Source organism: Campylobacter magnus (assembly GCF_028649595.1).
Classification (GTDB): domain Bacteria; phylum Campylobacterota; class Campylobacteria; order Campylobacterales; family Campylobacteraceae; genus Campylobacter; species Campylobacter magnus.
On record NZ_JAQSLK010000005.1, the window covers coordinates 1 to 115343 of the forward strand.

Here is a 115343-nt window from a genome sequence, read left to right on the forward strand (position 1 = left end):
TGGTAAGAGGAGCTTTTAAAAGATGAGCTTATAGAGCTTTTATCCAATTTGTGTTTAATTTTCTTAAAAAAATTGCTAGATTATTGCAATATAAAAATAGAATTTAAAAGAATTTACTTATATTGCTTAAACTTAATTTTGATATAATATCACTATCTTTTAAAATGAAATAATCGCTTTTAAAAATGTTTAGGGAAAATTAAGGAAAGCATCGGTGGTGGGTCCACCACTCACCGAATATATATCTATAAATATTATTATATCATTATTTTAAAGCTTTAAGTTTTTTAAGGTCAATGTAAAAGTAAATTATTTACTTTTTATTATATTCTATAAAAATCATTGAAATTTATATTATACAATAAAATCATAAAACACGATTATATCGTGCTTTGCTCGGTCGCCAGTAGTAATTCTGTAGTAATTACGCTAAAAGCACGATATAATCGGTGTTTTGTTCAGTCGTAATTATTTTTTGTTTTTTATCGTTTTAAATCAGATAGCTTTAAAATATCACTTTTAATTTTGTATTTATAAACAGCCCAAAAATCCCACTTATCTATTTTTATATTATCAAAAAATGCTTGATCTTTTATTTTTACAACACCTTTTTTATAATCATATACACCAGTAAAGACCAAATCGTGATTAGCCACTAGCACTTGACAATCATCACTATTTAATATTTTTTGCTCGTCATCAAAGACTAAAATGCTATCGCTACTCCATCTTGCCATATAATATTTTTTATTTGGTGCAAATGGAAATAAAAATGTAAAAAAATCATAAGGAAGAGCTATTTTTTTAGCATTTTTCTTGTCTATGAAATTGCTTATATCGTTGAAAAATTCTATATTAACAATATTTCTTTCAATTAAACTTTTTGAAAGGTTTTTTATATCAATACTCTCATCACTAAAAAATTCGTTTGAAATATTAAATTTATCACTAATGCTATTTATGACATAATCTGGCAATGGATTATAGCCATTTTCATAGCTAGCAATAGCACTTTTTGAAATTCCCAAACACTCCCCAAGCTCTGTTTGGCTTAGTTTTAATGTTTTTCGTAATGATTGCAATCTTTTGCCTAGATCCATATTTATACCTTTAACTGTCAAATAAAATCATATTATAGAATTTATTGCCTTTAAAAATAATAAATAATCATTTATTGAAATTTTTGATATATTATTGACAATAAATATATTTTTTTGCTATAATTCGCTAATTTTTACACACAAGGAGAAAAAATGAAAAAAATAATCCCAGCAAATTCTGAGTTTATGACACCACAGATGCTAGAAAGTGAACTTGGAATAAGCATTAGCAAGCAAAGCAAGTTAAGAATGAAACGAGCTCAAAATCAGCCTAATCCTTTGCCGTTTATTAAACAAGGCAAATTGATTGTTTATCCTAGAAGTAGCGTTTATTCTTGGTTCAATAGTTTAGCAAGGGGACTATGATGAATAGCGTGCTAGATTATTTAGATAGCTTTGCTATACCTGAGAGTGAGTGGGAAAAAGAGCTTGAATGGATAGATATATTTGACAATGAAAAGTTTTTAGCAAAAGCTAGTATAACTTTGATTAGCGCAGATACAAGCTCTTTTAAAACTTTTTTTACTACCGAATTTTCAATGCCATTGCTTAAAAATGGAGTATTTAAAAAAGTTTATGATATTGATTTTGATGGAGACACAAGAGTATATAAGGAAAGAAACCAAAATGATATTTTAAAGCCACTGCGTGATAACAAGCAGTGGATTTATATAAGAGAAAACGAGATTATAGCAAAAAATACTTCAATAGATGTAATTTTAGATGATATTTCTAGAAAAAATGAAAATCTTAATGGAGTTCTTTTTATTATTGATGTGCTTAGTAATTTTACTAATCCAAACGATGTAAAAGAAGTAAATAGGTTTTTTGGAATTCTTAGAAGACTAACAAATTTAAATGCTACCATTATTGTTTTACACCACAATAAAAAAGAACGCACACAAGATGGACTTGGACAATATAGTGGAGTTTCTTATCTTACTGGTAAAGCTGATGTAGCGTATCAGTTATCAGCAAATGATAATAAAGAAATTCCAGTATTAACTTTTAAAATAATTAAAAGCAAATACAATTATCTAAATGGTAAAAAGCATATTATTTTTTCTCTCGATACGACCAAAAGAGCTGGTGAGCGTTTAAGCATAGATACTACAAAAAGCGATGACGAAATTCAAAATTCTCAAAGTCCTAAAAGAACAGAAATCAAAGAAAAAATTTTGAAAGTTTTAAACACAGTAGATCAAATTTATCAAGGTCAACTTTTAGAGAAAATAGGCACTAATAAAAACGATAAAACAGCAATAAATGTTATTGACACTTGTGCTAAATATTCTGAGCCACTTTGGCATATAAAAACAATCGCCAAAGGAAATATAACTTCAAAGCTGATTTCTTTAAAAGTTTTTGAAAATGATGTCTAATTCGTCACTTCTTTTTTGGCGTAAATTTTATTTTTTTACTGAGCTTGCCGAAGTAAAAAGCGCACACATAAGAGCAAATAAAATCTTTGAAAATCGCCTAGATTTTTAAAGAGATTTTTTTGCTCTTAGGGATAGTGCGAACTATCCCTAAGAAAACAAGTTTCTTAGCCGTTCGCACAAAAATCGGCAAGCTCATTTTGTGATTTTAAAAAAGGATTTTTAATGAAAAAAATACTAGAAGATGATTTTGAATTTCGCACAAAAACAATATATTTATCAAAGCAAAAAGCAACTCAGATAAAGCAAAATTTAGAGCCAAATTTTATTTATAATTCTACTCCAAAATTTAGTAGAGCAAATATAAGCTATCCAAAGAATTTTACTGAAAGGGTAAATAAAAATCGTGGCTCATCTGCTAATATAAGAAAAGCAAAATCAAATAGCCAAAAGCACAATGAAAGAAATGAGGAAAAAGAGCCAAAATATTTTTTGCCACTTGAATATAGACAAGAAAATGAAACTTGGGATTGTGGGATAAGCGAACAAGAACTTTTTGAACAAGAACTCCAAAAATACAATGAAATAAAAAAAGGCTACAATGGTAAACGACCAGCCTTTGAAAACTGCAAGTGGGAGATGATAATAAATCTAAACAATACACACGATATGGCAGACTGCCAAAAGGTAGCTAACTATGTAGCAAATAAATTCAACTTTCATAGCACACGCATTGCTATACATAGAGATGAGGGCAGACTAATAGACCTTGATAATGCTGATGATAAAACAAACACTCTTATTCTAACTGGCAAACGCAAGAACTGCTATAAAGATGAAAATTCTAAAAAATACTACTGGGATAAAGAACTAAGCAAAGAAATAAATGTAGGTGTGGTGTATAACTATCACGCTCATTTAAACTTTTTAACTATCAAAGATGCTAAACAAAATATGCGTAGAGCTTACATAAAAAGAGAAGATCTGAGTGAATTACAAACTAAACTGGCTATTATGCTAGATATGCCAAGAGGCGAAATAATCAAAGAAAGTGAGAGAAGTAGCGATAAAAAGCATAGGAGTGGCAGAGAATACGCCAAAGAACAGCACGAACAGCAAGAAACTTTACTAAATCTAAAAGAGCAAAAAGAAATCTTGGAAATTGAAAGAAAAGCAAGTGTGGGAAATAATTACACAAAAGATTATTTTAGAGAGTTAAAACGACTCGCCACAAAAGAGCTAAAAAGCAAAGATGAACTAGAAAAAGAGATTAAAGAGTTAAAAATAAAGCACGATAAGTTTTATTCTAGCAAGGACTACACCAAAGCATTAGAAAATAAAATCATAGAGCTAAATAATGATAAAAACGATCTTTTAGGTATCATCAAGCAGACAAGTGATAACTTTATAGAGTTAGCAGAGCAGGCCAAGCAAGATAGTATAGAAAGGCTAGAAAAAGCAAAACTTATGGAAGAAGAGCTAAAGAAAGAAAAAGAAATGTTGTATGATATGTATTCTACAGCAGATAAGATAATGCGAGATGAAATAGCAAAAGATAGATTTATGACAGATAAGGTAAATGATAGATTTGCCTCTTTGAGCGAATCTACTTTTAGAGATACTTTATATAAATATGCAATTTTACACCCTATAACATCAGAATATGAAAAAAAGAAACTCGAAGAGCAAAAACAAAAAGAGCGCATAGAAAAAGAAAAAGTTGAGGCTCAAAGAGAGGCTGGGCGAGAGCAAAGGAGAGCCGAAAGACTACAAACCCAAAATGACAATTTTGGTTTAGAATTTTTAGAATTTGAAAAATTACTTGGTTCGTATAAAACTCAAAATAAGCCTGAAAGCACTGCTGTCCAAGAACAAAAGCCAAAAAAACACCAAGAAAAAGAGCGTGAGAGATAGTTTTTTATTTGGTGTCAAGTGCAAAGTAAAAATGCACCACTTATGCACACCAAAAATGCACCACTAAAATTTGCATTTAAAGGTAACTTATAAGAAAAATTTACGCAGTAAAATATCTAAATTTATTTATTAAGATAGTTTTTGTAAAATAGTAACACTTTTTTAAAAAATTCAAAAAATATTACAAAAATCATTCAAATGTCTTATTATTTTGTTACAATTGCCGTGAATTTTTTAAATAAGGAAATATTTTGCTGGGTCTTATTATGTTTGGGATTGCTATTCCACTAGCTTTGATTTTTTCTTATTTTTGGGCTGTGATTATATATAGGCTTTTTGGCACGGATAGCAAAAGGGATAAAATCATTAGAGTTATAATCTATATCTTAGTTGCCTTTTTGGTGTTTGGTGGCTGGGGTGTACTTGTGGATATTTGTATATTTTTTTGGATTAGGGATTTTAAGAAAAAAACTAGTTATTATCACGCAAAGCACCTTTTAGGCAAAGTTGCCTTTGGTTTGTCTATCCCTGTGTTTGCGTTTTCTGCGTGGCAGCTAGAAGTGCCACAAAGGCTGGTCTTTAAAATATTTACAACTTTACAACCTTACCCAAAATACGAAATAATGCCACTAGAAGTAAAAAATGACACAAATGCTAGTTTTATTGATAAAGTAAGCTCTTTTAGGCTTAAAAATATGGATAAAAAATTACCTTGTGGACTTATATCTTTTTATTGTAATATACGCAGTATTTATTATAGCGATGAAAATATTAAAGACTTTGAGCTAGTAAAAATATATGGAGCTTATTTTGCTCGCAGCACTCTTTTTAATGCTTTAACCATTTATGATGCCAGTGCTTATGAGTATTATGGAAATAGTGATTTTAATGAAATAAAAAAACTAATCAACAAACAAGGAGAAGACAATGTCGCAAAATGATGTAAAACTAGGTACAGTAAAAAATTCTGCTTTTTTAGCTAATGTAAGCTATGACTCAACTGATAAAATGAAAACTAGGGATTTTGCAAAAGTTGAAAATGATAAAATTACATTAACAAACCCAGCTACAAATTCTAGTTTTGAAGTATATAATCAAGCTGGCAATGATAGCTCAGGATTTAGCGCTACTGTGTTTAAAGACACAAGTACAGGCGAGTATGTAATAGCTTTTCGTGGCACTGAGATAGGTAATGGAAAAATAAGTGCTTAAATTCTAGAATTTAAGGAATTTTAGAATTTGGGTATTTGTGTGTTTTTAAAGTTAGTTTAAATTCTAGAATTTGCTTTAAACTCTAGTTTAAATTAAAACTAAAATGCGGATTTAGTTTTGAAAATTGAAGTTAAATTATAAGGCGGATAAGTGGAAATAATAGGAATGTTAGTAGTGATTTTGATGTATTGGGGAGGCGATATTCTATCATTAGGAATTTATATCTTTGTTGCATGGTTTATTTATAGAAAATTTTTAAAAGCAAAAATCACTAGCAAAGCTATTAAAATTTTAATTATTAGCATTCTTTGCTTATTGCCTTTTTGCGATAGAATAGCAGCAAATATAGAGGGACACTACTACCTCCTTACCACGCCAAAGCCAAAGGATGATATAGAGGTGAAATATCCTTTTAGTTTATATTACAACACTGAGCCTTCAAAATCATTTGAGAAAAAAGTTCTAAATCTCCAGACAGATATCCCTTTAAGCTTAGATGGTAAATTTGCAAATAAAGTATTATTTAATGGCGATGATAATCTTATACATATGTATAGTGGAATAGATGGTAATCTAGATGAAGTTATAAAGCAATGTAAATTAAAAAGAAAAGAAATTGAGGAGCATTTTTCAAAATTGGAGGATAATGCTAAAAACGGCGCAGAAAAAATATTGGCTCGACAAAATACACCTATTTGTAAAATGTTAGAAGAAAAAAGGAAAGCATTAGAGGCTAATTATAAAAGTAGTAAAGAAATTTTTTTTATAAACAATATGCCAAATGTTGATTATACATTCACAAGAGAGCTAAAAGAGCATTTTTTTATATCAGTGTATGATGAAAAAGTGGTGGATAATAAGACAAATGAAATTGTGTTTTTTAGAAGAGAAGTTTTTGCAAAAAATGCTTATTGGTTATTACTACATAATGCTCAGTTTCGTATAAGTGGTGGTCTTTATAATTTTAAAATAGGTTCTAGATATTATATAGATAAATTTAAAAGTATATTTGCTAATCGCAATATACCAATCTATTCTGGAATGTATATCACAATTGATATTTTGCAAAATAAAAAACAAATCAATTCACAAGGAGAAAAAAATGAACAAAACAATTAGTGGAGCATTACTAAAAGAGGTAGCTGGTTTAGCAGATGCTGTTTATGACGATAAGGGAAAAAATTTGTTTATGAATTTAGATAAGCCCCTAGAAATAGATGATTATAAATATAAAATCCTCGACATCTCCGAAGAATCAAACGGCTTTGCTGCTATGCTGGTAAAAAAGACAGGTGGAGATAACTCAAATAATATAGAATACGCAATTGTATTTAGAGGCACAGAGTCTAGTGATGTTAGAGATATTTACACTGATATTAAAATACTAACTAGCAATTCTAACGAACAATATAAAAGCGTAGATAAGTTTGTAATTAAGTCATTAGAAACTATAAAAAATGATCTAAATCTAAGCAGTATAGATGAGGCAAAAAAACACAGCATTGTATTGGGGCATTCACTAGCTGGAAATCACGCACAGATTGCAGCAATAGAACACGATATGAAGGCATATACTGTAAGTGCGTTACCAGCTACTAATATAATAGAGGAGCTAACACTAAGAAATTTACAAAAATTAGGCTCTTTTACCAAAGAAGAAGCGTTTAACGCCTTGCAGGATATAACTCAAAAGGCGAATAAAAATATCGTAAATATCTTAACGGATGACGATCTTTTAATTGGTGGAGCAAAATTGCTAACAAATGGTAATCTAGGGCAAAATGTGATAATAGAAGGTGTTGGGCACAGCATAGAGGCAACAAGAAAAGCAATAGATATAAATAAAGATTATTCCATTGAAGTACAAGACTTATCATTGATAGAAAAAGCAGTTAAGAAATTAAATGACTTTTTAGCTGATGTTTTTGGTTTAAAGACTAATACCTACAAAGACAAGCAATATGTGGATTTCGCAACTGCTTTAAAATACTTTAACGAAGATGGCACTGTAAATTTTGCTCAGTTTTTAGCTGATACCATAAATATCTCACTTTACGACCCTATCGCTCTTGATCTAAACAATAACGGTAAAATCGATACTTTAAGTCTAGAAAACGGCGTATTCTTTGATCACAATGGCGATAAAGTAGCTTTTAAATCAAGCTGGGTAAATAGTAGTGATGGCATTTTAGTAAGAGATATAGATGGTGATGGTAAAATCACTAGCGGAGCAGAATTATTTGGCAACTTCACAAAGCTAAAAAACGGCGAGCTAGCAAAAAATGGCGCAGAGGCTCTAAAAGACCTTGATAGCGATGATAATGGGGTGTTTGATGAAAGTGATAAAGCCTTTAATGAAATTCTAGTTTGGCAAGATTATAACAGCAATGGGAAGGCTGAATCTGGCGAGCTAAAAAGCCTAAGCGAGCACGGCATAAAAAGCATAAATCTAGAATTCCTAGATGATAACACAGCACTAGATAAAGATAATAAGCAAATTCTAGTTGGTAGCTTTGCTATAAATGATAGCGATAATGCACTTGCTAGTGATATTGATTTTAGTGTAAATACGGTTGAAAGAGAAATGGCTGAGAGTGCTGGGCTTATTAAAGGCACCGGCTTTGTAAGAGATTTAGCAGATGCTTTAGTTCTAAGTGCTAATAGCGATAATGCCTTAGTAGATATTTATAATGAGTTTGCAAGCTTAGATGAAAAGCAAAAGCAACTTAAAATATTACCAAAGCTAGTAAATGAGTGGGCTAAAACAAGCAAACACTATAAAAGCATAAATGATGATGAAAGCTTTTTGCAGCAAAATAAAATCAATATAGTAAATATAAGAAGCGATGTATCAACTAGCTATGTAAATAGCTTAAAAAGCAATGATAAAGTAGCAATTAACCAAGAGCTTGAAAATACTAATAATGCTAATATACAATCATTAACCCCAAGCGGATTAAATAAGCTATTAAATCAAAGAAATATAGACCAAGATTTATTAAAGCAAGTGCTAGAATTAAAAGATAAATATAGTGTGTTGCAAGCCTTTAGTGGCAAGGATATTCAAACTTTATACTATGATAGCAATGAAGACTTATTAAACATAAAAGCAAATATAACTAAAAGCTATCAAGCAATACTTGATTACACCTATAAATCTAGCTTAATGCAAACTAGATTAAAAGAATATGCAAATGATTTAAAGCTTTTAGTAGATACTAATATGCAAGATGATAGCCTTAAGACCTTAATAGATTATAGCGATGCATTAAATAAGCTAGAAAATAAAGCCAAAGATAACTTAAAAGAAGCCTTTATGGATTTAATAGAGTTTAGTGATGTCTTTGATGATTTATCAAGCTTAAAGCAAGCAAATGATTTAGTAAGCAAGCTAATAAATCAAGCAATTGATAATAACGAAATATATTATGTCTTAGATTTATTAGATAATAACGATATTTTAGTAAATAACTTAAAAGATGTCTTAATAACTAAAACTATAAACAACGAAAACATTTATGATTTAGATGCAATTACTTCAAAACTTAATGTAAATATTATCACAAATAAAGATGAAAATAATAAATTACAAGGTAGCAATAAAGATGATATTATAATTAGTTCAAAGACTAATGAAGATTTAGTAGGTAATGGCGGTAATGATGTATATGTATTTAGCAAAGATTGGGGCAAGGATATAGTATATAGCTACCATAATAATAAACAAAGCATAAGTTTAAGATTTAATGATATTAAACTAAATGAAATAGAACTTAGCACAAATAAAAATAACGACTTAATAATCACAGATATAGCTAATAGCAATAATGAAATATTTATACAAAATGCTTTATATGATGGAGAATATAAAATAGATAAAATAATACTTGAAGATATAAGCTTAGAATTTGAAGAGATTAAATTGCTAGCTTATAATAAGATAGAACAAGGTGTGTAAAAAACGGGGGGGGGGGCTTTGTTAAACTCGGTTAATGCAAGCTTGCTAGCAGGTAGCGTGAGGTATGCTGGGCAATCCACAAAGCAGCAATACACGAGCTAGAAAATACTGCAATCCCTAGGTACTGTTAAAAGTAAAGTGGCGGGATTTTAGATTAAAGTGCTTTTGGAATTCCAAAACACTGGCGGAATTTTTGAAATTCCAAATTCTAAAAGGGTCAATTAACTAATATCATACTTTAAGGCACCTTAAAATATTCTATCAGTTAATTGACCCAAAAAGTTTTATAAAATTTTTACTCTATTTTACCCCTATATATATTTATTAAAATATTTAAAAGATTACGATATGATAGCGTTTGAGATTAAAATTTTGATTAAAATATTGTAAAATATTTAAAAGATTACGATTTTACCGATATTTGAGAGCATTTTAAAGGGGCTAAAATCTTAAAATCTTAGATTTTAGCTTGGGACTGTGATTATAGCATAAAATTATAATTTTACACCAAAAAAGAAAAAGTTGAGGCTCAAAGAGAGGCTGAGCGAGAGCAAAAGAGAGCCGAAAGACTACAAACCAAAAATGACAATTTTGGTTTAGAATTTTTAGAATTTGAAAAATTGCTTGGTTCGCATAAAACTCAAAATAAACCTGAAGGCACTGCTGTCCAAGAACAAAAGCCAAAAAAACACCAAGAAAAAGAGCGTGAGAGATAAAATTTTTTCTTTTGGCGTATTAAAAATAGTTATATATGGTGAGTTGTTACGACTGGATGAAACACCGATTATATCGTGCTTTTATCGTAATTACTACGGAATTGCTACGGAGACGGAGTAAAACACGATATAATCGTGTTTTATGATTTTTATAAAATTCCCAAAGGCTCAATACTCTCTAAAAAGTCAGCATACCATTGCATTAGAATTTTCTTTTGTTCTGTTGTGGCTAATTGTCTAAGATAAGCTTGTTCTACTTTGTCAGTAACTTTGTGAGCTAAACAAGCTTTTATGGTATCAGAGCTTATGCCAAGTGGAAGTAATTGTGCTATATTATTTTTACAAATAGTTTTAAAAGTCGCTCTAAATCCGTGAGGAGTGGCTCTGCCATACCATTTGCCTTTTTTACCATCAACTTTGCCACCTAGTGTAGTGCGGATATTTTTGCTGATCGTATCTCTTTGTAAGTGGCCACTTTTACTTTCACTTGAAGCAAAGACAAATTCTTTATCACAAGTTAGCAGTTTTTGTTGTCTTAGTAGCTCTATGACTTGCTTTGATAGTGCTATTTCGTGCTTGTCTTTCATTTTCATTTCGCTAGACCTGATATGCCAAACACCATTTTCTAAGTCTATATCAGCCCATTTAGCTTCTGCTGTATTACCAGCACGATTTGGCACTAATAGTTGTAAATATAAGGCTCTTTTAGTGCTTAACTCTCCATTGTAACATTTTAAATCGTAGATGAACTCTTTTAGCTCATTCAAGTCAGTTATAGCTTTTTGGTTGGCTTCTATATCGTTTTTGGCGTAAAAAATAGTTTTGCTAGGAAATTCTTTTCTAAGAGCTGATATAAGTGGCATAGTTTCTAAATATCCATCTTTAAGAGCTATTTGAAAAATCTCGTTTATATAGCCTATTAGTTTGCCTATTGTATCTAGCTTACTCTCATTTGGCTCATTTGGATTAAAAATAGGGCTTAAAATATCCAAAAGCTCACTATATTTTATGCTTTTTATATCACGCTTTGCTAGACTGGGCAGTAAATATTTTTTACATCTATTGACTATTGTCTTATCAACACTTACTAATCCTTTTTTTCTTTTTAGCTCAGCATATCTCTCAAAGAGTGCACCAAATGTATATTTCTCATTTTCTTTTTGTTCTTTTGGATCTTTACCATTTTCTAAATCTTTTAGCATTTTAATAGCTTCTTTTCTCGCATCCGCAACGCTAAAAATTCCTTCTCTAAATTCTTTTATCATATAGTAATGCCCATCATATAGTAGGCTAAAAGTTTTCTTTTTGCTAGGGTATATCCATATATAAAGCTCCTTTGGATTACCACAAGCTTTTATATACTTCTTTTCTTTTACTGGTAAAGCTTTTATATCTTTGTCCATTAGATTTGCTTTTGATATATTTGGCATAGCCATCCTTTCAATCATTGACCTAAAAGTCAATTATTAACTTTTAGGTCAATGATTAAGTCAATGAATTATATGAAAATAATTGTAGCATAAAGGCAAATAAAAGAAAAGAAAAATATATAAAAAGTGCTTAAAATATTGATATATAGTTATTTTATGAAATCATTTGGAATTATTTGAAACTTAAAGAAAGCTTAAATGGTGGGTCCACCAGGACTCGAACCTGGGACCATCCGGTTATGAGCCGGATGCTCTAACCAACTGAGCTATAGACCCGTGATTAAAAATTGCAATTCTAGCCAAACTTGGCTTAAACTTGGCTTGAAATTCTAGAATTCCTGAGAAAAATATTAGGAATTCTAGAAAAAATACTAGGAATTCTAGAATTCCTAAGCAAATATTTTGCCTCTAAATCACAAAATATTAAAACTCAAAGCCGTTTTTTGCACGCTCTAAATCAGCTTTTACCATCATTGCACAAAGCTCATTTAGATTTGTTTTTGCGCTCCAGTTAAGCTGCTCTTTTGCCTTACTAGCATCACCTATTAGTAAATCCACCTCTGCTGGGCGGAAGAACTCAGGATTTACTTTTACTACCACTTTGCCAGTTTTTTTGTCTCTGGCTACTTCATTTACGCCCTCGCCTTCAAAGACAAGCGCAATATCAAGTGCCTCAAAGCTCATTTTTACAAAATCACGCACAGTGGTAGTAATGCCGCTAGCTAGTACGAAAGTATCTGCTTTTGGAGCTTGAAGCATTGCGTGCATGCCCTTTACATAGTCTTTTGCAAAGCCCCAATCACGCTTAGCCTCCAAGTTTCCAAGCTCTAAGCAATCAAGCTTGCCAAGTGCGATTTTAGCAGCACTATTTGTGATTTTGCGAGTTACGAACTCTAAGCCTCTTAGTGGACTTTCGTGGTTAAACAAAATTCCGCAAGCTGCGAAAATATCGTAGCTTTCGCGGTAGTTTATACTCATAAAATGTCCATAAAGCTTTGCTACTCCGTATGGCGAGCGTGGATAAAATGGAGTGCTTTCATTTTGTGGTATGGCTTGGACTTTGCCAAACATCTCGCTAGTGCCTGCTTGATAAAACTTAATGCTCTTATCGCTTAGGCGAATAGCTTCAAGCAAGTTTAGCACAGCAATTCCGCTTGCATAGCTAGTGTGAAGTGGCTCTTTAAAGCTAGCTCCGACAAAGCTTTGTGCTGCAAGGTTATAGATTTCGCTTGGTTTTGCTACCTTTATAGCATTTATACAGCTAACTGGATCAGTAATATCAAGTTCAATTAGACTGAAATTTGCCTCATCAAGTAGTTTTAGCTCGCTTAAGCGCCAAAGATTTGTGCTAGCTGCTCTGCGGTAAGCGCCAAATACCTTATATCCAAGGTCTACTAAATAGCGTGAAAGATATGCGCCATCTTGTCCTGTAGCGCCTGTTACTAATGCGATTTTGCTCATGTTTGCTCCCAAAAAATTGCGAAATCTTAGCTAAAAATCTTAGAAATTTGGCTTAAAAGCGAAGAAATTTATGCTAAAATACAAGAAATTATTAAATTAAGCTTGAAAATGAAAGAACTTTGGCAATATAGATATTTTATTATTTCATCAATTAAGACCGATTTTTCCACTCGTTTTGCTAGATCAAAGCTTGGTGGACTTTGGCTTTTGATTAGCCCTTTAGCGCAAGTTCTTATGTATGCCTTGGTGCTTTCATACGCACTAAGAGCGAAATTGCCAGGGGTTGATAGTCAGTTTGCTTATGCTATTTATCTTATATCTGGTATGATGGCGTGGGCACTTTTTAGTGATACTGTGCTATCTTGTATGAACTGCTTTGTTAAAAATGCAAATATACTAAAAAAACTTGCTTTTCCCAGGATGTGTTTACCCATAATTGCTACTGGAAGTTCTGTTTTTACCAATGTAGTTTTGGTGGTAGTAAGCATTGTAATTGCCTTTTTTTGTGGAGCAAATATAGGCTTTAATCTTATTTATATACCTTTACTTGCTACTTTGCTTCTAGCTCTTGGTTTTGGTGCTGGGCTGCTGTGTGGTGTGGTAAATGTATTTTTGCGTGATTTAGGGCATTTTATAGGAATTCTACTTCAGTTTGGCTTTTGGTTTACACCTATTGTGTATATGATAAATTTAATACCGCCACAATATCAACATTTAATGTATTTTAATCCCCTTGCTTGCGTGATAGAAGGCTATCATAATGTTATTTTATACAACAAAGCCCCTGATTTTTCTTTGCTGATTTATCCTAGTATTTTGGCTTTTTTGCTTATAGTTCTTGGGATTTTTGTGTATAAAAGGGCAAAAGATGATATGGCGGATGTGCTATGATATTAAGCGTAAAAAACCTTAGCAAAAGCTATAAAAATTATTCGAGCAATTTGCGCCGTGTGCTTAGCTATTTTGGGCTTGGCAAGGCAGCCAGCCAAGAGATAAAAATCATAAAAAACATTAGCTTTGAAGTGCCAAAAGGGCAGTCAATAGGACTAATCGGTCAAAACGGCGCTGGTAAAAGCACACTTTTAAAGATGATTACTGGCACTCTAAGCCCTAGCAGCGGCACAATAACTGTAAATGGCAAGATTTGCGCTATTTTGGAGCTTGGTATGGGGTTTATCCCTGATCTTAGCGGGCGTGAAAATGCATATCAAACTGCTAGTCTTTTTGGTCACAGCAAGGCTGAGATTGATGAAAAAATCGCCTATATAAAAGACTTTGCTGAGATTGGCGAGTATTTTGACCAGCCTGTTAGACTATATAGTAGTGGTATGCAAGTGCGTCTTGCTTTTGCAGTATCTACTGCGTGGAGACCTGACATTCTTATAATAGATGAGGCTCTAAGCGTAGGTGATGCGTATTTTCAAAACAAAAGTTTTGCTAGAATACAGCAGATGAAGGAAAAAGGCACTACGCTTTTGCTGGTCTCTCACGACCTAAATGCTATTGTGGCTGTGTGCGAAAGGGCAATTCTCATTGAAAAAGGAGAGATTTTAAAAGACGGCCAGCCGGGCGCAGTGTTAGATTATTATAACGCGCTAATCTCGCAAAAAGAAGGTGTAAAAATCAGCCAAAGCGTAGATGAAAATGGCGTAGTAAAAACCATTTCAGGCAATGGTAAGGCAGAGCTTGCGAGTGCTTATATCCTAAACTCAAAGGGAAATAAAAGCACTAAGCTTTTAAGTGGAGAAAAAGTGAGATTTTGCTTTAGTTTTAGAGCAAATGAGGATTTAGATGACCTTGTTTTTGGCTTTTTAATTAAAAGTCGCTTAGCCATTGAGATTTATGGCACAAATACTTATTTACAAAAGTTTCCACTTAGCTTAAAAAAAGGCGAGCAAAAAAGTCTGTGCTTTGAGCTTGATTTAAATATTGGAGTAGGGGTTTATAGCATTTCAACCGCACTGCACTCTGGAAACTTTCACCTAGAAAATAACTATGAATGGCATGATAATGCTACTATTTTTGAAGTGCTTGATGAAATAGCAGATTTTAAAGGCCTAGCAAAATTAAATCCTAAAATCATCTTGGAGTAAGATAAATGCAATTTAATGACTTTGATATAAACTCTCCAGTTATAAGGCATATACATTCTTTAAATGAAGAAATTAAAGCTTTAAATGCAAAAATTAAAGCTTTAAAAGACGAAAATTATAATTTAACAATTAAATTAAATAAAATAAGAAATTTCTTTCCACTTAAAGTTGCTTTAAAAATTCGCAAACTACTTTTAAAACTTATAGGTAGGATATAGTGAAAACCCTAGCTTATCACTCACCATTTTTGCCACAAAAATCAGGAATTTCTCATTATAGTAGCGAGCTTTTGAGCGCTTTAAAAGCGCATTATGATATTACCTTGGTTAGTGATGAAACAGAACTTTTAGACCAAGAGTTTCCTATCATTACCTATGAGCGTTTTTATGAACTTATGAGTAATGAGAACACTGCTTTTGACCGTGTAATTTATAATATGGGAAATAATCCACTTCATTACAATATTTATAAATGTGCTCTAAATTATCCAAGCGTTGTTATTTTACACGACTTTTTTATTCCAATTTTTATGCGTGCTTGCTATGATTATGATGATATTTTACAAAAAGAAATTTTTAAAGAATATGGATTTCAAGGACTTTTTGAATATTTTTATAACTCTTATGAAAGTTTTGCTAAAAAATATCCACTAAATCGTTCTTTAATCGAGTGTTCAAAAACAATTATAGTGCATACTAAAAAAGCTTTTAGTCTAGCAAATGAAATTTATAAAAACAATGATTTTTTAAATATTATGCCACTTTTAAGACAAAATATAAGTCTAAATAAAATTAAAGCAAAAAAAGAATTAAAACTTGAAAATACAAAAACTTTTGGTATATTTGGATTTACTCATCCAATAAAGCAAAATTTAGAACTTTTGCGTTCTTGGGCTAGGGTTATGAAAGACAAAAACGCTGTTTTATTTATTGTTGGTGAAAATGGCTTACCAGATTTTAATGAAAAATTAAAAAACTTTTTAGCCGAACAAAATATCACAAACGCCTATATCGTTGGTTGGGCAGATGACGAGCTCTATAAGCGGTATCTAAGTGCTTGTGATGTTAGCATATGCTTGCGCAAAACTCATCTTGGAGAAGCTAGTGCTGCCCTGCTTGATTGTTTAAATTACCAAACTACTACTATTACAAACTTTTCTGGCTTTGATGACTGTGCTATTTATGTTCCCGAGGTTAGTGATGATGGCCATGAGCTTGATGCTGCGCTATTAAAAGCCTATAATAGCGATGATAGCTTGGCTAAAAGAGCCAAAGAGCGCATTATAAAAGAACACGACCCCGATATGTGTGCCAAGAAAATATTTGAAATTACAGAGAGAGCTTATAGAGAGCCAAAAGAGCTAAAATGCTTTAAAAATCGCATTTTAGTTGATATTAGTGCAGTATTTAAGACTGATCCGCAAACTGGAATTTCTAGAGTTGTTTGGCAAGAGTTAAATGCTTTATTTCAAAGTACTACTTTGCCAGTAATTCCTGTATATTTTGATGGGCATGGTTACAGCAGCGCAAATGAGTTTATGTTAAAAAAGCTAACCTTACCTTTTAGCATAAATGATGAAAAAATCATCCCACAAAAAGGCGATATATTCTACGCTCTTGATTTTAGTGTGATGTATGGCTGTGAGCCTGAAATACCACTTTTAGAGGCAAACAAAAACGGCTTTTTTGATGAGCTAAAAAAGGCTGGTGGCAAGGTATTTGTGCGAGTTTATGATCTTTTGCCGCTTACTCATCCAGAGTTCTTCCCTTATCATGCTGGAGAGCTTCATTTGCGCTGGTGCGAGCTTTTAAAAGACATTGATGCTACTTTACTAGCTATTTCTAGTAGAGTAGAGAGTGATTTAAAAACTTATGGCTTTAGCAAAACAAAAACACTTAGCCTAGCTTCACATTTTAAAGAATATAAAAAAGCAGATAAAGCAAAGGAGCCCACTTTTATCTGCGTTGGCACAATCGAGGAGCGAAAGGGTATAAAGGCTATTTGTTTAGCTTTTGAGCGTTTAGCCTTAATTGGTGCTAATGCAAAGCTTATTATAGTTGGTCGCATGGGACGAGTGGATGATGATTTTAGGGCTTTTTTAGAGCATGGCGAGCATGAAAACATCATTTACAAGGGCTTTTGCAGCGATGATGAACTAGCAGAGCTTTATGCTACTTCGCACGCGCTAATCGCAGCTAGCTATGATGAGGGCTTTGGTTTGCCTCTAATCGAGAGTGGCTTGCCAGTTATTGCTAGAGATATAGAGATTTTTAGAGAAGTTTTAGGGGGAAGCGCGCTTTATTTTAAGGATAATTTAGAGCTTATGAATATACTGATAAATTATAAAAATATAAGCCTTTTACCACCGAAAAATACTCGTACCTGGGGAGATGTGGCAAAGGAGCTTTTGGAGATTTTTGGAGTTTAAATCTAGAATTCCTAAGTGAGATTTCTAGGAATTCTAGAATTCCTAGCTAAACCAGCCTTTAATTTTCTCAAACGCACTCTCAAAAAAGCCCTCTTCGCTTTTTATTTCTCCGCTTTTTATGCCAAAGCTGTTTTGAAGCTTGCTTAAAAGCTCACGCTGTTCGTCATTTAGTGAGCTTGGAGTAACGACACTGATTTGCGCTATTAGCCTGCCAATTTGTCCAGAGCGGATATTTTTTACACCCTCGCCCTCAAAGGCAAATTGCGCCTTATCCTTTGCGCCTATTGGTAGTTTTAGCGTAGTTGTTCCACGCAAGGTTGGAATTTCCACGCTCTCGCCTAGCATAGCTTGGGTAAAAAACACCGGCACTTCTATATACACATCATTACCATGACGCACGAAATGCTCGTCTTCGCGCACCTTTATTCGCACATACAAATCACCCTTGCCGTATTTGCCCTCATGCCCCTTGCTAGCTATTCTTACACGGTTGCCATTATCTATGCCCTCTGGGATTTGGACACTTATGCTTACTTTTTCTTCTTCGTAGGCTTTGCCACCACACTCTGGGCATTTTTCTTTTATCATCTGGCCAGTGCCATAGCAGTGTGGACAGGTCTGGACTATACTCATAAAGCCTTGACGAACTCCCACTTGACCGCTACCACCACAATGTGGGCAGGTTTCTTTTTGCCCATTTTTTGCCCCAGTTGCCTCGCAGGCTTTACAAGGGCGTTTTTGCGTATAGCTTATGTCTTTTTGACAGCCAAAAATTGCCTCGTTAAAATCAATCGTTACTAAAATCTCTAAATCAGTCTCATAAATATCAGCGTTTCTTCGTGAGTTTCTGCCGCCACCGCCAAAAAACGAGCTAAAAATATCGCTAAAATCAAACTCCATACCACCACTTCTAAAATCCCCAAAGCCACTTTGTAAGCCTTCTTTGCCGTATCTGTCGTATAAAGAGCGTTTTTCTTCGTTGCTTAAAACCTCATAAGCTTCGCTTATTTCTTTAAACTTTTCCTCAGCGTCTTTATCGCCTAGATTGCGGTCTGGGTGGTGCTTTAGAGCTAATTTGCGGTAGGCTTTTTTTATCTCTTCTGTGCTTGCGCCTTTTACGACGCCTAAAATTTCATAATAATCCAAAATCTATCCTAAAAAATAATATAAAGGTGAAATTCTAGCTAAAAATCTTAAAATAAAGCTAAAATTGCTAAGTTTTTGGCTATAATTCTAAGTGAAAAACAAAAAGGACTTAAAATGATAAATGTTTTAATGATAGAAGACGATACTGAGTTTGCTTCGGTTTTGGCTGAGTATTTAAGCCAATATAACATAAAAATAACAAACTACGAAGATCCTTATATCGGCATAAGTGCTGGTATAAAAAACTATGATTTGCTGATTTTAGACCTTACTTTGCCTGGCATGGACGGGCTTGAAGCATGTAAAGAAATCCGTGAAAAATACGATATCCCAATCATCATTAGCTCAGCTAGATCTGATGTAAATGATAGAGTAGTAGGATTACAAATCGGCGCAGATGATTATTTGCCAAAACCTTATGATCCAAAAGAAATGCACGCTCGCATCATCTCTCTTATCCGCCGCTACAAAAAGAGCCTAGAGCAGCCTGTAAACGCTAGTGATTCAGTGTTTTTCGTAGATGACAAGCGCCATGAGATTAACTTTGAGGGCAAGCCACTTACTTTAACTCCAGCTGAGTATGAAATTTTAGAGTATCTAATCAAACAACATAGCTTTTCAGTCTCAAGAGAACAGCTAGTCTATCACTGCAAAAGCCTAAAAGACAAAGACTCAAAAAGCCTAGATGTAATCATCGGTCGCTTGCGTGCTAAAATCGGCGATAACTCAAAAACGCCAAAGCACATTTTCTCAGTGCGTGGCATAGGCTACAAGCTAATTGGCTAAAATTCTAGAATTCCTAGGCAAAAATGCTTTAGGAATTCTAGATTTTTAGTTATTAGGAATTCTAGATTTCTTTATATAAAGTAAAATAATGAAATACACATTGCGCGTTAGAATTACTCTTATTTTTGTGGTGGGGTTTTTTTTGGTTTCGCTGCTATTTTACGCCTTTGAGCGGCTACAAAACGAGCAATATACTGACAAAATCCGCACAAATCAGCTAAATGCCATAAACTGGCTAGTATCACTGTATAACAAAGCCAGCTTGCCTGAGAATTGGGATGAGTACTTTAAAAACTTTGATCTTGCTTATGTGCGTGATATTGAGCTTAGAAACAATCTGCTTAGCGAGGCAAAAAGTATTAGTTCAAACGAAACTCCGCTTGGCGTAGCTGAGATGATAGAGTATGAGGGCGAGCCTTTTTTAAAGCTTAAAAATCAAGGCGTGGTGATTTTATTGCGCTCCACACAGCAAAGCCCCAAAAACACGCTACTTCTAGCCTACGCACTTAGCGTGGCTTTGATTGGTGGATTTTGTATTTCTTTTTATGGCTCGCTCTCGCCGCTAAGACGGCTAAGGGCTGATATAAAGCGCTTTGCAAACGGCGAGCTAGATGCGATGTGTAATATCTCTGTGCCAAAGGGCGAAGATGAGATAGAACAAGTCGCTTATGAGTTTAACAAAGCTACTTGTAAAATAAAAGATCTGCTGATTTCTAGACAGCTGTTTTTGCGCACGATAATGCACGAGCTAAAAACGCCTATCGGCAAAGGTCGCATCATGGCTGAGATGCTAAGCGAAACAAACCAAAAAGAGCGTTTAATCAGCGTTTTTGAGCGGCTCAATATGCTTATAAATGAGTTTGGCAAAATCGAACAGCTCATCTCAAAAAGCTACACGCTAAACCTTAGCGACTATCGTTTTTCTTTGGTTTTAGAACAAGTTAGAGATTTATTGATGCTTGATGATTTTAGCAAACATGTTTTTATAAAAGGCGAGGCTGACCCGCTTTTAAAAGTAGATTTTCAGCTTTTTAGCTTAGCGATAAAAAACCTGCTAGATAACGCTATTAAATACTCAGCCGAGCACAAAGCGATTTTGGAAATTTATGATGATATGCTTTGTATCAAAAATCCTGGCAAAGAGCTAGAATATCCTATAGAGCATTACATGCAAGCCTTCGTGCGTGGAAAAGGGCAAAAAACCTCAGGCATGGGGCTTGGGCTTTATATCATAGATAGCATTTGTGCGATGCATAAATACAGCCTTAAATACAAGTATATTGATGGCTTTCATTGCTTTTATGTGATTTTTCATGAGCATAAGTAGATTTGAAGAGCTAGCTGCAAGCTTTGCCCGCTTGCCTGGCGTGGGCAAAAAATCAGCGCAAAAATACGCTTATTTCGTAGCACTAGGCGATCCCTTTTTTGGGCAAAATCTAGCCCACCAAATAGAAGAAGCAGTTAGATTTTTGCATAGCTGTGAGCGTTGTGGCTTTATCGCTGAGGGCGAAATTTGCGAGATTTGCGCTGATGAGCTTAGAAATCACGATTTGCTTTGCGTGGTTGAGAGCGCAAAAGACATCATCACAATCGAAAACTCACGCTCATATGACGGGCTGTATTTCGTGCTAAAAAGCACTGATGAGCTCTTAAATTTAGAGCGAGCCATAGAGCAAAATGGATCAAAAGAACTCATCTTTGCGCTAACTCCTGGGCTAGCAAGTGACGCAGTAATGCTGCTAGTAGAAAATGAGCTAAGCGCAAAGCTGCCTGAGCTAAAGTTTAGCAAAATCGCTCAAGGCGTACCAACTGGAGTGAGCCTAGAAAATATAGATCTTCTCTCACTCTCAAAAGCCCTAAAAGATAGAAATAATATTTAGCATTACTAGGAATTCTAGAATTTTGATTTAGGAATTCTAGAATTTTGATTTAGGAATTCTAGAATTTTGATTTAGAATTCTAGAATTTGATTTAGGAATTCTAGAATTTAGCTTAGGAATTTTAGATTTTGATTTAGGAATTCTAGAATTCCTAAGCAAAAATCTAGCTTTTTTCTATAATGATTTTACCGTTTTGTATGCCTTTTACTTTTACGCTCTGCCCCTCGCTTAGGCCGCTGGTATCAGCTCTCCACAGCGTGCCTTTAAAGTATATCATGCCCTCTTTTACCATGCCTTGCCCACTTTCGTCTAAAAAGTCATCCTTGCTCTTTTTGCTCATAAAAAAGCGTTTTAAAGGCGCCCTAATCGTAAAGAAAAAAATCACAGCCAAAAGCGCTGAAATCACCGCCCAAATAGCAATGCTAAGCTCTATAAAAAGTGAGCAAATCGCACTAATCCCAAGTGCTAAGGCGATGAGAAAACAGCTAAAATCCAAAAACACCAGCTCAATAATAAAAAAAACTAGTGCTAGCGAGCCAAAAAGTGCTGATATCATATTTCGCCCTGCTCTGCGCTTTCTTTGTTTTTAGCTTTTTTTGGGCTTAAAAACTCTTTAAAAACGCTAAGTGAGCCGATGAGCTCAGCTGTCTCATAAGGTACTAAAATCTTATCATTTCTGGTATTTTTAGCTAGCTCGCCAAAGGCCTTAACGCGCTCATTTGCTAGTAGGAATTCCAGCCCAGCATGAGAGCTTAGAGCTGCCTCGTTTATAGCCTCCATCGCTGCTTTTTGACCCTGTGCTAGTGCGATTTGCTCGTATTTTCTAGCATCTGCCATGCGCTCTATGGCTTCTGCTTGCAAGACTTGTTCTTGTTTTAGTGCCTCAGCGTTGCGAATTAGTGCTTCTTTGTTTGCCTGAGCGTTTAGCTCTATCGCGCGCTTTTCACGCTCGGCTTTCATTTGCATATTCATCGCTGCTTCTATATCGTGCGGCACGGAGATTTCAGAGATTTCTACACGCATGATTTTCACGCCCCAGTTATTTGCCGCATCCCCCAAAGCCATTTGCAGCTTAGCATTTAGCTGGTCGCGGCTTGAAAGCGTGCTATCTAGGCTCATCTCGCCGATTGCTGAGCGTAGCGTGGTCATCGCTAGGTTTGAGATTGCTTTTTTGTAGTCTTCTACATTATACACAGCCATCCTGCCATCAAAGACTTTTAAAAACACAATGCCATCAACCATGATATTTACATTATCTTTGGTGATTACTTGCTGGCGGCTGATATCTACTAGCCCCTCTCGCACGCTAAGCCTCGCTCTAACGCTATCAAAAAATGGTATTATAATATGAAATCCGCCATCAAGCACCCTGTGAAAACGCCCTAAACGCTCTATTATATAAATATCAGCTTGCGAGACGATTTTTACTCCAAGCTTGATTATAAGCACCACAAGAAGGATAAGTAAGATCAAAAATGAGCTTATAATTTCCATTTTTACCCCCTGATTTGATTTAGTTTTTCATTTTCTAGCCTAAACTGCGCATCCATCTGCTCTGCTAGTCTCTCATCGTGCGTTACTAGCACAAGAGCTGAGCTTTGCTCTTTTGCGTATTCACAAAGCACACTCATCACATCAGCTGCTGTGTGGCTATCAAGGTTGCCAGTTGGCTCATCAGCAAAGATGATTTTAGGTCTTTTAGCTAAAACTCTTGCTATGCTAATGCGCTGCTGCTGTCCGCCGCTAAGCTCGCTTGCCTTTTGAGTCATAAGCCCTGCTATACCAAGTCGCTCTAAAATATTTTTGTCAATTTTTTGCCCACTTAAAATGCTAGCTAGTTCTATATTTTCGCCCGCGCTAAAGCCACGAAAAAGATAATGCGCCTGAAAAATAATGCCAAAGTCCTGCCTGCGGATTTTTAGTAGTTCATCATCTTTTAGGCTATAAAGATTTTTACCACCAAAAATCACTTCACCAGACTTTGGCTTTAAAAGTGTGCTTAAAATGTGTAAAATCGTGCTTTTGCCAGAGCCACTAGCTCCTACAATAGCTGTGGTGCTACCTGCTTTTATGTTTAAATTTACTTCGCTAAAAAGTGGATATTCAAAAGAGTGTGAAAGGTTTATTGCTTGTAACATAAAAAATCTTTAAGTAAAATTCTAGAATTTAAAACTCTTATTTAAATTCTAAATTCTAAATTCTAGAATTTAGAGATTGGAATTCTAAAATTTTGGAATTCCAAAATAAATTTTTAGGCAATTCTAGTATCGTGGTGCTAGTGTGGCTAATCGCCTTGGCGGCGGCGCAGGGATAGAACAGATGGTTCATCCCAAGCCGTCGCTTAAAGGCGATTAGTTCGCAATAGTGCTGCGAGACGAATTGCCCCAAGAGCTTATGCCATTTGCGCAGCTACCTCTGCTGCAAAATCCTCCTGCTTTTTCTCCAAGCCCTCGCCCACTTCAAAGCGAACATATTTTACAATCTCAATCTTACCACCGATTTTAGCAGCCTCATCAGCTACTGCTTGCTCAATGGTTTTTTTATCATCCATTACAAAAAATTGTCCTAGAAGTGTAAGGCGTTGGTCTATTTGAGTGTTATCAGCATAGAAGCGCTCGATTTGACCAGGGATGATTTTATCCCAGATTTTCTCAGGCTTACCCTGTGCTTTTAGCTCATCTTCTAGCTTAGCTTTCACACCAGCGATTATCTCATCTGTGATTTGAGCGCGTGAGCCATACTCAGGAATTTTGTGCTCGTGTTTGCCTAGGCGGCGAAGCTCTTCGTTTTCTTTTTCTAACTCAGCTTTTAGCGCTGTTGTTTCCTTGTCCAAAAACTCTTTATCAAAGTCTTTGTAGCTAATAACTTGTGGTTTCATAGCAGCTGCGTGCATACATACATTGCGCAAGAAGTCTTTTGCCTTGCTAGCAGTTGCTTCGCTATCACAAGCTGCAGCGATGATCACGCCTACACGGCTATTTGAGTGGATATAGCCAGTTACTACGCCATTTGCGCCAACTTCTATAGTCTCAAATCTACGAACTACAAGATTTTCGCCAGTTTTAGCAATCTCAGTTTTAAAATAATCTTCAAAAACAACGCCGTTAATAGTACTAGTGTTTAACTGCTCTATTGTTTGAATAGAGTTAGCTTGAATGTGGCTAGTAGTGTTTTTAACTAGATTTATGAAGTTTTCGTTTTTTGCCACGAAGTCAGTTTCTGAGTTTACTTCGCTGATTGTTGCGATTTTATTATCGCTGCTTACTAGCACATCTACAAGGCCCTCGCTAGCTAGGCGGTCAGCTTTTTTAGCTGCTTTGCCAAGACCTTTTTCGCGCAAAATATCAACAGCTGCGCTCATATCTCCGTTTGCTTCTTCTAGGGCTTTTTTGCAGTCCATCATACCTGCGCCAGTACTCTCACGCAGTTCTTTTACCATTTGTGCTGAAATTTCTGCCATGATAAATCCTTATTCTTCTTCGCTCATTGCTTCTTCAAGCACTTCTTGTTTCTCAGCCTCGCTGATAGCCTCTTCGTTAGCTACTGCTACCTCTGGATCCATCATAGCTTTGCCCTCATTTATAGCTTCTGCCATTTCGTTACAAAATAGCTGAACAGCACGAATAGCATCGTCATTTGCTGGAACTGGATAAGTGATAAGATCAGGGTCGCAGTTAGTATCAACTGGCGCTACGATTTCGATTTTTAGTTTGTTAGCCTCTGCTACTGCGATTTTTTCTTTTACTGTGTCAATGACAAAAATCATATCAGGCAGGTTTTTCATACTGCGAATACCGCCTAGAACTTCTTCTAGTTTTTCTTTTTTGCGGCGTAGCATTAGAGCTTCTTTTTTAGTTAGTAGATTGATGCTGCCGTCTTCTTCCATAGCCTCGATTACTTCAAGCTTGCGGATGCTTTGTTTAATAGTGCCAAAGTTTGTCATCATACCGCCTAGCCAGCGGCTGTTTACATAAGGCATACCGCATTTTTCTGCGCTGTCTTTGATAGCTTGGATAGCTTGTTTTTTGGTGCCTACAAAAAGCACTGTTTTGCCAGCTGCTGCTGCATCACGGACGATGTTGTAAGTATAGCGAAAATAGCGGATAGTTTTTTGAAGGTCAATTATATAAATACCTTTGCGCTCGCCAAAGATATATTTTTTCATCTTTGGGTTCCATCTGCGTGTTTGGTGACCGAAGTGCACACCACATTCTAGTAAATCTCTCATTGTTACCATGAGTTTCTCCTTAGGGTTAGTTTTTCCTCTTTTTGCGCGATTTTACCGACATTTGCGGCCACTAAACCTTTGCGCAAAAATGCGAAATGGAGTGGGATTTTAGCAGATTTTGGCTTAAATGATAATGAAAAAAGCAAGTTTTTAATCTAGAATTCCTAGGAATTCTAGATTGCTAGATTTTAGGAATTCTAGATTTTGGGAATTCTAAAATTCCTAGGAATTCTAGATTGCTAGATTTTAGGAATTCTAGAATTACTAAGTGATAAAATCATCATTGTTGAAGTTTTTTAGCAAACTTTTGCTTGTTTGCTGTATAAACGAAGCTTAGCACCTCAGCTACTGCCTTAAAAAGCTCACTAGGTATCTGCCTGTCTATATCACAAAGCCTATAAAGCTCGCGTGCAAGTGGTGGATTTTCTACGATTTCTACGCCGTTTTCAAGCCCTATTTTTTTGATTTGTAAAGCCATGAAATCAATACCCTTAGCAAGCACAACAGGAGCGTCTTCCTTCTCTTTATCATAGCGCAGGGCTACTGCGTAGTGAGTTGGGTTTGTGATGATGACATCGGCTGCTGGGACATTTTGCATCATGCGTTTTTTGGCAGCTTCTCTTTGAAGTTGCCTGATGCGACCTTTTACCTGCGGATCTCCGTCCATTTGCTTATACTCATCTTTTACTTCTTGTTTACTCATTTTTAGGTCGTTAAAGTAATTATACCGAGTGATAAAAAGATCAATTATCGCAATAATAAGAAAAACAAAGAGCATCACAGCAGCTAAAATCATAATCTTTTCTTTTAGCCATAAAAGCTGGTCAAACATCGTAAAAAACACAGTATGTGGCAGTTCCACAACAAAGCGCAAGAAAAATATAAACGCCACGCCAAAAACAGCGCCTACTTTTAGCACGATTTTTATGGTCTCAACTAGCTTTTTTAGTGAAAAAAGCCGTCCCATACCCTTAATAGGGTCAATCTTGCTAATATCAGGGGTAAGCGGCTCTGTGGTAAATAAAAAGCCAAACTGCATAACATTTCCCATAACTCCAGCTACCATAATAATAGCTGCCAAAGGAATAACTACTAGCATCATCTCAAAAACAATGTAGCCAAGGATATTTGCCACTGTTCGCACGCTAAGTTCTGTGCCTATTAAGGCTAAGACATATTGATAGATACCGATAAACTTTTGCCCAAAATACGGTAGCATAAAAAACAAAGTAACAAGTCCCACTAAAAGTGCCACAAAGCCTGCTGTGTCCATGCTCTTTGGCACATTGCCTTTTTCACGGGCATCTTCTATTTTCTTGGGGGTGGGTTCTTCTGTTTTTTCTTGATCGTCACCTGGTGGCATTTGCTATCCTATATTTTAGATTTTTTAAAACTACGCCGAAAAATGCTCGCAATCTTGAGCAAACATTGAAATAATACTTATTTGGCAGTCTAAATTCTCCCACTCAATGCCTGTATTAGCACAAATAAAATGGTAATTATTTAGCTCTTTTAAAGTAGCATTTTGTAGTTCTTTATACCACGAAATCGGCGTGCAAATAATTCTGCCATCTTCTAGCGTTACATTTAACATATTATTTGAGAATTCTACTTTTTTGCCTTTAATCATTAAAATACCTTTCCCATGCTGATATAAACTCATCTTTATGCTCTTTTAGCACTTCTAAGACAAAAGCTAAATCTTTATTTTTAAAACTACTAAAAACCACTTCTAAATTAGCAAGATTTATTTTAGCAAATTCTTCGCCCTTTAAAACATGTATGTGTTTTGGCTCATGTTCGTTTGAATAAAAGAAAAACTTAAATCCATTTATTTTTAACAAAGTTGGCATTACTTCAAACTCGCATTAAACTTCTGCTCTAAATAAATCGGCTGGTAGCTCTGCTTGGCCTTGCGCAGTCCTTCAATGCCTAAATCTTCTTCTCTATTTACGATTTTTGCGCTGCTAAACTCGTGGGCTAAAAACTCTCTATTTATAGCCTGATAAACGCCGTTATAATTTATATCGCCTTTTTCTATGTGGATTACAGCGCACTCATCATTTAGCATCTCACCAAAGCTAAATGCAGCTATGACGCCATCAACCCTTAAAATTCCGCCTTTAAAATCAAGCTCGCTAAAATTTTCTAAAGCCGCTGTGATACCGATAAACTCGTTTTTTAGCCCCTCAGTTTTGTTTGGCTGGGCTTCAAACCACTTGCTATACACACTAGCAAGCTCGCTAGCATTAGTCTCGCTTAGAGCCTCGTAACTAAAATCATAAGCCTTACAAAAGTTATTATAATGCGTTTTTTTCTTGTGATATTTTTTGCCAGCAAGATTTATTAGCTCCTGGCAATCATAAATATAATCGCTTCTATCCTCTCTAAACTCATAGCTAAAAAGCTCAGGCATAAGCAAATCTAGCTCATCTTTGTCACTAATGCTAAGTGAGTGAATGCTAAAAGGCAGATTTTGCGCTTTAAAATCAGCAATCAGGACCTCTAAGGCTCGTTTTTTAGCGTTTTTATCGTTATTTTTGTGAAGTGGATAGAAAATAAAAGGCTTTTCACCTGGATAAGTCGTGCGGATAATGAGGCAATCCTCGCACTCGCACCACTCAATCTTACGGCTAAAATGCCACAAAAAAAGATTTGTAAAGCTAAGGTCGCTTACTACTATCTTACATGCTTTAAAATACGCATCTATAATGTTTTTATCACTTAATTTTAATGGATTAAAATGCATTTTTGTCCTTTTTAAAAGCGCAATTATAACGCTATTTTTTAAATTTAGCCATAAAAAAGACAAGAGCTGCGATTATAATTATGCTAGCCCCAGAGCTAAGATTTAGATAAAAAGCAAGAACCAGTCCCAAAACGCAAAAAACAAAAGCAAAAAGTGCTGAATATATCATCATCTGCGCCAAAGACTTAGCAAAACGCTCCGCAATGCTAGGCGCAATCGTAAGCAAGGCAATCACAAGCACAAGCCCCACAATCTGTATACTCATCACCACACAAAGCGCAATCAGCACGCAAAGCGTGTAATATAAAGGCTTAACGCCCACTCCACGCAGCCTAGCAAACTCGCTATCAAAGCTAAAAGCACAAAGCCTTGGATAAAGCAAAATCGCAAAAAGCAAAAAAAGCAAGTCAAAGCCAGCCATAAGGGCTAAATCAGCCTTGCTAACAGCCAAAATAGAGCCAAAAAGATAGCTCATCAAATCACTTGTATAGCCATCGCTAAGCTCGCTAAAAACAATACCAAGCGCCATACCAAACGCCCAAATAGCGCCGATTAAGCTATCAAAGCGTTCATTTTTTTCAAAGCTAAAAAAGGCAATAAGCAAGCCCAAAATCACAGCCGCCCCAAGTGCGCCCAAAAAAGGCGCAAAACCAGCAAAAAACGCCACTCCCACGCCAGCATAAGCCCCATGCGCCACGCCGCCAGCAGCAAAGCTCATTTTGTTAATCACCACAACAGAGCCGATAATCCCAGCTGCGATGCTAACCAAAAAAGACGCTATTAAAGCATTTTGAACAAAGTCCAAGGCTAAAATATCAAGCATTTTTTCTCTTTAAAATAAATTATTTTATTAGGAATTCTAGAATTCCTACTGATTTTAGGCTATTCTAGAATTCCTAAGGTTTTTTACTTTTATCTCTAGGGAATTCTAGAATTCCCTAAATAAAATCTAGAATTCCGTAGATGAAATTCTAGAATTCCCTAGATAAATTCTAAAATTCCCTATTCATGCGAACAGCAGCAAGCAAGACTAGCAAGCTCAACTTCACAAAAATGCTCGCTAGCTTGAAGCTCTTTAAAATCCACACTAACTCGCTTGTTTTCGTGCATGTGAATTTTTTTGTTTACAAAGGCGATTTTATCAGCAAAAAAACGCAAAATCGCAGTATCATGACTAGCTAAAATCACGCCTATTCCTTGCTTATTTAGATCTAATAATAGCTCGTAGATTTGCGCTGAGTTTTTTGGATCAAGACTAGCTGTTGGCTCATCAAGTAGTAAAATCTCAGCCTTACACGCAAGCGCACGGGCTATAAAAGCTCTCTGTTTTTGCCCACCGCTAAGTGCTGTTATTTTAGCATTTTCTAGCCCTTCTAAGCCCACATCTTTTATGCATTCTTTGGCAATTTGCTTATCTTCTTTGCTATAAAAGATTTTTTTGCCTAGCCTACCCATTAGCACCACATCAAAAAGAGTTGGTGCAAAGCTAGTATTTAAAGGGCTAAACTGCGGCACATAGCCAAGCGTTGCGTTTGTTTTTACCTCGCCCAAGCTTGGCTTTAAAAGTCCCAAAATAAGCCGTAAAAGCGTGCTTTTACCACCACCATTTGGGCCAATTAGTGCCAAAATGTCCTTTTTATCATACTCAAAGTTTACATTTTCTAGCGCAAGACTAGAGTTTTCGTAGCTAAAGCTTACATTATTTAGGCGAATTTGCATCTTTTATCGCTCCTACGGCGATTTTTAAATTTTCTAGTAGATTATAGCCAAGTGGGTCTAGTAGCTCTACTTTTGCACCTGTCTGGCTAGCTAAGATCTGCGCTGATTTTTGGCTGCGGTTTGGGTCAGCAAAAATTACCTTGATATTTTCATCTTTTATCATCTTAACTGTGCTTGCCATTTCATCTATTTTTGGCTCTTTGCCACTGCGCTCTATGCTGATTTGCTCTAAGTCATAATGCGCTGCAAAATACCCCCATGCAGGATGATAGACTACAAACTTGCGGTTTTTTAGCCCTGCTAGCTCATTTTTTGCGCTCTCATCAAAGGCTAGCAAATCATTCATTAGCTTTTGAAAGTTTTCAAGATAAAAATCTTTATTTGCTTTATCCATATCTATTAGAGCATCGCTTATATTTCTAGCCATTGTTATTGCTAGCATAGGATTTAGCCATACATGCGGGTCTGCGTGAGCCTCGTGCTTTTCATCATGCTCTGCTTGTTCGCCTCGCTCTTCTTTTAGCTTTGCGATTTTAGCATCGCTTTTTACTACTACTAGATTTTTTGTTGAGGCTTTAAAGCGTGGTATCCACGCCTCTTCAAACTCAAGTCCAGCAGCGATGAAAATCCTAGCCTTTGCTACTGCTTTCATATCATTTGGTTTTGGCTCGTAGCTGTGGACATCGCCTTTTGCTAGGCTTTGAACTTCTATTTTATCGCCACCTACTGCCTTGGCTAGATACTCCACAGGCGCAATAGAGGCTATTACCACAGGCTTTGCGATAAGCTCGCTTGCTAGCAGCAGCGCAGCAGCAAAAAAGATTTTTTTAAGCATTAAAGATCCTTAAATTTGAATTAGGTTGGCAATTTTAGTAAATAATTTTTAACATTTATTTAAAATTATTATTAAATCATAATCTAGAATTCCTTTAAATGCTGAATATTTAAAGTTTCAAATAATTATAGATAAAAAAATATTATTTAATAAAAGTAAAAAAAAATATTAAACATTAGCCAAATTAAAGCAAATTTGAGCTATTATCACACTTATGATTTTAAAAATTTTTAGAGTTTTGAGTATTTTTGTGCTTTGCACTGCCGGTTTTAGCGAGGTCATAAGCCCTATTAAACCTTATGATTATAATGAAAATAAAGCAAATTTGGGTAAAAGCTTGTTTTTTGATACTAGATTAAATGAAAATAATTTTTCATGCCAGCGTTGCCATCACTTATTAAAAGAAGTAACAGGCACTTCAAAAACCCCTTTTTCAAGCCCTTCAATCCTAAATTCCAGCATGAATTATTATTTTACTAAAGAAGGCGTTCGCCAAAGCCTAAAAGAAGAAATAAAAAATATGTTCTTAGATACAAAAGCCTATAATACAAAACCTAGCTATTTCATCGCTCAAATCAAAAAAAATCCCATTTATATAGAGCAGTTTAAAGAAATATATGGAAATATAAACTTTGAAAACGCCATTGATGCGATAGAAGAGTTTATAAAAGCCTTGCGTATGCCTTCACGCTTTGATTACTATTTACAAGGTCATGATGATGTATTTAACGAAGATGAAAAAGAGGGCTATAGGCTATTTATCCGCAAAGGCTGTGTAACCTGTCATAACGGGGCAAATCTAGGCGGTGGCATGGCAGCATATATCAAAAACGCAGGCTCTAAGAAAAAAATGCGCACTGTTCCAAGCCTAAGAAATGTGGCAAAAACAGCACCTTATATAGGAAATATCACAAATTTAAAAGATACTTTGCGCTTTTTAAAATTGAGCGTTATAAGTTCAACTTTAAACGAGGCAGAGATGGATAAAATAATAATTTTTCTAAAAACCCTAGATAGTGAAATTCCACCTATCCTACAACACTAAAAGTGAAGTCTAATGAAAAAAATAATAACAAAAATAAAAAGATTTATAAGCGAAGATTTTAAAAAGACCTTAGATAAGCTCTTTCCTTGGCTTAGTGTTACGGCTGTTTTACTTATAGTAATCATATCTTATAACTTTCAAGGGCTTTACACGCACAACGAACTAGCCGCCAAAATATCAAAAATAGTAAATATAAATGAAGCTATAGATAATCATATAAACTCTGAGTTTTCTGTTATTCAAACAGACCTTATAAACGAACATCTAAAACAAATAGATGATTTAATAGATGAAATCTCAAAAAATAGCGATTATACTAGCTTTTTAAACATTCCAAGCTCACACAAATCCTTTAAAGACCTAATGGATAATATAAAGGCAAACGAAGTTGTACTAAATAGATTTATGACTCACAAAGCAATAATAATGGAAAAAACCCTAGACCTTAGCGCAAATCTAAGAAATACAAAAGAAATCCGCACCTTAACTGGATTTTTTTCTAGAATTTTGCTTAGTAGATTTGGAGAGATATTTGATTCAAACCTCTTTTCTGATGATGTAAGAGCCTATCGCTACGACATCTCAAACAGCCAAGAAGAAGGCTCTCAAATAGACTATAACTACTCTTTGTTACTAATCCAGCTAAATGAAGAAATCATCCAACTAATAGGAATTCAAGAGCGTCGCGAACAAGTATCAAACCTCATAAACACCTCAGCAACAGAACTAATAGAAAAACTAAATAACTACTCTCGTAACACAAAAAATCTACTTGATGCAACCTTGCTTTTTGTGGCTGCTTTGATGATAATTTTCATGCTAAAACTCCGCCAAAATCAACAAGCTAAGCTAAAAATGCATGAAAAAGAGCTACAAATAAAAGAAATCTTAGAAAACTCAAGCGATACTGTCTTTGAAATAGATGCAAAAGGCGTGATAAAATCAGTAAACTACTCAGAAGATAAAAATAAATATCCACTTATAGACACGGTCTTGGAGCTGATGAGCCCAGATGGCAGACCTATAAACATCATCGCCGAACTAGAAAGCAAAGACAAATATAGCCTAAATGAAATTAGGCGCAAAAAACTAAGAAAAAATGCCGATGAATCAAATATCCCAACCACAGAAGAAACACTAAATCAAGATGTAGTAATCACAAAAGAAGATGAGAGTGGATATAGCTTTGAATACCACGAGAGCATGTATGCCTCGCCTATACGCAAACTAGGAAAAATCATAGGCGCAAATGTCGTATTAATAGACTTTACTAAGCAATTTGAAGCTGAATACAGACAAAAAAAATACGCAGAAAAGCTAGAAACCAACCAACATGTAGATAAAGAAACCGGTCTTCCAAACCACCTAGCACTAAACAAAGAGCTAACTAACTCAAGAGAAAATGGATTGCGCAAATATGTAGTGTATATAAGCATAGACCAGTTTGAAAACTTCCAGTTTTTCTACAATGACCGCACAGTCTCGCTAATACTAGTAGAGGTTAGTAGAACAATCCGTCTTTGTATGCGAAACTATGATATCAAAGCAGAGCTATACCACCTACAAGAAGACAAATTCTGTCTAGTGTGCGAAGAAGAAGATAAAGACCGCTTGGCTGAGAGACTGCTTAATTACTTCTCATCAACCATAGTGCTAAAAGACAATCTAAATCACGATATCACGCTAAATATCAGCTTGCGTCTAGGCTTTAGTAATGATGCAGATACCGATAACAGCGACCGCCTAGCCCAAGCCAAACTAGCCCACCAAAAAGCTCGCCAAATTGAAGCCCCATACTTCATCTACGAGCAAAATGATGACAACGAACGCACCTACCGCAATAACCAAATCGTCTCTAGCATGATCCGCTATGCGCTAAATAATAACAAAATCACCGCAGAGTGCCAACCTATATATGATCTTACTAAGCCACTTCCTGGCGAAAATAACTACGAGCTATTTAGTTATGAAATTTTGGTGCGTCTTTATGATGATGAGGGCAAGATACACTATCCAGGCGAGTTTTTGAATATAGCAAAACAAGCTGGTCTTTATATATCTATCACAAAGGCAGTCGTTAACATCGCCTTTGATCTAGTTGAGAAGTTTGATTATGTATTTTCTATCAACCTCTCAAGCTCGGATATGGCAAATACTAGTGTGCGTGAGCTATTTAGCGCTAGGCTAAAAAAATGTAAAGCACCTAACCGCCTTACAATCGAAGTGCTAGAAACCGAGGATATCGATCAAAAAATGGACGATGTGCTAAAATTCCTTAATGAAGTGCGTAATAAAGGCTGCCATGTAGCAATAGATGATTTTGGTAGCGGCTTTGCAAATATCTCTACGATTTTGCAGCTAAACATAGACTATATCAAAATCGATGGTTCTATCATTAAGCGTCTGCCGTATGATGAGAATTCGAGAGCATTTTTGAGCATGCTATCAAACTTCGCTGCTAGCGCAAACTACACGATGGTTGCTGAGTTTGTAAGCTCTCAAGATATACTAGATCAAGTAAAAGCCCTAGGCGTTCAATGCGCTCAAGGCTACTTGCTAGGCAAGCCAGCCAAACTGATCTAGGGAATTCTAGAATTCCTAGTGAATTTTAAATAGGAATTCTAGTTTAGGGAATTCTAGTTTAGGGAATTCTAGAATTCCTAGTGAAATTTAAAAGTGAATTTTACTTAGGAATTCTAGAATTAGGAATTCTAAAATTTTACTTGGGAATTCTAGAATTCCTAAAAAGCTTTTAGCCGTTTTTACGCTCAAACTCACTCATAAAGCTTACTAGTGCTTTGACATTTTCTAGGCTTACAGCATTGTATATACTAGCTCTTAGCCCACCTAGCAAGCGATGGCCTTTTAGCCCTATCATACCCTCATTCTCAGCCTCTTTTACAAACAGCGCATCAAGCTCAGGGCTAGGACTTGTAAAGCTTACATTCATAAGCGAGCGTGAGTCAGCCCTAGCGTGCGCTTTAAAAAAGCTACTCTCATCAATAGCCTTATAAAGTAGCTCTGCTTTTTGCTCGTTTATAGCATTTATTGCCTTTAAGCCACCTTGTTCTTTTATCCACTCTATTACAAGTCCTAGCAAGTAGATTGAGTATGTAGGCGGCGTGTTTGCTAGGCTGTTTGCCTCAGCTTGGACTTTATAGCGAAGTATGGTTGGCACATGAGAGGCAAAAGGCGCTTTATGACGCATAGGCGCAGGCGTGTTTTCTTCGTTATACTCTACTCTATCAAGTAGATCTTTGCGGATTATTACCACGCTTACACCAGCAGGTCCAGCATTTTTTTGCGCTCCACCCCAAAATACACCGATGTGCTTAGCCTTAAAATCAATCTCACGGCTAAATAAATCAGAGCTAGAATCCACTACAAGCGGTGCTCCATGCGTGTTTGGCAGATTTTTATACTGCGTGCCATAAATTGTATTATTTGAGCAGATATAGCAGTAATCAGCATCGCTGCTAAACCCAGCATCGCTTGGGATATGATCGAAGTTACTATCCTCACTACTAGCTGTTATGCGGTAGTTTATGCCTAGAATTCCTGCATCTTTTATCGCTTTTTTCGTCCAAACACCAGTATTTGCATACTGCGCCTCTCCGCCTATGTATAGATTAAGTGGCACCTGCGCAAATTGCATATGCCCCCCACCTTGTAAAAATAGCACTGCATAATCATCATCAAGGTTATAAAGTCCCTTTATATTTGCGATTATTTCATTATGCATAGTTTCATAGACCTTGCCTCTGTGGCTTACCTCCATGATATTAAAGCCAAGTCCGTGGTAGTCCAAAAACTCATCCCTAGCACGCTCTAACACGCTTAGTGGCAAGCCACTTGGTCCTGCTGAGAAGTTTAAAACTCTATTCATTTTTTCTCCTTTAAAATTTGTTTTATAAAATTTGTGCCTCTTTGTTGGCATAGGCTGATTTTAGCGTGATTTTATCACCTATTTTTAGCTCATCAAGCTTAGCTTGATTACCGCCAACAAAAACGCTCACACTAGAACGCTTGGTCTCAAAAATCTCTTGCTTAGCTTTAAGCTGCGTTTTTAGATTTTCTATTTTATGCCCCCAAGAGAGAATTTTACTATCAAGGGCTGATTTTATCGCAGATTGCTTAGTTTTTATATTTAGATTAAACTTATCAAGGCGTTCTTTTATAGAACTTGGTCTTAGTTTTAGACTTGCTATATTTAGTCTATTTTGCGCCCTCTCTATCTTTGAACTACAAGCTAAGTTTATATTTTCTAGCTTTGTGTCTATAAACTGCGCCAAAGCATCCTTGCTAGGCAGCAAATCAGCAATAGCAGCCGTTGGAGTAATAGAGCGGTGGTCGCTTACAAAATCACTTATACTATAATCAATCTCATGCCCCACAGCTGAAATAATCGGCGTTTTTAGGCTTAAAATCTTTCTAGCAAGATTTTCATCATTAAAGCACCACAAATCCTCTTTGCTACCACCACCACGAGCCAAAATAATCACATCTAGCCCAGCACTATCAGCTAGGCCAAGAGCCTCTATAATGCTAGCAGGCGCGTCTTTGCCCTGAACTAGCGTATCAAAGCAAATAAACTTGCTTAGAAAATACCCACTACTTTCAATCCTTTGTTTTATATCAGCAAAGGCTGCTGAGCTTAGAGATGTTACTATACCTACTCTTTTTGGCAGGCGTGGCAGGGGTCTAGCGCCTACTTTTTGTAGCACGCCATTTATATTTCGCCTAGCAATGCCAGCTTTTTCTAGTCTTGCACAAAGTGCTCTAAAAGCAGCGTCAAGGTCGCCAGCTCCAGCCTCTTTCATAGAAAGCACATTTATTTGATAGCGACCAGTAGCACTAAAAAGCGTTAGCTTACCAGCGCAAACCACCTTTAAGCCCACCTTTGGCTCAAAAGTTACTCTTAAATTCGCCCCTCTAAACATCGTAGCATCAATACTAGCTTGTTCGTCTTTTAAGCTAAAGTACCAATGCCCACTGCTGTGTTTTGTGATCTTGCTAATCTCAGCTTCTAAGCTAACTTCGCCAAAATGCCCTTCTAGCAAGCCTCTTGCGGCTTCATTTAGCTCGATTACACTCTTAAACTCTATCATCTAAAAATTCCCTATAACTGCACAACTTTTTTTGCCACAAACATAGTAGAAATTCCAAAAGAAAAGCTCTGCGCGATTTCAACTTGAAAGCCAGCCTCTTTTAACTCAGCTTTAAAACTATCAGTGTCTAAAAAGCTTTCAATACTGCTTGGCAAATACTCATAAGCTTCTTTTTGTTTGCTAATTGCCCCGCCGATTTTTGGTAAAATTTTGCTTAGATAAAAGTCCCTTAAAGCACTTATAAAGCCTTTTTTCTCACGCTTAGTGAACTCAAGCACTAGCAAATATCCACCTGGCTTTAAAATGCGGTTAAACTCTAATAAAGTAGCAGATCTTTCTTTTACATTGCGAATTCCATAGCTGATGCTAATAATATCAGCAAAATCATCTTCAATGCCACTTTCGTGCGCTAGGGAGTTTATAAATCTCACACCGCTTTTGCTAAACTTTTTTTGCGCAACTTCAAGCATACCAGAGCTAGGATCAACGCCTACAATATCCTTTATCCCAGCACCAAAAAAGCCAGCTCTGCCTTGCCACAAAGCTATCATATCGCCTGTGCCACAAGCCATATCTACAATAGAGATTGTTTGATTACTAAACTTTTTTAGCACGAAATCCACAGCCTTTTTTCTCCAGCTTTTATCAATCCCAAAGCTTAGCACTCGGTTTGCTAGATCATAGCTAGGTGCGATTTTATCAAACATCTCTACAATTTTTTCTTGTGAGTTCATTTTTTGCCTTTTAGTGATAAAAATTTAGTATTTGCCAAAACTCTTGGCAGATTTTAATGCTTTTTGCGTGTTTTTTAGCTATTTTTTTAAGACTTTCTTCTGCGCTGTGAAGCAATTTTTTATTTATTATCTCCATTTGTGGCAGGGCAAAAGACTTTGCTAAAAACTCGCATTTATCGCAATGAGCGTAGATTTCTAGTATAGCAAGTAGCTTTTTTTCTAGCTTGGCTGAGAGCTTTGCATTATACATTTGCCCAAAGGTGCAAAGTGCGTGATAAAGATGCTTAGAGCTTTCTTTTAGAGCTGATTTTGCGCTAGTATTTGGAGCGTTTTCATAGTCTTTTATCGCATTTTGAAGCTTTAATGCCATGCTAGCTTTTAGTGCTTTTTTGCCACGCTCACCGCTGTAAAAATCACTCTCATCACTTAGCATAACGCTAAAATCTCTAAGCACAGAACTAAAATCGCCCAGCTTTAAAACCAGCTCGTCTTCGGCTATATTTCGCTCTTTTTTTAGCTCTTTTAGGCTTTTTGATTCTATATTTTGCGCACTCATATAATCACACAGGTAGTTTTGCTCACCAAGAGAGTTTGCAAGTGCCAAATACTCGCAAAACTTCGCATTAAAACTAGAAAAAATCTGCTCATCAAAGCCACTGCCACAGCACAAACACAAATGATAGTTTTTCTCCAGCGCAAAAATCAGGTTTTTTAGACTTTTTGTATTTTTCTTGCTCAAAAAGTCCAAAACTGCGATATTTGTATTTTCTAGCACTCCATAAAGAGCGATTTTTGCGCCCTCAAAGCTAGAAAGCTGCCCAGGTGCTAAAAGAGCAAAATCGCCACAAAGCTTTGCTCTTTCAATCACTGCATTAAAATCACTTTTATAATTAGGATTTCCAAAAAGCGCAAGATTTATCTCGCTATAGCGCTCATCGTTTGTGATATTTTTGCCACAATGATTTGCTAGCATGCTTGGCATGATAAAATCTACAATCTCTCTAGCATCATTAAAACGAACTTCAAGCACGCAAGTATCGCAAAAATCATAGCTTTTGATTATATAATAAAGCCCATTTAGACTAAAACTATATTCTAAAAAATAAAGCGCATTGCTAACAGCTGATTTTGCGCTTTTGCTAAGTTCTAGTTTGGAGTTTTTTTGCACAGCAAAAAGCAAAAATCTTTGCTTTTTATAAGGCAAATTATCCTCTTCTAAAACCCTAATAATCGCATCATCACGCAATAAAAATCGCAGATTTGCTACTTGCATTTTTATCCTCATTTGCTTTTAGAAAGGCCGATTTTAGCAAAAAGTGGATAAATTTTTACAATTTTGATGAAAAATTTATAAATTTAATATTTTAAGATAATTCTTAGCAAAACAAGCTATAATTTCAGTTTTTATTTCATAACGAAAGGATAAACAATGCTAGAAGGCATTCTTAGAGAGAGTATTGATAGCAAAGCTACAAAAGCTTTGAGAAAAGATGGTTATCTAATCGCCAACATTTACGCTAAAGGCATGGAAAATGTTCACTGTGCATTTAAGCTAAATGACTTCATCAAAGCTGTAAAAGCTAAAGATACTCTAAAATTTTCAGTAAAAGTAGCTGGCAAAATCTACGAAGTAGTAGTCGCTGAGTATCAAAAGCACCCTGTAACAAGCGTGCTAAAACATGTTGATTTGCGTGTTGTGCTTCCAAATGAAGTTAGCAAATACTATATCCCAGTAGTTACAACTGGCGTGGCAAAAGGTCTTAAAAACAAAGGTCTAATCGTCCACTCAAAACGCCGTCTGCTAGTAAAATGCGCTGGCAAAGACCTACCAAATGCTTTCATTGTGGATGTTACTCCACTTGATGTAGGCGATAGCGTGCTTGTGCGTGATATTCCAGTTCCAGCTGGTGTGGTAATGAGAGAGCCTGAGTCAGTGGCAGTGTTAGGTTGTGTAAAAGCTAAGTAATTTAGTTAAAGCTTTTGGCAATTCGTCTCGCAGCACTATTGCACTAAAATCCTGCGGAATGCGCACGGCTCGGTGAACCTCATGTTCTACCCACGCCGTGCGCACCGCAGGCTTTTGGCACACTAGCACCACGATACTAGAATTGCCCTTTTTCTAGGGAATTCTAGAATTCTCTTGCGAATTTTAAAGGGAATTCCAGAATTCCTTTTTGGGGTTTTAGAGGCAAAGCCCCTAAGGGGTGGTGGCGTTAGCCCTACTAAGCATTGCGAGCGTGTGCCCACAGGCACCAGGGCGAGCAAAATTTTTAAAATTCTAAATTCAAAAAGAACTCCCATGATTTTATTTGTAGCACTTGGAAATATCGGCAAAGAGTATGAAAACACTCGTCACAATGCTGGCTTTATGCTAGCTGATTTGCTTATTTCTAGCGGTGGTTTTATAGCCCAAAGTAGCACTAAGTTTAAAGGCGAACTATACAAAAAAGGCTCAGTTTTGCTCTTAAAGCCTAGCACTTATATGAATCTAAGCGGCGAGAGCGTGCTAGCTGTGGCAAACTTTTATCACCCAGAGCGCATAATAGTAGCTCACGATGATATTGACTTGCCGCTTGGGGCTTTGCGCTTCAAGCTTGGGGGCAGTAGCGGTGGACATAACGGCATAAAAAACATTGATAAGCTAATTGGCAGCGAGTATGAGCGAGTTCGCATAGGCGTAGGCAAAAGCCAAAATGGTAGTAAAGATACCATAAACTGGGTGCTTGGAGCGTTTAGCAGCGATGAAAAAAGCCTTTTAGATACTGTGCTAAAAACTGCCTTTGATGCTTGCTTGGCTGCTTTTAGCGGTAGTGATATAAAAGAGCTAAGTTCAAAGTTTAGCCTAAAACCACCAAAAGAACAAAAAGCCTAGGAATTCTAGAATTCCTAAGGATAAATTTAGAATTCCCTAAGCCTTGTGTCATCCTCGGGCTTGACCCGAGGATCTCATCACAAAGAATTTAGAATTACTAGAGATTGCTTCGGTCGCTTTGCTCCCCCCTCAATAACGCAGGGAATTCTAGAATTTCTAAAAGTAGAATTCCTATTTTTTGCTTCGCATCCGCTCTTTGCTTAGTTTTTGTGGGGTTAGGGGGTATTTTACCTAGGAATTCTAGAATTCCCTAAGCCTTGTGTCATCCCCCGACTTGATCGGGGGCAAAGAATTTAGAATTACTAGAGATTGCTTCGGTCGCTTTGCTCCCTCGCAATGACGCAGGGAATTCTAGAATTCCAAAACTAGAATTCCTAAAACTATAAAAATCTAAAAAATACCCCCTAACCCCTAAAAACTAGAATTCCCAAGCAAATTTAGAATTCCTATTTTTGCTTCATATCCGCTGGTTGCTTCGCATCCGCTCTTTGCTTAGTTTTTGGGGGTTAGGGGGTATTTTACCTAGGAATTCTAAAATTCCTAAGCCTTGTGTCATACCCCGACTTGACTTTCTTTTTCATCCCCCAGCTTGACTGGGGGATCTCATCACAAAATAGAGATCCTCGGGTCAAGCCCGAGGATGACATAGTAGGGAATTTTAGATAAAATTCTAGAATTCCTAAGCAAATTCTAGAATTCCTAAGGATGAATTTAGAATTTATAGAGATTGCTTCGGTCGCTTTGCTCCCTCGCAATGACAAGCTAGGGAATTTTAGAATTCCTAAGACTAAAAATACCCCCTAACACCCAAATTCTAGAATTCCTAAGATAAATAGCAAAATTTACTCAAATTTCTGCTAAAATTAAACAAAAATTCCAAAGGACTTTTATGGATAATTTTGGAGCCTTAGGGCTTATTCCGCCGCTGCTTGCTATCGCGCTTGCTTTTTTTACCAAAGACGCTGTTTTATCGCTATTTGTAGGAGTACTCTCAGGCACAATGATAGTAAATAGCGGCAATCTAGGCAGCTCGCTATTAGATGTATCAAACCTTTTTGCAAAGATTTTAGGCGATGCGTGGAATGTGCGGATATTTTTATTTTGCGCCTTGCTTGGCGGTTTTGTGGGGTTACTAGGGCATACTGGGGCTGCGCATTCATTTGGCGTGTGGGCGGCAAAAAGGCTAAAAAGCGGGCAAAGCTCGCAGTTTATGACCTTTATTTTTGGGCTTATTATTTTTATTGATGATTATTTTAGCGCGCTTGCAACCGGCTCAATCATGCGGCCAATTAGCGATAAAACTGGCACCCCACGCGCAAAACTAGCCTACAATGTCCATAGCACCGCAACTGCTGTGTGCGTGATAGTGCCAGTTTCTAGCTGGGTGGTTACCATCATGTCTATCTCAAAAGACGCTCAGGGCTTTGAGAGCTTAGGGCTTTCGCCTTTGGAGTTTTTCTTAGGGCTTATTACTTATAATCTTTATGCTTTTGGAGTGCTGCTTTTTGTGCTTGGTATGATTGTCTTTAAAGCAGATTTTGGGCCGATGAAAAGGGCGCATGAGAGAGCAAAAGAAGGCAAGCTTTTTGATGAGGAAAAATTTGGTCTTGTGCCAAATGATACGGAGTTTGTAGAAAATAATAGGGCAAATCCTTTTGATATGATTTTGCCTATGATTTTGCTGATTTGTTCTGTGCTAGTGTTTTTTCCGCTAACTACGATGATAGCGGCAGTTGACGGGTCTAAAATCACAAGCTTAACGCAGGCTTATCATAGCATGAGTTTAAGCGATGCTTTTAAAAACACAGATGCCTCAGTGGCACTTTTGCACTCTATTATTTTTACTTTTTTCTTTACTTTTATTTACTATATCTTTCGTAGGCTAGTAAGCGCAAAGGCTTCGATGGCAGCTGTCAGCGAGGGCATAAAATCAATGGTGCCAGCCCTTACGATTTTGATATTAGCGTGGAGTATAGGCACTATAATCAAATCAGCGCCTAGCGAGGGCGGACTTGGTCTTGGCGTGTATTTAAGCGGACTTGTGGTAAATGGCGATTTTCCAGTATTTTTGCTAGCTAGCATTGTATTTTTGGTCTCTGGGCTTATTTCTTTTGCTACTGGGACTAGCTGGGGGACTTTTGGTATTATGATTCCGCTTGTGATGCCTATTGTTACAGCACTTGGAGCTTCAAACAACATGGGGCTAGAAGAACTTCAAAACATCACCTTTATCTGCATAGCAGCTGTGGTAGGAGGTGCGATTTTTGGCGATAATGCAAGCCCGATTAGCGATAGCACCATACTTTCGTCCACTGGCGCAGGCTGCCCTGTGCTAGAGCATATCGCTACGCAGATGCCTTATGCAGTTACTATCGCTATTGCAGCGGCGATTAGCTTTTTGTTTACTGGGATTTTTGGCAGTATTGCTGTAGGTTGGGTGTGTAATATAGCTTTGCTTTTAATGGCTTTATTTGTGCTACCAAAAGTGTGGAGATAAGGAATTCTAGAATTCTTAAAATCTAGAATTCCTAAAATATAGAATTCTAGAATTCCTAAATTCTAGAATTCCCACTTAGGAATTCTAGAATTTTTAAACTGAAAAGTTAAAAAAATGCTTTTCGCTTTCTTCTTCATTTTGCCTTAACTCGCCTAGTTTTTTATCTATTTCATCTAGGTTTAGCTCTTTTTCATCTTTTTTCTTTTTTTCTTGCTTGGCGTTTTTTTGCTCTTGTTTGTCTCTTTCTGGATCAGTCTTATAGATCTCATCAGTGGCTCTGGTTTCTTCTACTTCTTTTTTTTGCTCGCTAGCAGCAGCGGCTGCCAGTGCGCTTTGCATATCAAACTTTGCTTGCTGTTCGCCTTGGATAGCGCTTGCTGCTGGGGCTACTTGGTTTGCGTAGATTGCGCCTGTTACTGGTGAAATTGCCATGATACTTCCTTTTATTAAAAAATCGGCAAAAACTCTTTAAAATGTAGAATTGTTACTGAATTTTTGCCTAAACTTGCTAAAATTATACCAAAAATCACAAAAAGGACAAAAATGGGCAAATTATTTGGCACGGACGGCGTGCGTGGACTTGCTGGCGAGAGGCTTAGCGCAACTCTTGCTATGCGTCTAGCGATGGCAGCAGGGATTTATTTTCGCAAAGATAGCATAACAAACAATATCCTAGTAGGCAAAGACACTCGCAAAAGCGGCTATATGATTGAAACTGCTATCGTAGCAGGGCTTACTGCTGTGGGCTTTAATGTTCGCCAAATTGGTCCTATGCCAACGCCAGCTGTGGCGTTTCTTACAGAAGATATGCGCTGCGATGCTGGTATAATGATATCAGCTAGTCATAATCCCTTTTATGATAATGGCATAAAGTTTTTTAACGCAAATGGAGATAAGCTAAGCGAGGCCGCTGAGGATGCTATAGAAGCGATTTATGCTAATGATGAGCTGATAGCTAGCGCACAGGCTACAAACATGCAAATAGGCGCTGCTAAACGCATAGATGATGTAATTGGCCGCTATATCGTCCATATCAAAAACTGCTTTCCCAGACATCTTACGCTAAAAGGTCTTCGCATCGTGCTTGATACAGCAAATGGGGCTGCATATAAGGCTGCGCCAACGATATTTAGCGAACTAGGTGCTGAGCTAATCGTGCTTGGTGATGAGCCAAATGGACAAAATATAAACGAAAATTGTGGTGCACTTCACCCAAATAACTTGGCTCTGCAAGTTAAGCATTTGCGTGCTGATATAGGCTTTGGCTTTGATGGGGATGCTGATAGGCTAGTGGTTGTAGATGAAAAAGGCGAGGTCGTCCACGGAGATGCCTTAATAGGCGTGCTAGCTACGCACCTAAAAAGGCAAAAACTACTAAAAAACGATGAAATAGTAGCAACTGTGATGAGCAATGCTGCCCTTGATGAGTATCTAAAAGCGCATAAAATCAAGCTAAGTCGCTCAGCGGTTGGGGATAAAAATGTGCTTGAGATGATGAAAGAGCGTGGCTTAAACTTTGGAGGTGAGCAAAGTGGACATATAGTATTTAGCGACTTTGCCAAAACTGGCGATGGGCTAGTAAGTGCGCTACAAGTAAGCGCGTGCTTGCTTGAGAGTGGCAAAAAGGCTAGCGAGCTTTTTGGAGAGATTAAGCCTTTTCCTCAAATTCTAGTTAATCTGCCTATTGGCAAAAAGCCGCCTCTTAGCGAAATAGCTGGACTTGAAAAGCTTGAGGGCGAGCTAAAAAAGCTTGGAATTCGCTCACTTTTTCGCTACTCAGGCACTGAGAATTTACTGCGACTTTTACTTGAGGGCAAGGACGAGACAGCTGTAAAAACGCAAATGAAAAGGGTCCAGGACTTTTTTAGCTCTGCGCTAAAATAATCTAGAATTTCTAGGAATTCTAGATTGGAATTCTCTTTGGAATTCTAGTTTGGAATTCTAGTTTAAGGAATTCTAGATTGGAATTCTGGAATTCCTAAGGTAAATTCTAGAATTTCTAGGAATTCTAGATTAAGAATTCTAGTTTAGGAATTCTAGAATTCCCAAACTCGCGCAGTCGTTTGGGATTTGCGGTAGCTGTAAAAATCAGGCTCCAAGGCTGCGAGGTGAATTTGGCTAGTTTTTACGCAAGGCTAGCCGTGGAGCCGTGTCCGCGGCAGCGGCTGCGAAAATTTTGCGCTGAATTTGCGAGCAAGTCGCTAGTAAAAGTAAAAATCTAAAGGCGACTTGCGAAGCAAAACAGCGTGAAAGTTTTCGCAGAACTGGCTGGGCTGCCTAAGCAAAAACTAGTCAAAGGCAGCCGCAGACTGAGCCAGCCGATAAAAGCACAAAAGCCAAAAAGAAAAGGTAAAAATGGCATTAAACCTAATCTCTAGCATCATCGTCTTTGCTATACAATTACTTGTGAATTTCTTGCTAGCGCCTTTTATACTGCGCTCTTTGGGCGATGAGGCTTATGGACTGCTAACCCTAGCAAACTCGCTTGTAAGCTACGGCTACATTCTAACCATGGTGATAAACTCAGTCTCAGGTCGCTTTATAGCCTTTGAGTACCATGCTGGGCGAGTTTTGCTAGCTAGCAAATACTATTCATCTGTGCTAGTAATAAACATAATATTTAGCCTTTTAATCTGCCTTAGTTCTGCTCTTTTTATCTACAAAATTGATGCTATTATAAATGTAAGCCCAGAGCTAAAAAGCGATGCGCAAATTGCCTTTGGGCTGTATTTTGCTAACTTTTGCTTGGGGCTATTTAATGGCATTTTCTCAGCCCTTGCTTTTGTGGTAAATAAAGTCTATCTCATCGCCTTTCGCTCAGCACTTGCAAGCTTGGTTTTTGCTGCTTTGGTTTTTGGGCTTTATTATTTTTTAGAACCGATGATTAGCTACTCAGCATTTGCAGCACTTATTTCAAGCATAGTGGTTTTTATAAGCTCACTTTTTATAGTAAAAAAGCTTGGGCTTGGAGTGCGTTTTAGACTGCGCTATACAAGGTTAAGGCTGCTTAAAGCACTTTTTAAATCAGGTGCTTTTAATAGCTTTAATAGCCTAAGTTATAGCATAATAAATGGTGCTGATTTGCTGCTTTGTAATTTGCTTTTAAATCCTGCGATGGTGGGCATTATGGCAATTTCAAAGTCACTAATAATCACAATTGAGAGCTTTATAGCTATGCTAAGTGGCGTTTTTTCGCCAAAACTAACAGAGCTTTATGCTAAAAATCTAAAAGCCGAGCTTATTTATAATCTGCGCTTTGCTCTAAGGGCTCAGGCATTTATTTGCTTGCCGCCAATTTGTGCTTTTGTAGGGCTTGGAGCTGAGTTTTATGCTCTGTGGCTGCCTTTTAAAAGCAGCAGCGAGATAGCCTTTATCTACGCACTAGCGATGATTGCTGCTGCGCCTGCTTTATTCTCGGCTTGTATGTATCCGCTGCTAAGTTTAAATATAATAGTAAATAGCCTGCGCCGCCCTGCTATGGCAAATTTAATAATGGCGCTTTGCACCTTTTGTTCTCAGTTTGCGCTTTTAAGCTTTACTAACTGGGGGCTTTGGGCTATGTTTGTTTGCGCTAGTGTTTGCTATATGGCAAGAATTTTGCTTTTTGATATAGCAAATGCTGCTAGGAATTTAGAATTACCACAAAGTACATTTTTTATAGATTTTGCTAGAAATTTAGCGGCTTTTATAGCATTGCTTGCTATAATTTTAGCTCTAAAAAGCCTGATTTTATTTAGCTTTTCTTGGCTACTTTTGGTGCTTTTTGGGGCTTTGTTTTGCCTTTTTGGCTACTTGTTTTTGTTTTTTGTGCTCTTTAATAAAGAGCAAAGAACTTTATTTTTAGAACTAATCAAAGCAAAACTTTTAAAGGTAAAAAAATGCTAATAAGCGTGATAATTCCAGTTTATAACTCAGCTGCTTTTTTAAAAGAATGCGTAGGCAGCGTGTTGGATCAAGATGAGAATTTAGAAATTATTTTGATAAATGATGGCTCAAAAGATGACTCAGGCGCTCTTTGTGATGAGCTAGCCAAAAAAAATGCTAATATAAAAGTGCTTCACAAGCAAAACGGCGGAGTAAGTTCAGCAAGAAATGCTGGCTTAGAGCTAGCAAAGGGCGATTATATCGCTTTTATTGACAGCGATGATAGTATAAAAAAGGGATATTTTACTGATTTACTAGCAAAAATCGGCTCTAGCGATGCACTTGTGCTTAGCATAAATGATTATAAGGTGCCAAAGCCTTTTATTCTAAGTGGCCAGCAGGCTTTGGAGTTTATGCTAAAAGACAAAGCCCACCGCTTTGGCTGGGCTCCGTGGAATAAGCTATTTAAACGCTCTATTATAGGGGATTTGCGCTTTAATGAAAGTGAGCATGTAACAGAGGATTTTTCTTTTATCTCAAAGATTTTTTTAGGCGATATAAAAGTAGCCTTTGACACTGGTGGGCTGTATAACTACCAAGATAGCGATATTTCAATCATGCGTAGCAGCTATAACGCAAAGTATGATTCTATGGTGCTTGTAGGTGATAATTTCTTAAAAGAATGCAAAGAGCGTGCGCCTAGCCTTGTGCCGCTTGCCTTTTTTGCACTGGCAAATGGCACGCTGTTTTTGATTTACAAAGCAAGAGAGGCCGGGCTTTATGAAAAAGTTGCTAGCTTTAGCGCAAGGCTAAGGGCAAATATTTTTCCTATAATTTTTAATAAGCATGGCTCGCTGAAATTCAAGCTAGTCATCCTTGCCCACGCCTTTTGTCAAAAAATTTTGCTAGCTCGCTACCGCAAACAAAGCGCTAAAAATGAAAGCCAAAAATGAAGCTACTTTTTGTCATAACTAGCCTTGAAAATGGCGGTGCTGAGAGAGTTTGTGCTAGCTTGGCAAATTATTTTAGTGAAGAACATGAGGTAGAAATTCTCTATTTTAGTGGAGAGATTTTTTATGAAATAAGCTCTAAGGTAAAGCTTAATAAATTTACTAGGAATTCTAGAATTCCTAGGCTAGCTGCTAAGCTTTTAGCCATTAGAGGGCACGCCAAAGACGCTGATTGCGTGATTTCATTTATGGATAGCACAAATATTTTAAGCATTATTGCCACTGCGTTTTTGGGGCGAAAGCTCATTATCTCAGAGCACTCAGCTCATGATTTTGTGGGGCTTAAATGGAGAGTTTTAAGGCGCATTTTTTATCCTTTTGCTAGTGCTTTAACAGTGCTAAGCAAAAGCGATTTTAACTACTATTCTTTTGTGAAAAATAAAGCTATTATTTACAATCCTAGCATTTTTAAACCTAGCTTTGGCGGACAAAAAGAAAAGCTCATTATCTTTGTAGGCAGATTAGAGTATGTCAAAGGCTGCGATATTTTTTTGCGTGCTTTAGCACTTTTAAGGCTAGATGATTTTAAGGTGTTAGTGCTTGGCTCTGGTTCGCAAAAACAGAGCCTACAAAACCTTAGCGCAAAACTAGGTCTTAAAAATCTAGAATTCCTTGGGAGCGTTAGCGATATACAAAACTACTACAAAAAAGCAAAAATCATCGTATCTAGCTCACGCTTTGAAGGTCTTGGTAATGCTTTAATTGAAAGTGCGTTTTTTGATTGTATTAGAGTGGCTACGCCAACAGCAGGAGCGCTAGAGCTGCTTGAAAATGGCAAAAACGGCTTTATCAGCTCTGATTTTAGCGAACAAGCACTAGCAAAGGCTATTTTAAAAGCCCTAAGCGCAGATGAGAGCGTGCTAGAAAATACTAGGGCCGAGAGTGAGAAATTTAGCCTAGAAAACATAGCTAAAGAGTGGTGGGAGCTAATAAAATGAAAATACTTTTTATAATCTCAAATCTAGCAAATGGTGGGGCTGAGCGTGTATTATCCACGCTTTGCGATGAGTTTAGCAAAATGGGCGATACTTGCGAGATTTTGTATTTTGAGCAAAATAGTGGGTATTATGAGTATAAAGCCACTTTAACCCATCTGCCCTTATATGAAAAAAAGGGAATTCTAGCTAAATTTAGCAAGTTTTGGCGCATAAACAAAGCTATCAAAAAAAGTAACTCAAAAGCTGTAATATCAATGCTAGATCAAACAAATATAAATGTGCTAATAAGCACCTTTTTTACCCCAAAAAGCGTGATAATCAGCGAACACACTGATGAGAGAGCCCTAAAATCACGCTTTTGGCGAGCTATGCGCCGCTTGCTGTATCCAAGGGCAAAGGCACTTGTAGTGCTAAATGAGAGCGAGAAAAACTACTATAATTTTTGCAAAAACGCAAAAGTAATTTATAATCCCTTAAATGCTGATTTTCTAAGCCACAGAATTCCAGTAAACAAAGAAAATATCGTCCTTTGCGTGGGCAGACTTGAAAGTGTGAAAAACTACGAGTTTTATCTAAAAAGCCTAGCACTAATAAGCCCTGATTTGCGCAAAAACTGGCGTTTTATCATCGCAGGAGACGGGTCGCAAAAAGAGCGTCTTTTAGCTCTAAATAACGAGCTAAAAATTGGCGCAGAGTTCATAGGACACGCAAAAAATACAAAAGAACTCTACGCCAAAGCTAGCATTTTAGCCCTGCCTAGCAAAAGCGAAAGTTTTGGTAATGTTTTGGCTGAGTGTATTAGTTTTTATTGCGCTAGAATTTCTACTCCAACAGCAGGTGCTAGCGAGCTAATAACCCACGCAAAAGATGGTATAATCGCAAGCGAGCTAGAGTTTGCCAAAGCCTTAGAACAGCTTATGAGAGATGAGAGCTTAAGGGCAAGCCTAGCTAAAAATGCCCTAAGACGCCTAGCAGACTTTGAGCCAGCAAAAATCGCTTTAAAATATAAAGAGCTGATTTTGAGCTAAATTTGCTATAATCACACAAAAGGATTAAAATGATATTAAACGCAATCATAGAAAAAGACGAGTTTGGCTACTTTGCCTATGTTCTAGCCCTTGAAGGCTGTGTATCCCAGGGCAAAAGCTATGAAGAAGCACTAGCGAATATAAATGAAGCTGCCAAACTCTACTTAGAGAGCATAAAGCAATGAAAAAACTTAGTGTTTTTATATACTCTATGGCTGGTGGTGGAGCCGAGCGCGTAGTAAGCAATCTACTAAAATACCTAGTAAATCACTTTGAAATTCATCTTATTTTACAAAACGAGCAAATAGACTACGAGCTACCAAAGGGCGTAAAAATCCACTTGCTAGAAAACTCTAAGCCCTTTGAAAGCGGTATTTTAAAGCTAGCAAAAATCCCTTTTCTTGCGCTAAAATACAAAGCACTTTGCCAAAACTTAGACATTGATACGCATTTTGTGTGGATGAACCGCCCTTGCTACATCGCTGGACTTGCTCGCATTTTTGGGCTAAAAGGCGCCTTTGTTTTTAACGAATGCTCTACTCCAAGCGTGCTTTATAAAAACGCTGGCATAAAAGGTGCTGTTAGCAAAGCTCTATTAAAATGGCTCTATCCAAAGGCTGATTTTATCTACCCAAACAGCACTGGGGCGCTAGAGGATTTGCGTGATAATTACGGCATTAACCCTAGCAAAATGCGTGTGCTATATAATGCGCTTGATTTGGATGAGATAGAGCAAAAAGCCGCCCAGCCACTAACCGAGCTAGAAAATAAAAAGTTTTTTCTAAGCGTAGGCAGGCTAGATGAGGGCAAAAATCACGAGCTTTTAATCCGTGCTTATGCTAGCCTTGCTCACCCTGATTTGCCTGATTTGGTGATTTTGGGTCGTGGCGTGCTTGAAGCGCATTTAAGGGGCGTTATTAACAAGCTTGGCTTAGAGCAAAAGGTGCATCTTTTGGGCTTTAGCGCAAATCCATATAAGTTTATGAGAGCTTGCGAGGCTTTTGTCTTTGTCTCACGCTTTGAGGGCTTTGCAAATGTGCTAATAGAGGCTATGGCATGCGGTGCGCTAGTGATTACAAGCGAGCACAAAAGCGGCGCAAAAGAGCTTATCGGGGGTGATAAATACGGAATTTTGGTGCCAGTGGATGATGAGCGTGCCACAGCTGCTGCTATGAAGCGGGTTTTGGATGAAAAAACGCTAAAAGAGCAGTATCGCTCGCGCTCGCTTATCCGTGCCAAAGACTTCGCTGCTCCCAAAATCGCTAGCGAACTAATAACTGAGCTAAAAGGCTTTTAACTTTTTCTGGGGGTGCTTTGCTGAAATTTTGCTGACGGGGCTCTTACGCTTACCCGCCCTGCTGTGCGCTTTGATGAATTTTATATTCTATCTGCAGCGCACAGCGGGCACTCAAGTACCGCGCCTTTTATTTTTACTTTAAATTCAAATTTAGAATTCCCAAAGATAAAAAATACCCCCTAACCCCCAAAAAAACCTAGGAATTCTAGTTTATTTGCTAGGAATTTTAGATTAAGACAAGCTTATTCGTTTATTTTTAGCCCAAAAATTTACTAGAGACTCTGCTATTTTTCGGCTACACAGCAGCTGCACGCCGCAAGGCACTTTTATAGAAAACACAGCAGCTAGGACATTTAATGAATTAGCAGAGTTCAAAAAAATCACGCTAGAGGCTTTAGCCCAGCTTCTAGGTGGCAAAATAGGCACGCAAAGCTTTGATGGTAAAATCAATGAACTCATAAAACTGCTTCAAAAATAGGTAAAATTTAAAGCTTTAATATTACTGTGAGTTTGGAATTTTAAAATTCCGTCATTGTGGAAATTCCGTCATTGCGAGGGAGCAAAGCGACCGAAGCAATCTCTAGGAATTCCAGAATTCCCTAAAAAATACCCCCGCACCCCAAAAACGCAGATAAAGCAAGAGAATTCTAGATTTTAGTGGGGTTTTAGGGGCGGCAGCCCCTAATGGTTTAGGACGCAGCTCTTATAAAAAGCAGCGGGGCTTGCCCCACTAAAGCGAGCATAAATCTAGAATTCCTAGGCAAATGTATTAAGGAATTCTAGAATTTCTTAGAAAAATTCTAGAATTCCTTAGAAAAAAGGGTGGTGGTTATCTTAAGGAATTCTAGATTAGGGAATTCTAGTTTAAGGAATTTTAGATTAGGAATTCTAGAATTCCTAGGAATAAAATCACTAAAAATCTAGAATTTCTAGGTAAAATACCCCCTAACCCCCAAAAACTAAGCAACCAGCGGATGCCAAGCAAAAAAACACTAGCTTAGATTGCGACACTTTTTCTCCCAAGCAAGTGCGCTTGAGATTATTAATTCAAGGCTCTCATAGCGTGGCTGCCAGCTTGTAAGCTTGCGGATTTTGCTAGCATTTGAGATTAGTACGGCCGGATCACCTACGCGGCGCGGGGCACCCAGCACTTTAAAGTCCACGCCGCTTACTTTTTTGGCACACTCTATCACCTCACGCACGCTAAAGCCCTTGCCGTAGCCTACATTAAACACATCGCTTTCATGGCTGCTAAGATACTCTAAAACCGCTAAATGCGCGCTAGCAAGGTCGCAAACATGGATATAATCACGCTCGCAGGTCCCGTCCCTGCTCTCATAGTCGCTGCCAAAGACGCTGACGCTTTCTCTAGCGCCACAGATACACTCGCAGACTACTTTGATTAAATGCGTGGCGTTTGGGTAGTTTTGACCGATTTCTCCGTCTGCGCCTGCTACATTAAAATAGCGCAAAATTCCGTATTTCATGCCGTTTGCGCCAGCTTTTGCCTTGCTAGCAGCGCAGGCATCTTTGATGATGCGCTCGCTCATTAACTTGCTTGCGCCGTATGGATTTATCGGTATTTGCGGGCTTTCTTCGCTTACTACGCCGCCCTCTGGCTCGCCGTAGGTGGCAGCTGTGGAGCTAAAAATGAAGTATTTTACTCCACTTTCGATAGCGATTTTTACGAGATTTGCGGTGTTTGCGGTGTTGTTTAGGTAGTATTTTAGCGGCTTTGCGACGCTCTCAGCCACCTCGATAAAAGCAGCGAAGTGAATAACAGCATCAAAACGCCTTGCAACCATTAGTTTTTCAAGCTCAGCGGTGTTTGTGATATCTAGTTTGATGAAATCAAACTTAGCGATTTTTTCTAAGCACTGCAAAGCTTCTAGCTTGCCACTATATAGGTTGTCAACCACGCAGATTTCGTGCTCGCCAGTCTCTAAAAGCTGTTTTAGCACATGAGAGCCGATGTAGCCAGCAGCTCCGGTTAGTAAGATTTTCATTTTTGCCCCTTGAAATTTTTGGCAATTATAGCAAAATTTCAAGCAAAGTTAAGCTTTTGTTTGCTAAAATCACAACTCAGTTTTTGGCGACATAGCCAAGCGGCTAAGGCATGGGATTGCAAATCCTTGATCCCCAGTTCGAATCTGGGTGTCGCCTCCAAAAGGATTTGTGTGAAGTTCTTTTCTTTTGCGTTATTAGCGTGCTTATTTTTTGTATCTTGTTCAAACACAGCAAAAGGTGTTGTCGAAGATACCAAAAAAGCCGGAGAGTGGACGAAGGAAAAGATTCATGACGGAGCTTCTTGGGTAAAAGAAAAAACTGAGTAAGACTTTTTAATTGTATTATCGGGAGATGGCTGAGCGGTCGAAAGCGGCGGTCTTGAAAACCGTTGATGTGAAAGCATCCTGGGGTTCGAATCCCTATCTCCCGGCCACTTTTTATCACTTAAAACTTTTAAATATTTTTAGATTATTTTTATTTAATTTTAAAAGGAATTCCAGAATTCCTAAGAATTCTAGATGAATTCAAGTTTAAGAATTCTAAAATTCCATATAGAGATCCTCGGGTCAAGCTGGGGGATGACATAGTAGGGAATTTTGAATTCCTAGAGATTGCTCCCTCTGCTTTGCTCCCTTGCAATGACGGAATTTTTAAATTCTCTGTTATGTCATCCCCCAAGGGGGCTGGGGGATGACAGAAAGAGTGATCCCCAAAAGGGGAATTCTAAAATTCCTAGGAATTTTAGTGGAATTCAAGTTTAAGAATTCTAAAATTCTTAGGAATTCTAGAATTCCTAAGTGCTTATATATTTTCTAGCTTAATAGCGTCACTATCTATGATGCCTATACCACGATTTAGCGTGTTTTTTGCTATTTCTTGCGCCTCATATAAAGAGTGCATTTTATAAGTTCCGCACTGATATTTATTTACCTCAGGCAAGGCATTTTCGTCTTTTAGCCCTAGCACATCGTTCATAGAAGCCTCCCATGCAGCCTTTACAGCTTGGCTGCTTGGTGTGCCGATCAAACTCATGTAAAAGCCTGTTCTACAGCCCATAGGCGAAATGTCGATTATCTCGCACTCTGCGCCGTTTAGATGCTCTCTCATAAAGCCAGCAAAAAGATGTTCTAAGGTGTGAATACCTTTTTCGCTTAAAATCTCTTCATTTGGCTTACAAAAGCGCAGGTCAAAAACGCTGATTTTATCGCCTTTTGGCGTGGTCATGACCTTTGCTAGGCGAACGCCTGGAGCATTCATTTTTGTGTGATCTACTTTAAAACTATCTAGTAGTGGCATTTTTTCTCCTTTTTTTGGGTATTAAAAAAGGCGCCAAAGGACAAAGCCCTTGACGCCCAAAGCTTAAAACTATAAAAAATTAAGCAAAATCAGAGCGGATTTGCTCAACCCAGTTTGAGATGCGCTCTTCTGTTTTGTCGCTTTCATTATCAGCATCAAGCGCAAGTCCTACGAATTTGCCGTCTTTCACAGCTTCGCTCTCATCAAAAGTATAGCCATCAGTACTTACAGCACCTACGATTTTTGCGCCTTTTGCGCTGAATTTTTCAAACAAAATTCCCATGCCATTGCAATAAGTATCGCTGTAGCTGCTGCTATCACCCATACCAAATAAAGCTATTGTTTTGCCATTTACATCAAGGCTGTCAAAATCAAAGCTATCCCACTCATCTTGCAAATCGCCGCTGCCCCAAGTAGAGGTGCCAAAGATGATTTTTTCATAGCCATTGATTGTATCAGCATCAGTTTGACCGATGTTATAAACATCATCAACGCCTAGTTTGTTAGCGATTAGATTCGCTGCTTCTTCTGTATTACCCATGCTTGAGCCATACACTATACATACTTTACTCATTATGTTTCCTTTGTGAAAAAAATTGAACGGCTAGATTATACCAAAAAATATACAATTTTTGACAAAAATTAGCTTTTTTCAATTATTTAGTAAATTTTTTGATTTTTTAGAGAGATAACTGCTAGAGAATTCTAGAATTCCCTAGCAGCTATTTTGAAAACTATTCGCAAGTATCGCAACCAAACTCTTTGTTTAGTTTAAAAACCTTACAATACTCACAAAATACGCAACTAACGCTTCTTTTAGCACATACTAGAGGGATATCACGCTTTTTTGCTTCAGTTTTGATTTTTTTCATCGTGTTGTGATTTAAAAAGCTTGTAAGCATTACTATACAATCAGTATTTGCTGGTAACGGACGACGATTTATGCGGTTTTCATTTCTTGCGTCCCAGTGTTCGATTTCATTAGCTCCAAGGCTTTTTAATACTGATTTTATCGGTGTTATTTCGTCTGCACCTATTACTAATACTGACATTTTCATCCTTTACTAGTTTTTTGATATTTGTTATTATAATAAAATAAAGCTAAAAAATAGCTTATTTTGATTTCTTTTATCAAAAAAAATAAAAATCTTTATATCTTTTTTAAAAAAGTATATTCTTATGCTATAATCTGCGCTTAAAAAGGCAAAAGGGATAGAAATGAAAAAATTTATTTTCTTAGCACTTTTTAGTGCTTTTTTTAGTACTTTTATAATGGGCTGTTCTGCAAAAAGCGTGGATGAGGCGCAAAAGCGTGAGCTTCTAGCCTACACGCAAAAGTTTCAACAAGACAATTTCTTGGTAGTTGCTACCTACCTAAATCCCATTTATAGCCAAGAAAACGACCAAAACGACGATTTTATTATAAGCGTCTATCCCCAAGATGCGCAGATTTTAATTGAGAGTTTGAAAGTAAATGAAAGCGAGGCAAATATAAGCGCACATTTGTTAAATGATGATGAGCCTTTATTAAAAAAACTTGCTTTTAACTCACCTTGGACAAAATACTATAAAATCAGCGTCCCAGCTAAAGATAGCGATACTCTAAAGCTGGAGTTTAAAGCCACTAGCGAAAGCTCTCAGCCCCACCAGGTATTGCTAGTTTTTCAAAAAATTTCGAGATCTTTATATTGGAGCCCAAGATAGAGCTGTAAATTACATAGTTTGCTAGCACTTTTTTAGCATACTCACGGCTTTCTGCATAAGGCACTAGCTCCATTGAGATAAAGGGCTCAAAGCGTGTGTATTTTGATGTATTAGCATTAAATAGCTTGCCACCTGTAATCATACGCCTTGTAAAGCCAAGTCCGCCATTATACGCATAAGCTATAAAAATCGGGTTTTTTAAGTATTTTTCTAAATAATTTAAATGATAATTAGCAAACTCATAAGCCACCCTAGGCTTAAACATATCATCTTCTTTAAAGCCAGGAATTCCAAGCTTTTTCTTACCGATATCATTTGCCACAAAAGGCATAAACTGCATCATCCCCAGCGCATACGACACCGATACTGCAGAGGGGACAAAGCGGCTTTCTTGGCGAGCAATGGCTAGGATGAGAGCTTGGCGAGAGATATCATTTGTGCCAATAAATTCCATAAATGGCGTTGGAAAATAATGCCTTGCGCCCTTATAAGCCCTCTGCATTAGATAACTAAACTCGCCTTGTGTGGTTTTGGTATAAAACTTTAGCGCATAGTTTGCTAGTTCTTTGCCTTTTAGTTTGGCTGCCTCGTCTTTTGTCCGCTGCCAAGTAAAAGGATCGCTTATATCATAGCCTGTTAGCCCTACTTGGACTGGCTGGGGTACTATTACTTCAAGTTTATTATTGCCAGTGATTTCTTTGGCATAGAGGCTATACATATTTATATCTTTGCTATTTGAGAGCGTTTTTAGGCTAGTTTGGCTCTTAGTTAGCAAATAATGCCAAAACAAAGCCTGATCACGCCCAGACGCACTTGCTGGGGTTTTTGCAGCTTGCTCAAAAAACAGCTCTGCTTTTTTCTCATCGCCGCTTAAAAGCGCATTTAGCCCAGCCCAAAAAGCAGCCATGCCCTGAGGCTCGCTCGGATTTAGCTCTAAAAGCCAGTGTTTTAAGGCAGTATTTTCGCCTTTTACCACAGCCTCGCTAAGCAGGTTTAAAAAGCGATTTGATTTACTTAGACTTGCCCACATAGCACGGCTTGGGCGGATTTTGCGCAGTTCATTAGCTAGATTTACACTAGCTCCAAGATAGCGGTAATACGCCCAGATATTGCCACTAGCATTTATATAGCCAAGTGGGTCAGGGCTATTCATGGCCATGCTTAGAGTATAGAGGTCATTGTCTCTACCTTTAAAATACTGCGCTAGACGCTCTCTTTGCTCTTTACTAAGGCTTTCAAGGTATTGTTTACTAAGCAGGTCTTTTTGGCAAGCAGGGCTGGCTGCATAGATGTCGCCCTCGCACTCAGGCGGTAGTTTTAGCACTCCAACCTTGCTATCAAAGAGCTTTTTTATCTTACCTGAGTTTCTAAAAATCAGCTTTTGAAGCTCTTTTAATTCTGCTTTATTTGGATTTTTTTCGCTGGCATAGCGGTAAATATAATAGTCTTTTGCTAGACCTTTTGGAGCCTTTAAAAGCTCGCTATAAGATGGAATTTCAGCACTTAGCACAGACAAACAAAAAATACTACAAAGAACGAGCCATCTCATGAAGCAACCCTATAAAAAACATATCAATAAACTCTAAAGCAAAAATCAGCAAAAGTGGTGCTAAATCAATGCCACCAAAAACCGTGGGAATTCTAGTTTTGCGAACTAGCGCGTAGGCTGGGGCTGTGAGCTTATATAGTAGCTGGACTATTGGATTAAAAGGGTTAGGCTGTATCCAGCTAATTAACGCAGCTGCTATTAGCACCCAAATATACGCAGTTATTACCATGTGAAGTATATTTGCCACTGCGCTTAAAAATGTGCTTAAAACTATCATAAACTAACAATCTCCCGCAAATCATCTTTGATTAAAGCATAAAGCTCACTTAGCTCTGGGCCGTGCTGCGCACCTGTTAAAAGCAGGCGCAAAGGCATAAAAAAGCCCTTGCCTTTAAGAGCTGTTTTTGCCATTAGCTCGCTTTGAAAATCTTTAAAGGTCTCAGGGAAAGTTTGGAATTCTAGAATTGCTTTTTTTAGAATTCCAGCGTTTTCTCTCCACTCATCAGGAATATCTTTTTTGCTATAAATTGCGCTTATTTTCTCTTTTATTTCTGGAATTAGCGAGCTTTCTTGCGTGTAAAATCTAGCCAAAGCAGGTTTTGGAATTCCAAGTTCTTTTAAGCGTTCATCGCTAGCTCTTTTTATGTGTTCTCTATTAATTTGGGCTAGTTTATCCTCATCAAACTTTGCTGGACTCTTACTAAGCTTATCAAGGCTAAACCACTCCTTAGCCTCATCAAGGCTAAAGATCTCGCGCGGCGTTTTATTGCCAAGAAGCAATAAATAATTAGCAATCGCCTCTGGGGTGTAGCCAGCCTCAAGCAGCCATTTAACCGAGCTTGAGTTCTCACGCTTGCTCATTTTTTGCCCAGCTTTATTTAAAATTATCGGCAAATGCGCGTATTTAATCTCCTGCGTATATCCAAGGGCTCTGCGGATTAGATTTTGGCGTGGGGTGTTGCTTACATGGTCTTCGCCACGGATCACACAAGTAACGCCCTCTAACATATCATCAATAGCGCAAGCAAAGTTATAAGTAGGCGTTTTATCAGCCCTAAGCAGCACAAAGCTATCAAAATTACTTGGCTCAAACTCCACCTTGCCTTTTATACCATCAACAAAGCTAAAATCAGCATCTTTTGGTATTTTTAGGCGAACGACAGCAGGGCGTGGATTATTAAATACTTCTTCGCTACTTAGATTTTCGCAGGCTCCATCGTAGCGGTAAGGCCTATTTTCGTCTTTTGCTTTCTCTTTTTTAGCAGCCAAGGTCTCTTCATCACAAAAGCACAAAAACGCCTTGCCCTCGCTTAAAAGTTTATGAGCGAATTCTTGGTGAAATTTTAGATTTTTACTTTGGTAATAAAGCGTCTGCCACTTCACGCCAAACTCACTTAAAATCGTCATTATTTCAGCGTCCTTGCCTTCTATGTTTCGCTCTTTATCAGTATCTTCTATGCGTAGCACAAAGCCAGATTTATCTTGCAGCGAGCAAAGATAGTTTATGAGTGCGGCTCGCAAATTGCCTATATGCATGTCGCCAGTGGGACTTGGGGCAAATCTATACATCGCTACTCCTTGTCGCATTTAGCAAACTATAACCGATAATTATCGTCCCGCCAATCATCAAAAAAAGCAAAATATAAGTTTCCATTTTCCGCCTTTATTTTTTCAAATCTTTAATTTCTCTTAAAATAGCCTTATCCTTGAAATTAAATTCTGCGATTATAGCAATTTTGCCTTAATTTTTAGGTGAAATTTTGCTTTTTTTGCGCAGATGTTTTTTAGGGATCAGGGGGTATTTTTATCTAGAATTCCCTAAGGAATTTTAGAATTCCTTAGAAGTTTTATTTAGAATTCCTTAGAAGTTTTATTTAGAATTCCCCTGAGAAATTCTAGAATTCCCTAGAAAAATCTAGAATTCCCTAGGAATTCTAGAATTCCCTACGGAATTCTAGATTTTTATCGCCCTTTTTAGCTCAAGCAAATTTTGTTCTATTTGATCTTTTGTATATAGTGCGCTTACCACAGCTGCGTAGTCTGCGCCAGCTTTTGCCACGCTTGCGATATTACTAGCATTTATACCGCCTATTGCGCAAACTGGCACTTTTAAAAGCTCTTTTGCCTTGCTAATTACTTCAAGTGGGCAGCAAACGGCATTTGGCTTTGTAGGACTTCTAAAAACAGCCCCAAAGGCTACGTAGCTAGCACCCTCGTTTTGCGCCTTTATAGCTAGCTCACAGCTGTCATAGCAGCTAGCACCGATGATAGCATCACCACCTAAAATATCCCTAGCACGCCCTACTCCACCATCATCTTTGCCCACATGCACACCAGCTGCGCCAACTCTTTTGGCTAAAAGCGCATCATCATTTATGATAAAACTCACGCCAACACTAGCACAAAACTCACTAATCTTGCTTAGTTCTTTTTCATTGTGAGAACCACTTTTATTGCGGTATTGAATCACGCTAGCACCGCCATTACACAGCCTTTTAATACTAGCAAATAAAAGCTCATTTGGAGTAAATTTTTCATCACTTAGAGCATAAATTTTCATATTTTAAGCCTTTTAAAAAGCAAAATTATAGCAAGATTTATTTTTTTTAGCTAGAATTGCGAAATTATTTAAAAAAGGTTTATTTTGAAAGATATCAAATCTAGCATTATCTTAAAAAATGGCACGCAGTATTTTGACTGGACTGCTAGCGGTCTAGCGCACAAAGGCGTTGAAGAACGCATGCTAGAAGTGCTACAAACCTACTCAAACACGCACTCTGAGTGTGGGGCAAACGCTAAGGCTACTGGTGAGCTCTATGAGTTTGCTAGGCGTGAGCTAAAGCGTCTTTTAGGGCTTGGAGATGAGTTTTATTTGCTTGGGACTGGTTTTGGCAGCACTGGGGCGATAAAGAAATTTTGCGAGCTTGCTGGCATTTATATCTCGCCGATGCTAAAAAAACGCCTTTTTAGCAGTGATGAGCTGTGGCAAAAAGCAAAGCAAAAAGCCCCTTTAATCATCACAGGTCCATACGAACATCACAGCAATGAACTACATTTTCGCTATGAGTTTTGCGATAACATTAGGGTTAGGCTTGATGAAAATGGCGGCTTTGACTTTGATGATTTTGCTAGTATTTTGCGCCAAAATAAAAACAAAGAAATCATCATTAGCGTAAGTGCTGCTAGCAATGTAACAGGCGTGAAAACTGATACTAAAAAACTAAGAGAGCTAGCAAATAAACTAGCCCCAAAAGCTATAATCGCCCTTGATGCAAGCTCGATTATAGCGCATGAAAACATCCCTAGTGAGCATTTTGATGCGCTTTTTATCAGCTCTCATAAGCTGCTTGGCGGAGTGGGCGGCTGCGGCTTGCTAGCACTTAGAAAAAGCGTAGCGCAGAGCTTTAGTGCTAGTGGCGAACCTAGCTTTGCAGGTGGTGGCGTGGTCGAGTATGTAAGCCGCTCATCAGCTAGATTTAATAGCAATTTTGAAGCCCTAGAAGATGCTGGCACGCCGCCTATTACGCAGATGATAAGGGCGTATTTGGCCTTTAAAGAGCGAAATGATTTTGGGCTTGAGAATATAAAAAAGCGTGAAAATGAGCTTATGGAGTATTTTGAAGCTGGGTTAGCAAAGATAAATCACATCATAAACTACACTCCCTTGGGGCGTGAGCGAGTGGGAATTTATGCCATTAACTGCGATTTGGTGGGCTGCTATGATTTTGCCAAAATGCTAAGCCAAAACTACGAAATTCAGGTGCGAGCAGGCTGTTCTTGCGCTGGGCCTTATGGGCATGAGCTTTTGGGGCTTGATGATGATTTTGAGCCGTATTTTAAGCCTGGCTGGGTGCGAGTAAGCTTACATTATAGCCAAGATTTTAGCGATATAGACTATCTTTTAAAGGCGATAGAATCATGTGTAGAAGAGTTTTTGCGGTAGTTGTTTTGGGCTTTTGGGGGCTAGGGGCTTGCGAGCTAAATGAGAGCGAGTGCGAACTAGATACTAAAGAGGGCAAAATCACACTTTCTTTTGAGCCAAGGCCGATAAGACCTATGACCCAGAGCACCCTTGTTATCAAGGGATTAAAAGGCGTTAAAAAGCCAAGAGTTCATATTTACGGACTTAGTATGTATTTGGGGCATTTGAGAGAGGATTTGGAGCCAAATGAGAAAGGCTGGCTAGAAGCTGGGGTGATGATAGCGCCTTGCGATGATGAAAAGATGGTCTTTGCCCTTGAAGTGCTTGATGATGAAGAAATCATCACAAAAACAGAGTTTAGCACTTTTCAGTAGGGAATTCTAGAAGTTTTTAGCTCTAAAATTCGCTAGATTTTAGGCTTATGTGGTATTTTTACTTAGGAATTCTAGTTTTAAACTTCTAGGAATTCTAGAATTCCTAGTGGAATTTAATGTGGGAATTCTAGAATTTTAGCTGTTTTGAGCTCTAAGAATTCTAGATTGTAGGAATTCTAGAATTTAGTAATTTTCGCTTATAGGAATTTTAGATTTTTAACCGTTTTAAGCTCTAAGAATTCTAAATTTTTTGCTATTTTAAGTTCTAGGAATTCTAGAATTTTAGCTGTTTTGAGCTCTAGGAATTCTAGATTACAGGAATTCTAGAATTTAGTAATTTTGGCTTGTAGGAATTCTAAAATTTTAGCCGTTTTCAGCTCTAAGAATTCTAGATTGCGGGAATTCTAGTTTTAAACTTCTAGGAATTCTAGAAATCCTAGTGGAATTTAATGTAGGAATTCTAGATTTTTAGCTGTTTTAAGCTCTAAGAATTCTAATTTTTTGCTGTTTTAAACTCTAAGAATTCTAGAATTTTAGCTGTTTTGAGCTCCAGGAATCTAAATTGTAGGAATTCTAGAATTTAGTAATTTTGGCTTGTAGGAATTCTAGATTGTAGGAATTCTAGAATTCCTAGATTTATAATCCAGCTTTTTCTATCGCTTGGGCTTGCGCAGCAGCAATTAGCGGATCAATAATCTCATCAAAAAGCCCACCAGCCATAATCGCATCAAGTCTATAAAGTGTAAGATTTATGCGGTGGTCGCTAATGCGGTTTTGCGGATAGTTGTAGGTGCGGATGCGTCCTGAGCGGTCGCCTGTGCCTACCTGCTCGGCTCTTTGCTCTCGCTCTTTTTCTGCTCTTTCTCGCTCTTGCATTTCAAAAAGCCTAGCTTTTAGCACTTTAATAGCAGCGTCTTTGTTTTTGTGCTGAGATTTGCCATCTTGATTTACTACCACAAGACCTGTTGGTATGTGAGTTACTCTCACGGCTGAGTCAGTTGTATTTACGCTTTGTCCGCCGTGACCTGAGCTTCGCATAACATCGATTTTAAGGTCGCTTTCTTTGATCTCGATCTCGCTATCTTCCACCTCAGGCATGATAGCCACGGTGATCGCGCTAGTATGAACTCGCCCTTGGCTTTCAGTCTCAGGTACACGCTGAACTCTATGCGTCCCACCCTCAAACTTCAGCCTTGAGTAAGCCCCAGCGCCTTTAATAAGCAAGATTAGCTCTTTATATCCACCCGCGCTGCCTTCGCTAGCACTCATTATTTCGTATTTGTAGCCTTTTAGATCAGCAAAGCGCATATACGCCCCAGCCAAGTCCCCTACAAAAAGTGCCGCCTCATCGCCACCAGTACCAGCTCTAAGCTCTAAAAAGATGTTTTTATCATCATTTGGATCTTTTGGGATAAGTAGAATTTTGATTTCTTCTTCTAGGGTTGCGATGTCGCTCTCAGCGCTTTTTAGCTCTTCTTTTGCTAGCTCGCCAAGCTCAGGGTCGTTTAGTAGAGATTTGTTTTCTTCTATTTGTTCTAAAAGCTGATTATACCGCAAAGCAGCGTCTTTTATAGCCTCTAGACTGCGCTGTTCTTTTGCTAGTTTGCTCATGCGATCGATATCGCTAGCAGCACTTGGATCACTTAAAAGTGCGCTAATCTCATCATAGCGCACTATAAAAGGTTTTAGCTTATCAGCTAACACGGGTTATGCGATTTTATTTACAAGTAGGGCTAGGCGAGATACGCGACGACTTGCGGTTTGTTTTTTTAGAAAGCCACGGCTTACAAAAGCGTGGATATTTTTGTTTGCTACTTTTAGAGCTTCTTGCGCTGCTGCTTTATCGCCATTTGCAGCTGCTTGGCGCACTGCTTTTGTGATGTTTTTTAGTCTTGTGCGATAAAAGCGATTTGCTTCTGTGCGTTTGATTGTTTGTCTAGCGCGTTTTGCTGCTGATTTATGATTTGCCATTTTTTAACCTTTTAAGAAAAATTTTAAAGCTGTGATTTTAGCCAAAATATTTTTAATTTTCGCTTAATTTTTTCTCGTTTACTTTGCTATAAAAATATAAAAACAAATAGCCCAAAAGCCCACTAGCAAAGCTTGCTACAAGGATTGAGAGCTTATCAGCAAAGAAAAACTTATCACTATTTTCATACGCAAGTCCGTTTACAAATAGCGACATCGTAAAGCCGATACCGCCTAAAATACAAACTCCATAAAGTTGCGTCCAAGTAGCACCGCTAGGCAGCGAACCAAGGCGCAAAATCTTTATAAACACAAAAGTAAAGATAAAAATTCCAAGCTGCTTGCCAAAAAACAAACCAAAGAAAATGCCGTAACTAACGCTATTTAAAAGCTGATTTGGATTTATTCCAGTAAGCGCCACGCCAGCATTTACAAAGGCAAAAATTGGCAAGATAAAGAAGTTTGTAACACCCTCTAAATCGTGATAAAACTCATCTAACATACGATTTCCGTTTCTATCAACCGTAGGTATACAAAAGGCTGCCAAAACGCCTGCTATCGTAGCGTGAACGCCACTATTTAGCACGCTTATCCACAGCAAAAAGGTCAAAAACACAAACACAGACTTCTTTGCCACACGAGCGTAGTTTAAAAGCCACATCACACCTAACAAAAATCCTGCTATCAAAAACGAAGTCATAGAAAGATGATCTGTATAGAAAAGCGCAATAATAAGTATCGCACAAAGGTCATCAACCACAGCAAGCGTTAGCAAAAAGATTTTTAGCCCACTTGGCACACGCTTGCCAAGAAGCGCTAAAATTCCAACCGCAAAGGCTATATCAGTAGCTGTAGGTATAGCCCAACCACGAATTGCAAAATCATCGCCGTGATTAAATAGCCAGAAAATCACAGCTGGTATAACAACACCACCAAGCGCACCTATTGCAGGCAGGGCGATTTGACTAGGCTTGCTTAGCTCGCCTTCACGCACTTCTTTTTTAAGCTCCAAGCCAACAACAAAAAAGAAAATAACCATAAGTCCGTCGTTTATCCATAGCACCAAGTGCTCTGCAAATTCTAAATTTCTAAATCTAATCGAAAACTCAGAATGCAAAATTTCTTGGTAAATGCCAGAGAGTGAGCTGTTTTGGCAAATTAACGCAAACAAAGTCGCAAGCATAAGTATCACGCCACCAGCAGCCTCATGACGAAAAAATCTAACTAATAAATTCAAACTATCCCCCTATCTCCCGAAATTTTTTAGATTAGCAAATTATATAATTTTTCTTTTAAAATACTTCTTAAAATTTAAAAATTATTAAAATTTATCTTTTCATAGTTTAATATATAAAAAGGCTAAATTATTTAGATAAAATCTATCCTTTATAAAAAATTTTTTTTATTTTAACAAAAACAATTATAAAAATTTATTTACTTTTAATTTTCGAATTTATATAATTCGTCACTCATTAAACCAAAGGAGAGAAAAATGAAAAAAGTTCTAGTTCTTAGTGCTGTTCTTGCTAGCGCACTATTTGCCGCAAACACTGACGAAGAGCTTCTAAAAGCTGCAAAAGATGCAGGTCTTAGAGCGCTTCCAGCTACTCAAGCAGAGGTTGATGCCCTTCTTAAAGAAATCGGCGTTACTCCAAATCAATTCACAGTAGAAAAAGCTGAACTAGGTAAAAAACTATACCTAGAGCCACGCCTTTCAAAAAGCGGTATCATCAGCTGTAACACCTGTCACAACCTAGGTCTTGGCGGTACTGATGGCGTTGAGGCTGCTGTAGGTCACAGATGGACAGCAAACCCACACCACCTAAACTCACCAACAACTCTAAACTCAGTTCTTAACACAACTCAATTCTGGGATGGCCGTGCTGCTACTTTGATCGAGCAAGCAAAAGGACCTATCCAAGCTGAGCCTGAGATGGCTACTCCTGCTGAGCTAGCTGTTGCTCGCATTAGCTCACTAGATGCTTATGTAGCAGAGTTTAAAAGAATCTACAAAGACGGCGTTACATTTGACAACATCGCTGACGCAATCGCAAGCTTTGAGAGAACTCTACTTACTCCATCAAAATTTGATGAGTTCATGGGCGGCAAACTAGACGCTCTTAGCAAAGAGGAAAAAGCTGGTCTTAAAACTTTCATCGATAAAGGTTGTGCTGCTTGCCACACTGGCGTTAACTTAGGTGGTAGCATGCAAGCATTTGAAGTTGCTGGTAAATATCAATTTGCTAATGTTGGTGACTTCAAAGGTGATGCAAACGGCATGGTTAAAACCCCAACTCTACGCAATGTAACAAAAACAGCTCCATACTTCCACAATGGTGCTATCTGGACTCTTGAAGAGGCAGTAAAAACTATGGGTAGCGTTCAACTAGGCATCAAAATCAGCGACAAAGAAGCAAAAAGCATTATCAACTTCCTTGGCGCACTTGATGGCAAAATCCCAGCTATCTCTTACCCAGAGTTCCCAGCTAGCTCTAAAAAGACTCCAAAACCAGAGCTATAATTTTTGGGCTTTTTAAGCAAAGCTATTTCTAGGGAATTCTAGAATTCCCTAGAAAGAAATTCTAGAATTCCCAAGGAATTTTGGGGAATTCTAGAATTCCTGCTTTTATTCTATATTTTTTTTAATTTTATCCACATCTTTAAAACTCTTTTAACGAAAAATAAGCTAGAATTGTGCTTTATATTTTTTAAGGAATTTTAGTGAATTTTATTGATTTAGGCGCGCAGTATAGAGCCTACAAAGACGAGATTGATACTAGCATACACGCAGTTTTAGATACTTCTCATTATATAATGGGGCAAAAGCTTAGCGATTTTGAGACAAATCTAGCTACTTTTAGTGGCGCAAAACACGCTATAGGCTGTTCTAGCGGCACTTCAGCTCTTATTTTAGCCCTACTTGCACTTGATATAAAAGCAGGCGATGAAGTGATAACTACGCCATTTACTTTTATAGCAACAGCTGAAATGATAGCCTTTATGGGCGCAAAACCTGTTTTTGTAGATATTAATGAGCGCACTTACAACATCGATGCTAGCAAAATAGAAGAAAAAATCACCACACGCACAAAGGCTATAATGCCAGTTTCGCTCTTTGGGCAGTGTGCTGATATGGATGAAATAGCCAAAATCGCTAGCAAACACAATATCGCTGTAATCGAAGATGGCGCACAAAGCTTTGGCGCACTCTACAAAGGCAAGCGCTCTTGTAATCTTAGCGTTATAGGCTGTACTTCATTTTTCCCAGCTAAGCCACTTGGCTGCTATGGCGATGGTGGTGCTGTATTTACTAGCGATGATGAGCTAGCTAAAAAAATAAGAATATTACTAAATCACGGACAAACCGAGCGTTATGTTCACAAATACATCGGCTTTAATGGCAGGCTTGATGCTATTCAAGCAGCTGTTTTGGATGTAAAACTAAAATATTTTAACGCCGAGCTAGCAAAACGCCAAATAATCGCAAAAAACTATAACCAAAATCTAAAAAATGTAATCACGCCTTTTATAGAAAATGGCAACGAAAGTGCGTGGGCGCAATACTGCATAAGAGTAAAAAATAGACAAAAAGTCCTTGAAATATGCGCTAAAGAAGGAATTCCTACCGGGGTTTATTATCCTATCCCACTTCATTTACAAGAGGTTTTTGCCTATCTTGGACATAAAAAAGGCGATTTTGAAATCTGTGAAAAAATAAGCGAAGATATAATGGCACTGCCTATGAGTGCGTTTTTAAGCCCAGAAGATCAACAAAAAGTAATAGAAGTAATCAACAAGGCAACAGCGTGATAAAACTAGGGCTTTTAGGCGTGGGCAAAATGGGGCAAAACCACCTTAAAAACATTGTTTCTTTGCCTTGCTATGAGCTTAGTTTTATTTATGATTACAATGATGAGCTTTGCGCCAAATTAGCCAGAGAATACGACACAAAGGCTAGTTTGGATTTAGACAAGGGTTTAGCTAGCGTAGATGCTATTATCATTGTCACGCCGACATTTACGCACGATGAGTATATAAAAAAAGTTAGCAAAGCTACAAAAAATATTTTCGTAGAAAAGCCACTTTGCGATAGCTTTGAAAAATGCCAAGAGATAATGCTTTTAGAGCAAAATCTAGGGCTAAATATCGCTGTTGGCTTCATAGAGAGATTTAACCCTGCGCTAAAAGAGCTACAAAACGAGCTAAAAAAGCTTGATAGCAACACCCACGAACTGCGCTTTACTCGCACCAGCCTAGCAAGCTCAAGGATAACCGATGTAGATGTGATAACTGATCTTATGATCCACGACATTGACCTAGCACTTTATTTAAATGGTGATGCGCAGGTGCTTTTTGCAAACGGAGTAATCCAAAATAACACAATAAATCTAGCCACAGCCACGCTAAAACACGAAAATGGCATCATCTCACATATACACGCCAGTCGCATCACGCACAAAAACGAGCGAAAAATCAGCATTAGTACTGATGAGGCGCACTTTGAGTGTGATTTGCTAGCAAAAGAGCTAACTGTCTTTAAAAACGCAAAAAATGAGCTAGTCCAAGCCAAAGAAGCAAACGCTCTAAAAGACGAGCTAGTAGCATTTAGCGAACTTTGTGCTGGGCAAAAATCAAACAAGCTAGCAGACGCAAAATCAGCCACAAAAGCCATGAAAATCGCTACTGATATCGCAAAAATAATAAAAGAGCAAAAATAAATACAAAAAATCTAGAATTCTTAACACAAATCTAGAATTCCTAGCTTAAATCTAGAATTTCTAAGCTTAGGAATTCTACATTTAAGCTTTCATTTATAAACTTTTGGCTAGAATTGCGCCTTTAAACCAAAAAAGCCCCTAAACTTTGCTAAGGCAAATGCTTTTTGGCATCTTTACAAACAAAGGAGCGTTGTATGTACGCAATATTCAAACACGGTGGCAAACAATACAAAGTTAGCCAAGGTGATTATCTAAATCTTGACCATTTTAGCAGCGAAAAAGGCGCAAGCGTAGAACTAAGCGAAGTTCTAGCAGTTTGCGACAAAGAGCTAAAAGTAGGCACTCCATTTGTAAGTGGAGCAAAAATCACTCTAAAAGTAATCGCAGAGGGTAAAGACCGCAAAGTGGTGATTTTCAAAAAACGCCGCCGCAAAGACTCTAAACGCAAAAGAGGCTTCCGCAGAGAGTATACCCGTGTAAAAGTAGAAAGCATACAAGCATAAGGAGTAAAATATGGCACACAAAAAAGGTCAGGGTTCTACCCAAAATAACAGAGATTCGATAGGACGCAGGCTTGGCGTGAAAAAATTCGGTGGCGAGTTTGTTCGTGCTGGAAACATAATAATCCGCCAAAGAGGCACAGCAACTCACGCAGGCGTAGGCGTAGGCATGGGCAAAGACCACACTATTTTTGCATTGATTGACGGCGTTGTAAAATTTGAGCGCAAAGACAAAAATCGCAAAAAAGTATCAGTTTATCCAGCTGCTTAATTTCTTTTAAAAATTCTAGAATTCCCTAGGGAATTCTAGAATTCACTTATTTTTTAAAAATTCAAATGTTTGTAGATCACGCAAAATTTACCATTCGCTCTGGCAAGGGTGGCGCAGGCTGTGCTTCTTTTCGCCGTGAGAAATTTGTCGAGCTTGGAGGCCCTGATGGTGGGGATGGTGGAAATGGTGGAAATGTCTATTTTCAGGCACAAAACAACACTCACACCTTAGCCTTTTATAGTGGCAAACGCCTACTAAAAGCTGGTAGTGGCGAGCAAGGCAGCAGCCGAAAAAAACACGGCAAAAAGGGCGAGGATTTAGTTCTTATCGTCCCACCTGGCACTAGCGTAATTGACGCTGATAGTGGCGAGCTTTTGCTAGATATGATAAATGATGGTGAGAAAAAGCTGATTTTAAAAGGTGGCAAAGGTGGTCTTGGAAATGTACATTTTAAAAATAGCGTAAATCAAGCCCCAACCTACGCCCAGCCTGGCGAGCCCTACTCTGAGCTTAATTTGCGTTTGGAGCTAAAAAGCATAGCTGATGTGGGCTTAGTAGGTTTTCCAAATGTCGGTAAAAGCACACTAATCTCAACCATCTCAAACGCTAAACCTGAGATAGCAAACTACGAGTTTACTACAATCACCCCAAAGCTAGGCCGCGTAAATGTAGGCGAGTTTGATGGTTTTATCATGGCTGATATCCCAGGCATTATCGGTGGGGCTAGCGAGGGCAAGGGGCTTGGGCTTGCTTTTTTAAAGCATATTGAGCGCACGAAAATCTTGCTTTTTATGCTAGATTTAGCCCACCCTAGTATGGATGTAAAAGAGCAGTTTGCTGCGCTAAAAACTGAGCTTGGCAAGTTTAGCAGTGAGCTTGCCCTGCGCCCTTTTGCCATAGCCTTGACAAGAAGCGATGCTTGCAAAAATGCTAGCGAAATTCTAGCTGATTTTGCTGGGGACTTTGAGATGAAAGCTAAGCTAAAAGATGATTTTTTGCTAGCTAAAAGCGAGGATGATTTTAGCAATACTCCTGCTAGCAAGCCTTTTTTCATCGCTGTAATCTCAGCTGCTATCTCACACAACATTGATGAGCTAAAATACCAGCTTTTTGCGCAAATTTCTAACCAAAATTTGTAGTTTCAAGCTATTTTAATAAATTTTTGCTATAATTGCGAGTTTTAATTTTTTAAAGGATAACAAATGGAGCAAACACTCTCAATCATCAAGCCAGACGCTGTAAAAAAAGGCGTAATCGGCAAAATCATCTCTCGTTTTGAGACAAATGGCCTTCGCATCGCAGCAGCCAAAAAACTACAACTAAGCACAGATGATGCTAAAAAATTCTACGAAGTTCACAAAGAACGCCCATTTTATGGCGAGCTAGTTGAGTTTATGACTAGCGGTCCAGTTGTAGTTATGGTGCTTGAAGGCGAGGGCGCAGTAGCAAAAAACAGAGAGCTAATGGGTGCTACTAACCCAAAAGAAGCAGCACCTGGCACAATTCGCGCTGATTTTGCCGAGAGTATTGATGCAAACGCAGTTCACGGCAGCGACAGCCTAGAAAATGCTAAAAACGAAATCGCATTTTTCTTCGCTAAAAGAGAAATTTGCTAATTTCTAAGGAATTCTAGATAGGAATTCTAGATTATCACATGAAAATCGCATTTGCTAAAATCGGCTCTGAGCCACTAAATATTTCGCACGAGTGCGAAGGCATTAGCTTTAAAGGCACTTTAAAGCGTAAAAACGCAGAGCAAGTTTTAGCTAGTGGCGAGTTAAGTGGAGTTCTAAAACATTTTTGCGACAGCTGTGGAGAACCACTAGAAATAAGCATAAATGAGAGTTTAGAACTTAGCTTAAATGATGGCGCAACATCTGCGCCTGGTTTAGACATAGTCGAGTTTTATGATGGGTTTATTGACCTAGGTGAGCTTATAAATAGCGAAATTGAGAGCATAAAAAGCGACTATTTTTATTGTAAAAATTGTAAAACCAACTAAGGAGAATAAAATGGCAGTTCCAAAAAGAAGAGTTAGCCACACGCGTGCTGCAAAACGCAGAACACACTATAAAGTAACTTTACCTATGCCGGTAAAAGACAAAGACGGAAGCTGGAAAATGCCTCACCGTGTAAATCCAACAACAGGTCAATACAAATAGCAAATGATTAAAATAGCAATAGATGCAATGGGTGGGGACTTTGGTCCTGCGCCTATTGTAGAGGGCGTTTTACAAGCTCTAAGCGAAGCTAGTTTTGAAGCGATTTTAGTTGGCAAAAGGGCTGAGATTGAGCCTCTTGTGCCAAAAGGTCTAGAATCTAGAATTAGTTATGAAGAAGCTAGCGATGTTTTTGACATGGATGAGATGGCAACTGATGCGCTAAAACGCAAAGATAGCTCTATATATAAAGCAATAGAGCTAGTGCGAAATGGTAGTGCTGATGCTGTGGTCTCAGCTGGTCACTCAGGGGCAACTATGAGCTTGGCTACCTTGCGTATAGGCAGGCTTGATGGAGTTTCTCGCCCACCTATTGCTACTTTAATGCCTACTATCATCCGTGACAAAAAAACGCTGGTGCTAGATGTGGGCGCAAATGTTGATTGCAAACCTGAACATCTTTTTGAGTTTGCTGTGATGAGCGAGGCTTACGCACAGCAAATTTTGCGCATCCAGAAGCCAAAAATATCTTTACTTAGCAATGGCGAAGAAGATTGTAAAGGCAATGAAACTAGCAAAGCTGCCTTTGAATTACTTAAAAAAATGGATAATTTCGTAGGCAATGCTGAGGGAAATCAAGTTTTTGATGGTAGCGTAGATATCATTGTTTGCGATGGTTTTGTGGGAAATATTCTGCTTAAAACTGCTGAGGGTGTATCAGGCGCAATCTCAAAAATCATAAAGCGAAATATAAAAGAATCAGCTATTGCGATGATAGGCGCAGTGCTTTTAAAACGAGTGTTTAAAAAGCTTAAAAATGATGTAGATTATGATGAATACGGTGGCGCACCGCTACTTGGTGTGAAAAAATGCACCATAATAAGCCATGGCAAGTCAAGTCCAAAAGCTATAAAAAACGCAATTTTTCAATCAATAAAATTCTCAAAGTCAAATATAAACGAACAAATTATCTCAAAACTAGCAAGTTATAATCAATGAAAAAAGCCGCATTAGTAAGCATAGCAGCTTACGCCCCACAAAAAATACTTACAAACGCTGACCTGGAAAAAATGGTAGAAACCAGTGATGAGTGGATTGTAAAACGCACAGGAATTCACTCTCGCCACATAGCAGAAGATGAGAGTCTTACAAGCATGGCGCTAAAGGCTGGTAAATTAGCCTTAGAGCGTTCTGGCTTAGAAAAAAATGAGATTGACTGCTTGATTTGCGCTACGGTTACGCCTGATTTTTTCTGTATGCCAAGCACGGCTGCACAGGTGGCAAGCGAGCTTGGACTTGGGGCAATTATGGCTTTTGATATAGGTGCTGCTTGTTCTGGCTTTGTGTATTTGCTTGAAGTAGCAAAAAGCCTAGTTGAGAGTGGTGCAAAGAAAAATGTTCTTATAATAGGCGCTGATAAGTTTTCTAGCATTGTAGATTACAGCGACCGCAGCATTTGCGTGCTTTTTGGCGATGGGGCTGGAGCAGGCGTGGTAAGCGTAGCCAGTAGCGATAATCACATCATCTCTACGCACTGCGCAAGCGATGGTAGCAAGGGCGAGCTTTTGATGACGCCAAAAGATGGTAGAAATGTCGGCTTTGTAAAAATGTCTGGCAATGAAGTCTTTAAAATCGCTGTAAATACGCTAACAAACGATGTTGTAGAACTTCTAGAAAAAAGCGGGATTGCTAGTAGCCAGATTGATCTTTTTATCCCGCATCAAGCAAATCTGCGCATCATAAAAGCTGTCCAAGAAAGACTAGGACTAAGCGAGGCTAAATGCGTAGTAACTGTGGGTGAGTACGGCAACACAAGTGCTGCTAGCATACCGATGGCAATGAATACAGCCTACGAAGATGGCAGGCTAAAAGCAGGCTCACTAATACTACTGGATGCCTTTGGCGGCGGTTTTACTTGGGGTTCTGCTTTGCTTCGCTTTGGCAGGTAAGCTTTGCTATTAAATTAAAAGTTACTAGGAATTCTAGATTTAGGAATTCTCTTTGGGAATTCTAGTTTTGGAAATTCTAGTTTAAGGAATTCTAGTTTTGGGAATTCTAGTTTTGGGAATTCTCTTTAAGGAATTCTCTTTAAGGAATTCTAGAATTCCTTGATAAAAAGTTTAAAACTTAAAGGGGCTAAAATGAATAAAATCATGCTTTGTGCGATTTGTAATGTCTCAAGTGGCGGATGTAGCGAGGACTGCGCATATTGCACCCAGTCAGCCAAATGGGGCGCTGATATCAAAAAATACCGCCAAAAGAGCATCGCTGATATCCTAAATGAAGCAAAAATCGCTAAAAATAACCACGCTCTTGGCTTTTGTCTTGTTACAGCTGGCGAGGGGCTTGATGATAAAAAATTAGACTTTATCTGCGAGGCAGCGCATACTATCAGCCGCGAAGTCCCTGAACTAATGCTAATCGCTTGTAACGGAATAGCAAGCTTTGAGGCTCTAAGTGAGCTTAAAAAAGCTGGTATTTTTAGCTATAATCACAATCTTGAAACTAGTCAAGAGTTTTTTCCTAAAATATGTTCTACTCACACTTGGGAAGCTAGGTTTGAGACAAATCTAAATGCTAAGCGCGCTGGTCTTATGCTGTGCTGTGGTGGTATTTATGGGCTTGGCGAGAGCGAGAATGATAGAAAGAGTTTTCGCCGTAGCCTTGGCGAGCTGGAGCCCTTTACTAGCCCTATAAACTTCTTTATCTCAAATCCTGCCTTGCCGATAAATCCGCCTCGTCTAAGTGCTGATGAGGCTCTAAAAATCATCCGTGAAAGCAGCAGCGAACTGCCTAATGTGCGATTTATGGTAGCAGGTGGCAGAGAGCATATACTTGGTTCTCGCCAGTATGAAGTGCTAGAAAATGGTGCGTCTGCTATCGTAATAGGTGATTATCTAACCACAGCTGGTGAGGTGCCTAGCAAGGCAATTGCTGAGCTTAAAGCCCTTGGCTTTGAGTTTTTAGATAAATGCGAGCATTAAAGGCTTTTTAAAATAATAGTAGGAATTCTGGAATTCCTAAATCTAGAATTCTTATACAAAGTAGGAATTCTAGAATTCCATATAGAGATTCTCCAGTCATCCTGTCTTGCGTGTTTTCTTTTTTATAGAGATTGTCCGGAGGGGTCGGACAATGACACAAGGTTTGTCATCCCCCGACCTGATCGAGGGATTACATCACAAATAATCTAGAATTCCATATAGAGATCCACCAAAAGAAATTCTAGAATTCTTTGGCTAAATCTAGAATTCCTAGAGGCTTTTGCGTTTATAGGAATTCTAGAATTTCATATAGAGATCACCCAAGGGGGTTTGGGAGATGACATAGTAAGGAATTCTAGAATTCTTTGATAAATCTAGAATTCCTAAATCTAGAATTCCTATACTCTAAAATCTTTGACCTATATTAAACTCAAAGCTACTTGTTTGATCTCCATCTTTTTTACCTATAGGTTTGACAAAGACTACTTGAAGTGGGCCTATGAAAGTCATCCACTCTATACCGACGCCAACAGAGCTTCGCTTTTCTTCAGTAAAGCGCTTTTGCCCAATCATACCAAAATCATAAAATGCCATGCCACGAAGTTTGATACGATTTATCAAAGGCCAGCTAATTTCAACTGAGTTTTGAAAAGCCACTTTACCACCGGTTTCTATATCACGGCATCCTAAATAAGTGCGTCCGTATTCGTCCATTGGATTGCAAATTGTTTTGCGTGGGCTAACGCTTCTGTGGTCGTAGCCGCGGATTGATTGCATACCGCCTAAGAACAATTTTTCGTTAATCGGTAATTTACTCTCATCATTGTTCCACAAATAAGAAAAGTTTGCTTTATAACGCAAAATCAAATCCCAGCCTATATTATCAGCCAAGCCTTTATATATAGAAAAGCCAGTATCATTTCGCACAAATTTTGTATCTCCGCCAAGACCAGCTATTTCAAAGCCAGTGCTAGCTATAAAACCTGAGCGTGGCAAGTAGTGATCATCTGTATTATCCCAAATGACTCTTGGCAGAAGTGAGCTTTTTGTTTTTTTACCATTTAGATAGCCAGCCTCAGCGTAAAATGGATTTAGACCGCTAATATTTGTTTTTTGTAGCTGATAGCTAATATATGCATTTGTATAGCGTCCTATTTGGCGACCTGCGGTGATATTAAAACCGTGGTTTTTCTCCCTATAGTTGCTCCACTCCCAGTCATTGGCAAACACAGTTCCACCAAGGCTATACTCTGAGTCATATATGCGTGGATTTGTAAGCCCTATGCTACCATTTAGACCGCGTTTATTTTTCTCTATGTTTACTGAGCCTTGATAGCCTGAGCCAAAGATATTATTTTCGCTAATTCCTGCACTTAGTAGTAGTCCATCGCCTGAACCATAGCCTATACCACCTGTGATAGTTCCTGTCATAGTCTCTTTTACAGCTACTTCAAGATCCATTTGATTATCACTTACTGGGTGTTCTTTTATCTCTACATCTTCAAAATAGCCTTTGCGTTTTAGTGCATTTTTGCTATCTTCAAGGTCAGCTCTATTATAGCGATTTCCCTCTGTTAGATACAGCTCACGGCGAATTATACGATCTAGCGTTTTGTCATTGCCTGAGATGATTACATTACGGATATATACTTCTTCATTTGGCAAGATTTGGTATTTTACATCTACGGTGTGATTTTCTGGGTCTTGTGCGGTTAGTGGCACGACTCTAGCGTAGGCATAGCCTTTATCAGCCACCATATCAGTGATGGTTTTTTGATCTCTTTTTAGCCAGTCTGTATTAAAAGTATCGCCTTGTTCTAGTTTTAGATCGCTTTTTACGATTTTTTCGCTATTAAGCTCTAAAAACTCAGGTGCATCTATGCTAATCTCACCTGCTTTATACTGCTCGCCCTCGTTTATATAGTAGCTAAGCTCAGCTGAGTAGCCCTCAAAGTTTGTATTTAGATAGGCTTTTGAAACCTTAGCATCAAGGTAGCCTGATTTGAAGTATTCTTCACGGATTTTCTCGCTGTCGTTTGGCAACTCAAAAATCTTTACCTCGCCACCATTGCGACCCCACATCCAGCCTAGTGCCTCACGCTCTTTATTTTCTACTGCTGGTTCTATATCGCTATAGCTTTTTACTTTTGCGCCTACTAAATTTACTTTTTTGATTGTGATGTTCTCACCGCGGTTTACTTTATATACCACATGCACGCTGTTTTCTGTATTTATCGGTGTTACTACCTCATCAACGATAGTATCAAAAAAGCCCTTTACTTCATAAAACTGTCTCACACGCTCTTTTGCTGTAGCTGAGGCGCGCTCATCATACATTTGACCTTTTTTTATGCCAAGAATAGTAGTGATGGATTTTTGGTCGTTTGTAACGACGCCTTCTATATCAATACGAGCGATAACTGGCTTTTCTTTTGCATGGATGATGATATCTCCGTTATTATCCTCTATATATATATCTTTAAAGTAGCCTTGAGAATATAGAGTTTTTATCACTCTATTTGAGACCTCATCATTCATCTCATCGCCTATCCTAAGCCTTGTCATATCAAGTGCGGCGTTATTTGAGATATGCACAAAACCATTAAATGTAATGCTTTTAATAGTGCTAGCAGCCCCAAAACTAATAAGAGCAAATGCTAAAATAATAAACTTTTTCATTGATAAATTTCCAAAAAATAAAATTAAAATTGCGCATTTTATCATAGTTTAATTTAATACTTAATTAAATAAGATATAATTTTGAAAAAATTTTCAAGGACTTTGCTATGAATATCGGTATAATTGGACTTGGGCTAATCGGCGGCTCACTAGGACTTGCGCTAAGAGATATGAAGCTAATAGATAAAGTAAGTGGCTATGATAAAAGCGAACAAAACGCCAAAGACGCCTTGGAGCTAGGCTTGGTTGATGAGCTAAAAAGCTTTGAAGAGATAAAAAACTCTTGCGATGTGATTTTTATAGCTGTGCCTGTTGAGGGTATAATAAAAGTGCTAGCTAGGCTTGAAGGCGCACCACTTAGCACTACTATCATAGATCTAGGCTCAACCAAAGAACGCATAGTAAAAAGCTGTCCAGACTCGCTAAAATCGCAATTCATCGCCGCTCATCCTATGGCAGGCACTGAGTATAGTGGCCCAAAAGCAGCCTTTAAAGAGCTATTAAAAGGCGCAGTAGTCGTGCTATGCGATGATGAGAGCACGAGCCAAAAACATCTAAAAAGAGCTACTGAGATTTTAAGCCATGCTGGCATGCGCATTATTTTTATGGATGCAGCCTCGCACGACCATCATGTAGGCTTCATCTCGCATTTGCCACACGCAATTTCATTTAGCCTAGTAAATGCTACTTTAAATGAAGAAGAAAGGCGCAATATTTTCTTGCTTGGCGGCAGCAGCTTTGCTGGCATGGCTCGTATAGCAAAGTCTAGCGAAATCATGTGGACTGATATCTTTCGCCAAAACAAAGACAATATACTTGGTGCGATGCAGGCTTTTAAGGCTGAGTTTGCACACTGTGAGGACATGCTAAAAAACGAACGCTGGGACGAGCTAAGCCTTTGGATGAAAAACGCCCGCCAAATAAAAGAAATTTTATAAATAGCTTACTTTTTTAATATTTCTAGGGAATTCTAGAATTCCACAATCTAGAATTCCTTAATTCTAGAATTCTTACAAACTAGAATTCCTTAAAATATCTATAAAAATTACTCTTAGGAATTCTAGAATTCTCTAAATTCAAAAAATGATAATAACTCTTAAAACTTATTTAAGTAAATAAATAGTAAAATAACTTATTTACTTTAACAAAAGGAGAGAAAATGAAAATAAACACTCTTGAAGATGGTCAAAGTGCTAAAATAATAGGCTTTAGTGCTGATGAGCAGCTTTTTAGTCGTTTTTTTAGCTTTGGTATTAGCTCAGGTAAGGTTATAAAAAAGCTTAGTGATACGCTATGCCACGACACAGTAGCTATAGAGCTAGGTCGCAGCTGCGTTATACTTAGAGAAAGCGAGGCAAATAGCATCATTATAGAGCCTTTATAGCAATGCTAGGATAGAGCTTTTTTATGCTTATAAATAATTTATAATAATTTAAGTTAGTTTTAGTTATGATAGCGCTTATCAATCTTAAGCAAAAGGAGAAAAAATGTTACCAGAAATGGCAAAAGCAATGAGCGAACACGCTGTTTTCGAGATGTACTCAGGCTACATCTATTTACAAGCCTCTTTGGCAATGGAAAAGGAAAACTACAAAGGCTATTCAAAATGGCTTTTTGATCACTATAAAGAAGAATTTACTCACGCTGAGGACTTTATAGCTTTTCTTCAAAAGCGAGATATCACTCCACAGCTAAGCGATATCAAATACGAAGCTGTAAATCTCAAAACCCCTCTTGAAGTAGCAAAGCTGATTTTAGAGCATGAACAAAAAGTCACTGCTAGAATAAGCGCTTTGCTAAAACAAGCAAGAGAGCTTGGGGACTATGCTAGCGAGGTGTTTTTGCACTCTTATATAAATGAGCAAATCGAAGAAGAAGATATAGCAAAAAATAACTTTGATTTATTCACATTTGCAGGAGATAATATCTCAGCAAGATTAAGTGTAGACCTTACTTTTACTAAGTAATCTACTAATTTTTAAAATCTTTGGGCTTAATTAGCCCAAAGATTTTTTTGAGTTTTGAGTAAGCATAAAAAATGCTTAAAAACTTTGAAAGAATTCTAGAATTCCTTGATAAATTGTGCTAAAATTATTAAAAATTTTTGCTTTTTTTGGATAAAAATATGAAAAAGATTATTAAAATAGTGTTAATAGGTCAGCCAAATGTCGGCAAATCTTTGCTCATAAACGCCCTTTCTGGGGCTGATATGAAGGTGGGAAATTTCTCAGGCGTAACAGTAGAAAAAGCCCAAGCCAAAATGAGCTACAAAGACTACGAACTTGAAATAATAGACCTGCCAGGCACTTATTCGCTTGAGGGCTACTCGCAAGAAGAAAAAATTTCAAAAAGCTTCATTGAAAGTGGCGAATACGATGTTTTAGTAAATGTGCTTGATTCTACAAACTTAGAGCGAAACCTGCTTTTAAGCGCACAGCTACTAGAAAAAAACAAAAAAACGATTTTAGCTCTCAATATGAGCGATGAAGCCAAAAAAGAAGGCATTGATATAAACTATGCTGGTATGAGCGAGCTTTTGGGCGTGGATGTTATAGGTGTATCAGCGCATAAAAAAGAAAATCTACCAGCCCTGCTTGATGCGATTATTTCGGTATTTGAAGCTGGAAAGAGAACAAACAAGCGCATTTTTAGCGATGAGATAGAAAATGAAATTTCACTTTTAAAAGACTTCTTAGAACAAAAAGATGATGAAAATATAAAAGCCTTAAATTTAAGCCTACAAGAAATCTCAATTTTACTACTAAAAGGCGAAAATGAACTCTACCAAAAATTGCACAATAAAGCTATTTGGCTAGAACTCGCCCCGCTTTTAAATGAGGCAAAAAACCGCCTTTATGTGCAGTTTGAGACAAAATCAATCAAACATATCTTTGCTAGCGAGCTAAATGCTTTTGCTAATGGAATTTGCGCTGAGTGTGTAAAATACACAAAAACTGCCAAAACCGCGCACAAAGCCGACAAAATTCTTATGAACCGCTTTTTAGGAATTCCTATATTTTTGTTTTTTATGTGGGTGATTTTTCAGCTTACTTTTAGCCTTGGGCAGTATCCTATGGACTGGATAGAAAGCGGCGTAGGCGCCCTACAAGAAAGCGTAAAAACCATTATAAATGAAGAAAAAAACCCAGAGTTTGTCTCGCTTATTAGCGATGGTATAATCAGCGGCGTGGGCGCAGTGCTTAGCTTTTTGCCAAATATCGTGATATTATTTTTTGGCATTTCACTACTTGAGACCACTGGATATATGGCGCGTGTGGCGTATTTGCTTGATGGTATTTTTCACCGCTTTGGACTTCATGGCAAGAGTTTTATTGCTATTGTTACTGGCTTTGGGTGTTCGGTACCAGCTTTCATGGCAGCTCGCACGCTAAAAAACCCCAAAGACCGCTTGCTTACACTTTTTGTAACGCCTTTTGCGCAGTGTGGAGCAAAGCTGCCTGTTTTTGTGCTGTTTTGCTCAGCCTTTGCGCCAGAAGATCAGGCTGGAAACTGGCTATTTTACATCTACATTTTTGGAGCTTTAATGGGGCTAGTTTGTGCGAAAATTCTGCGCTTAACAGCATTTCGTGGAGTTGATGAGCCCTTTGTCATGGAGCTGCCAAAATACCGCATGCCAAACTGGAGCCTAGTGTGGTTTAGCATTTATAACAAGGCAAAAATGTATATCAAAAAAGCAGGCACCTTCATCCTAGCTGCCTCGGTGCTGATTTGGTGGGCGCAGACTTATCCTTATAATGAGCAAATCAGAGCTGATTTTGATAGCAAAATAGAGCTTGCTACAAGCGATGAGGCAAAAGACGAGCTTGAGACCACAAAGCAAAATTATCTCTTGGAACACAGCTATTTAGGCACTTTGGGGCGATTTATCAGCCCTATTTTTGCTCCACTTGGCTTTGAGTGGAGGGAGAGCGTGAGCTTGCTTACTGGTCTTGCGGCAAAAGAAGTGGTCGTAGCCACTATGGGCGTGCTTTACTCTGCTGGCACCGAGCTTGATGAGACTAGCACAGCGCTCTCAGCCAAGCTAAAAGAAGCCATGAGCGAGCAAACTGCGCTTGCTTTTATACTCTTTGCGATGTTTTACAATCCCTGCCTAGCTGCTACGATGGTATTTAGGCGAGAGGCTGGGGGCTGGCGATATGTGGCGTGGCTATTTATTTTTACCTTTGTGGTGGCTTATATTTGCGCTTTTGGCGGAATTTTGGTTTATAAGTTTTTTACTTAGTTTTTTTTGCTGCGCATCCGCTGGTTGCGTTGCATCCGCTCTTTACTTCTCATCCGCTCTTTGCTTAGTTTTTGGGGGTTAGGGGGTATTTTACCTAGGAATTCTAGAATTCTAGAATTCTAGAATTCCTTAAACTAGAATTCCAAATCTAAAATTCTTAAACTAGAATTCTTTAATCTAGAATTCTTTAATCTAAATTTCCCTACCGTGTCATCCTCGGGCTTGACCCGAGGATCTCATCAAATCGCCGTCATTGCGAGGGAAGCGAAGCAATCTCGTTCAAAATTCCGTTCAAAATTCCGTCCAAAATTCCGTACAAAATTCCGTCATTGTGATGGAGAATTCTAAAATTTAGCGGGGTTTTAGGGGCGGCAGCCCCTAAGGGTTTAGGGCGTAGCCCTTAAAAATTTGCGAGCAGTGGGGCTTGCCCCACCAAAGCGAGCAAAAATCTAAAATTCCTAAGCAAATTTATTAAGGAATTCTAGAATTCTATATAGAGATCCCCCAGTCAAGCTAGGGGATGACAGGGAATTCTAGAATTCCTTAAACTAGAATTCCCTAATAAAATACCCCCTAACCCCCAAAAAATAGCAGGTACAAAAATCATCTATAAGCCCTCAAGCATTATATAGTAGAGTTTAGCGACCTCATCATCGCTTAGATTTATACAAGATTTTTGCTTAAAAGCATTTAGCACCCTCTGTTTTTCAAAGCTGTTTTTGCCAAGGCAGGTTTTGTGAGCTAGCAAAAAGCCTCTAGCCACGCACAGCTCGTTTTCAGCGACATTTCTAGCGCACAAAAAGCACTGCGCCTCTCTGCTTAGTCGCCCCTCAAATGCTAAAAGCTGCAAATAAGCCTCTAATAACGCTCTTTTAGGATTTTGCCGCTCTAGCCTTTTGGCGCAGTCTTCAAGCAAAAGAAAATAAAACTCCTCGCACTCATCGCTGTCTTTTAGATGCGTCCACAAAACGCGCAAAAAACTCTGCCACGCAAGCAGCCGCTCCCTATCATGCAGCCACGCAAGCCCTAAGTGCATAGTGCCCTTTAAATGCGGCAAAAATCCAGCCCTTTGCTCAAGCTCAAAATCTAGCTTAAAACCCTGCGAAATCGCCCCATGCCTAGCCCCATAAAAGCGGTAGCAGCAAACTAATCTAGCAGGAGTGAGAATCCACACGAGCAGGTCTTCGTCACGGACGGGCTTGGTTTGTAGAATGTAGCCTTGCATATTTACCTTTTTTTTGGCAATTTCTTTATTTTGGCAATTCGTCTCGCAGCACTATTATAAAAAAAGCCAGTCGCACGCGCCTTGGGATGAATTCCACATTCTATCCCTGCGGCGCGCTCGCCTGCCTTTTGTCATACTAGCACCACGATACTAGAATTGCCGTTTTTATCGGCTCAGCTTGCGGACGCTTTTAGCGAATTTACGCTTGGACAGCCCAGCACCTTATGCGAAATATTTTCGCCGTTTTCTTACGCTAACGCTTAAAAAATTCGGCGAAAATTTTCGCAAACGCTACCGCTACGGTGCTCTAGCCCAGCGCACAAATTCACAAAAATCGCCTCACAATCTTAGAGCCGATTTATAAAATAGAATTCTATAGTCTTAGAAAAATCTAAAATTCCTTGATATTTTCTGGGGAATTCTAGAATTCATAGAATTTTGAATTCCTAGAATTTAGAATTCCCTAATCTAAAATTCCGTCTAAAATTCCGTCATTAAGCCTTAAACGAGATTGCTTCGCTTCGCCGCTCAATGACGAATTTGCCGAGTTTCTAAATACTAAAAAACTCTTTTATTAGCTCCAAAACCTTTTTTGCCTCGCTTTCGGCGTTTATTTTCGTGCGAAAAACAGGCGCACCAGCACAGCCCTTGCTATACTCGTGCAAATGCTTTCTCATCATTGCCACACCGTGCTTGCCGTAGAATTCCACAGCCAAGGCAAAATGCTCTAAAATCAACTCTTTTTTCTGCGCAGCGCTGGGCTCGCCCTGCCCTTTTAAAACAGAGAAAATCCACGGCTTGCCTATAGCCCCACGCCCTATCATCAGCCCATCTGCGCCTGTGCTTTCTAGCACGCTAGTAGCGTTTAGCTCGTCAATGCTGCCGTTTGCGATAACTGGGATTTTTAGCTTTGCTTTTATGTTTTTTACCGCCTGCCAGTTTGGCTCTGAGCTAAAGCCCCCTGTCCTTGTTCGCGCGTGAATAACGATATAATCAGCCCCAGCGCTCTCAATATCTTTTGCAAAATCCTCTAATTTACTTTCATTTATGCCAAGGCGCAGTTTTACGCTGGTGTAGCGTTTGTTGCTGGTTTTTTTGATGGTTTCTATCAAAGTACAAAGCAGCTTTGGATCGCCCAAAAGCGCAGAGCCTGCGCCTTGTTTAAAGACCTTTGGCACAGGACAGCCGCAGTTTAGATCAATGCCTGCTATGCCATCGCAAGCGTTTAAAAACTCCACTGATTTTGCTAGATTTTTAGCATCGCTGCTCTCAAACTGGACGATATAGGGACTCTCCCCCTCGGCTCTCTCTAGCATTTTTATGGTTTTTTGGCTGCCAAAGGCAAGGGCGTTTGCGCTTATCATCTCGCTAATGCTTACATCACAACCGCATTTTTTGGCTATTTGACGAAAAGGCAGGTCGGTTAGCCCAGCAAGTGGAGCTAAAAAAATTGGTTTGTTTTTAAAATCTATCATCTTTTTTCTTATTGGTTTTTTATTGGTTTTTTATCGGCTGGCTCAGCTTTTTTGTGATTTTTGCTTTTAAAGCCTTACGCAGCCCAGCTTGTTCTGGCGAAACTTTTGCGGCAGTTTTCTGCGCTTTGGCTTGAAATTCTACCGCAAAATTTCGCCAGCCACTGCCGTGGACACAGCCCCACGGCTAGCGTTGCAGCTTTAAAAGCAAAAATCACTAAAAAATCTTGGAGCCTGTTTTTGCTGCCGCTACCGCGAAGTCCAAACGACTGCGCGAATTCTAGAATTCTGTCATTGCTGAAATTCCGTCACTGCGAGGAGTGAGCGGAGCGAACGACGAAGCAATCTCGTTCAAGACTTAATAAATGAGATTGCTTCGGTCGCTTTGCTCCCTCGCAATGACGAATTTTATGGAATTCTAAAATTCCATAGAGATCCTCGGGTCAAGCCCGAGGATGACATAGTAGGGAATTTTAGAATTCCCGGCAGTAAAGGCTCTAAGATTGTGAGGTGATTTTTGTCTGCCAAGCCGCTGCGCTAGCCTTTGTGAGCCGTAGCAGTAGCGTTCGCAGAAGTTCTGCGATAGCTTTTTAAGGCACAAGCCGCAAGAAAGCGAGCAGAAGCTTCTGCGTAAGGCGCAGGGCTGCGCAAGACTTGGCGGGCAAAAAGCACCCACAAGCTGAGCCTTAAATTCCCCTTATTGACATCCCTCGCACTCTACCGAGCGATCAGCCACCGGCTTATTATCAAGATGGCTGCTTTCTGCGCTTTGGCTTCTTAGGTAGTAGGTTGATTTTACGCCTAGCTGCCACGCAAGCGTGTAGATTTCATTTAGATACCCACCGCTTGCTTTATCTAAACTCATAAAAATATTTAGGCTTTGACCTTGGTCTATCCACTTTTGTCTTACAGCTGCTGCTTTAACTAGCACTTTTTGATCCAGATCATAAGCAGGGGTGTAAAACTCCCAGTTGTCTAAATTCAGCTCAGGCACCACTGTTGGTATCATACCGCTTAGGTTTTGCTCAAACCATTTGCGCTTATAAACAGGCTCTATAGTTTGTGTTGTGCCTACAAGTATGCTTATGCTTGAAGTTGGCGCAATAGCCATTAGATAGCCATTTCTCATGCCGTCTTTTTTTACCTTTTCTCTTAGCCCTTGCCAGTCGCACGCCATATCATCAAAAAGATCATCTGTGTTTGTTAGAGCCTTAGCAGCTTTGTTTGCTGTATCAATAGGCATTATCCCCTTGCTCCACTTTGAGCCTTCAAAATCAGGATATTTTCCCTTTTCAAGCGCAAGGTTTGAACTAGCTTTTATAGCTTGATAGCTTATATTTTCCATTGTTTTATCTATTAGCTTTAGATGGTCGTAGCTACCCCATGCGACTTTTTTCTGCGCTAGCATTTGTGCTTCTCCCATCACGCCAAGCCCTATAGCACGGCTTGCTAGGTTTGTGGCTTTTACCTTTGCTAGCGGGTAGAAGTTTAGATCAATTACATTATCTAACATGCGAATTGCTATTGGCACTACTCGCTCGATATCTTCTTTTGTGTTTATCTTGCTTAGATTTATGCTAGCTAGATTACAAACTGCGGTTTTGCCCTCAGTTCGTTCTTTTTCTACTATATAAATATCTTTGCCGCCCAGCTTATCAAGGGCAGTGATTTTTTTGGCTTCTTTTGTAATACCATTATCAAGCTTTACTAGCTCTTTTTCATCATAGCTTACGCTACTGCCGTCATTAAAGCGGATTTTGATTTTATAGTAGTTTGGCTCGGTGTTTTGGAAAATCTCAGTACAAAGATTTGAGCTTCTTATTAGTCCTTTGTGGTCGTTTGGATTTGTGCGGTTTGCTGTATCTTTAAAGCACAAAAACGGCATTCCAGTCTCAAAATAATTCATAAGCACTTTTTTCCAAAGATCTTTTGCTAAAACCGAGCTTTTTGCGATATTTTCATCTTTTTCATACTCTAAATATCTTTTTTCAAACTCATCACCATAAAGCGAGCAAAGATCAGGCGTATCAGCTGGATCAAAAAGCGTCCAGCGCTCATTATTTGCTAGGCGCTTCATAAAAAGATCATTTATCCATAGAGCTGGAAATAGCTCATGCGTCCTGCGGCGCTCTTCGCCTGAGTTTTTGCGAAGTTCTAAAAAGTCATCTATATCCATGTGCCACGGCTCTATATATACGCTGATTGCGCCTTTGCGAGTGCCTAGCTGATCTACTGCTACTGCTATATCATTTGCGATTTTTAAAAACGGCACCACGCCACCGGCTGCGTTTTTATGCCCATCGATGCTGCCGCCCATCGCACGCACATTGCACCAGTCCCAGCCTATACCACCGCCAAACTTGCTTAGAAGTGCCATTTCAGTATAGCTATCAAAAATACCTTCTATATTATCAGGCGCGCTGCCTACATAGCAGCTGCTTAGCTGGTGGCGAGTGGTGCGAGCGTTGCTTAGAGTTGGAGTTGCTAGCATGACCTCAAACTTACTGATTAGATCATAAAATTTCTTTGCCCAGCCCATGCTATCAAGCTCATTTTGTGCTAGAAACATGGCAATTGCCATAAACATCTGCTGCGGCAGCTCAATAGGCTCGCCTTTGCCATTTTTGATTAAGTATCTATCATATAGTGTTTTTATACCAAGATAAGTAAATTGCAAATCACGCTCAGGCTTTATATACGCATTTAGCTCATCTAAATCATATTTGTCTTTTAGCCCTAGAAAAATACGCCCAGCCTTTTCGCCATGCTCAAAATAATCACGCAAATGATTGTATCCTGTATAGCCTGTGGTCTTGTGATAAAGGTCGTATAAAAAAAGCCTAGCTGCTACAAAAGTCCAATCAGGGCGGTCAAGGTCTATTTTTTCTACTGCGGTTTTTATAAGCGTTTTTTGAATCTCTTCTGTACTTATCATGTCTCTAAACTGAATTTGTGCGTCTACTTCTAGTTCGCTTTGATTTACATTATTTAGCCCAGCGACTGCGTCTTTTGTGTATTTTTTGATTTTACCTATGTCTAGCTCTTCTGTTCTGCCGTTGCGTTTGATTACTTTCATACAAATATCCTCTTTCACAAAATAAAGGCGTAATTTTGCCTTGTTAATGCTTAAAATCCAAGCAAAAAATTTTGAAAATAATCTTAAAATATCATTTGAGAGACTTTGTGAATTTAGTATTTTTTATGAAATACTTAGGAATTCTAGAATTCCTAAAAAAGTGTTTTTGGAATTCTAGAATTCAAACTAGAATTCCCAAGAGATATTGCTAGGAATTCCAGAATTCCTTAAACTTTAGATATTGCTAGGAATTCTAGAATTCTAAAGGCAATTCTAGTATCGTGGTGCTAGTGTAAAAAAAGGTAGTTTGTGCCGCTGCAGGGATAGAACAGATAGTTCATCCCAAAGCGGTGCAAACTAGCTTTTTATTACAATAGTGCTGCGAGACGAATTGCCAAAATATGCTAAAAAAACTATTGCTTTAATTGTAGCAAAGTATTCAACATATTATCACTAGTCGTTATCGTCTTAGAGTTTGCTTGATAGCCTCTTTGGATAACGATTAGTTGAGTAAAGGCGTGGCTAAGGTCGACATTGCTCATCTCCAAGGTGCTTGCGTTTATCTTTCCACGGCTTCCTGTGCTAGCTGCGCCTATTACTGGAGCACCGCTGTTTGCTGTCTCGCCCCAGACATTTCCGCCAAGCTTTTCAAGGCCATTATTGTTTGTAAATGTAGCCATAGAAACTTGCGCTAGAGCAAGGCTATGTCCGTTGGTAAAAGAACCGATGATTTTACCGCTTTGATCGATTCTTAGGCCATTTAGCGTTCCGCCTGTGTAGCCATCTTGTGCGATGTTTTCGGTGTTTGATTTTTCATCATAACTAGTAATTCCATCAAAGCCACCTAGTGTGCCAAAGTTTAGCGCGATTGTTTGACCTGCGGCTGAGCCGTTGTTTGCTGTGTAGTTGATGGTACTTGGGCTATAGCCGATTAGCGAACCATCAGTGCCAAAGCGGATATTTCCAGTTACCACATTTTTATACGCACCTGCTTCTGGGTCAAGGTTTATCACGCCTGGTTCTGGCACTGTTACCATTATGCTCCACTCGGTGCCATTTTCTGGGCTGTAGCTTACCTTTCTATACTCTACTGTGATTTCGTGCTTAGAGCCAAGGCTGTCATAAAACTCAGTTGTCATAGAGTGCGCACTCATTTTTAGAGCTGAGCTAGTTTTGCCAGTGCTTGCTCCTATACTTAGAGAGCCATTTAGATTGCTAAATGCTTTTTCCATTCTAGTATTTGTATTTACTATATCATTGCTTAGGGCAGTTACAGCTATGGTTACTATTTTATCATCGTCCTTTGTGTTTTTGTTAGTAGGGGTTGTACCTTGTGCAACTGTATCATCAGTGATAACATCACCATCTTTATCTTTACCTTGAGCAAATGTATCTTCATTGTAGTCATCTTCGTTAAAGGCATCGCCTGCTGGGTTATTTATCTCAAATTGACCTTGAGCATTTACGGTTACTCTAACACCATCGTTTTTGTTACTATAGGCTGCTGCTGTAAAGTTATTGTCAGCATCTATCCACTGAAGTGCTGCTGTTCTTGTGCCGCCGGCTTGTGGTGCTTCATAAGTCAGCAAATTACCATCATAGTTTATATATTTTCTAGCGTCTTGTTGCATAGCCTCACGCAAGTCCTCTGTGGTAGTAAACTGCCTTACAGCACCATCATCATAGCTATGAGCTGCAACACCACCTACTGAGCTATAAGTGTATTGATAGGCTGTGATTACAGCAGCACTAAACTTATTAGCATCACCAGCACCGGTAAATGGTATATTATTTCCATTATTAGCAAAAATTTTTATATTTTTAGAAGTAGCTGTTGTGCCTAGGTTGTTTTGATTTGTTAGCTGGATTTGATTTCCATTGATTACGCTAGCACTAACTCCTGTTTGGACACTAAAGTCATTTATCGCAGCCACTACTTCGCTTAGATTTATTACTGTGCGTCTTATATCAATTCCATTTATATTTATATCAAGTTTACCATTAGGTTTACCTTGCTGATCTACTGGTATTGTAATTCCTGGATTATTATTACCACCAGCAAATACTGCCTTAGCATCAGCGTAGCTTACCCAGATACCTTGACCATCTCTTAGATTTAGCGCATCGCCCTTTTCATCGTATACTACGCCCATATCCACGCCACGCTCTCTTAGGCGCACTTGGTTTTTGCTATCCATGTATAGTGTGTCTTTGGTAGTGTCGTTTTCTGTACTAGCTGGACGAGTAGGAGCAAAGAGCTTATCAGCTGTAAGAATACCATTGCCTGAGGTATCAAACCAGCCGTGGTTGCTATCTAAGCTATAAATAGCTGCGCTTTGAGTGCCTATATGCTCGCCAGTGTTTAGGTTGCCTTTATACTTTATCTCGGTAGTAGGATTTGCTGGCATGCTTAGACCTGGTTCAATGTTTATGTTTGTAACTGGCACAGTAGGGTCTATGGTGCCAGTATCCTCATCTCTCATCCAACCTTGGACTATGTAGCCGTTGCTATCTACGAAGTTTCCTAGCACATCACGAGTAAAGGCTCCGTTTCTAGTATAGTACTTAGTAAGTCCGCCATCAGGACTAACTACAAAAAAGCCCTCACCTTGAATAGCCATATCGCTCCAAACATCAGTTGTTTGCAGTGAGCCTTGGGTGAATATTTGTTGTGTTGAGATAATTTGTGTTCCAAGACCTACTTGCATAGCGTTTTTACCGCCTAGTTCGCCTTCTGGGGCTGTGGCTGGCTTGCTTGTTTGAGATAAAAGATCAGAGAAGTTTGCGCGGCTATATTTATAGCCTGCGGTATTAACATTAGCGATATTGTCGCCTTCTACATCCATTGCGATTTGGTGTGATTGCAGACCTGAAACGCCTGACCAAAGTGAACGCATCATAGTTGAAGTCCTTTCTAGCCTTTTGGCTTTTGGGTGATTTAATTTATTTTGATTAAAGCAAAAAGCGTTCCATTTTTTAAAAAAGTTTTAGAATTTGCTAGTATTTTTCATCAAAAATATTAAAAAATACACTTTAGTAAAATATTTTATAAATTCTAGTAAAATTTTAGCTAAAATCATACAAAAACTTCTAGAATTTCTTAAGGAATTCTAGATTTTAAGGATAAAAATGGATATTTTTTCAGCTATTATTTTGGGCATTATAGAGGGGCTAACTGAGTTTTTGCCAGTTAGTTCAACTGGGCACATGATACTTGGTGCGCATTTATTAGGGCTTTCACACGAGGGCAATGATACCTTAAAATGCTTTGAGGTAGCCATTCAACTTGGCAGCATTTTGGCTGTGGCGGCGATGTTTTTTAAGCGCTTAATCGCAGAACCTAGCCTTATAGCAAAGCTTATCATCGGCTTTGTGCCAACAGGGCTTATAGGTCTGCTGCTGTATAAACATATAAAAGAGCTTTTTTCGCCCTCTGTTGTGGCATATGCGCTCATCATCGGCGGCGTGGTTTTCATAGCTGTAGAACTACTCATGCGCCGCAAAAACCCTGAAAAAATCAGTTTTGAGGCTGGCAGCCATGACGAAATCGCTAAAATCAGCTACAAACAAGCTTTCATAATAGGACTTGCGCAGTGCCTTGCGATGATACCAGGCACCTCTCGCAGTGGTTCTACGATAGTAGCGGGCTTGCTTTGTGGGCTTTCTCGCACAGGGGCTGCGGCATTTAGCTTTTTGCTTGCGCTGCCTACGATGTTTGCGGCGACTTTTTATGATGTGTTTAAAAATAGAGAGCTTTTTATCTTAAATGCTGATAATATTTATTTATTCTTGCTTGGCGCAGCGGTTGCCTTTGTGGTAGCGCTTTTTGTGCTAAGAGCTTTTTTAAGCTTTGTTAGCAAGTTTTCTTATATAAGCTTTGGGGTTTATCGTATCATTATCGGTGCGGTATTTTTGCTTTTTGTGTTGTAGGAATTCTAGAATTCCTAGGCTTTTTGTGTTGTAGGAATTCTAGAATTTAATATATTAGCAAAGCTTTATTTTACTTGTTTTGGGAAGTATTTTGTTATGATTTTAAAAATTTGACCTACATCATTTGTACTTTCTATATCAATTAGCAATTGACTTAGGTCGCTTAAATCTTTTCCATTTTTTGCTAGTTCTGCACCCAACAAAGTCATTAACATTTTTTGTTCTATACTAATTTGCTCCATTTTTTCTCCTTTTAGTTTTTATCAGCCACCAAAACTAGAACCGGCTGCGCTTGCTGCTTTGTTGCCACCAAAAAAGCCGCTTTTTGCCCCACTGCTGGCTGCGCCTGTTTTTGCGCCACCAAAGCTACTTTGGCTGCGTGAGTAAGCGCTTGGATTTGAGTAAGCACCTTGCCTAGCAGCGTTAAAGCCTGGGCTGCCAAAGAGCTTTGAGCCTATCCACGAACCTATGATTGCGCCAGCTGCGCTTGCTAGTATCGCCTCGCCTAAGCTCATGCCGCCGCTACTCATTTGGGCATTACCATTTGTAAGATTGCTTGTGCCAGCGTCAATTTTAGCGTTTTCTTCTTTTAGCAGCTTGTCGATTTCAGCTTGACTTAAAAGTCTTTCATTCATATTGCCCTCAGCGTCCTTTTCACGCAAAAACACACGGGTTTCATTGCTAGGAAACTCATCTGCGATTTTGTAGCCTTGGTCTGTTTTTTCTATAAAAACAGTGGCGTTTTGCTTTACTACTGCGGTGTTTGCTTGCTCGCCTCCGCCAGAATTACAGCCTGCAAGGCCGGTTGCCATGATGGCTGCTAGAGCACCTTTGCTAGCTAGTTCTTTAAATTTTTTGATATGTTTCATAAAAATCCCCTAAAAATTTAGAAAGAAATTATATAAAAATCTGCTTTATAAAAGGCTAAATTTTGATATTTTTTGATGAAGTGGGAATTCTAGAATAAAATTCTAATAACATTAAGTAAAAATAAAAGGTTCAAATATTGCGAGACGATTTTTTGCTTTTTTGGCGTAGGGCTAGAGGCGCATCTGCGGTAGCAGCTACGAAAATTTTGCACCGAATTTTCAAGCCGAATATCGGCGCAAAAAAACGGTGTAGAAGTTTTCGCAGAGCGACTGGGCTGCTGGGGCCAAAAAGGCTAAATTTTGATATTTTTTGATGAAGTGGGAATTCTAGAATTTTTTGAATTTAGAATTTTTAATGATAAAAAGTAATTCTAGTACCTGTGTTCTAGTGTGGCTAATCGCCTTGGCGGCGGCACAGGGATAGAATACGAAATTCATCCCAAGCCACTGCTTAAAGGCGATTAATTCGCACCCAGCGGGTTGCGCAGCAAAATAGTGCTGCAAGACGAACTGCTGCAAGCAAAAATATTAAGCGTGTTCGCGTAGATAATCAATCACACTAAGCGCTGCAATAGCACCATCACTAGCTGCACAAACTACTTGTTTTGGTGAGTCCTCACGCAAGTCGCCTGCTGCAAAAAGACCTGGCAAGCTTGTTTGCATTTTGTGATTTACTTTTACATTGCCGCCTGGTGTAAGCTCGCAGATACTATTGCCAGCATCATCTTTTAGCACTCCGTTTTGAACATTTAGACCAACGAAGGTAAAAATTCCAGGCACATTGATTTGGCGAGAGCTACCATCTTTTAGGCTAACTTTTACGCCAGTTACACCGCTAGCATCGCCTAGGATTTCATCCACGACAGCATTTAGCACAAACTCGATTTTATCGCATTTTTTAGCACGCTCTACTGTGCTTGGAGCTGCTCTAAACTCATCTCTTCTGTGTATTAGATATACTTTTGAGCAGATGTTTGCAAGATACTGAGCCTCTTCAAGTGCTGTATCGCCACCGCCAAGAACTGCTACTTCTTTGCCTTTGTAAAAAAAGCCATCGCAAGTAGCACAAGTGCTAACTCCACGACCAAAATACTCATCCTCGCCTTTTACGCCAGCTCTTTTTGGTTTTGAGCCTGTGGCTACAATTACAGCTTTTGCCTCTACACTTTTGCCACCTTCAAAGTGAACTACAAAATGAGAGCCAGCTTTTTCTACACGAACTGCGTTTTCCATCTCGATTTTTAGACCAAAGCGAGTGCATTGCTCAGTCCATGGAGCCATGAAGGTGATGCCATCTACTACTTGAGGCACGCCTGGATAGTTTTCCATCTCAGAACTTGATGTGATTTGTCCGCCTGGCATACCTTTTTCAAACATAACTACATTTTTTATGCCACCACGAGTTGCGTATAATCCAGCTGCAAGCCCAGCAGGACCACCACCAATAATTGCTAAATCTAGCATTTTATCTCCTTAAATTTTTGATTAAATAAAATGAATAGAAGTAGCTTGTTTTTCACAAAAGATTAACGATTTTGCTTTAATATACGCCTCGTTCTTCCAAAACAGGCCTAACAAGCCACTTCCAAGCCCCAAAAGGGGCTTTTTGAATTAAAGTAGAGAGTTGATTTTGTCGCTGATTGCTACTTTGCTTTGTGCGCCAATTAGAGTTTCTTTTACTTCGCCATTTTTGAAAAATAACATAGTTGGTATAGAACGAACGCCAAACTCAACTGCAAGGTCTTGAACCTCATCAGTATTTACTTTACAAATTTTAGCTTTGCCCTCATACTCAGCAGCTAGCTCGTCAATGATAGGGGCAAGCATACGGCATGGTCCGCACCATGGAGCCCAAAAGTCTACAAAAGTAACGCCCTCAGCTACTAGACTATCAAATTGTGCTTTGTCAGCAATTTCAATGTATTTTCCCATTGTTTTCTCCTTAAAAATATTTGTGCGAATTCTATATTTTTAAAGATAACGCAAGATAAACGAAAGCAATTTTTTTAAATATTTTATAAAGTAATATTTTTTATTAACTCCACTTTGTCTTTGTCTATACAAAGTGCGTCTATTTCATAAGCACACATAATTCCTTTGCGCAAAAAATAAAACTCTATCGTTCGCAAAATCTTTGTCATCTTAGCAGGTGTGATGCGATAAATAGCTGAGTTTGCGGTATTTGTGGCTTTGACCTCTATAAAATGTAGCATATCAGCTCTTTTGGCGATGATATCAATCTCGCCAAATTTACTATGAAAATTTCGCTCAATTATATTGTAGCCCAAGCTCTGCAAGTACTCGCACGCTCTATCCTCAGCCTCAAAGCCAAAATTATAATTTTTTGTAGCTATTTTTCTATCCTTATTACAAAAGGCTCACCCACTACAAAATTTAGAGTTCTTATAGCATCTATAAGAGCCTTCATTTGAGCACTTTTACAAGTGTGGGTTGTAAAATATATCGTAGCATCGCCTCCGTTGCTATTTGGTTTTTGCAAAAAGCTATCGATTGAGACGCCATTTGCGCTCATTATATTTGTGATTTTGGCAATTACGCCAAGCTCATCACGCACTTTTAGACGCAAATAAAACTTACTTGATATTTCATCACTTTTTAGCAGTTTTAGACCGCTATCTAGGCCTTTATCTTTATATCCTAGCATAGGGGTTTTGATTTTGCGAGCGATGTCTATTAGATCGCTTATCACAGCACTAGCAGTTGCTCTGCTGCCAGCACCAGCGCCATAGTATAGGCTCTCGCCTACCTGATCGCCAACTACGCTAATAGCATTCATCACGCCATCAACCTTAGCTATCATTTTATCCTTGCTAAGAAGCGCTGGATGAACTCTAAGCTCTAAGTTATTTTCATTTCTTTTTGCCACAGCAAGTAGCTTTATTGTGTAGCCAAACTCACTAGCAAAATAAATATCCTCAGCACTAATATCGCTAATACCCTCAATCAAAATATCATCTGGCTTAGCATCAAGCTTGTAAGCAATGCTTGCTAAAATAAGCAGTTTGTGCGCCGCATCAAAGCCACCTACATCAAAGGTAGGATCAGCCTCAGCATATCCTAGCTCTTGGGCAGTTTTTAGTACTTCATCAAAGGCTAGGCCTTTATTCATCATATTTGTAAGTATATAATTACAAGTGCCATTTAGAATTCCAGTTATGCTATTTATGTGATTTGCAGCAAGGCCTTCGCGCAGGGCTTTTATGATAGGAATTCCACCTGCTACACTTGCCTCAAAGCCAAAAGGTATCTCACCAGCAAGGCTTTCAAGCTCGCTTCTATGATAGGCTAGAAGTGCTTTATTTGCAGTTACTACTGCCTTACCCTTGCTAAGAAGTTTTTTTATCATCTTATAAGGTAAATCTACACCACCGATAAGCTCTACAAATACATCTATTTCATCATTTTCTATAAGCTCATCAAAGTCATCGTAGACTTTTAAATGCTTTACATTTTCTTTTGCCTTGCTTTTATCACGCACCAAGGCAGCCACAGGCGTTATACTCTCGCCAGCCCTAGCTGCTATAATGCTAGCATTTTGCTCTAAAACTTCTAAAACACCACTGCCAACAGTGCCAACGCCTAAAATCGCTATTTTCATCTAGAATTCTTTAAGAAATTTTTTGATATTGCGAGCGGCTTGATGTATGCGGTTATCATTTTCTATTAACGCTATGCGGACATAATTAGCCCCCTGCGCACCAAAGCCAAGACCAGGGCTAACAGCTACATTTGCCTTTGTTAGCAGAAGTTTTGAAAACTCTTTTGAGTCCATTGCCCCCACGCAGCTAGGTAGTTTGCCCCATACAAACATACTAGCTTGTGGTTTTGCCACTTCCCAGCCAGCCTGCGCAAATGCATCACAAAGCACATCACGGCGATGCTCGTAGTTTTTGCGTATCTCTTCTACGCAGTTTTGTGGGCCATCAAGTGCTACTGTGGCTGCTACTTGAATAGGCGTAAACATACCATAATCAAACCAAGATTTGATCTTTTTAAGTGCGCCTACTAGCTTGCGGTTTCCACACACAAAGCCCACACGCCAGCCAGCCATATTATAGCTTTTTGATAGTGTGTAGCACTCCACAGCTACATCTTTTGCGCCTTCTACTTCAAAGATACTTGGGCTTTTATATCCATCAAAGCCAAGCTCAGCATAAGCAATATCGCTAATGATATAAAAACGCTCTTTTTTTGCCATTGCTACAAGGCGTTCATAAAAGCTTTTATGGCAAACTACGGTAGTTGGGTTATGCGGGAAATTTACTACTACATATTTTGGGCGTGGCATAGTCTCATTTATCACATTTTCTAATTGTGCAAAAAACTCATTTTCATCAAGCTCAAAGTTTTCGTGGTTATAAGGCAAAGGCATTTTTGCTACATTTCCACCAGCTATAAGAAATGCTTGCGTGTGAATAGGATACGCAGGATCAGGCACCACGGCTACATCGCCTGGGTTTGTGATAGCTGTAACCATATGAACAAAGCCCTCTTTTGAGCCTATTGTAGCACAAGCCTCGCTCTCAGGGTCAAGTTCCACGCCGTATTTGCGCTTATACCAGTTACAAATAGCAAGGCGAAGTTTGTATATACCTATACTTACGCTATATCCTTGTGTTTTGTCCTTCTGTGCGCTTTCACAAAGCTTGTCTATGATGTGCTGCGGCGTTCTGCCATCAGGGTTTCCCATAGAAAAGTCTATTATATCAGCGCCATTTCTGCGTGCTGCCATTTTGATAGCATTAACTTCGGCAAAACCATAATTTGGTAAGCGGTCAATAGTGTTAAATCTGATTTCATCAAACATTTTGTTTTCCTTAATTTAGGTTGATTTTTAGTCCGTGTTTAATATTTTCTAAGCTAAAAGAATCCTCTATTAGCACATAGTTTGCCTCAGCTGGCAATTCCATGGTTAAAGAATATGTGATAGTATTGCTTTTTTGTGTTTTGATAAGTTTGAGATTTTTATCAAAAACTCTAATAAAAGGCTGAAAGCTATCATCGCTATCTGCTTCTATGCTAAGGCTTTTTTTATCTGCTACATTTAGAAAATACGGCTTTTGCGGGCGGATTTGATTTGCATTTAGTGTGTCACTATCCACACTTGCTCTGCTCAAATCTAGCTCGTAAATATAGAAATTTGCTTCTTGTTTGCTGATTTTTTTGATATAAATTTTGCTGTTAGCTAGCTGAGAATAAAGCACTCCGGGTTCTAATGAGTTTCTAGAACTAAGTGCTATGCCCCACTGAGCCAGATTTGCATCAAAATGCGTAGTAAGGTAGTATTTATAACCCATTTTACTTAGCACTTCGCCTACTGCCTTTACCATCAAAATAGCGTTGTCATCAGGGCTAGAAAAGCCTATTTGTATATTTGCACTATTACTTGGCTCTAAAAGCCCTTGGTTTTTTAGCCTAGCAAAAAGTGCATTATAATTTACATTATTTCGCTCATCTATAAAGCTTCTTTCGTTTTGCATTATATTTTCTATTGCTGGGTGATTTTCGCCTAAAATGCGACCTAAATCGCCCCTTAAATCAGCCCCAAAAGCAAAAAGTAAAGAAGCAAAAGAAGCAAAAAAAGCTTTTTTTACCATGTTTTGCCCTTATTTAGCTCTACATATTTTGCATAATCAATTTCCTCAATTATCCCATCGTGGATATGAAATCTTAGAGCATCACGGGTGCGGTAGCTTTTATTGTTATCACCATTTACTAGATCTAGCATGCCGTTTCCAGTAAGAATCAGGCGATTTCCAGTTGCATTTAGCTCGTAAGCCTCACTAGTGCTAAGCGAGCGTTTGCTCATATCGTTTAGATTTTTTATTCCTATCCACACTTTTGTTGCTGGGATGATTTTTATTACATTAGCAGTGGCCTCTTTTACTTGCACTTCTTCTTTTTGTTCTTTTATTTGCTCTTCTGCTAGATTTTGTTCTGTAGTAGCATTTTCATCAACTACTAGAATTTCTTCTTTACTAGTGTTTTGATCTAGCACCTCATCTACTACGATATTTTCTATCACATCAGCATTTGGTTTGATTATAGCTATATTTTCTTCGCTTACATTTACTTCACTCTTAGAGCCAAAATCAGGTTTTAAATCACTCCAATTAAAATCTAAATCCTTTATAAACTTAAAGCCCCAGACGCCAACGCCTAGCAAGATTAAGACCAAAACTAGCCAACCAAACGAGCTTTTGCTTTCTTTTGCTACATAGCCTGTGAGTTTTGGATTTACTTGGATTTTACTATCATCACTAGAATTCTCAGAGCAGTAATTCTCAAAATCCTCCAAATATCCGTCTAAATCAATATTAAACTCACGACTTAGAATTCTCAAATAAGCTTTAAGATTTGTATCTTTTAGGATGTCGTAGTTCTTAGCATATATGGCTTCTAAGTACTCAAGTGGAATTTTTGTTTGACGCTGAACTTCTTTAATGTCAAAATCCAAAAGTTTTGCTATTTCATTAGCCATTTTTTATCCTATCAAATAATATTGCTGTTGCGACACCTACATTTAGGCTATCCCAGTTATTTTTCATTTTTATTGCGACTATTTTATCACATTTTGCCATAGCTTTTTTACCTATGCCTTTATCTTCTGCTCCCATTAAAAGAACGAATTTCTCAGGCTTTGGCGCTAAAGCGCGCACATCTTGCCCACTAGCATCAGCTCCAAGCAAGGTAAATCCAGCCTGCTTTAGCTCATTTAATGCGCTTAAATCATCATTTACCACACAAATATCAAGCTCATAGCCAGCCCCACTGCTAGTTCTAAGCATGCCAGAAATCCCCTGTTCGCTTAGTCCTTGGCGGTTTGCGATGATTAGAGCATCGGCTCCTAGTGCCAAAGAGCTTCGCACGATAGAACCGATATTTCCCACATCGCTAATACCGCATAAAAACACTATGCTACTAGTATTTTTCAAACTAGCAAAGGGCGTGAAACTAAACTCATCAACCTCGGCTATAAAGCCTTGATGATTGCCACCTCTTGCTAGACTTTGGGCTTTGCGCTCATCTATTTTTTGGATTTTAAGACCAAGCTTAGCAATACGCGCAAATAGCGTTTTATCAAGCTCTTTGCTTAGATAAATCGCTCTAAACTTTTGACTATGCTTATCCAAAATATGTAAAAATAACTGTTTGCCAAAAATAATCATCGCGCAATTGTAGCTAAAATCTTTAAATTTTTAGCTTATTTTGTAAGATTTTCGTAAATTTTTTTTGCGTTTTGCCCAGTGAGCTTAGCAAGAAGTTTTGCTTTAATTTTTGGAGCGATGTCAAGCTCTAAGATATCATCCCTGCTGATACCTACGCCACTTGGACTAGCTTTGGCTGAGATTACTAGTGCCCACTCACCATTTAGATTTGCGTTTTTTAGGGCAGCTGCTACTTCTTTTGCTGTGCCAAAAAACTTAGCTTCAAACTTTTTTGTAGCTTCTTTGATCGCAAAGATTTTTCGCTCTGCCTCAAGCCCTGCTATTTTTTCTATTAAATCTAGAATTCTCTTTGGGCTTTCGTAAATCACAGTAGGAATTCTGGAATTTAATGCTCTTTCAAGCTCTACTTGCCTTTGATGACCAGTATTTGGCAAAAAGCCCAAAAAGCTAAACTCTTTGCTCACAAGAGCGCTAGCTGCTACTGCTAGCAAAAGTGCATTTGCCCCAGGCAAAACCTCATAAGGAATTCTAGAATTTTGCGCAAAATCTACTAGCTCTGTACCAGGATCGCTTATACAAGGCATACCAGCATCGCTCATGTAAATACAGCATTTCTCATTAAAATTTTGCTCATCAAAATTAGCAATAAAAGTATCAAAATTATGAGAGTTTAGGCAGTAAAACTCTTTGTTTTTTAAAGAAATATTTAGTAGATTAAGTAGTGATTTGCCGACACGAGTATCCTCGCAAATGATGATTTCACCAGCCTCTAAGATGTCCAGACATCTAGCTGAGATATCGCCTAAATTGCCAATAGGCGTCGGCAAAAAGTATAGCAAAGCTTATTGTAAGCCGTATTTTTTCTTGAATTTATCCACACGACCTGCGCTATCAACGATTTTCTCGCTACCAGTAAAGAACGGGTGGCAAGCAGAGCAGATATCTACACGGATTTCTGCTTTGTTTGAGCGGGTTTTAAAAGTATTGCCACAAGCGCAAGTAACATTGCATTCAACATATTCTGGATGTATGTCTTTTTTCATTGTTTATCCTTTTTTTGAGATTAAGGTTGGCATTTTATAAAAATTGCCTTTAAACTAGGCTGAATTTTACTAAGGAATTCTAGAATTCCTTAGTAAGAGCTTTAATCTAGAATTCCCACTAACTAGAATTCCAGCCAACTAGAATTCCTACCAATCAATTGATTGAAGCTTACCTAGATTTAATGGGAAGCTAAAGCTTTTATTCTCATTTACACGGATTATTCCCACAGCACTCTGGCTGCCTGCGTCTTTGATATACACGATGCTGCCGCCATCACTAGAAAAGCGCGGAAAGGTATTTACCCCAGTTGCTGTAAGCTGACGGATATAATCACTCTTTGTAGAGATTAAGTACAGGTTAAATGTGCGCTGGCTATACTCTGCACCACTCTCACGGCTAGAGTAGACTACATAATTTTCCCAAGTAGAAACTGAGCTGTTGTTTTTGCCGTGGTATACTAGCTGTTCGACTCCGCCACCATTTATACTAGTTGCAAAGATATTTGGATTGCCCATTCTATCGCTTACAAAAACCACTCTGCTATCATTATCTACGAAATTTCCATTTACATCAATGCCAGAATAGCTTGTGATACGCTTGGCTGAGCGAGTGTTTAGGTCGTAGAGAAAAATATCACTTTGATCAGCTGGAGCCATTGTAAGAAGTAGCTTTGAGCCATCTTTGCTAACATCGCTTGCTACTACCATGCCACCACTGCTTGTGATGCGTGATTTTTGCCTTGTCGCAAGGTCGTATTTATATAGCGTTGGCTTGCCTTTTTTATGTGTAGTGTAGTAAAAGGCACTTTGTTCTACATTTGCCCATTTTGGGAAAATATTTAGCCCACCGCTTAGCACTACATTTTGATAAGTAAGGGTATAATCAGCAATTATTATGCGAGCCTCGCCTGGCTTTGTATACTGCGAAATAACAATGCTTTTATCCATCCACTCAATAGGTGAGAGCTCAAGATTTCTAGCTATATCAGCGATTGCTCTGTGAGATAGAAAAGGCCAGCGTTTAAGGTCGTTTTGAGAATAATTTGCCTCAAATCTTACACTGCTATCTTTAGTGTCAATTAGCTTTACTTTTAGCATAGTCTCGCCACTACCGCCAGCTAGTTCATAGCGAAGCACAAAAGCTGGATTTTTAGCAGCTATTTCAGCACCTAGTGGAGCATCGTATGTTGTCTTCTCAATTCCCTCAATCACCTCAAAAGCAGAACCTACTGTCAAATCGCCTGCTATCATGCGTGAAAAACGCTCTTTTACATCACTACTAGCAAAGTTTGTAGTGGCGTCTTGGATAAGAATTCTAGGCAGAACTAGACCACGATTTACGACCTCAATAGTTGCATCTGCTGCAAAAATGCTAGTTATAAAAACTAGCAAAACTAGGATTTTTTTCATTTTTTACTCCATTTCAAATTCAATTTGATCACTTAATTTTATTTTAAAACTCTCACGCTCGCCACTTGGTGTAGCTGGGAATTTCACGCTTTTTAGCCCTTCAAGCAAATCTCTAGCCTTGCTTTGAAACTCAGGGTCGTATGAACGAGAGATGAAATTATACCTTAAAAGTTTGCCATCTGCGCTAAAAGTCATCTCAACTTCTACGCTATCGTTTGAACTAGCTAGATACTTTTGCCAGCGCTGGGCTATAATGCGCGTGATAGCTCCTCTAAATTCATCAAAAGTGCCAGTTAGCCCTGCTTTTGGCGCAGCTACTTTATCGCTAGTTTGCAAGGCATTTAGAGCATCCATTGCTTTTTGCTCAGCGCTTTTATTTTCTTTAGCACTTTTTTTATTGCTTTGAGTAGCTTTTGGTTTAGCTGGTGGCTTTGGTGGCACTTTTATATCATTAAATAACGCTCCCATATCCACTGGTTCTGGCTCAGGTGGCGCAGGCTGTGGCTCAGGCTCTTTTGGCGTTTCTACGGCTTTATTTGTAGTGATTTGCTCTTCTATTGGCTCTATTTTGTCAGGCTCAGGTTTTGGCGGCTCAGGTTCTATGGGCTTTGGTTCTGGTTTTTCTACCTTTGGAGCAGTGACAACATCTGCTCTTTCTTCTGTTACTATCATAACATCCATAAAAGCATCAGGCGTGTCTGTGTATTTCTCTGCTATTTGCGTAGCCGTGCCTGCTTTATGCACTATAAAGCCCAAGAGTGCTATATAAATAGCAAGAGAAATAATAAAGGCGTTAAATGTAGGAAAATTTTCACCGATTTTGCGCTGTTTCATCGTGTCTCTAATGCGACATTGTTATATCGAGCAAGCTTTAATGAGCGAAGCACACTCATAACATCTGCGTATCTTAGCCCCTCATCTGCTTTTAGGTAGACTTGAGAGTCTGTGCTATACTGACTTTGAAGTAGCACAAGACGGTCAGCAAGCGCACTTAGCTCAAACATGTCTTTATCAATATAAACTTTTCTATCTAAAGTAATGCGGATAGTTAAAGCTTTTCTATCCATAGGCTTTGATTTGCTTTGTGTGCCTTGTGGGACTATGATTTTTTCTTCATAAATAAGTGCCGGCATGGCGACCATAAGAATCGCCAACAACACTAGCATAATATCCACCAAAGGGGTGATATTTAATTCTGGATTTTCGTCGTAGTTTATCATTTGTTACTTAAAAGTACGCTAGCTTCACGCTTTATTAGACTTAAAATTTCATAGGCTTTGCGTTTAATCAAAAGATTGAAGCTATAAGCTGGAATCGCTACAAAAATACCGCATCCAGTAGCCACCAAAGCTTCTGAGATAGAACGAGCAATAGCATTTATACCACCTGTTCCATCGCCTAAGTCAGCAAAGGTTTCTAGAATTCCCACCACAGTACCAAAAAGCCCTATAAAAGGCGAAGTAGAAGCTACTATAGCAAGCAATGTAAGCCCACTAGTAGATCTACTCTCAGCTAAGCCGATGTAAACATCTAGTTTTTCTTTATTTACGCTATTACTGCATTTTTTTAGCACTGAACTTGTGTTTTCTATCTTGCCACCAATCAAAATACTCTCTAAAGCTGATTGTTCCTTTGCTCTCCAAACACCAAGTGCTAAATAGCGTGAAAGCAAAATAGTAAAACTCAAAATAAAATAAACAGATAGCCAAGCTATCACTATAATAGTAATAGCCGAGCTATTTGTAAGAAAAGTGGCTATAGCATTCCACATTGTATTCTAACGCCCGCCTTCTAGTTTTGTCATAGCAACTCTTAGGGTAGCATCATCATAGCCCATTTTGCCAATAAGAGCTTTTGCATCTTCTAGCTTTTTGGCTATTTCACTTTCATTGCTACCTGATACTAAAATAGCACCATCTACAAGTACATCTACTTTGTTTTCAGACACTTCTGCATAACCCCAATCAACTGCTACGATTTCATGATTACCACTGCTTAGTTCGATATCTACTACTCCAGCATTTAGTAATGAGACCAAAGAGGCGTGTCTAGGCAAAACACCAAACTCACCTTCTTTGCCTGGCAAAACTACGCTTTTTACATCGTTAGAAAATATCAAACCATTAGGTGTTACGATTTCTAAATGTAAAGTTTCCACAGGTTACGCCTTTAATTTTTCAGCTTTTGCTACGACCTCTTCGATATTTCCTACCATATAGAAAGCATTTTCTGGCAAATGGTCATATTTGCCCTCTAAAATCGCCTTAAAGCCATTGATTGTATCTTCTAGTGTTACATATTTGCCTGGGCTACCTGTAAACACCTCTGCTACGAAAAATGGTTGAGAAAGGAATTTCTCGATTTTTCTAGCGCGATCAACTACTAGTTTGTCCTCTTCGCTTAGCTCATCCATACCAAGAATAGCGATGATATCTTGAAGGTCTTTGTACTTTTGAAGTACAGATTGAACGCCACGAGCTACTTTATAGTGATTTTCTCCGATTATTTGCGGATCAAGCACACGAGAAGTAGATGCTAGTGGATCCACCGCTGGATAAATACCTTTTTCTGCAATAGCACGGTTAAGAACTGTAGTCGCATCAAGGTGAGCAAAAACAGTAGCCGGAGCTGGGTCAGTAAGGTCATCTGCTGGCACATATACAGCTTGAACTGATGTGATTGAGCCTTTTTTAGTCGATGTAATACGCTCTTGAAGCTTACCCATTTCAGTAGCCAAAGTTGGTTGATAACCAACCGCACTAGGGATACGACCAAGTAGCGCTGACATCTCAGAACCTGATTGAGAGAAACGGAAAATGTTATCAATGAACATAAGAACATCTAGTCCCATCTCATCACGGAAATACTCAGCCATAGTAAGACCAGTAAGCGCAACACGGTTTCTCGCACCTGGTGGCTCGTTCATTTGGCCATAGCATAGGGCAACTTTATCCAAAACATTGCTTTCTTTCATTTCATTATAAAGGTCGTTACCCTCGCGTGTTCTCTCACCAACACCAGCAAATACTGAATAACCGCTATGAGCGTGAGCCACATTGTGGATAAGCTCCATGATAATAACTGTTTTACCAACACCAGCACCACCAAATAGACCAACTTTACCACCTTTTGCATAAGGTGCTAGTAGATCAACTACTTTGATACCAGTCTCAAAAACCTCGCTTTTTGTGCTTTGTTCATCAAAGCTAGGTGCTTCTCTGTGAATGCTCCAGCGAGTTTTAAACGCAGTCTCTTCGCCCTCATCTATAATGTCACCTGTAACATTAAAGATACGACCAAGAACCTCTTCTCCAACTGGCACAGTAATAGGCGAACCAAGTGCTGTAGCCTCATGTCCACGAGTAAGACCATCTGTCATATCCATAGCAATAGTGCGCACACGGTTATCACCTAGGTGAGCCGCAGTCTCAAGCACTAGTTTGCGTGCTTTACCCTCAAAGTCAAACTTGACTTCAATGGCTTCATTGATTTTTGGCAAGTAGTCTGCAAAATCCACATCAACTACTGGACCAATAATCTGGCTGATTGAACCCTTCATTTTTTAATCCTTTCGCAAATTTTTACTCATTAGAAATTCTAGAATTCCTCTGTTCTAGGAATTCTAGAATTCTAGATTATTTCATACTCTCAACACCGCTAATAATTTCAATTAGCTCAGTGGTGATGTTACCTTGGCGTGCTTTGTTGTAAGCAAGGTCTAGTTCTTTTACCTTTGCTTTGGCGTTTTTACTAGCATTATCCATAGCCTGCATGCGCGAGCAGTGCTCAGCTGCAAGACTATCTATTAGCGAGTAATACATACCGTATTCTAGGTATTTTTTCAAAAGCTCGCCGATGATAGTATCATCTTCATTGCTAGGCTCAACTTCCATCAAAGAGTCAAACTTCTCAGCACTTCCCATATCAAGTGGCATTTGAATCGGTACGATATCCTTGATGCGAATCTCTTGGCTTATCATATTTTTATAGCCATTATGCACCATGATAATCTTATCAGTTGCTCCTGAGTTAAAGTCTTTTATAGCCTCATCGATAATGCTTTGAGCTTTTTCGTAAGTAGGCGTAGAACTAACGCCTCTATAGCTTTCCAAAATATCTATACCCTGGAAATTAAAAAACTCAATGCCTTTTTTGCCAATAGCTCTTAGGCGAACTTTGACTTTTTTGGCTTTATATTCTTCAATGAGCTTCTGGGTAGCATGGATTGTCGCCATGTTAAAGCCACCGCAAAGCCCTTTATCTGCGGTAATAAAGATGATATCAACTTTATTTACCGGCGCATCCACATCGTAAAATTTTGGATTGCTAATAGCAGAGCCATATTTGTGGATTTTATACGATATTTCACTTAAAATATCTCTAATTTTTTGTGCATAGAGCTTTGACTTTTTGGCAGCTTCTTCTGCCTTTTTTAGCTTAGCAACAGAAACTAGCTTCATAGCGTTCGTTGTTTTTTGGGTATTTTGAACGCTCTTGATTTTTCTTTTTATATCTTTTAAACTAGCCATGTTCGCCCTTACTCAGCGCTAAAAGTAGCCTTAAACTCACTTAACGCTTTTTCAAGTTTTTCTTCAATATCTTTTTCTACTGATTTTTTAGAACGAATTTGCTCAAAAATATCAGGATACTTTGCCTCAATATACGGATATAACTCAGCTTCAAATTTATTTACAGCTGAAGCTGGAATATCATCTAGGTAGCCATGAGAACCAGCATAGATTAGCACTACTTGATTTTCTACTGGAAGTGGGCTATATGGAGGTTGTTTTAGAACTTCAACCATGCGTTGACCACGCTCAAGTTGTTTACGACTGCTCTCATCAAGGTCGCTAGCAAACTGAGCAAAGGCTTGAAGCTCACGATATTGAGCTAGTTCTAGGCGAAGTGTGCCTGAGACTTTTTTGATAGCTTTGATTTGTGCTGCACCACCAACACGGCTAACAGAAAGACCAACATTGATCGCTGGGCGAACACCTGAGTTAAATAGGTCACTCTCCAAGAAGATTTGTCCATCTGTAATAGAAATAACATTTGTTGGGATATATGCTGATACATCACCTGCTTGTGTTTCGATGATAGGTAGTGCTGTTAGAGAACCAGCTCCTAGTGCATCACTTAGCTTACTAGCACGCTCAAGCAAGCGAGAGTGTAGGTAGAATACATCGCCAGGATAAGCCTCACGACCTGGTGGGCGGCGAAGGATAAGCGACATCTCACGGTAAGCTACAGCGTGTTTACTTAGATCATCATAGACAATAAGTGCGTGGCGACCATTGTCACGGAAATATTCACCCATTGTTACACCAGCATAAGGTGCTAGGTATTGAAGTGCTGCTGGGTCACTAGCAGAAGCTGCTACTACGATAGTATATTCCATAGCTCCGTATTCTTCTAGTTTTTTAACCACTTGAGCTACGGTTGATTGTTTTTGACCAATTGCTACATAGATACAGATTACATCCTGACCTTTTTGATTGATGATGGTATCTACTGCTACTGTTGTTTTGCCAGTTTGGCGGTCACCAATGATAAGCTCGCGTTGACCACGACCGATTGGAACTAGAGCATCGATGGCTTTGATACCAGTTTGAAGTGGTTCATGAACACTTTTTCTAGCCATGATGCCTTTTGCTTTTTCTTCGATAAATCTACTCTCAGTTGCATCAATTGTGCCTTTTGCATCAAGAGGCTCGCCAAGTGAGTTTACCACGCGTCCTATCATAGCATCACCTACTGGCACACGAAGCAGTTTGCCAAGGCGTTTAACGCTAGTGCCCTCTACGATTTTATCACTTTTACCAAGGATAACGACACCAACGCTACTTTCTTCTAGGTTTTGAGCAAGACCTTTTTCACCATTTTCAAACTCCACCATTTCGCCAGCCATTACATTTTTAAGACCATAAACTCTGGCAACACCATCAGCTACTGAAATTACCTTTCCAGTTTCCTCGACATTTACGCTTAGATCGTAGCTAGCAATACGCTCTTTGATTATACTGCTAATCTCGTCTGCTTTTAATCTTGCACTCACGCTATCTCCTTATTTAATTGCTTTTAATATATGTTCAGTTAGTTTTTCTTTGAATAAATTCATAGAAAAACTTGCCTCAAACCCCAAATCAGAAAGCTCAATTTTGATACCATCATAATCTACTTTTTTGCTTTCAAACTCAATGTTTGCGTTTAGTTTTTTAGAAAATTTATCTTCTAGTTCTTTTTTGCTAGCTTCGTTTAGCTCAAACGAGCTAAAAATTGCGCCTTTGAATTTGTTATCTCTAAGAGCTTTTTGGTATGAAAACTCCTTAGAAATATCAGGTAAAGCCTCTAAGCGCTTAGCTTTAGCTAAAGTTAGCAAAAAGTTTGAAAATTTTGCACTATTGCACTCTACAAGACTTAGTAAAAACTCAGCCTTTTTCTCAGCACTTAGACTTGGTAGATTTATTATATCTACAAATTTTGATGAGGCAAAAGCTGATTTTATATCGCTTAATGCACTATCAATTTGCGCAATCTCGCTAGCATCTAGAGATGAAAGCAATGCGCCTACATATTTTTTTGCGACTACTTCATGCATTAGCTAACCTTTTTCTTAATAATATCTACAAGAGCTTGTTCGCTCACAGCAATATCTTTATCGCTAAATGCGTTATCAAGCACGCTGGCTACAGTTTTACGGACACTATCACGGCGAGCGAATTCTTTTTGTTCAGCAAAGCTCTCATTTAAAATTCTAATAGCAGACTCTGTATCACGCTCGATTTTTTCTTTTAGTAGTTTGGCTTCTACTTTACCGTTTTCTATAAACTCAGCAGCCTGAATCTTCATTTTCTCAGCCTTAGCTCTAGCTTCTTCTTCTTTGCGTTGGGCTTCAAGAATTTTATTTCTTGATTGCGTCATTTTCTTTTCTATAGCTTCAATGCGACCTTTATAAGCATTTTTGATAGGATTTGCAATGAAGTAATATAAAATTCCTGCAAAGATAACAAAGTTAATAGTCCTAGCTACTATATCATAGTCAGGCACACCATCTTTAGCACCAAAAGCAAGTAATGGTAGAAATAACAATAATGCTTTCATTACTAACCCCTTAAAGCTTTGATAAAACTGATTTTATCTCAGTTTTGATTATAGGTAAATTATCGCTTAAGGCTACTTTTAGAGCTTCTTGCTCAGTTTTTAGACCAGCTTCAAATTCCTTATAATCAGCCTCAAGTCTAGCTCGCTCAGCATCGATTTTACTCTTGCTAAGTTCATTTGCACTTTGAATAGCTGCTGCTTTTAGCTTAGATACTTCATCCCTAGCACTTGCTAGGATAGCAGCACACTCTTCTTCGTATTTTTTTGTGTCGTTGCCGTATTTTGAAAGCTCTTTTTCTTCATTTGCGATGCTTTCATTGCGGTTATCCACAAAGCTTAAAATAGGCTTGTATAAAATCACATTTAGCAAGTAAATCATAACTAGAAAAACTACTACTGTAATTCCAAGCAGTTTTGGATCAATTTCAAGCATTTTACCCCTTTCATAAAGTTTGAGAATTCTAGAATTCCCTATAAATTCTCAAAAATTTTTTGTAATCTTACAATAATAAAGTCTAAACTTTGCTTAATTTTGCCAATAATTTATCAATTTCTTTAAGTTCTTTAAAGCTCAAAGTGATTTTATTCCCACTTGTAGTGCTTGAAAAACCTAGTTCTTTAAAGCGGTTTTTTAGCTTTAAAACACCACTATTTAGTTCATCTGCGGTCTTTGGCTTTTTGATTTTTTTCACCAATTCTTCAGTATCTCTTACGCTTAGATTTTGCCCTACTATGCTATCAGCTAGCATTTTTTCATCATTTTTGCTAAGCCCTACTAGCACTTTTGCATGTCCGCTTGAGATTTTTTTATCTTCTATTAGTTTTTGTGTTTTCTCATCTAGGCTTAGTAGACGCAGGGTATTTGTAACCCAAGTGCGTGATTTTTTTAGCGAACTTGCTAGTTCTTCTTGTGTTATATCGTGTTCGCTGATTAGTTCTTTTAGTGATTTTGCTAGCTCTATTGGATTTAGATTTTCTCTTTGGATATTTTCTATTAAGGCTAGTTCTCGCAGGTTTTTTTCAGCTGTGCTTAGCACAATCGCTTTTATTTGGGTCTTTCCTAGCATTTTTGTAGCACGCATACGGCGCTCACCTGCTATTAGCAAGTAGTCTTTTTCACTGCGTTTTAGCACCACTATTGGCTGTATTAGTCCGTGTTCTTTTATACTAGCTGAGAGTTCTTTTAGTGCACTCTCATCAAAGTTTTTGCGAGGTTGAAACGGATTTGCTTTGATATAAGAAAGATTGATATCTAGAACTTTATTGCTATTTAACTCTCTATCATAGTCAAACTGGGCATCATCTAAAAGTGCGCTAAGTCCTTTGCCAAGTGCCATTTTTTACCTCATTATCGATGTTGCTAGGCTTTGATAAGCGATAGAACCAGTTGATTTACCATCGTATAAAATCACCGGTTTGCCAAAGCTTGGACTCTCAGCTAGCTTTACATTTCGTGGGATAATGATAAACTCTTCTCCAGTTTTAAATAGCTTGCTCTTAAAGTGGTCTTTTAGATCGGCTACTGCTTCTTTTGATAGGTTGTTTTGTGCGCTATACATTGTTGGCAAAAAGCCTTTGATTTTTAGTTTTTTATTTATGGTTTCTTTTACTACTTTGATGGTATTTAAAATCTGCGCAAGTCCCTCCATAGCGTAAAACTCGCACTGAATAGGAATAATCACACTAGCACTAGCACAAAGAGCATTTATAGTAAGACTACCCAAAGTTGGCGGTGTATCAATGATGATATAGTCATATTCTTTAGTAATTTCGCTGATTTTTTCACGCAAGATGGTTTTATAGTCTTGTTCGTCGCGAGAAAACTCTTGCTCAATACCTACTAGACCGATATTTGATGGAGCTAGGTATAGATCAGGGATTTGAGTTTCTAGCACGATTTCGCTTAGCTTTTTGCTGCCAGTTAGCACATGGTAAATGTTAAACTCATAGTCTCTGCGTGAAAATCCAAGCCCAGTGGTTGCGTTTGCCTGTGGGTCTATATCAAGCAAAAGCACCTTTTTGCCTGCTACTGCTAGTGAAGCTGAGAGATTTACAGCGGTGGTGGTTTTGCCTACTCCACCTTTTTGATTAGCTATTGTTATTACTTCGCTCATCTTGCTAAATATACCTTTTTATTATTTATGATAATTGCGCCATCATCTGCTAGGCTTGCATCACGAAGGGGCGTTGCTTTGCCATCTATATGAACGCTAAATTTTTTTGATTTTTCGAATTCTAGCAAGAATTTGCTTAAAATCTCTTTCCATTTTGGCAAATTTTTCAAACTTTTTTCAAAGTGCGATAAAAGCGTCATCGGCTCTATATCAATATCTAAAGTTTGCGCGTATATCGGTGCTTTGGCTATATTGATGCCTATGCCACATACTACAAAATCACGGAATTTTGTGCTTAGAATTCCCCCGATTTTTTGCTCTAAATAAAAGTCATTTGGCCACTTTAGCCATGCTTTTGAGCCAAGCGAGCGCAAAACCTGCGTCATAAGATAAGCAAAATAAATGCTAATTGCGCTAAGTGGCAAATCGTCAGGCAGCATATCTTGCTTTAAAGCAAAGCTAAAATACAAATTGCCCTCTTCGCTCTCCCAGAGATTTGCCCTGCTGCCATATCCTGCGCTTTGGCTAGCGGCTGTGAGTATGACCGGAGCTTCTAGCTCGCCATTTTTTAAAGCTTCTATGAGTCTAGTTTGCGTTGAGTCGCAATTAGCTAAATATATTATCTCCAAGACCTAGCCTTTTACCATTTAAATATTCTTTTGCATCAAGGGCTTTTTTGCCTGCTTCTTGAATGCTAAAAATCTCCACAAGTCCTTTTTTTGCTCCCACGCAAAAGCTATTTTGATTTATAGCGCAGATTTTGCCGATTTGCTCATCGGCTACATTTTGGCTATGAATTTTGATTTTAAGCAATTTTGTGCCATTGCTAAAATAAATGCTAGGCCAAGGATTAAAGGCTAAGAACTTGCGCCAAATTATGCTAATTTCATCATCAAAGCTGATTTGACCTTCTTCTTTTTTGATTTTTTTACATTTTGAGCTTAGGGCTGAAAACTGCGCTATAGGATTGATTTTTTCATAATTTTCTAGCGTTTTAAGAGCTAGCTTGCCAGCCATAGTGGCAAAAATGCTAAAAAGCTCTTGGTTACTTTTGCCCTCTATATCGCAAACTTCAAAGCCTAGCATATCACCATCATCAAGCCCCACGCCCATTTTCATAGCTGTTATGCCGCCAAGTTTTTTGCCATTTAGCACCATTTGCTGCACGGGACTAGCACCACGAAACTCTGGCAAAATCGAAGCATGCAGGTTTATACAAGGCGCAATGCTTAAAATATCCTCGCCTAAAATCTGTCCATAAGCAGCCACTACGATAAAATCGGGTTTTAAAAGAGCAATTTGCGCTGCTGCTCCGTTTTTTAGGTTTTGTGGCTGAAAAATAGTAAAGCCCTTGCTAAGTGCGAATTCTTTTACAGGTGGCGAGCTAAGCACTGCCTTTCTGCCAACTGGTTTATCAGGCTGAGTAAAAACACCTACAATCTCAAAATGCTCACAAAGCGCTTTTAGCACGCTAAGGGCGTAATCTGGCGTCCCCATAAAAACTATTTTTTTCATAAAAACTCTTTAAGCAAACTAGAATTCCTAATAAAAATTCTAGGGAATTCTAAAATTCCCAATAAAAAATTCTGGGAATTCTAGTTTAGAATTCTAGGAATTCTAAAATTCCCAATAAAAACTTTCTAGGGAATTCTAAATTAAATTTCTAGGAATTCCAAAATTCCCAATAAAACTTCTAGGAATTCCTAGAATTCAGTTTAGAATTCTAGGAATTCCAGTTTAGAATTCTAGAATTCCCATAAAGTTTAATTCTCAAAAATCGTGCCGCCATTTTGCTTGCCATCAAGCAAAAAGCTACGCACCGCAGACAAATCAAAACCACTAGCCAAAAACATTTTCTTGCCCTGCGCTAAAAGCATACTAGCAGCCATTAGCTTTGTAGCAATTCCACCTGTGCCATGCTCACTGCCAGCACCGCCTGCGCTTGCTATTTCAGCCTCACTTAGAGTATTTACTACTGGGCGGATTTTGGCGTTTTTGTTCTCATTTGGATTGCTATCATAGTAGCCATCTATGTCGCTTAGCATCACTAGCATATAAGCATCAAAGCACAGCGCAGCATCGGCTGAGAGCCTATCATTATCGCCATAAACAATCTCAGCTGTAGCTGTGGCGTCATTTTCATTTATTATAGGCAAAATTCCAAGTTCTAAAAGCCCAAAAACTAAATTTTTAGCATGTGTGCTACGGTGCTTTGAGTCAAAATCAGCCGCATTTAGTAGAAGCTGGGCTGTTTTTTTGGCGTAAACACTCATTTTTTTCTCATAAGTAGCCATGAGATGAGGCTGACCCACAGCTGCTAAAATCTGCTTGTGAACTACACTATCACGCTTTAAATCTATCTTGCTCTGCCCTGCGCTAATAGCTGCTGAGCTTACTAAAATCACATCATAAACACCCATAAGCTCAGCAATAAGCCCACAAAGTGCGTCCATTCTCTCATCACAAAGTGCGCCATGCTCGCTTAGCACATGAGAGCCGACCTTTATAACTATTCGCTTTTTCATACCAAAATCCTAATTTGCTGTGATATTGCCCACTACATCTGGTGCTCCTGGGGCTAAATTTGGAGCAATGTTTGGCGTGATGTCCTGGGCTGGCTCATTGGCTGGGGCTACTGCGCCGATTAGGTCTAGCACTGAGTTTTGCGTTTTTATATCATCTCTGTCTATACGAAAATAAATTTTTGCGATTTGTAAATCTTTTTCACTTCTAAAACCGCTAAAATTATTAGCATAGGCTGAAAATTGCATTTGCCCTGGATCTGAGCCGTTTGCTATAAGGTGGTTTAGCACAGTAAAGCTGCGAGCAGCTGAGAGGCGGTAGTTTTCTACATAATCAGCATTATCATCAGCATAGCCTCTAACTTCTACATCTACGCTACTTGGTAGCTTTGAGATTATCATGCTCACAGTTCGCAAAAAAATCTTTGTCTCTTCTGTGGTAATATCTGAACTAAGCTTATCAAAGCGCACCGAAGTTGGCAGGTCTATTGCTATTTGATTTTCAGCTTGGTCTAGGGCTACATTGTAGCGTTCGTTGTTTTTGTTTTCTTGTTTTGAGTCTTGGATCATGCGTGAGTTATTTTGTGCTGTGCGTTCGCTTTGACCTGAGCGCTCAGCATCTTTTTTCTTTGTTGGACTCTCAGCCCTAGGAAAATCAAAAATTTGGATAAAGGCTTCTTTTACTTCATTTGCCTTTGCAGCATCGGACTCTGATATAGCCCATAGCGCAATAAACAGCGCTAGTAGCAATGAAAGGAAGTCTGCGTATGGTACCGCCCATTTTTCGCCGGCGGGACATTCAGGACACTTTTTTTTCTTTGCCATTTTAGTTAAACTGCGAAACTCTAGGTTGAGATTTCTCTAGAAAATTAAATAATTTCGCCTCTAAGTTGCGTGGGTTTGAGCCCTCTGCGATGCCTACTAATGCTTCGATGATAAGCGCACGCTCACGGATAATGTCTTTTGAGTTATTAACTAGCTTATTTCCCCACGGACCAAAAAACGCATACGCACCCATAATTCCAGTAACCGTCGCTGTAAAGGCACCCGCAATACCAGCTGCCATCGCCTGTGGGTTATCAAGTAGCTGAAGCGCAAGCATTAGACCCATAACGGCTCCAACTAGTCCAAAAGTAGGGCAACTCTCTCCTGTTCGTATCCAAAAGTGCGCACACTCGTGGTAATACTCCTCAGTTACTTCCATTTCAAGCTCAAGATTTTCTTTTACCTCATCTATTGGCTGGCCATCAACTAGCATGCTAAGACCGGTTTTTAAAAACTCATTATCAATGTTAGCTGCCTTTGCTTCTAGGGCTAGAATTCCGTCTTTTCTAGCGACTTGCGAGTAGCCAACAAGCTCTTCAATGCGCTTGTTTAGATCCACGCCAGCACCTTTAAAAACTAAGCCAAGCTCTTTAAAAGCTGGGCCAACATAGCGTTTGTTTGTAGCTGTCATAGACGAAAACATCGCAGTTGGGATCACGATCATACAAGAGCTTAGGTGAATAACATGCAGTGGGTTACCACCCTCCAAAATGTCGCCGATAGAGATACTGGTAACTGATAGTATCATTCCCAGCAAGGTAGCCA

At 38.5% G+C, this 115343-nt stretch carries 119 protein-coding genes and 3 tRNA genes (1 of these 122 running past the window's edge); 51 read left to right on the top strand and 71 right to left on the bottom strand.

Annotation, left to right across the window (positions count from 1 at the left end):
* Positions 1-482 precede the first annotated feature (482 nt).
* Entirely contained in the window at positions 483-1100 is a 618-nt protein-coding gene (locus PTQ34_RS06345) for a helix-turn-helix domain-containing protein (RefSeq protein WP_273932699.1), read from the bottom strand.
* Between the two features lie 153 nt (positions 1101-1253).
* Here PTQ34_RS06345 and PTQ34_RS06350 point away from each other — a divergent pair, with 153 nt between their 5' ends.
* The 7 genes from PTQ34_RS06350 to PTQ34_RS06380 all read left to right on the top strand — a co-directional run bounded on the left by PTQ34_RS06350 (position 1254) and on the right by PTQ34_RS06380 (position 9563).
* Positions 1254-1466 carry a hypothetical protein gene (locus PTQ34_RS06350; RefSeq protein WP_273932701.1) on the top strand — a complete coding sequence of 71 codons (213 nt, stop codon included), beginning with the start codon at positions 1254-1256 and terminating at the stop codon, positions 1464-1466.
* Positions 1466-2482: an AAA family ATPase gene (locus tag PTQ34_RS06355; protein ID WP_273932702.1), complete on the top strand. Its 1017-nt coding sequence runs from the start codon at positions 1466-1468 to the stop codon at positions 2480-2482. Before PTQ34_RS06350 ends, PTQ34_RS06355 begins: the two co-directional genes overlap by 1 nt.
* A gap of 222 nt (positions 2483-2704) precedes the next feature.
* The gene (locus PTQ34_RS06360) at positions 2705-4393 is read left to right on the top strand and encodes a hypothetical protein (protein WP_273932703.1); all 1689 of its coding nucleotides are present in this window, start codon (positions 2705-2707) and stop codon (positions 4391-4393) included.
* Between the two features lie 266 nt (positions 4394-4659).
* Positions 4660-5334 carry a hypothetical protein gene (locus PTQ34_RS06365; RefSeq protein WP_273932704.1) on the top strand — a complete coding sequence of 225 codons (675 nt, stop codon included), beginning with the start codon at positions 4660-4662 and terminating at the stop codon, positions 5332-5334.
* The gene (locus tag PTQ34_RS06370) at positions 5321-5605 is read left to right on the top strand and encodes an alpha/beta hydrolase family protein (RefSeq protein WP_273932705.1); all 285 of its coding nucleotides are present in this window, start codon (positions 5321-5323) and stop codon (positions 5603-5605) included. Before PTQ34_RS06365 ends, PTQ34_RS06370 begins: the two co-directional genes overlap by 14 nt.
* Before the next feature lie 150 nt (positions 5606-5755).
* Complete coding sequence (locus tag PTQ34_RS06375; RefSeq protein WP_273932706.1) at positions 5756-6724, top strand: hypothetical protein; 969 nt, start codon at positions 5756-5758, stop codon at positions 6722-6724.
* Complete coding sequence (locus tag PTQ34_RS06380) at positions 6708-9563, top strand: alpha/beta hydrolase family protein (RefSeq protein ID WP_273932707.1); 2856 nt, start codon at positions 6708-6710, stop codon at positions 9561-9563. Before PTQ34_RS06375 ends, PTQ34_RS06380 begins: the two co-directional genes overlap by 17 nt.
* A gap of 865 nt (positions 9564-10428) precedes the next feature.
* On the opposite strand, the gene PTQ34_RS06385 is transcribed toward PTQ34_RS06380, so the two are convergent.
* From PTQ34_RS06385 to gmd, 3 genes are all read right to left on the bottom strand, one after another.
* Complete coding sequence (locus tag PTQ34_RS06385) at positions 10429-11709, bottom strand: tyrosine-type recombinase/integrase (RefSeq protein ID WP_038834406.1); 1281 nt, start codon at positions 11707-11709, stop codon at positions 10429-10431.
* Between the two features lie 199 nt (positions 11710-11908).
* Positions 11909-11985, bottom strand: a tRNA-Ile gene (locus PTQ34_RS06390).
* A gap of 147 nt (positions 11986-12132) precedes the next feature.
* On the bottom strand, positions 12133-13170 hold the full coding sequence (gmd, locus tag PTQ34_RS06395; RefSeq protein WP_273932710.1) for a GDP-mannose 4,6-dehydratase: 1038 nt from the start codon (positions 13168-13170) through the stop codon (positions 12133-12135).
* Positions 13171-13278: 108 nt separating this feature from the next.
* Between gmd and PTQ34_RS06400 the strand changes: the two genes are divergently transcribed.
* The 4 genes from PTQ34_RS06400 to PTQ34_RS06415 are packed head-to-tail and all read left to right on the top strand — an operon-like array spanning position 13279 to position 17691.
* Entirely contained in the window at positions 13279-14061 is a 783-nt protein-coding gene (locus PTQ34_RS06400) for an ABC transporter permease (RefSeq protein WP_273932711.1), read from the top strand.
* Entirely contained in the window at positions 14058-15263 is a 1206-nt protein-coding gene (locus PTQ34_RS06405) for an ABC transporter ATP-binding protein (protein WP_273932712.1), read from the top strand. Before PTQ34_RS06400 ends, PTQ34_RS06405 begins: the two co-directional genes overlap by 4 nt.
* 5 nt (positions 15264-15268) lie before the next feature.
* Positions 15269-15481, top strand: a complete 213-nt coding sequence (locus tag PTQ34_RS06410) for a hypothetical protein (RefSeq protein ID WP_273932713.1) — start codon at positions 15269-15271, stop codon at positions 15479-15481.
* Positions 15481-17691: a glycosyltransferase gene (locus tag PTQ34_RS06415; protein ID WP_273932714.1), complete on the top strand. Its 2211-nt coding sequence runs from the start codon at positions 15481-15483 to the stop codon at positions 17689-17691. Before PTQ34_RS06410 ends, PTQ34_RS06415 begins: the two co-directional genes overlap by 1 nt.
* 42 nt (positions 17692-17733) lie before the next feature.
* On the opposite strand, the gene dnaJ is transcribed toward PTQ34_RS06415, so the two are convergent.
* Positions 17734-18840 carry a molecular chaperone DnaJ gene (gene dnaJ / locus PTQ34_RS06420; RefSeq protein ID WP_273932862.1) on the bottom strand — a complete coding sequence of 369 codons (1107 nt, stop codon included), beginning with the start codon at positions 18838-18840 and terminating at the stop codon, positions 17734-17736.
* Between the two features lie 111 nt (positions 18841-18951).
* Between dnaJ and PTQ34_RS06425 the strand changes: the two genes are divergently transcribed.
* The 3 genes from PTQ34_RS06425 (at position 18952) to PTQ34_RS06435 (ending at position 21503) form a co-directional block, all read left to right on the top strand.
* Positions 18952-19623 (top strand): response regulator transcription factor, encoded by a 672-nt coding sequence (locus tag PTQ34_RS06425; protein WP_273930257.1) that lies wholly within the window; start codon positions 18952-18954, stop codon positions 19621-19623.
* An 88-nt stretch (positions 19624-19711) separates the two neighbouring features.
* Positions 19712-20950, top strand: a complete 1239-nt coding sequence (locus tag PTQ34_RS06430) for an ArsS family sensor histidine kinase (RefSeq protein WP_273930258.1) — start codon at positions 19712-19714, stop codon at positions 20948-20950.
* Positions 20937-21503 (top strand): recombination protein RecR, encoded by a 567-nt coding sequence (locus PTQ34_RS06435; protein ID WP_273932715.1) that lies wholly within the window; start codon positions 20937-20939, stop codon positions 21501-21503. The genes PTQ34_RS06430 and PTQ34_RS06435 overlap by 14 nt, the downstream gene beginning before the upstream one ends.
* Positions 21504-21666: 163 nt before the next feature.
* Here PTQ34_RS06435 and PTQ34_RS06440 read toward each other — a convergent pair whose 3' ends face one another.
* The 12 genes from PTQ34_RS06440 to PTQ34_RS06495 all read right to left on the bottom strand — a co-directional run bounded on the left by PTQ34_RS06440 (position 21667) and on the right by PTQ34_RS06495 (position 31034).
* Positions 21667-22059 (bottom strand): NfeD family protein, encoded by a 393-nt coding sequence (locus PTQ34_RS06440; RefSeq protein ID WP_273932716.1) that lies wholly within the window; start codon positions 22057-22059, stop codon positions 21667-21669.
* Entirely contained in the window at positions 22056-22997 is a 942-nt protein-coding gene (locus tag PTQ34_RS06445; protein ID WP_273932717.1) for an SPFH domain-containing protein, read from the bottom strand. The genes PTQ34_RS06440 and PTQ34_RS06445 overlap by 4 nt, the downstream gene beginning before the upstream one ends.
* A 2-nt stretch (positions 22998-22999) precedes the next feature.
* The gene (locus PTQ34_RS06450) at positions 23000-23641 is read right to left on the bottom strand and encodes an ABC transporter ATP-binding protein (protein ID WP_273932718.1); all 642 of its coding nucleotides are present in this window, start codon (positions 23639-23641) and stop codon (positions 23000-23002) included.
* A gap of 254 nt (positions 23642-23895) precedes the next feature.
* Entirely contained in the window at positions 23896-24963 is a 1068-nt protein-coding gene (tsf, locus tag PTQ34_RS06455) for a translation elongation factor Ts (RefSeq protein ID WP_273932719.1), read from the bottom strand.
* A 9-nt stretch (positions 24964-24972) separates the two neighbouring features.
* On the bottom strand, positions 24973-25740 hold the full coding sequence (gene rpsB, locus PTQ34_RS06460; protein WP_273932721.1) for a 30S ribosomal protein S2: 768 nt from the start codon (positions 25738-25740) through the stop codon (positions 24973-24975).
* Between the two features lie 271 nt (positions 25741-26011).
* Entirely contained in the window at positions 26012-27094 is a 1083-nt protein-coding gene (flhB, locus tag PTQ34_RS06465; protein ID WP_273932722.1) for a flagellar biosynthesis protein FlhB, read from the bottom strand.
* A gap of 30 nt (positions 27095-27124) precedes the next feature.
* The gene (locus PTQ34_RS06470; protein WP_273932723.1) at positions 27125-27361 is read right to left on the bottom strand and encodes a DUF2442 domain-containing protein; all 237 of its coding nucleotides are present in this window, start codon (positions 27359-27361) and stop codon (positions 27125-27127) included.
* Positions 27354-27584: a DUF4160 domain-containing protein gene (locus tag PTQ34_RS06475; RefSeq protein ID WP_273932724.1), complete on the bottom strand. Its 231-nt coding sequence runs from the start codon at positions 27582-27584 to the stop codon at positions 27354-27356. The genes PTQ34_RS06470 and PTQ34_RS06475 overlap by 8 nt, the downstream gene beginning before the upstream one ends.
* Positions 27584-28480 (bottom strand): DUF2156 domain-containing protein, encoded by an 897-nt coding sequence (locus PTQ34_RS06480; RefSeq protein ID WP_273932726.1) that lies wholly within the window; start codon positions 28478-28480, stop codon positions 27584-27586. Before PTQ34_RS06480 ends, PTQ34_RS06475 begins: the two co-directional genes overlap by 1 nt.
* Before the next feature lie 31 nt (positions 28481-28511).
* Entirely contained in the window at positions 28512-29303 is a 792-nt protein-coding gene (locus PTQ34_RS06485) for a metal ABC transporter permease (RefSeq protein ID WP_273932727.1), read from the bottom strand.
* Between the two features lie 179 nt (positions 29304-29482).
* Positions 29483-30199 (bottom strand): metal ABC transporter ATP-binding protein, encoded by a 717-nt coding sequence (locus tag PTQ34_RS06490; RefSeq protein WP_273932728.1) that lies wholly within the window; start codon positions 30197-30199, stop codon positions 29483-29485.
* Entirely contained in the window at positions 30180-31034 is an 855-nt protein-coding gene (locus PTQ34_RS06495; RefSeq protein ID WP_273932729.1) for a metal ABC transporter solute-binding protein, Zn/Mn family, read from the bottom strand. Before PTQ34_RS06495 ends, PTQ34_RS06490 begins: the two co-directional genes overlap by 20 nt.
* 214 nt (positions 31035-31248) lie before the next feature.
* Between PTQ34_RS06495 and PTQ34_RS06500 the strand changes: the two genes are divergently transcribed.
* Positions 31249-32079 carry a cytochrome-c peroxidase gene (locus PTQ34_RS06500; protein ID WP_273932731.1) on the top strand — a complete coding sequence of 277 codons (831 nt, stop codon included), beginning with the start codon at positions 31249-31251 and terminating at the stop codon, positions 32077-32079.
* 12 nt (positions 32080-32091) lie between these two features.
* Positions 32092-34662 carry an EAL domain-containing protein gene (locus PTQ34_RS06505; RefSeq protein ID WP_273932734.1) on the top strand — a complete coding sequence of 857 codons (2571 nt, stop codon included), beginning with the start codon at positions 32092-32094 and terminating at the stop codon, positions 34660-34662.
* A gap of 169 nt (positions 34663-34831) precedes the next feature.
* Here PTQ34_RS06505 and serC read toward each other — a convergent pair whose 3' ends face one another.
* The 4 genes from serC to PTQ34_RS06525 are packed head-to-tail and all read right to left on the bottom strand — an operon-like array spanning position 34832 to position 39194.
* Positions 34832-35965 (bottom strand): 3-phosphoserine/phosphohydroxythreonine transaminase, encoded by a 1134-nt coding sequence (serC, locus tag PTQ34_RS06510; protein WP_273932735.1) that lies wholly within the window; start codon positions 35963-35965, stop codon positions 34832-34834.
* Between the two features lie 22 nt (positions 35966-35987).
* On the bottom strand, positions 35988-37187 hold the full coding sequence (gene xseA / locus PTQ34_RS06515; protein ID WP_273932736.1) for an exodeoxyribonuclease VII large subunit: 1200 nt from the start codon (positions 37185-37187) through the stop codon (positions 35988-35990).
* 11 nt (positions 37188-37198) lie between these two features.
* Positions 37199-37921: a bifunctional demethylmenaquinone methyltransferase/2-methoxy-6-polyprenyl-1,4-benzoquinol methylase UbiE gene (gene ubiE / locus PTQ34_RS06520; RefSeq protein WP_273932737.1), complete on the bottom strand. Its 723-nt coding sequence runs from the start codon at positions 37919-37921 to the stop codon at positions 37199-37201.
* Positions 37922-37931: 10 nt separating this feature from the next.
* The gene (locus PTQ34_RS06525) at positions 37932-39194 is read right to left on the bottom strand and encodes a CYTH domain-containing protein (protein WP_273932738.1); all 1263 of its coding nucleotides are present in this window, start codon (positions 39192-39194) and stop codon (positions 37932-37934) included.
* Between the two features lie 156 nt (positions 39195-39350).
* Between PTQ34_RS06525 and PTQ34_RS06530 the strand changes: the two genes are divergently transcribed.
* From PTQ34_RS06530 to PTQ34_RS06540, 3 genes are all read left to right on the top strand, one after another.
* Positions 39351-39887: a 50S ribosomal protein L25/general stress protein Ctc gene (locus PTQ34_RS06530; RefSeq protein WP_273932739.1), complete on the top strand. Its 537-nt coding sequence runs from the start codon at positions 39351-39353 to the stop codon at positions 39885-39887.
* Between the two features lie 333 nt (positions 39888-40220).
* Positions 40221-40793, top strand: a complete 573-nt coding sequence (pth, locus tag PTQ34_RS06535; RefSeq protein WP_273932740.1) for an aminoacyl-tRNA hydrolase — start codon at positions 40221-40223, stop codon at positions 40791-40793.
* An 889-nt stretch (positions 40794-41682) separates the two neighbouring features.
* On the top strand, positions 41683-43290 hold the full coding sequence (locus PTQ34_RS06540; RefSeq protein WP_273932741.1) for a Na+/H+ antiporter NhaC family protein: 1608 nt from the start codon (positions 41683-41685) through the stop codon (positions 43288-43290).
* 93 nt (positions 43291-43383) lie between these two features.
* Here the strand turns inward: PTQ34_RS06540 and PTQ34_RS06545 are convergent, their stop codons facing one another.
* The gene (locus PTQ34_RS06545) at positions 43384-43722 is read right to left on the bottom strand and encodes a hypothetical protein (protein ID WP_273932742.1); all 339 of its coding nucleotides are present in this window, start codon (positions 43720-43722) and stop codon (positions 43384-43386) included.
* A 111-nt stretch (positions 43723-43833) separates the two neighbouring features.
* Between PTQ34_RS06545 and glmM the strand changes: the two genes are divergently transcribed.
* The 8 genes from glmM to PTQ34_RS06585 all read left to right on the top strand — a co-directional run bounded on the left by glmM (position 43834) and on the right by PTQ34_RS06585 (position 51427).
* Positions 43834-45174 carry a phosphoglucosamine mutase gene (gene glmM, locus PTQ34_RS06550; RefSeq protein WP_273932743.1) on the top strand — a complete coding sequence of 447 codons (1341 nt, stop codon included), beginning with the start codon at positions 43834-43836 and terminating at the stop codon, positions 45172-45174.
* A gap of 362 nt (positions 45175-45536) precedes the next feature.
* Entirely contained in the window at positions 45537-45668 is a 132-nt protein-coding gene (locus PTQ34_RS06555) for a hypothetical protein (protein WP_273932745.1), read from the top strand.
* Positions 45646-47175 carry an MATE family efflux transporter gene (locus tag PTQ34_RS06560; protein WP_273932746.1) on the top strand — a complete coding sequence of 510 codons (1530 nt, stop codon included), beginning with the start codon at positions 45646-45648 and terminating at the stop codon, positions 47173-47175. Before PTQ34_RS06555 ends, PTQ34_RS06560 begins: the two co-directional genes overlap by 23 nt.
* A complete protein-coding gene (locus PTQ34_RS06565; protein ID WP_273932747.1) occupies positions 47169-48107 on the top strand; it encodes a glycosyltransferase family 2 protein in 939 nt (312 codons plus the stop codon). Before PTQ34_RS06560 ends, PTQ34_RS06565 begins: the two co-directional genes overlap by 7 nt.
* The gene (locus PTQ34_RS06570) at positions 48104-49102 is read left to right on the top strand and encodes a glycosyltransferase (protein ID WP_273932750.1); all 999 of its coding nucleotides are present in this window, start codon (positions 48104-48106) and stop codon (positions 49100-49102) included. Before PTQ34_RS06565 ends, PTQ34_RS06570 begins: the two co-directional genes overlap by 4 nt.
* Positions 49099-50130 (top strand): glycosyltransferase, encoded by a 1032-nt coding sequence (locus PTQ34_RS06575; protein WP_273932751.1) that lies wholly within the window; start codon positions 49099-49101, stop codon positions 50128-50130. The genes PTQ34_RS06570 and PTQ34_RS06575 overlap by 4 nt, the downstream gene beginning before the upstream one ends.
* A 29-nt stretch (positions 50131-50159) precedes the next feature.
* On the top strand, positions 50160-50315 hold the full coding sequence (locus PTQ34_RS06580) for a type II toxin-antitoxin system HicB family antitoxin (RefSeq protein ID WP_273932752.1): 156 nt from the start codon (positions 50160-50162) through the stop codon (positions 50313-50315).
* Positions 50312-51427, top strand: a complete 1116-nt coding sequence (locus tag PTQ34_RS06585) for a glycosyltransferase (RefSeq protein WP_273932754.1) — start codon at positions 50312-50314, stop codon at positions 51425-51427. The genes PTQ34_RS06580 and PTQ34_RS06585 overlap by 4 nt, the downstream gene beginning before the upstream one ends.
* Before the next feature lie 231 nt (positions 51428-51658).
* Here PTQ34_RS06585 and PTQ34_RS06590 read toward each other — a convergent pair whose 3' ends face one another.
* The gene (locus PTQ34_RS06590) at positions 51659-51886 is read right to left on the bottom strand and encodes a hypothetical protein (protein ID WP_273932755.1); all 228 of its coding nucleotides are present in this window, start codon (positions 51884-51886) and stop codon (positions 51659-51661) included.
* A 533-nt stretch (positions 51887-52419) separates the two neighbouring features.
* The gene (gene galE, locus PTQ34_RS06595) at positions 52420-53433 is read right to left on the bottom strand and encodes a UDP-glucose 4-epimerase GalE (protein WP_273932756.1); all 1014 of its coding nucleotides are present in this window, start codon (positions 53431-53433) and stop codon (positions 52420-52422) included.
* An 85-nt stretch (positions 53434-53518) separates the two neighbouring features.
* Between galE and PTQ34_RS06600 the strand changes: the two genes are divergently transcribed.
* The 3 genes from PTQ34_RS06600 to PTQ34_RS06610 all read left to right on the top strand — a co-directional run bounded on the left by PTQ34_RS06600 (position 53519) and on the right by PTQ34_RS06610 (position 53867).
* Positions 53519-53593: transfer RNA gene (locus tag PTQ34_RS06600), tRNA-Cys, on the top strand.
* An 11-nt stretch (positions 53594-53604) separates the two neighbouring features.
* Positions 53605-53760, top strand: coding sequence for a hypothetical protein (locus tag PTQ34_RS06605; RefSeq protein WP_273930290.1), 156 nt, complete (start codon positions 53605-53607; stop codon positions 53758-53760).
* 19 nt (positions 53761-53779) lie between these two features.
* A tRNA-Ser gene (locus tag PTQ34_RS06610) sits at positions 53780-53867 on the top strand.
* A 368-nt stretch (positions 53868-54235) separates the two neighbouring features.
* Here PTQ34_RS06610 and luxS read toward each other — a convergent pair.
* The 3 genes from luxS to PTQ34_RS06625 form a co-directional block, all read right to left on the bottom strand.
* Positions 54236-54730, bottom strand: a complete 495-nt coding sequence (gene luxS / locus PTQ34_RS06615) for an S-ribosylhomocysteine lyase (protein ID WP_273930291.1) — start codon at positions 54728-54730, stop codon at positions 54236-54238.
* Positions 54731-54809: 79 nt separating this feature from the next.
* Complete coding sequence (fldA, locus tag PTQ34_RS06620; RefSeq protein ID WP_273932757.1) at positions 54810-55304, bottom strand: flavodoxin FldA; 495 nt, start codon at positions 55302-55304, stop codon at positions 54810-54812.
* Positions 55305-55464: 160 nt separating this feature from the next.
* Positions 55465-55782 carry a DUF2325 domain-containing protein gene (locus PTQ34_RS06625; protein WP_273930293.1) on the bottom strand — a complete coding sequence of 106 codons (318 nt, stop codon included), beginning with the start codon at positions 55780-55782 and terminating at the stop codon, positions 55465-55467.
* 166 nt (positions 55783-55948) lie between these two features.
* Between PTQ34_RS06625 and PTQ34_RS06630 the strand changes: the two genes are divergently transcribed.
* The gene (locus PTQ34_RS06630) at positions 55949-56434 is read left to right on the top strand and encodes a hypothetical protein (protein ID WP_273932758.1); all 486 of its coding nucleotides are present in this window, start codon (positions 55949-55951) and stop codon (positions 56432-56434) included.
* Here PTQ34_RS06630 and PTQ34_RS06635 read toward each other — a convergent pair.
* The 4 genes from PTQ34_RS06635 to thiE form a co-directional block, all read right to left on the bottom strand.
* Positions 56355-57983, bottom strand: coding sequence for a lytic transglycosylase domain-containing protein (locus PTQ34_RS06635; protein WP_273932759.1), 1629 nt, complete (start codon positions 57981-57983; stop codon positions 56355-56357). The genes PTQ34_RS06630 and PTQ34_RS06635 overlap by 80 nt on opposite strands.
* Complete coding sequence (locus tag PTQ34_RS06640) at positions 57961-58257, bottom strand: YggT family protein (RefSeq protein WP_273932863.1); 297 nt, start codon at positions 58255-58257, stop codon at positions 57961-57963. The genes PTQ34_RS06635 and PTQ34_RS06640 overlap by 23 nt, the downstream gene beginning before the upstream one ends.
* Positions 58257-59552 carry a glutamate--tRNA ligase gene (gene gltX, locus PTQ34_RS06645; protein ID WP_273932760.1) on the bottom strand — a complete coding sequence of 432 codons (1296 nt, stop codon included), beginning with the start codon at positions 59550-59552 and terminating at the stop codon, positions 58257-58259. The genes PTQ34_RS06640 and gltX overlap by 1 nt, the downstream gene beginning before the upstream one ends.
* A 385-nt stretch (positions 59553-59937) precedes the next feature.
* Complete coding sequence (gene thiE, locus PTQ34_RS06650) at positions 59938-60543, bottom strand: thiamine phosphate synthase (protein ID WP_273932761.1); 606 nt, start codon at positions 60541-60543, stop codon at positions 59938-59940.
* An 84-nt stretch (positions 60544-60627) separates the two neighbouring features.
* Here thiE and PTQ34_RS06655 point away from each other — a divergent pair, with 84 nt between their 5' ends.
* Together PTQ34_RS06655 and PTQ34_RS06660 are read left to right on the top strand one after the other, a co-directional pair.
* Positions 60628-61926, top strand: coding sequence for an aminotransferase class V-fold PLP-dependent enzyme (locus tag PTQ34_RS06655; protein ID WP_273932762.1), 1299 nt, complete (start codon positions 60628-60630; stop codon positions 61924-61926).
* Positions 61902-62279, top strand: a complete 378-nt coding sequence (locus PTQ34_RS06660; protein ID WP_273932763.1) for a hypothetical protein — start codon at positions 61902-61904, stop codon at positions 62277-62279. Before PTQ34_RS06655 ends, PTQ34_RS06660 begins: the two co-directional genes overlap by 25 nt.
* Positions 62280-62915: 636 nt before the next feature.
* On the opposite strand, the gene prfA is transcribed toward PTQ34_RS06660, so the two are convergent.
* The 3 genes from prfA to nhaA are packed head-to-tail and all read right to left on the bottom strand — an operon-like array spanning position 62916 to position 65484.
* Entirely contained in the window at positions 62916-63983 is a 1068-nt protein-coding gene (gene prfA, locus PTQ34_RS06665) for a peptide chain release factor 1 (RefSeq protein ID WP_273930301.1), read from the bottom strand.
* Positions 63984-63986: 3 nt separating this feature from the next.
* Entirely contained in the window at positions 63987-64250 is a 264-nt protein-coding gene (gene rpsT, locus PTQ34_RS06670; protein WP_273930302.1) for a 30S ribosomal protein S20, read from the bottom strand.
* 52 nt (positions 64251-64302) lie between these two features.
* Positions 64303-65484: a Na+/H+ antiporter NhaA gene (nhaA, locus tag PTQ34_RS06675; protein ID WP_273930303.1), complete on the bottom strand. Its 1182-nt coding sequence runs from the start codon at positions 65482-65484 to the stop codon at positions 64303-64305.
* A 255-nt stretch (positions 65485-65739) separates the two neighbouring features.
* Here nhaA and PTQ34_RS06680 point away from each other — a divergent pair, with 255 nt between their 5' ends.
* The 12 genes from PTQ34_RS06680 to PTQ34_RS06735 all read left to right on the top strand — a co-directional run bounded on the left by PTQ34_RS06680 (position 65740) and on the right by PTQ34_RS06735 (position 74879).
* Positions 65740-66768: a cytochrome-c peroxidase gene (locus PTQ34_RS06680; RefSeq protein WP_273930304.1), complete on the top strand. Its 1029-nt coding sequence runs from the start codon at positions 65740-65742 to the stop codon at positions 66766-66768.
* A gap of 200 nt (positions 66769-66968) precedes the next feature.
* On the top strand, positions 66969-68057 hold the full coding sequence (locus PTQ34_RS06685) for a DegT/DnrJ/EryC1/StrS family aminotransferase (protein WP_404814917.1): 1089 nt from the start codon (positions 66969-66971) through the stop codon (positions 68055-68057).
* Positions 68054-68965, top strand: coding sequence for a Gfo/Idh/MocA family protein (locus PTQ34_RS06690; RefSeq protein ID WP_273932764.1), 912 nt, complete (start codon positions 68054-68056; stop codon positions 68963-68965). Before PTQ34_RS06685 ends, PTQ34_RS06690 begins: the two co-directional genes overlap by 4 nt.
* Positions 68966-69159: 194 nt before the next feature.
* Positions 69160-69468, top strand: a complete 309-nt coding sequence (rplU, locus tag PTQ34_RS06695; RefSeq protein WP_273930306.1) for a 50S ribosomal protein L21 — start codon at positions 69160-69162, stop codon at positions 69466-69468.
* Positions 69469-69478: 10 nt separating this feature from the next.
* Entirely contained in the window at positions 69479-69736 is a 258-nt protein-coding gene (gene rpmA / locus PTQ34_RS06700) for a 50S ribosomal protein L27 (RefSeq protein ID WP_273930307.1), read from the top strand.
* A gap of 65 nt (positions 69737-69801) precedes the next feature.
* Positions 69802-70875 carry a GTPase ObgE gene (obgE, locus tag PTQ34_RS06705; protein WP_273932765.1) on the top strand — a complete coding sequence of 358 codons (1074 nt, stop codon included), beginning with the start codon at positions 69802-69804 and terminating at the stop codon, positions 70873-70875.
* A 63-nt stretch (positions 70876-70938) separates the two neighbouring features.
* A complete protein-coding gene (ndk, locus tag PTQ34_RS06710; protein WP_273930309.1) occupies positions 70939-71352 on the top strand; it encodes a nucleoside-diphosphate kinase in 414 nt (137 codons plus the stop codon).
* A gap of 38 nt (positions 71353-71390) precedes the next feature.
* Positions 71391-71738: a DUF177 domain-containing protein gene (locus PTQ34_RS06715; RefSeq protein ID WP_273932766.1), complete on the top strand. Its 348-nt coding sequence runs from the start codon at positions 71391-71393 to the stop codon at positions 71736-71738.
* Between the two features lie 10 nt (positions 71739-71748).
* Entirely contained in the window at positions 71749-71898 is a 150-nt protein-coding gene (gene rpmF, locus PTQ34_RS06720; RefSeq protein WP_273932767.1) for a 50S ribosomal protein L32, read from the top strand.
* 3 nt (positions 71899-71901) lie between these two features.
* Entirely contained in the window at positions 71902-72894 is a 993-nt protein-coding gene (gene plsX, locus PTQ34_RS06725; RefSeq protein WP_273932768.1) for a phosphate acyltransferase PlsX, read from the top strand.
* Complete coding sequence (locus PTQ34_RS06730; protein ID WP_273932769.1) at positions 72891-73844, top strand: beta-ketoacyl-ACP synthase III; 954 nt, start codon at positions 72891-72893, stop codon at positions 73842-73844. Before plsX ends, PTQ34_RS06730 begins: the two co-directional genes overlap by 4 nt.
* 192 nt (positions 73845-74036) lie before the next feature.
* On the top strand, positions 74037-74879 hold the full coding sequence (locus tag PTQ34_RS06735) for a biotin synthase (protein WP_273932771.1): 843 nt from the start codon (positions 74037-74039) through the stop codon (positions 74877-74879).
* A 405-nt stretch (positions 74880-75284) separates the two neighbouring features.
* Here PTQ34_RS06735 and bamA read toward each other — a convergent pair whose 3' ends face one another.
* The gene (gene bamA / locus PTQ34_RS06740) at positions 75285-77558 is read right to left on the bottom strand and encodes an outer membrane protein assembly factor BamA (RefSeq protein WP_273932773.1); all 2274 of its coding nucleotides are present in this window, start codon (positions 77556-77558) and stop codon (positions 75285-75287) included.
* A gap of 107 nt (positions 77559-77665) precedes the next feature.
* Between bamA and PTQ34_RS06745 the strand changes: the two genes are divergently transcribed.
* From PTQ34_RS06745 to feoB, 4 genes are all read left to right on the top strand, one after another.
* Positions 77666-78496 carry a prephenate dehydrogenase gene (locus PTQ34_RS06745; RefSeq protein WP_273932775.1) on the top strand — a complete coding sequence of 277 codons (831 nt, stop codon included), beginning with the start codon at positions 77666-77668 and terminating at the stop codon, positions 78494-78496.
* 221 nt (positions 78497-78717) lie between these two features.
* Positions 78718-78942, top strand: coding sequence for a FeoA family protein (locus PTQ34_RS06750; protein ID WP_273932776.1), 225 nt, complete (start codon positions 78718-78720; stop codon positions 78940-78942).
* Positions 78943-79045: 103 nt separating this feature from the next.
* Entirely contained in the window at positions 79046-79525 is a 480-nt protein-coding gene (locus tag PTQ34_RS06755) for a ferritin (protein WP_273932778.1), read from the top strand.
* A gap of 158 nt (positions 79526-79683) precedes the next feature.
* The gene (feoB, locus tag PTQ34_RS06760) at positions 79684-81801 is read left to right on the top strand and encodes a ferrous iron transport protein B (RefSeq protein ID WP_273932780.1); all 2118 of its coding nucleotides are present in this window, start codon (positions 79684-79686) and stop codon (positions 81799-81801) included.
* Positions 81802-82408: 607 nt separating this feature from the next.
* Here the strand turns inward: feoB and recO are convergent.
* The 6 genes from recO to PTQ34_RS06790 form a co-directional block, all read right to left on the bottom strand.
* Positions 82409-83026 (bottom strand): recombination protein RecO, encoded by a 618-nt coding sequence (recO, locus tag PTQ34_RS06765; protein ID WP_273932782.1) that lies wholly within the window; start codon positions 83024-83026, stop codon positions 82409-82411.
* A gap of 551 nt (positions 83027-83577) precedes the next feature.
* Entirely contained in the window at positions 83578-84501 is a 924-nt protein-coding gene (locus PTQ34_RS06770) for a tRNA dihydrouridine synthase (RefSeq protein ID WP_273932784.1), read from the bottom strand.
* 74 nt (positions 84502-84575) lie between these two features.
* Positions 84576-84716 carry a hypothetical protein gene (locus PTQ34_RS06775; RefSeq protein ID WP_273932786.1) on the bottom strand — a complete coding sequence of 47 codons (141 nt, stop codon included), beginning with the start codon at positions 84714-84716 and terminating at the stop codon, positions 84576-84578.
* 319 nt (positions 84717-85035) lie between these two features.
* Positions 85036-85176 (bottom strand): hypothetical protein, encoded by a 141-nt coding sequence (locus PTQ34_RS06780; protein ID WP_273932787.1) that lies wholly within the window; start codon positions 85174-85176, stop codon positions 85036-85038.
* 19 nt (positions 85177-85195) lie between these two features.
* Positions 85196-87574 (bottom strand): ribonucleoside-diphosphate reductase subunit alpha, encoded by a 2379-nt coding sequence (locus tag PTQ34_RS06785; RefSeq protein ID WP_273932789.1) that lies wholly within the window; start codon positions 87572-87574, stop codon positions 85196-85198.
* Positions 87575-87987: 413 nt separating this feature from the next.
* Positions 87988-90474 (bottom strand): flagellar hook-basal body complex protein, encoded by a 2487-nt coding sequence (locus PTQ34_RS06790; protein ID WP_273932791.1) that lies wholly within the window; start codon positions 90472-90474, stop codon positions 87988-87990.
* 229 nt (positions 90475-90703) lie between these two features.
* Between PTQ34_RS06790 and PTQ34_RS06795 the strand changes: the two genes are divergently transcribed.
* On the top strand, positions 90704-91504 hold the full coding sequence (locus PTQ34_RS06795) for an undecaprenyl-diphosphate phosphatase (RefSeq protein ID WP_273932793.1): 801 nt from the start codon (positions 90704-90706) through the stop codon (positions 91502-91504).
* A 65-nt stretch (positions 91505-91569) separates the two neighbouring features.
* Here PTQ34_RS06795 and PTQ34_RS06800 read toward each other — a convergent pair whose 3' ends face one another.
* Both PTQ34_RS06800 and PTQ34_RS06805 read right to left on the bottom strand, forming a co-directional pair.
* On the bottom strand, positions 91570-91746 hold the full coding sequence (locus tag PTQ34_RS06800) for a hypothetical protein (protein WP_273930326.1): 177 nt from the start codon (positions 91744-91746) through the stop codon (positions 91570-91572).
* 21 nt (positions 91747-91767) lie between these two features.
* The gene (locus PTQ34_RS06805; RefSeq protein WP_273932795.1) at positions 91768-92373 is read right to left on the bottom strand and encodes a UPF0323 family lipoprotein; all 606 of its coding nucleotides are present in this window, start codon (positions 92371-92373) and stop codon (positions 91768-91770) included.
* A 137-nt stretch (positions 92374-92510) separates the two neighbouring features.
* On the opposite strand from PTQ34_RS06805, the gene PTQ34_RS06810 reads away from it, so the two are divergent.
* Positions 92511-92687 (top strand): hypothetical protein, encoded by a 177-nt coding sequence (locus PTQ34_RS06810; protein WP_273932797.1) that lies wholly within the window; start codon positions 92511-92513, stop codon positions 92685-92687.
* Between the two features lie 214 nt (positions 92688-92901).
* On the opposite strand, the gene trxB is transcribed toward PTQ34_RS06810, so the two are convergent.
* From trxB to motA, 28 genes are all read right to left on the bottom strand, one after another.
* The gene (gene trxB / locus PTQ34_RS06815; RefSeq protein ID WP_273932799.1) at positions 92902-93837 is read right to left on the bottom strand and encodes a thioredoxin-disulfide reductase; all 936 of its coding nucleotides are present in this window, start codon (positions 93835-93837) and stop codon (positions 92902-92904) included.
* A 147-nt stretch (positions 93838-93984) separates the two neighbouring features.
* Complete coding sequence (gene trxA / locus PTQ34_RS06820; protein WP_273930330.1) at positions 93985-94305, bottom strand: thioredoxin; 321 nt, start codon at positions 94303-94305, stop codon at positions 93985-93987.
* 83 nt (positions 94306-94388) lie between these two features.
* A complete protein-coding gene (locus PTQ34_RS06825) occupies positions 94389-94727 on the bottom strand; it encodes a YraN family protein (RefSeq protein WP_273932865.1) in 339 nt (112 codons plus the stop codon).
* Positions 94724-95992 (bottom strand): homoserine dehydrogenase, encoded by a 1269-nt coding sequence (locus tag PTQ34_RS06830; RefSeq protein WP_273932800.1) that lies wholly within the window; start codon positions 95990-95992, stop codon positions 94724-94726. The genes PTQ34_RS06825 and PTQ34_RS06830 overlap by 4 nt, the downstream gene beginning before the upstream one ends.
* Positions 95993-97201, bottom strand: coding sequence for an LL-diaminopimelate aminotransferase (locus tag PTQ34_RS06835; RefSeq protein WP_273932801.1), 1209 nt, complete (start codon positions 97199-97201; stop codon positions 95993-95995).
* 10 nt (positions 97202-97211) lie between these two features.
* Positions 97212-97991, bottom strand: coding sequence for a hypothetical protein (locus PTQ34_RS06840; protein ID WP_273932802.1), 780 nt, complete (start codon positions 97989-97991; stop codon positions 97212-97214).
* Complete coding sequence (locus tag PTQ34_RS06845; RefSeq protein WP_273932803.1) at positions 97985-98875, bottom strand: helix-turn-helix domain-containing protein; 891 nt, start codon at positions 98873-98875, stop codon at positions 97985-97987. The genes PTQ34_RS06840 and PTQ34_RS06845 overlap by 7 nt, the downstream gene beginning before the upstream one ends.
* Positions 98868-99563, bottom strand: coding sequence for a 23S rRNA (guanosine(2251)-2'-O)-methyltransferase RlmB (gene rlmB / locus PTQ34_RS06850; RefSeq protein ID WP_273932804.1), 696 nt, complete (start codon positions 99561-99563; stop codon positions 98868-98870). Before rlmB ends, PTQ34_RS06845 begins: the two co-directional genes overlap by 8 nt.
* A gap of 35 nt (positions 99564-99598) precedes the next feature.
* Entirely contained in the window at positions 99599-100402 is an 804-nt protein-coding gene (gene rsmI, locus PTQ34_RS06855; protein WP_273932805.1) for a 16S rRNA (cytidine(1402)-2'-O)-methyltransferase, read from the bottom strand.
* A 3-nt stretch (positions 100403-100405) separates the two neighbouring features.
* A complete protein-coding gene (rpmE, locus tag PTQ34_RS06860) occupies positions 100406-100606 on the bottom strand; it encodes a 50S ribosomal protein L31 (RefSeq protein WP_273930337.1) in 201 nt (66 codons plus the stop codon).
* Between the two features lie 147 nt (positions 100607-100753).
* Positions 100754-102016 (bottom strand): Tol-Pal system protein TolB, encoded by a 1263-nt coding sequence (gene tolB, locus PTQ34_RS06865; RefSeq protein ID WP_273932806.1) that lies wholly within the window; start codon positions 102014-102016, stop codon positions 100754-100756.
* Between the two features lie 3 nt (positions 102017-102019).
* Entirely contained in the window at positions 102020-102850 is an 831-nt protein-coding gene (locus PTQ34_RS06870; protein WP_273932807.1) for a TonB C-terminal domain-containing protein, read from the bottom strand.
* Positions 102847-103236, bottom strand: a complete 390-nt coding sequence (locus PTQ34_RS06875) for an ExbD/TolR family protein (protein WP_273932808.1) — start codon at positions 103234-103236, stop codon at positions 102847-102849. Before PTQ34_RS06875 ends, PTQ34_RS06870 begins: the two co-directional genes overlap by 4 nt.
* On the bottom strand, positions 103233-103787 hold the full coding sequence (locus PTQ34_RS06880; protein WP_273932810.1) for a MotA/TolQ/ExbB proton channel family protein: 555 nt from the start codon (positions 103785-103787) through the stop codon (positions 103233-103235). Before PTQ34_RS06880 ends, PTQ34_RS06875 begins: the two co-directional genes overlap by 4 nt.
* 6 nt (positions 103788-103793) lie before the next feature.
* On the bottom strand, positions 103794-104174 hold the full coding sequence (atpC, locus tag PTQ34_RS06885) for an ATP synthase F1 subunit epsilon (RefSeq protein ID WP_273930342.1): 381 nt from the start codon (positions 104172-104174) through the stop codon (positions 103794-103796).
* Positions 104175-104177: 3 nt separating this feature from the next.
* On the bottom strand, positions 104178-105575 hold the full coding sequence (gene atpD, locus PTQ34_RS06890; RefSeq protein WP_273930343.1) for a F0F1 ATP synthase subunit beta: 1398 nt from the start codon (positions 105573-105575) through the stop codon (positions 104178-104180).
* 76 nt (positions 105576-105651) lie between these two features.
* Positions 105652-106545, bottom strand: coding sequence for an ATP synthase F1 subunit gamma (gene atpG, locus PTQ34_RS06895; protein ID WP_273930344.1), 894 nt, complete (start codon positions 106543-106545; stop codon positions 105652-105654).
* 8 nt (positions 106546-106553) lie between these two features.
* Entirely contained in the window at positions 106554-108071 is a 1518-nt protein-coding gene (atpA, locus tag PTQ34_RS06900) for a F0F1 ATP synthase subunit alpha (protein WP_273930345.1), read from the bottom strand.
* Between the two features lie 9 nt (positions 108072-108080).
* Entirely contained in the window at positions 108081-108614 is a 534-nt protein-coding gene (locus PTQ34_RS06905) for a F0F1 ATP synthase subunit delta (protein ID WP_273932811.1), read from the bottom strand.
* Entirely contained in the window at positions 108614-109117 is a 504-nt protein-coding gene (locus PTQ34_RS06910; RefSeq protein WP_273932812.1) for a F0F1 ATP synthase subunit B family protein, read from the bottom strand. Before PTQ34_RS06910 ends, PTQ34_RS06905 begins: the two co-directional genes overlap by 1 nt.
* 10 nt (positions 109118-109127) lie before the next feature.
* Positions 109128-109550 (bottom strand): F0F1 ATP synthase subunit B family protein, encoded by a 423-nt coding sequence (locus PTQ34_RS06915; protein WP_273932813.1) that lies wholly within the window; start codon positions 109548-109550, stop codon positions 109128-109130.
* A gap of 82 nt (positions 109551-109632) precedes the next feature.
* Positions 109633-110454, bottom strand: a complete 822-nt coding sequence (locus tag PTQ34_RS06920) for a ParB/RepB/Spo0J family partition protein (protein WP_273932815.1) — start codon at positions 110452-110454, stop codon at positions 109633-109635.
* Between the two features lie 3 nt (positions 110455-110457).
* Positions 110458-111231: a ParA family protein gene (locus tag PTQ34_RS06925; protein WP_273932816.1), complete on the bottom strand. Its 774-nt coding sequence runs from the start codon at positions 111229-111231 to the stop codon at positions 110458-110460.
* Positions 111228-111860 (bottom strand): biotin--[acetyl-CoA-carboxylase] ligase, encoded by a 633-nt coding sequence (locus PTQ34_RS06930; protein ID WP_273932817.1) that lies wholly within the window; start codon positions 111858-111860, stop codon positions 111228-111230. The genes PTQ34_RS06925 and PTQ34_RS06930 overlap by 4 nt, the downstream gene beginning before the upstream one ends.
* A complete protein-coding gene (gene fmt, locus PTQ34_RS06935; protein ID WP_273932818.1) occupies positions 111838-112746 on the bottom strand; it encodes a methionyl-tRNA formyltransferase in 909 nt (302 codons plus the stop codon). The genes PTQ34_RS06930 and fmt overlap by 23 nt, the downstream gene beginning before the upstream one ends.
* A 248-nt stretch (positions 112747-112994) precedes the next feature.
* Positions 112995-113756, bottom strand: coding sequence for a glutamate 5-kinase (gene proB, locus PTQ34_RS06940; protein ID WP_273932819.1), 762 nt, complete (start codon positions 113754-113756; stop codon positions 112995-112997).
* A 9-nt stretch (positions 113757-113765) separates the two neighbouring features.
* Positions 113766-114578: a flagellar motor protein MotB gene (gene motB, locus PTQ34_RS06945; protein WP_273932820.1), complete on the bottom strand. Its 813-nt coding sequence runs from the start codon at positions 114576-114578 to the stop codon at positions 113766-113768.
* 1 nt (position 114579) lies between these two features.
* On the bottom strand, positions 114580-115343 hold the 3' portion of the coding sequence (gene motA, locus PTQ34_RS06950) for a flagellar motor stator protein MotA (protein ID WP_273930355.1). 7 nt of this gene lie beyond the right edge of the window; only the last 764 of its 771 coding nucleotides appear in the window; the start codon falls outside the window, past its right edge — the gene reads right to left on this strand; it ends in the stop codon at positions 114580-114582.

Coding starts and splice junctions, on each gene's coding strand:
- PTQ34_RS06575 (WP_273932751.1), top strand. CDS start 49,099: ATGAAAATACTTTTTATAATCTCAAATCTAGCAAATGGTGGGGCTGAG.
- PTQ34_RS06530 (WP_273932739.1), top strand. CDS start 39,351: ATGCTAGAAGGCATTCTTAGAGAGAGTATTGATAGCAAAGCTACAAAA.
- PTQ34_RS06500 (WP_273932731.1), top strand. CDS start 31,249: ATGATTTTAAAAATTTTTAGAGTTTTGAGTATTTTTGTGCTTTGCACT.
- gmd (WP_273932710.1), bottom strand. CDS start 13,170: ATGAGCAAAATCGCATTAGTAACAGGCGCTACAGGACAAGATGGCGCA.
- PTQ34_RS06355 (WP_273932702.1), top strand. CDS start 1,466: ATGAATAGCGTGCTAGATTATTTAGATAGCTTTGCTATACCTGAGAGT.
- PTQ34_RS06745 (WP_273932775.1), top strand. CDS start 77,666: ATGAATATCGGTATAATTGGACTTGGGCTAATCGGCGGCTCACTAGGA.
- PTQ34_RS06495 (WP_273932729.1), bottom strand. CDS start 31,034: ATGCTTAAAAAAATCTTTTTTGCTGCTGCGCTGCTGCTAGCAAGCGAG.
- rplU (WP_273930306.1), top strand. CDS start 69,160: ATGTACGCAATATTCAAACACGGTGGCAAACAATACAAAGTTAGCCAA.
- PTQ34_RS06795 (WP_273932793.1), top strand. CDS start 90,704: ATGGATATTTTTTCAGCTATTATTTTGGGCATTATAGAGGGGCTAACT.
- trxB (WP_273932799.1), bottom strand. CDS start 93,837: ATGCTAGATTTAGCAATTATTGGTGGTGGTCCTGCTGGGCTTGCAGCT.
- PTQ34_RS06525 (WP_273932738.1), bottom strand. CDS start 39,194: ATGCAAGTAGCAAATCTGCGATTTTTATTGCGTGATGATGCGATTATT.
- PTQ34_RS06800 (WP_273930326.1), bottom strand. CDS start 91,746: ATGGAGCAAATTAGTATAGAACAAAAAATGTTAATGACTTTGTTGGGT.
- PTQ34_RS06345 (WP_273932699.1), bottom strand. CDS start 1,100: ATGGATCTAGGCAAAAGATTGCAATCATTACGAAAAACATTAAAACTA.
- PTQ34_RS06405 (WP_273932712.1), top strand. CDS start 14,058: ATGATATTAAGCGTAAAAAACCTTAGCAAAAGCTATAAAAATTATTCG.
- flhB (WP_273932722.1), bottom strand. CDS start 27,094: ATGCCACCAGGTGACGATCAAGAAAAAACAGAAGAACCCACCCCCAAG.
- PTQ34_RS06365 (WP_273932704.1), top strand. CDS start 4,660: ATGTTTGGGATTGCTATTCCACTAGCTTTGATTTTTTCTTATTTTTGG.
- PTQ34_RS06425 (WP_273930257.1), top strand. CDS start 18,952: ATGATAAATGTTTTAATGATAGAAGACGATACTGAGTTTGCTTCGGTT.
- PTQ34_RS06490 (WP_273932728.1), bottom strand. CDS start 30,199: ATGCAAATTCGCCTAAATAATGTAAGCTTTAGCTACGAAAACTCTAGT.
- PTQ34_RS06875 (WP_273932808.1), bottom strand. CDS start 103,236: ATGATAAACTACGACGAAAATCCAGAATTAAATATCACCCCTTTGGTG.
- rpmE (WP_273930337.1), bottom strand. CDS start 100,606: ATGAAAAAAGACATACATCCAGAATATGTTGAATGCAATGTTACTTGC.
- rpsT (WP_273930302.1), bottom strand. CDS start 64,250: ATGGCAAATCATAAATCAGCAGCAAAACGCGCTAGACAAACAATCAAA.
- PTQ34_RS06635 (WP_273932759.1), bottom strand. CDS start 57,983: ATGAGATGGCTCGTTCTTTGTAGTATTTTTTGTTTGTCTGTGCTAAGT.
- PTQ34_RS06680 (WP_273930304.1), top strand. CDS start 65,740: ATGAAAAAAGTTCTAGTTCTTAGTGCTGTTCTTGCTAGCGCACTATTT.
- luxS (WP_273930291.1), bottom strand. CDS start 54,730: ATGCCACTACTAGATAGTTTTAAAGTAGATCACACAAAAATGAATGCT.
- PTQ34_RS06590 (WP_273932755.1), bottom strand. CDS start 51,886: ATGAGTTCATTGATTTTACCATCAAAGCTTTGCGTGCCTATTTTGCCA.
- PTQ34_RS06570 (WP_273932750.1), top strand. CDS start 48,104: ATGAAGCTACTTTTTGTCATAACTAGCCTTGAAAATGGCGGTGCTGAG.
- PTQ34_RS06585 (WP_273932754.1), top strand. CDS start 50,312: ATGAAAAAACTTAGTGTTTTTATATACTCTATGGCTGGTGGTGGAGCC.
- pth (WP_273932740.1), top strand. CDS start 40,221: ATGATTTTATTTGTAGCACTTGGAAATATCGGCAAAGAGTATGAAAAC.
- rlmB (WP_273932804.1), bottom strand. CDS start 99,563: ATGATTATTTTTGGCAAACAGTTATTTTTACATATTTTGGATAAGCAT.
- gltX (WP_273932760.1), bottom strand. CDS start 59,552: ATGTATAGATTTGCCCCAAGTCCCACTGGCGACATGCATATAGGCAAT.
- PTQ34_RS06915 (WP_273932813.1), bottom strand. CDS start 109,550: ATGCTTGAAATTGATCCAAAACTGCTTGGAATTACAGTAGTAGTTTTT.
- motB (WP_273932820.1), bottom strand. CDS start 114,578: ATGGCAAAGAAAAAAAAGTGTCCTGAATGTCCCGCCGGCGAAAAATGG.
- PTQ34_RS06440 (WP_273932716.1), bottom strand. CDS start 22,059: ATGATATCAGCACTTTTTGGCTCGCTAGCACTAGTTTTTTTTATTATT.
- rpmA (WP_273930307.1), top strand. CDS start 69,479: ATGGCACACAAAAAAGGTCAGGGTTCTACCCAAAATAACAGAGATTCG.
- PTQ34_RS06565 (WP_273932747.1), top strand. CDS start 47,169: ATGCTAATAAGCGTGATAATTCCAGTTTATAACTCAGCTGCTTTTTTA.
- PTQ34_RS06630 (WP_273932758.1), top strand. CDS start 55,949: ATGAAAAAATTTATTTTCTTAGCACTTTTTAGTGCTTTTTTTAGTACT.
- PTQ34_RS06755 (WP_273932778.1), top strand. CDS start 79,046: ATGTTACCAGAAATGGCAAAAGCAATGAGCGAACACGCTGTTTTCGAG.
- PTQ34_RS06380 (WP_273932707.1), top strand. CDS start 6,708: ATGAACAAAACAATTAGTGGAGCATTACTAAAAGAGGTAGCTGGTTTA.
- PTQ34_RS06925 (WP_273932816.1), bottom strand. CDS start 111,231: ATGAGCGAAGTAATAACAATAGCTAATCAAAAAGGTGGAGTAGGCAAA.
- serC (WP_273932735.1), bottom strand. CDS start 35,965: ATGAATAGAGTTTTAAACTTCTCAGCAGGACCAAGTGGCTTGCCACTA.
- ubiE (WP_273932737.1), bottom strand. CDS start 37,921: ATGAACTCACAAGAAAAAATTGTAGAGATGTTTGATAAAATCGCACCT.
- ndk (WP_273930309.1), top strand. CDS start 70,939: ATGGAGCAAACACTCTCAATCATCAAGCCAGACGCTGTAAAAAAAGGC.
- PTQ34_RS06470 (WP_273932723.1), bottom strand. CDS start 27,361: ATGATTAAAGGCAAAAAAGTAGAATTCTCAAATAATATGTTAAATGTA.
- glmM (WP_273932743.1), top strand. CDS start 43,834: ATGGGCAAATTATTTGGCACGGACGGCGTGCGTGGACTTGCTGGCGAG.
- feoB (WP_273932780.1), top strand. CDS start 79,684: ATGAAAAAGATTATTAAAATAGTGTTAATAGGTCAGCCAAATGTCGGC.
- PTQ34_RS06750 (WP_273932776.1), top strand. CDS start 78,718: ATGAAAATAAACACTCTTGAAGATGGTCAAAGTGCTAAAATAATAGGC.
- PTQ34_RS06785 (WP_273932789.1), bottom strand. CDS start 87,574: ATGAAAGTAATCAAACGCAACGGCAGAACAGAAGAGCTAGACATAGGT.
- proB (WP_273932819.1), bottom strand. CDS start 113,756: ATGAAAAAGCGAATAGTTATAAAGGTCGGCTCTCATGTGCTAAGCGAG.
- PTQ34_RS06735 (WP_273932771.1), top strand. CDS start 74,037: ATGAATAAAATCATGCTTTGTGCGATTTGTAATGTCTCAAGTGGCGGA.
- PTQ34_RS06920 (WP_273932815.1), bottom strand. CDS start 110,454: ATGGCACTTGGCAAAGGACTTAGCGCACTTTTAGATGATGCCCAGTTT.
- recO (WP_273932782.1), bottom strand. CDS start 83,026: ATGCAAGGCTACATTCTACAAACCAAGCCCGTCCGTGACGAAGACCTG.
- PTQ34_RS06545 (WP_273932742.1), bottom strand. CDS start 43,722: ATGGCAATTTCACCAGTAACAGGCGCAATCTACGCAAACCAAGTAGCC.
- plsX (WP_273932768.1), top strand. CDS start 71,902: ATGATTAAAATAGCAATAGATGCAATGGGTGGGGACTTTGGTCCTGCG.
- PTQ34_RS06910 (WP_273932812.1), bottom strand. CDS start 109,117: ATGAAAGCATTATTGTTATTTCTACCATTACTTGCTTTTGGTGCTAAA.
- fmt (WP_273932818.1), bottom strand. CDS start 112,746: ATGAAAAAAATAGTTTTTATGGGGACGCCAGATTACGCCCTTAGCGTG.
- PTQ34_RS06660 (WP_273932763.1), top strand. CDS start 61,902: ATGTGTAGAAGAGTTTTTGCGGTAGTTGTTTTGGGCTTTTGGGGGCTA.
- PTQ34_RS06385 (WP_038834406.1), bottom strand. CDS start 11,709: ATGCCAAATATATCAAAAGCAAATCTAATGGACAAAGATATAAAAGCT.
- rpmF (WP_273932767.1), top strand. CDS start 71,749: ATGGCAGTTCCAAAAAGAAGAGTTAGCCACACGCGTGCTGCAAAACGC.
- PTQ34_RS06845 (WP_273932803.1), bottom strand. CDS start 98,875: ATGGCTAATGAAATAGCAAAACTTTTGGATTTTGACATTAAAGAAGTT.
- PTQ34_RS06410 (WP_273932713.1), top strand. CDS start 15,269: ATGCAATTTAATGACTTTGATATAAACTCTCCAGTTATAAGGCATATA.
- PTQ34_RS06835 (WP_273932801.1), bottom strand. CDS start 97,201: ATGTTTGATGAAATCAGATTTAACACTATTGACCGCTTACCAAATTAT.
- PTQ34_RS06730 (WP_273932769.1), top strand. CDS start 72,891: ATGAAAAAAGCCGCATTAGTAAGCATAGCAGCTTACGCCCCACAAAAA.
- PTQ34_RS06430 (WP_273930258.1), top strand. CDS start 19,712: ATGAAATACACATTGCGCGTTAGAATTACTCTTATTTTTGTGGTGGGG.
- PTQ34_RS06475 (WP_273932724.1), bottom strand. CDS start 27,584: ATGCCAACTTTGTTAAAAATAAATGGATTTAAGTTTTTCTTTTATTCA.
- PTQ34_RS06805 (WP_273932795.1), bottom strand. CDS start 92,373: ATGAAACATATCAAAAAATTTAAAGAACTAGCTAGCAAAGGTGCTCTA.
- PTQ34_RS06435 (WP_273932715.1), top strand. CDS start 20,937: ATGAGCATAAGTAGATTTGAAGAGCTAGCTGCAAGCTTTGCCCGCTTG.
- atpG (WP_273930344.1), bottom strand. CDS start 106,545: ATGGCTAGTTTAAAAGATATAAAAAGAAAAATCAAGAGCGTTCAAAAT.
- rpsB (WP_273932721.1), bottom strand. CDS start 25,740: ATGGTAACAATGAGAGATTTACTAGAATGTGGTGTGCACTTCGGTCAC.
- PTQ34_RS06790 (WP_273932791.1), bottom strand. CDS start 90,474: ATGATGCGTTCACTTTGGTCAGGCGTTTCAGGTCTGCAATCACACCAA.
- PTQ34_RS06370 (WP_273932705.1), top strand. CDS start 5,321: ATGTCGCAAAATGATGTAAAACTAGGTACAGTAAAAAATTCTGCTTTT.
- PTQ34_RS06540 (WP_273932741.1), top strand. CDS start 41,683: ATGGATAATTTTGGAGCCTTAGGGCTTATTCCGCCGCTGCTTGCTATC.
- PTQ34_RS06350 (WP_273932701.1), top strand. CDS start 1,254: ATGAAAAAAATAATCCCAGCAAATTCTGAGTTTATGACACCACAGATG.
- PTQ34_RS06400 (WP_273932711.1), top strand. CDS start 13,279: ATGAAAGAACTTTGGCAATATAGATATTTTATTATTTCATCAATTAAG.
- atpD (WP_273930343.1), bottom strand. CDS start 105,575: ATGAAGGGTTCAATCAGCCAGATTATTGGTCCAGTAGTTGATGTGGAT.
- PTQ34_RS06840 (WP_273932802.1), bottom strand. CDS start 97,991: ATGGTAAAAAAAGCTTTTTTTGCTTCTTTTGCTTCTTTACTTTTTGCT.
- PTQ34_RS06770 (WP_273932784.1), bottom strand. CDS start 84,501: ATGATAGATTTTAAAAACAAACCAATTTTTTTAGCTCCACTTGCTGGG.
- PTQ34_RS06360 (WP_273932703.1), top strand. CDS start 2,705: ATGAAAAAAATACTAGAAGATGATTTTGAATTTCGCACAAAAACAATA.
- PTQ34_RS06905 (WP_273932811.1), bottom strand. CDS start 108,614: ATGCATGAAGTAGTCGCAAAAAAATATGTAGGCGCATTGCTTTCATCT.
- PTQ34_RS06480 (WP_273932726.1), bottom strand. CDS start 28,480: ATGCATTTTAATCCATTAAAATTAAGTGATAAAAACATTATAGATGCG.
- PTQ34_RS06580 (WP_273932752.1), top strand. CDS start 50,160: ATGATATTAAACGCAATCATAGAAAAAGACGAGTTTGGCTACTTTGCC.
- PTQ34_RS06830 (WP_273932800.1), bottom strand. CDS start 95,992: ATGAAAATAGCGATTTTAGGCGTTGGCACTGTTGGCAGTGGTGTTTTA.
- galE (WP_273932756.1), bottom strand. CDS start 53,433: ATGAAAATCTTACTAACCGGAGCTGCTGGCTACATCGGCTCTCATGTG.
- fldA (WP_273932757.1), bottom strand. CDS start 55,304: ATGAGTAAAGTATGTATAGTGTATGGCTCAAGCATGGGTAATACAGAA.
- PTQ34_RS06625 (WP_273930293.1), bottom strand. CDS start 55,782: ATGTCAGTATTAGTAATAGGTGCAGACGAAATAACACCGATAAAATCA.
- trxA (WP_273930330.1), bottom strand. CDS start 94,305: ATGGGAAAATACATTGAAATTGCTGACAAAGCACAATTTGATAGTCTA.
- PTQ34_RS06560 (WP_273932746.1), top strand. CDS start 45,646: ATGGCATTAAACCTAATCTCTAGCATCATCGTCTTTGCTATACAATTA.
- PTQ34_RS06485 (WP_273932727.1), bottom strand. CDS start 29,303: ATGCTTGATATTTTAGCCTTGGACTTTGTTCAAAATGCTTTAATAGCG.
- PTQ34_RS06450 (WP_273932718.1), bottom strand. CDS start 23,641: ATGTTACAAGCAATAAACCTTTCACACTCTTTTGAATATCCACTTTTT.
- xseA (WP_273932736.1), bottom strand. CDS start 37,187: ATGATAGAGTTTAAGAGTGTAATCGAGCTAAATGAAGCCGCAAGAGGC.
- PTQ34_RS06505 (WP_273932734.1), top strand. CDS start 32,092: ATGAAAAAAATAATAACAAAAATAAAAAGATTTATAAGCGAAGATTTT.
- PTQ34_RS06715 (WP_273932766.1), top strand. CDS start 71,391: ATGAAAATCGCATTTGCTAAAATCGGCTCTGAGCCACTAAATATTTCG.
- PTQ34_RS06880 (WP_273932810.1), bottom strand. CDS start 103,787: ATGTGGAATGCTATAGCCACTTTTCTTACAAATAGCTCGGCTATTACT.
- bamA (WP_273932773.1), bottom strand. CDS start 77,558: ATGAAAAAGTTTATTATTTTAGCATTTGCTCTTATTAGTTTTGGGGCT.
- tolB (WP_273932806.1), bottom strand. CDS start 102,016: ATGAAAAAAATCCTAGTTTTGCTAGTTTTTATAACTAGCATTTTTGCA.
- tsf (WP_273932719.1), bottom strand. CDS start 24,963: ATGGCAGAAATTTCAGCACAAATGGTAAAAGAACTGCGTGAGAGTACT.
- obgE (WP_273932765.1), top strand. CDS start 69,802: ATGTTTGTAGATCACGCAAAATTTACCATTCGCTCTGGCAAGGGTGGC.
- PTQ34_RS06445 (WP_273932717.1), bottom strand. CDS start 22,997: ATGGAAATTATAAGCTCATTTTTGATCTTACTTATCCTTCTTGTGGTG.
- PTQ34_RS06870 (WP_273932807.1), bottom strand. CDS start 102,850: ATGAAACAGCGCAAAATCGGTGAAAATTTTCCTACATTTAACGCCTTT.
- thiE (WP_273932761.1), bottom strand. CDS start 60,543: ATGAAAATTTATGCTCTAAGTGATGAAAAATTTACTCCAAATGAGCTT.